General features: G+C 68.1%; 99 protein-coding genes (2 of these 99 cut by a window edge). 45 read left to right on the top strand and 54 right to left on the bottom strand.

The window, feature by feature from the left end:
* The 4 genes from ABAZ39_RS16820 to ABAZ39_RS16835 all read left to right on the top strand — a co-directional run.
* Positions 1-739 carry the end of a hypothetical protein gene (locus ABAZ39_RS16820; protein WP_144243580.1) on the top strand. Its footprint begins 929 nt before the window's first position, so the window shows 739 of its 1668 coding nt (coding positions 930-1668); its start codon lies off the left edge, out of view; it ends in the stop codon at positions 737-739.
* A gap of 233 nt (positions 740-972) precedes the next feature.
* Positions 973-2580 (top strand): peptide chain release factor 3, encoded by a 1608-nt coding sequence (locus tag ABAZ39_RS16825; RefSeq protein ID WP_040134073.1) that lies wholly within the window; start codon positions 973-975, stop codon positions 2578-2580.
* Between the two features lie 219 nt (positions 2581-2799).
* The gene (locus ABAZ39_RS16830; protein ID WP_040134074.1) at positions 2800-4377 is read left to right on the top strand and encodes a sensor histidine kinase; all 1578 of its coding nucleotides are present in this window, start codon (positions 2800-2802) and stop codon (positions 4375-4377) included.
* Positions 4370-4777, top strand: coding sequence for a response regulator (locus ABAZ39_RS16835; protein WP_040134075.1), 408 nt, complete (start codon positions 4370-4372; stop codon positions 4775-4777). The genes ABAZ39_RS16830 and ABAZ39_RS16835 overlap by 8 nt, the downstream gene beginning before the upstream one ends.
* A gap of 10 nt (positions 4778-4787) precedes the next feature.
* On the opposite strand, the gene ABAZ39_RS16840 is transcribed toward ABAZ39_RS16835, so the two are convergent.
* The 8 genes from ABAZ39_RS16840 to ABAZ39_RS16875 form a co-directional block, all read right to left on the bottom strand.
* Positions 4788-5567, bottom strand: coding sequence for a LamB/YcsF family protein (locus tag ABAZ39_RS16840; protein WP_040135406.1), 780 nt, complete (start codon positions 5565-5567; stop codon positions 4788-4790).
* Positions 5564-6649: a 5-oxoprolinase subunit C family protein gene (locus ABAZ39_RS16845; RefSeq protein ID WP_040134076.1), complete on the bottom strand. Its 1086-nt coding sequence runs from the start codon at positions 6647-6649 to the stop codon at positions 5564-5566. The genes ABAZ39_RS16840 and ABAZ39_RS16845 overlap by 4 nt, the downstream gene beginning before the upstream one ends.
* Positions 6646-7368, bottom strand: a complete 723-nt coding sequence (gene pxpB / locus ABAZ39_RS16850) for a 5-oxoprolinase subunit PxpB (RefSeq protein ID WP_040134077.1) — start codon at positions 7366-7368, stop codon at positions 6646-6648. The genes ABAZ39_RS16845 and pxpB overlap by 4 nt, the downstream gene beginning before the upstream one ends.
* 11 nt (positions 7369-7379) lie before the next feature.
* Entirely contained in the window at positions 7380-8681 is a 1302-nt protein-coding gene (locus ABAZ39_RS16855) for a TRAP transporter large permease (protein ID WP_040134078.1), read from the bottom strand.
* 3 nt (positions 8682-8684) lie between these two features.
* Positions 8685-9194: a TRAP transporter small permease gene (locus ABAZ39_RS16860; RefSeq protein ID WP_040134079.1), complete on the bottom strand. Its 510-nt coding sequence runs from the start codon at positions 9192-9194 to the stop codon at positions 8685-8687.
* A 154-nt stretch (positions 9195-9348) separates the two neighbouring features.
* Positions 9349-10335, bottom strand: coding sequence for a TRAP transporter substrate-binding protein (locus ABAZ39_RS16865; RefSeq protein ID WP_040134080.1), 987 nt, complete (start codon positions 10333-10335; stop codon positions 9349-9351).
* 19 nt (positions 10336-10354) lie between these two features.
* Positions 10355-11200, bottom strand: coding sequence for a putative hydro-lyase (locus ABAZ39_RS16870; RefSeq protein ID WP_014197101.1), 846 nt, complete (start codon positions 11198-11200; stop codon positions 10355-10357).
* Between the two features lie 43 nt (positions 11201-11243).
* The gene (locus ABAZ39_RS16875; protein ID WP_040134081.1) at positions 11244-12206 is read right to left on the bottom strand and encodes a LysR family transcriptional regulator; all 963 of its coding nucleotides are present in this window, start codon (positions 12204-12206) and stop codon (positions 11244-11246) included.
* A 163-nt stretch (positions 12207-12369) separates the two neighbouring features.
* Between ABAZ39_RS16875 and ABAZ39_RS16880 the strand changes: the two genes are divergently transcribed.
* The gene (locus ABAZ39_RS16880) at positions 12370-13554 is read left to right on the top strand and encodes an efflux RND transporter periplasmic adaptor subunit (RefSeq protein ID WP_247881706.1); all 1185 of its coding nucleotides are present in this window, start codon (positions 12370-12372) and stop codon (positions 13552-13554) included.
* Positions 13551-16673, top strand: a complete 3123-nt coding sequence (locus tag ABAZ39_RS16885; RefSeq protein WP_040134082.1) for an efflux RND transporter permease subunit — start codon at positions 13551-13553, stop codon at positions 16671-16673. The genes ABAZ39_RS16880 and ABAZ39_RS16885 overlap by 4 nt, the downstream gene beginning before the upstream one ends.
* A gap of 137 nt (positions 16674-16810) precedes the next feature.
* Here the strand turns inward: ABAZ39_RS16885 and ABAZ39_RS16890 are convergent, their stop codons facing one another.
* Positions 16811-17698: a LysR family transcriptional regulator gene (locus ABAZ39_RS16890; RefSeq protein ID WP_040134083.1), complete on the bottom strand. Its 888-nt coding sequence runs from the start codon at positions 17696-17698 to the stop codon at positions 16811-16813.
* 147 nt (positions 17699-17845) lie between these two features.
* Here ABAZ39_RS16890 and ABAZ39_RS16895 point away from each other — a divergent pair, with 147 nt between their 5' ends.
* Positions 17846-18595, top strand: a complete 750-nt coding sequence (locus ABAZ39_RS16895) for a sulfite exporter TauE/SafE family protein (protein WP_040134084.1) — start codon at positions 17846-17848, stop codon at positions 18593-18595.
* 1 nt (position 18596) lies between these two features.
* Here the strand turns inward: ABAZ39_RS16895 and ABAZ39_RS16900 are convergent, their stop codons facing one another.
* The 3 genes from ABAZ39_RS16900 to ABAZ39_RS16910 are packed head-to-tail and all read right to left on the bottom strand — an operon-like array spanning position 18597 to position 23576.
* Positions 18597-21743: an efflux RND transporter permease subunit gene (locus tag ABAZ39_RS16900; RefSeq protein ID WP_040134085.1), complete on the bottom strand. Its 3147-nt coding sequence runs from the start codon at positions 21741-21743 to the stop codon at positions 18597-18599.
* 16 nt (positions 21744-21759) lie between these two features.
* Complete coding sequence (locus ABAZ39_RS16905; protein WP_040134086.1) at positions 21760-22920, bottom strand: efflux RND transporter periplasmic adaptor subunit; 1161 nt, start codon at positions 22918-22920, stop codon at positions 21760-21762.
* The gene (locus tag ABAZ39_RS16910; protein ID WP_040134087.1) at positions 22917-23576 is read right to left on the bottom strand and encodes a TetR/AcrR family transcriptional regulator; all 660 of its coding nucleotides are present in this window, start codon (positions 23574-23576) and stop codon (positions 22917-22919) included. Before ABAZ39_RS16910 ends, ABAZ39_RS16905 begins: the two co-directional genes overlap by 4 nt.
* Positions 23577-23917: 341 nt before the next feature.
* Here ABAZ39_RS16910 and ABAZ39_RS16915 point away from each other — a divergent pair, with 341 nt between their 5' ends.
* The 3 genes from ABAZ39_RS16915 to ABAZ39_RS16925 all read left to right on the top strand — a co-directional run bounded on the left by ABAZ39_RS16915 (position 23918) and on the right by ABAZ39_RS16925 (position 28305).
* Entirely contained in the window at positions 23918-24997 is a 1080-nt protein-coding gene (locus ABAZ39_RS16915) for a lytic transglycosylase domain-containing protein (protein WP_040134088.1), read from the top strand.
* 267 nt (positions 24998-25264) lie between these two features.
* Positions 25265-27214, top strand: a complete 1950-nt coding sequence (locus ABAZ39_RS33110; protein WP_247881707.1) for a methyl-accepting chemotaxis protein — start codon at positions 25265-25267, stop codon at positions 27212-27214.
* Positions 27215-27315: 101 nt separating this feature from the next.
* A complete protein-coding gene (locus ABAZ39_RS16925) occupies positions 27316-28305 on the top strand; it encodes a small ribosomal subunit Rsm22 family protein (protein ID WP_040134089.1) in 990 nt (329 codons plus the stop codon).
* Positions 28306-28308: 3 nt separating this feature from the next.
* On the opposite strand, the gene ABAZ39_RS16930 is transcribed toward ABAZ39_RS16925, so the two are convergent.
* A complete protein-coding gene (locus ABAZ39_RS16930) occupies positions 28309-29427 on the bottom strand; it encodes a DNA topoisomerase IB (RefSeq protein ID WP_040134090.1) in 1119 nt (372 codons plus the stop codon).
* A gap of 145 nt (positions 29428-29572) precedes the next feature.
* Here ABAZ39_RS16930 and ABAZ39_RS16935 point away from each other — a divergent pair, with 145 nt between their 5' ends.
* The 3 genes from ABAZ39_RS16935 to ABAZ39_RS16945 all read left to right on the top strand — a co-directional run bounded on the left by ABAZ39_RS16935 (position 29573) and on the right by ABAZ39_RS16945 (position 32858).
* Positions 29573-29884 carry a hypothetical protein gene (locus tag ABAZ39_RS16935; RefSeq protein WP_040134091.1) on the top strand — a complete coding sequence of 104 codons (312 nt, stop codon included), beginning with the start codon at positions 29573-29575 and terminating at the stop codon, positions 29882-29884.
* A gap of 74 nt (positions 29885-29958) precedes the next feature.
* Complete coding sequence (locus tag ABAZ39_RS16940; RefSeq protein WP_051658203.1) at positions 29959-31584, top strand: alpha-glucosidase family protein; 1626 nt, start codon at positions 29959-29961, stop codon at positions 31582-31584.
* Positions 31585-31751: 167 nt separating this feature from the next.
* Positions 31752-32858 (top strand): TRAP transporter substrate-binding protein, encoded by a 1107-nt coding sequence (locus ABAZ39_RS16945; RefSeq protein ID WP_040134093.1) that lies wholly within the window; start codon positions 31752-31754, stop codon positions 32856-32858.
* 60 nt (positions 32859-32918) lie between these two features.
* On the opposite strand, the gene ABAZ39_RS16950 is transcribed toward ABAZ39_RS16945, so the two are convergent.
* Complete coding sequence (locus ABAZ39_RS16950) at positions 32919-33539, bottom strand: glutathione S-transferase family protein (protein WP_247881708.1); 621 nt, start codon at positions 33537-33539, stop codon at positions 32919-32921.
* 206 nt (positions 33540-33745) lie between these two features.
* Between ABAZ39_RS16950 and ABAZ39_RS16955 the strand changes: the two genes are divergently transcribed.
* The 3 genes from ABAZ39_RS16955 (at position 33746) to ABAZ39_RS16965 (ending at position 36666) form a co-directional block, all read left to right on the top strand.
* Positions 33746-35572 (top strand): extracellular solute-binding protein, encoded by a 1827-nt coding sequence (locus ABAZ39_RS16955; RefSeq protein ID WP_040134095.1) that lies wholly within the window; start codon positions 33746-33748, stop codon positions 35570-35572.
* 18 nt (positions 35573-35590) lie between these two features.
* Complete coding sequence (locus ABAZ39_RS16960) at positions 35591-35995, top strand: response regulator (protein ID WP_040134096.1); 405 nt, start codon at positions 35591-35593, stop codon at positions 35993-35995.
* 218 nt (positions 35996-36213) lie between these two features.
* Positions 36214-36666, top strand: a complete 453-nt coding sequence (locus tag ABAZ39_RS16965; RefSeq protein ID WP_040134097.1) for a DUF8265 family protein — start codon at positions 36214-36216, stop codon at positions 36664-36666.
* 73 nt (positions 36667-36739) lie between these two features.
* Here ABAZ39_RS16965 and ABAZ39_RS16970 read toward each other — a convergent pair whose 3' ends face one another.
* The gene (locus tag ABAZ39_RS16970) at positions 36740-37936 is read right to left on the bottom strand and encodes an E22 family MetX-like putative esterase (RefSeq protein WP_040134098.1); all 1197 of its coding nucleotides are present in this window, start codon (positions 37934-37936) and stop codon (positions 36740-36742) included.
* A 103-nt stretch (positions 37937-38039) separates the two neighbouring features.
* Positions 38040-38360: a heavy metal-binding domain-containing protein gene (locus ABAZ39_RS16975; RefSeq protein WP_040134099.1), complete on the bottom strand. Its 321-nt coding sequence runs from the start codon at positions 38358-38360 to the stop codon at positions 38040-38042.
* A gap of 219 nt (positions 38361-38579) precedes the next feature.
* Here ABAZ39_RS16975 and ABAZ39_RS16980 point away from each other — a divergent pair, with 219 nt between their 5' ends.
* The 6 genes from ABAZ39_RS16980 to ABAZ39_RS17005 all read left to right on the top strand — a co-directional run bounded on the left by ABAZ39_RS16980 (position 38580) and on the right by ABAZ39_RS17005 (position 42759).
* Positions 38580-39215 (top strand): hypothetical protein, encoded by a 636-nt coding sequence (locus tag ABAZ39_RS16980; protein WP_040134100.1) that lies wholly within the window; start codon positions 38580-38582, stop codon positions 39213-39215.
* 340 nt (positions 39216-39555) lie between these two features.
* The gene (locus tag ABAZ39_RS16985) at positions 39556-40497 is read left to right on the top strand and encodes a YqaJ viral recombinase family protein (RefSeq protein WP_081863116.1); all 942 of its coding nucleotides are present in this window, start codon (positions 39556-39558) and stop codon (positions 40495-40497) included.
* Positions 40498-40528: 31 nt separating this feature from the next.
* A complete protein-coding gene (locus ABAZ39_RS16990) occupies positions 40529-41323 on the top strand; it encodes a hypothetical protein (protein WP_247874643.1) in 795 nt (264 codons plus the stop codon).
* Positions 41324-41361: 38 nt separating this feature from the next.
* The gene (locus ABAZ39_RS16995; protein ID WP_035676060.1) at positions 41362-41673 is read left to right on the top strand and encodes a hypothetical protein; all 312 of its coding nucleotides are present in this window, start codon (positions 41362-41364) and stop codon (positions 41671-41673) included.
* A gap of 39 nt (positions 41674-41712) precedes the next feature.
* Positions 41713-42033 carry a hypothetical protein gene (locus ABAZ39_RS17000; RefSeq protein ID WP_040135417.1) on the top strand — a complete coding sequence of 107 codons (321 nt, stop codon included), beginning with the start codon at positions 41713-41715 and terminating at the stop codon, positions 42031-42033.
* Positions 42034-42123: 90 nt separating this feature from the next.
* The gene (locus ABAZ39_RS17005; protein WP_040134102.1) at positions 42124-42759 is read left to right on the top strand and encodes a LysE family translocator; all 636 of its coding nucleotides are present in this window, start codon (positions 42124-42126) and stop codon (positions 42757-42759) included.
* A gap of 13 nt (positions 42760-42772) precedes the next feature.
* On the opposite strand, the gene ABAZ39_RS17010 is transcribed toward ABAZ39_RS17005, so the two are convergent.
* Positions 42773-43882: a sensor domain-containing diguanylate cyclase gene (locus ABAZ39_RS17010; RefSeq protein WP_051658204.1), complete on the bottom strand. Its 1110-nt coding sequence runs from the start codon at positions 43880-43882 to the stop codon at positions 42773-42775.
* A 106-nt stretch (positions 43883-43988) separates the two neighbouring features.
* Entirely contained in the window at positions 43989-46358 is a 2370-nt protein-coding gene (locus tag ABAZ39_RS17015) for a Tex family protein (RefSeq protein ID WP_040134103.1), read from the bottom strand.
* A gap of 396 nt (positions 46359-46754) precedes the next feature.
* Between ABAZ39_RS17015 and hyfB the strand changes: the two genes are divergently transcribed.
* From hyfB to ABAZ39_RS17045, 6 genes are read left to right on the top strand one after another with little or no spacing between them, the layout of a single operon-like run.
* The gene (gene hyfB / locus ABAZ39_RS17020; RefSeq protein WP_040134104.1) at positions 46755-48800 is read left to right on the top strand and encodes a hydrogenase 4 subunit B; all 2046 of its coding nucleotides are present in this window, start codon (positions 46755-46757) and stop codon (positions 48798-48800) included.
* Positions 48797-49753, top strand: coding sequence for a respiratory chain complex I subunit 1 family protein (locus ABAZ39_RS17025; protein ID WP_176025337.1), 957 nt, complete (start codon positions 48797-48799; stop codon positions 49751-49753). The genes hyfB and ABAZ39_RS17025 overlap by 4 nt, the downstream gene beginning before the upstream one ends.
* 1 nt (position 49754) lies before the next feature.
* Complete coding sequence (locus ABAZ39_RS17030; protein ID WP_014197065.1) at positions 49755-50417, top strand: hydrogenase-4 component E; 663 nt, start codon at positions 49755-49757, stop codon at positions 50415-50417.
* Positions 50414-51871, top strand: coding sequence for a hydrogenase 4 subunit F (locus ABAZ39_RS17035; protein WP_040134105.1), 1458 nt, complete (start codon positions 50414-50416; stop codon positions 51869-51871). The genes ABAZ39_RS17030 and ABAZ39_RS17035 overlap by 4 nt, the downstream gene beginning before the upstream one ends.
* Before the next feature lie 10 nt (positions 51872-51881).
* Positions 51882-53423 (top strand): hydrogenase large subunit, encoded by a 1542-nt coding sequence (locus ABAZ39_RS17040; protein WP_040134106.1) that lies wholly within the window; start codon positions 51882-51884, stop codon positions 53421-53423.
* Positions 53424-53434: 11 nt separating this feature from the next.
* Complete coding sequence (locus ABAZ39_RS17045) at positions 53435-53956, top strand: NADH-quinone oxidoreductase subunit B family protein (protein ID WP_040134107.1); 522 nt, start codon at positions 53435-53437, stop codon at positions 53954-53956.
* A gap of 7 nt (positions 53957-53963) precedes the next feature.
* Here ABAZ39_RS17045 and mazG read toward each other — a convergent pair whose 3' ends face one another.
* Positions 53964-54773: a nucleoside triphosphate pyrophosphohydrolase gene (gene mazG / locus ABAZ39_RS17050; RefSeq protein ID WP_040134108.1), complete on the bottom strand. Its 810-nt coding sequence runs from the start codon at positions 54771-54773 to the stop codon at positions 53964-53966.
* A gap of 235 nt (positions 54774-55008) precedes the next feature.
* On the opposite strand from mazG, the gene ABAZ39_RS36190 reads away from it, so the two are divergent.
* Genes ABAZ39_RS36190 through ABAZ39_RS33115 form a run of 3 tightly spaced genes read left to right on the top strand, consistent with a single transcriptional unit; the run spans position 55009 to position 58773 of the window.
* Positions 55009-56190 (top strand): tyrosine-type recombinase/integrase, encoded by a 1182-nt coding sequence (locus ABAZ39_RS36190; protein WP_038527841.1) that lies wholly within the window; start codon positions 55009-55011, stop codon positions 56188-56190.
* On the top strand, positions 56181-58382 hold the full coding sequence (locus tag ABAZ39_RS35675) for a tyrosine-type recombinase/integrase (RefSeq protein ID WP_144243468.1): 2202 nt from the start codon (positions 56181-56183) through the stop codon (positions 58380-58382). Before ABAZ39_RS36190 ends, ABAZ39_RS35675 begins: the two co-directional genes overlap by 10 nt.
* On the top strand, positions 58306-58773 hold the full coding sequence (locus ABAZ39_RS33115; RefSeq protein WP_144243467.1) for a DUF6262 family protein: 468 nt from the start codon (positions 58306-58308) through the stop codon (positions 58771-58773). The genes ABAZ39_RS35675 and ABAZ39_RS33115 overlap by 77 nt, the downstream gene beginning before the upstream one ends.
* A 347-nt stretch (positions 58774-59120) precedes the next feature.
* Here ABAZ39_RS33115 and ABAZ39_RS17070 read toward each other — a convergent pair whose 3' ends face one another.
* The 17 genes from ABAZ39_RS17070 to ABAZ39_RS17150 form a co-directional block, all read right to left on the bottom strand.
* The gene (locus ABAZ39_RS17070; RefSeq protein ID WP_040134109.1) at positions 59121-59540 is read right to left on the bottom strand and encodes a hypothetical protein; all 420 of its coding nucleotides are present in this window, start codon (positions 59538-59540) and stop codon (positions 59121-59123) included.
* 72 nt (positions 59541-59612) lie between these two features.
* Positions 59613-59882, bottom strand: a complete 270-nt coding sequence (locus tag ABAZ39_RS17075) for a hypothetical protein (RefSeq protein WP_247874642.1) — start codon at positions 59880-59882, stop codon at positions 59613-59615.
* Positions 59883-60015: 133 nt separating this feature from the next.
* A complete protein-coding gene (locus ABAZ39_RS17080) occupies positions 60016-60828 on the bottom strand; it encodes an inositol monophosphatase family protein (RefSeq protein WP_040134111.1) in 813 nt (270 codons plus the stop codon).
* Positions 60825-61355 (bottom strand): hypothetical protein, encoded by a 531-nt coding sequence (locus tag ABAZ39_RS17085; RefSeq protein ID WP_247874641.1) that lies wholly within the window; start codon positions 61353-61355, stop codon positions 60825-60827. Before ABAZ39_RS17085 ends, ABAZ39_RS17080 begins: the two co-directional genes overlap by 4 nt.
* 97 nt (positions 61356-61452) lie before the next feature.
* On the bottom strand, positions 61453-61737 hold the full coding sequence (locus ABAZ39_RS17090) for a hypothetical protein (protein WP_014197056.1): 285 nt from the start codon (positions 61735-61737) through the stop codon (positions 61453-61455).
* Between the two features lie 172 nt (positions 61738-61909).
* On the bottom strand, positions 61910-63169 hold the full coding sequence (gene hflX, locus ABAZ39_RS17095; protein WP_081863117.1) for a GTPase HflX: 1260 nt from the start codon (positions 63167-63169) through the stop codon (positions 61910-61912).
* Between the two features lie 52 nt (positions 63170-63221).
* Complete coding sequence (hfq, locus tag ABAZ39_RS17100; protein ID WP_035675971.1) at positions 63222-63470, bottom strand: RNA chaperone Hfq; 249 nt, start codon at positions 63468-63470, stop codon at positions 63222-63224.
* Between the two features lie 95 nt (positions 63471-63565).
* Complete coding sequence (locus ABAZ39_RS17105) at positions 63566-64264, bottom strand: HAD family hydrolase (RefSeq protein WP_040134114.1); 699 nt, start codon at positions 64262-64264, stop codon at positions 63566-63568.
* Complete coding sequence (locus ABAZ39_RS17110; RefSeq protein ID WP_040134115.1) at positions 64261-65124, bottom strand: D-amino-acid transaminase; 864 nt, start codon at positions 65122-65124, stop codon at positions 64261-64263. The genes ABAZ39_RS17105 and ABAZ39_RS17110 overlap by 4 nt, the downstream gene beginning before the upstream one ends.
* Positions 65125-65166: 42 nt before the next feature.
* Positions 65167-66543 (bottom strand): Trk system potassium transporter TrkA, encoded by a 1377-nt coding sequence (trkA, locus tag ABAZ39_RS17115; RefSeq protein ID WP_040134116.1) that lies wholly within the window; start codon positions 66541-66543, stop codon positions 65167-65169.
* Between the two features lie 209 nt (positions 66544-66752).
* Positions 66753-67061 (bottom strand): hypothetical protein, encoded by a 309-nt coding sequence (locus ABAZ39_RS17120; protein WP_040134117.1) that lies wholly within the window; start codon positions 67059-67061, stop codon positions 66753-66755.
* Between the two features lie 365 nt (positions 67062-67426).
* Complete coding sequence (gene ntrX, locus ABAZ39_RS17125; RefSeq protein ID WP_014197047.1) at positions 67427-68827, bottom strand: nitrogen assimilation response regulator NtrX; 1401 nt, start codon at positions 68825-68827, stop codon at positions 67427-67429.
* Positions 68817-71138, bottom strand: a complete 2322-nt coding sequence (locus ABAZ39_RS17130) for a sensor histidine kinase NtrY-like (protein WP_040134118.1) — start codon at positions 71136-71138, stop codon at positions 68817-68819. The genes ntrX and ABAZ39_RS17130 overlap by 11 nt, the downstream gene beginning before the upstream one ends.
* A gap of 186 nt (positions 71139-71324) precedes the next feature.
* The gene (ntrC, locus tag ABAZ39_RS17135; RefSeq protein ID WP_014197046.1) at positions 71325-72770 is read right to left on the bottom strand and encodes a nitrogen regulation protein NR(I); all 1446 of its coding nucleotides are present in this window, start codon (positions 72768-72770) and stop codon (positions 71325-71327) included.
* Positions 72767-73969, bottom strand: coding sequence for a two-component system sensor histidine kinase NtrB (locus tag ABAZ39_RS17140; RefSeq protein ID WP_040134119.1), 1203 nt, complete (start codon positions 73967-73969; stop codon positions 72767-72769). Before ABAZ39_RS17140 ends, ntrC begins: the two co-directional genes overlap by 4 nt.
* Complete coding sequence (gene dusB / locus ABAZ39_RS17145) at positions 73969-74955, bottom strand: tRNA dihydrouridine synthase DusB (RefSeq protein WP_040134120.1); 987 nt, start codon at positions 74953-74955, stop codon at positions 73969-73971. Before dusB ends, ABAZ39_RS17140 begins: the two co-directional genes overlap by 1 nt.
* Positions 74956-75079: 124 nt before the next feature.
* The gene (locus ABAZ39_RS17150; RefSeq protein ID WP_040134121.1) at positions 75080-75895 is read right to left on the bottom strand and encodes a cytochrome C assembly family protein; all 816 of its coding nucleotides are present in this window, start codon (positions 75893-75895) and stop codon (positions 75080-75082) included.
* A gap of 201 nt (positions 75896-76096) precedes the next feature.
* Here ABAZ39_RS17150 and ABAZ39_RS17155 point away from each other — a divergent pair, with 201 nt between their 5' ends.
* Together ABAZ39_RS17155 and ABAZ39_RS17160 are read left to right on the top strand one after the other, a co-directional pair.
* Positions 76097-77251 carry a bifunctional 2-C-methyl-D-erythritol 4-phosphate cytidylyltransferase/2-C-methyl-D-erythritol 2,4-cyclodiphosphate synthase gene (locus ABAZ39_RS17155; protein WP_040134122.1) on the top strand — a complete coding sequence of 385 codons (1155 nt, stop codon included), beginning with the start codon at positions 76097-76099 and terminating at the stop codon, positions 77249-77251.
* Between the two features lie 69 nt (positions 77252-77320).
* Positions 77321-77824 (top strand): CinA family protein, encoded by a 504-nt coding sequence (locus ABAZ39_RS17160; RefSeq protein ID WP_040134123.1) that lies wholly within the window; start codon positions 77321-77323, stop codon positions 77822-77824.
* A gap of 13 nt (positions 77825-77837) precedes the next feature.
* Here the strand turns inward: ABAZ39_RS17160 and ABAZ39_RS17165 are convergent, their stop codons facing one another.
* From ABAZ39_RS17165 to ABAZ39_RS17200, 8 genes are all read right to left on the bottom strand, one after another.
* Positions 77838-78305 (bottom strand): type II toxin-antitoxin system RatA family toxin, encoded by a 468-nt coding sequence (locus tag ABAZ39_RS17165; protein WP_040134124.1) that lies wholly within the window; start codon positions 78303-78305, stop codon positions 77838-77840.
* A gap of 74 nt (positions 78306-78379) precedes the next feature.
* Entirely contained in the window at positions 78380-79336 is a 957-nt protein-coding gene (gene lipA / locus ABAZ39_RS17170; protein ID WP_040134125.1) for a lipoyl synthase, read from the bottom strand.
* A gap of 280 nt (positions 79337-79616) precedes the next feature.
* Positions 79617-81014, bottom strand: a complete 1398-nt coding sequence (lpdA, locus tag ABAZ39_RS17175) for a dihydrolipoyl dehydrogenase (protein ID WP_040134126.1) — start codon at positions 81012-81014, stop codon at positions 79617-79619.
* 13 nt (positions 81015-81027) lie between these two features.
* Complete coding sequence (locus ABAZ39_RS17180) at positions 81028-82074, bottom strand: 2-oxo acid dehydrogenase subunit E2 (protein WP_040134127.1); 1047 nt, start codon at positions 82072-82074, stop codon at positions 81028-81030.
* 13 nt (positions 82075-82087) lie between these two features.
* Positions 82088-83485 (bottom strand): pyruvate dehydrogenase complex E1 component subunit beta, encoded by a 1398-nt coding sequence (locus tag ABAZ39_RS17185; RefSeq protein ID WP_014198782.1) that lies wholly within the window; start codon positions 83483-83485, stop codon positions 82088-82090.
* A gap of 77 nt (positions 83486-83562) precedes the next feature.
* Entirely contained in the window at positions 83563-84579 is a 1017-nt protein-coding gene (gene pdhA, locus ABAZ39_RS17190; RefSeq protein WP_014198781.1) for a pyruvate dehydrogenase (acetyl-transferring) E1 component subunit alpha, read from the bottom strand.
* A 212-nt stretch (positions 84580-84791) separates the two neighbouring features.
* Positions 84792-85163: an FtsB family cell division protein gene (locus ABAZ39_RS17195; RefSeq protein WP_081863119.1), complete on the bottom strand. Its 372-nt coding sequence runs from the start codon at positions 85161-85163 to the stop codon at positions 84792-84794.
* Between the two features lie 164 nt (positions 85164-85327).
* Positions 85328-85759, bottom strand: a complete 432-nt coding sequence (locus ABAZ39_RS17200) for an acyl-CoA thioesterase (protein ID WP_372684168.1) — start codon at positions 85757-85759, stop codon at positions 85328-85330.
* Between the two features lie 122 nt (positions 85760-85881).
* Here ABAZ39_RS17200 and parE point away from each other — a divergent pair, with 122 nt between their 5' ends.
* The 3 genes from parE to ABAZ39_RS17215 all read left to right on the top strand — a co-directional run bounded on the left by parE (position 85882) and on the right by ABAZ39_RS17215 (position 89341).
* A complete protein-coding gene (gene parE, locus ABAZ39_RS17205) occupies positions 85882-87870 on the top strand; it encodes a DNA topoisomerase IV subunit B (RefSeq protein WP_040134128.1) in 1989 nt (662 codons plus the stop codon).
* Positions 87871-87926: 56 nt separating this feature from the next.
* Positions 87927-88691: a hypothetical protein gene (locus ABAZ39_RS17210; protein WP_040134129.1), complete on the top strand. Its 765-nt coding sequence runs from the start codon at positions 87927-87929 to the stop codon at positions 88689-88691.
* A 65-nt stretch (positions 88692-88756) separates the two neighbouring features.
* The gene (locus tag ABAZ39_RS17215; protein ID WP_247874640.1) at positions 88757-89341 is read left to right on the top strand and encodes a hypothetical protein; all 585 of its coding nucleotides are present in this window, start codon (positions 88757-88759) and stop codon (positions 89339-89341) included.
* A gap of 18 nt (positions 89342-89359) precedes the next feature.
* Here ABAZ39_RS17215 and ABAZ39_RS17220 read toward each other — a convergent pair whose 3' ends face one another.
* Both ABAZ39_RS17220 and ABAZ39_RS17225 read right to left on the bottom strand, forming a co-directional pair.
* Positions 89360-90064, bottom strand: coding sequence for an alpha/beta fold hydrolase (locus tag ABAZ39_RS17220; protein WP_040134131.1), 705 nt, complete (start codon positions 90062-90064; stop codon positions 89360-89362).
* A 36-nt stretch (positions 90065-90100) separates the two neighbouring features.
* Positions 90101-90643 carry a hydrolase gene (locus ABAZ39_RS17225; RefSeq protein WP_040134132.1) on the bottom strand — a complete coding sequence of 181 codons (543 nt, stop codon included), beginning with the start codon at positions 90641-90643 and terminating at the stop codon, positions 90101-90103.
* Positions 90644-90920: 277 nt separating this feature from the next.
* Here ABAZ39_RS17225 and ABAZ39_RS17230 point away from each other — a divergent pair, with 277 nt between their 5' ends.
* The 4 genes from ABAZ39_RS17230 to ABAZ39_RS17245 all read left to right on the top strand — a co-directional run bounded on the left by ABAZ39_RS17230 (position 90921) and on the right by ABAZ39_RS17245 (position 96164).
* Positions 90921-92483 carry a DEAD/DEAH box helicase gene (locus tag ABAZ39_RS17230; RefSeq protein WP_040134133.1) on the top strand — a complete coding sequence of 521 codons (1563 nt, stop codon included), beginning with the start codon at positions 90921-90923 and terminating at the stop codon, positions 92481-92483.
* A 5-nt stretch (positions 92484-92488) separates the two neighbouring features.
* Positions 92489-92731, top strand: a complete 243-nt coding sequence (locus tag ABAZ39_RS17235) for an Lrp/AsnC ligand binding domain-containing protein (protein ID WP_014198771.1) — start codon at positions 92489-92491, stop codon at positions 92729-92731.
* A gap of 184 nt (positions 92732-92915) precedes the next feature.
* A complete protein-coding gene (locus ABAZ39_RS17240) occupies positions 92916-95342 on the top strand; it encodes an LPS-assembly protein LptD (protein WP_040134134.1) in 2427 nt (808 codons plus the stop codon).
* 96 nt (positions 95343-95438) lie between these two features.
* Positions 95439-96164 carry a hypothetical protein gene (locus ABAZ39_RS17245; protein ID WP_040134135.1) on the top strand — a complete coding sequence of 242 codons (726 nt, stop codon included), beginning with the start codon at positions 95439-95441 and terminating at the stop codon, positions 96162-96164.
* On the opposite strand, the gene ABAZ39_RS17250 is transcribed toward ABAZ39_RS17245, so the two are convergent.
* The 4 genes from ABAZ39_RS17250 to ABAZ39_RS33120 are packed head-to-tail and all read right to left on the bottom strand — an operon-like array spanning position 96161 to position 100224.
* Entirely contained in the window at positions 96161-98173 is a 2013-nt protein-coding gene (locus ABAZ39_RS17250; RefSeq protein ID WP_040134136.1) for an O-linked N-acetylglucosamine transferase, SPINDLY family protein, read from the bottom strand. The two genes, ABAZ39_RS17245 and ABAZ39_RS17250, sit on opposite strands and share 4 nt — an antisense overlap.
* Positions 98174-98186: 13 nt before the next feature.
* A complete protein-coding gene (locus ABAZ39_RS17255) occupies positions 98187-98522 on the bottom strand; it encodes a YdbL family probable chaperone protein (RefSeq protein WP_040134137.1) in 336 nt (111 codons plus the stop codon).
* Positions 98519-98776 carry a YnbE family lipoprotein gene (locus tag ABAZ39_RS17260; RefSeq protein ID WP_051658206.1) on the bottom strand — a complete coding sequence of 86 codons (258 nt, stop codon included), beginning with the start codon at positions 98774-98776 and terminating at the stop codon, positions 98519-98521. The genes ABAZ39_RS17255 and ABAZ39_RS17260 overlap by 4 nt, the downstream gene beginning before the upstream one ends.
* Before the next feature lie 5 nt (positions 98777-98781).
* Entirely contained in the window at positions 98782-100224 is a 1443-nt protein-coding gene (locus ABAZ39_RS33120) for an intermembrane phospholipid transport YdbH family protein (protein ID WP_081863232.1), read from the bottom strand.
* Between the two features lie 260 nt (positions 100225-100484).
* Here ABAZ39_RS33120 and ABAZ39_RS17270 point away from each other — a divergent pair, with 260 nt between their 5' ends.
* On the top strand, positions 100485-101012 hold the full coding sequence (locus ABAZ39_RS17270) for a peptidylprolyl isomerase (protein WP_051658393.1): 528 nt from the start codon (positions 100485-100487) through the stop codon (positions 101010-101012).
* A gap of 130 nt (positions 101013-101142) precedes the next feature.
* Here ABAZ39_RS17270 and ABAZ39_RS17275 read toward each other — a convergent pair whose 3' ends face one another.
* Entirely contained in the window at positions 101143-103791 is a 2649-nt protein-coding gene (locus ABAZ39_RS17275; RefSeq protein ID WP_040134139.1) for a serine/threonine-protein kinase, read from the bottom strand.
* Between the two features lie 281 nt (positions 103792-104072).
* Between ABAZ39_RS17275 and ABAZ39_RS17280 the strand changes: the two genes are divergently transcribed.
* The gene (locus ABAZ39_RS17280; RefSeq protein ID WP_063922675.1) at positions 104073-105023 is read left to right on the top strand and encodes an aldose 1-epimerase; all 951 of its coding nucleotides are present in this window, start codon (positions 104073-104075) and stop codon (positions 105021-105023) included.
* 16 nt (positions 105024-105039) lie between these two features.
* Here ABAZ39_RS17280 and ABAZ39_RS37550 read toward each other — a convergent pair whose 3' ends face one another.
* On the bottom strand, positions 105040-105849 hold the full coding sequence (locus ABAZ39_RS37550; RefSeq protein WP_040134141.1) for a lysozyme inhibitor LprI family protein: 810 nt from the start codon (positions 105847-105849) through the stop codon (positions 105040-105042).
* A gap of 12 nt (positions 105850-105861) precedes the next feature.
* Positions 105862-106788: a hypothetical protein gene (locus ABAZ39_RS17290; RefSeq protein ID WP_040134142.1), complete on the bottom strand. Its 927-nt coding sequence runs from the start codon at positions 106786-106788 to the stop codon at positions 105862-105864.
* Between the two features lie 260 nt (positions 106789-107048).
* Between ABAZ39_RS17290 and ABAZ39_RS17295 the strand changes: the two genes are divergently transcribed.
* From ABAZ39_RS17295 to ABAZ39_RS17305, 3 genes are all read left to right on the top strand, one after another.
* Entirely contained in the window at positions 107049-110393 is a 3345-nt protein-coding gene (locus ABAZ39_RS17295) for a transglutaminase family protein (protein ID WP_040134143.1), read from the top strand.
* Positions 110394-110516: 123 nt separating this feature from the next.
* A complete protein-coding gene (locus tag ABAZ39_RS17300) occupies positions 110517-113111 on the top strand; it encodes a circularly permuted type 2 ATP-grasp protein (protein WP_247881709.1) in 2595 nt (864 codons plus the stop codon).
* A gap of 13 nt (positions 113112-113124) precedes the next feature.
* A complete protein-coding gene (locus tag ABAZ39_RS17305) occupies positions 113125-114069 on the top strand; it encodes a transglutaminase family protein (RefSeq protein WP_040134144.1) in 945 nt (314 codons plus the stop codon).
* 178 nt (positions 114070-114247) lie between these two features.
* On the opposite strand, the gene ABAZ39_RS17310 is transcribed toward ABAZ39_RS17305, so the two are convergent.
* Positions 114248-115343: the 3' end of an efflux RND transporter permease subunit gene (locus ABAZ39_RS17310; RefSeq protein ID WP_040134145.1), read on the bottom strand. 2027 nt of this gene lie beyond the right edge of the window; only the last 1096 of its 3123 coding nucleotides appear in the window; its start codon lies off the right edge, out of view — the gene reads right to left on this strand; it ends in the stop codon at positions 114248-114250.

Here is a 115343-nt window from a genome sequence, read left to right on the forward strand (position 1 = left end):
GCTGGGGGAATCCAGCAAGCCTGTGATCACTCTGGATCAAAATCCAATCAGCGTGAGCGGTCAGGCCAACACCTGCTTCGCGCAACTGCAGTTTGCAAGCAGTCAGGGAACCCACTTCTTCCTGCAGGGAACTCCGGTGACTGTCGGTCCCGGTGGCGTCTTCACGGCGGGTTCTCCGATTCCCGCCGGTCCGGGGGGCTTGTCGGGTGGCGGGCCGAACAGCGTGTTGCCCATGATGATCACCCTCCAGGATGGGCCGATCACACAGGCGCCCTTTTTCAATGGTGCCTATGTCACGCCGCCGGCCCAGCCCACCGATCCCAGCAAATCCCTGGTCGTCACGGGCTTCCAGGTGACGACCGTCGACGGCAGGATCGGGATTGCCCTCCAGTATGGTGAGCTCGACCTGACCGACATCAACGCTCCCACCGTCACCGTCACCAACAGCAGCTACGTTCAGCCGCAACCGGGAGGCCCGACCAACACGCAGGGTTCGGCGCTGCCCGGCATGTTCCCCCTGTGGACCGGTTCGCCCGCCATCGAAACGATCGACCAGCGGCCGGTGGGCACCAAGGCGAACTTCCCGATCACCAACGCCACCTTCACACCCCAGAGTACCCGTCTGGGCCTGTATGTGCAGACGGCGTGGACCGGGTATCAGGCCGCGGCCTTCCAACCGACCTCGGCGCTGACCTTCACGCCGACCGTTCCGGCAACCCCCGCTATGGCGTCGGCCTGAACGGAGTCCGGTTCGTTTGCCTCCTTCCTCCGCCCGGTTCGCGGCGGGGGAAGATGGCGTGCGGTCATGTTCAAGGCGCGCCGGCTCAACCGCCATATGGCCCTGCTCATACGGCGACACTGGCACCTTTGACATCCCGCTGCTAAATATAGCCCCGAACGATGAGGGCCGAGGGGCAGCGACGCTTCCGGCCCTCCTTCTCTTTGTCGCTACGCTGGTTACGGGATTCGCGCATGTCCGAGCTTCTGGACGCTGTTTCCCGGCGTCGAACCTTCGCGATCATCGCGCACCCCGACGCCGGCAAGACCACCCTCACCGAAAAGCTGCTGCTGTTCGGCGGCGCCATTCAGATGGCCGGCGCCGTGAAGGCCCGCGGCGAGCAGCGCCGCGCCAAGTCGGACTGGATGAAGGTGGAGCGCGAGCGCGGCATCTCCGTGACCGCCTCGGTCATGACCTTCGATTACGAAGGGCGCACCTTCAACCTGCTGGACACGCCGGGCCACGAAGACTTCTCGGAGGACACCTACCGGACGCTGACCGCGGTGGACAGCGCCGTCATGGTGATCGACGGCGCGAAGGGCATCGAGAGCCAGACCTTGAAGCTGTTCGAGGTCTGTCGCCTGCGCGATGTGCCGATCATTACCTTCTGCAACAAGATGGACCGCGAGGCCCGCGACCCCTTCGACCTCATCTCCGAGATCGAAAGCTCGCTGGCGCTGGAGGTCACCCCGGCGAGTTGGCCCATCGGCATGGGCCGCGACTTCCTGGGCTGCTACGACCTGATCCGCGACCGCCTGATCCTGATGGATCGCACCAAGGGCGACGAGATCGACGATGGCATCGAGTGCAATGGCCTCGACGACCCGCGCCTCGACGAGTTGCTGCCGGACCACGCCGTGGCGAAGCTGCGCGAGGAGGTGGAGATGGCCCGCGGGCTGATGCCGCCCTTCGACCTGGAGGCCTATCGCGCCGGCCATCTGACGCCGATTTATTTCGGCTCGGCGATCAACAACTTCGGCGTGCGCGAACTCCTCCAAGGGCTGGCCGAGAACGCCCCGCCGCCGCGCCCGCAGCCGGCGGAGCAGCGCTCGGTGCGGCCGGATGAGGGCAAGTTCAGCGGCTTCGTGTTCAAGGTCCAGGCCAACATGGACCCGAACCACCGCGACCGCATTGCCTTCGTGCGCATCTGCTCGGGCAAGTTCAAGCGCGGCGCCAAGCTGAAGCATGTCCGTTCGGGCAAGCTGATGGCGGTCAACAACGCCGTGCTGTTCCTGGCCCGCGACCGCGAGCTGGCGGAAGAGGCGTGGCCCGGCGACATCATGGGCATTCCCAACCACGGCAGCTTGCGCATCGGCGACACGCTGACGGAGGGCGAGGACCTGCGCTTCACCGGTGTCCCGAGCTTCGCGCCGGAACTGCTGCAGCGCGTCCGGCTGGAAGACCCGATGCGCGTGAAGCACCTGCGCAAGGCGCTGGAGCATTTCGCGGAGGAGGGGGCCTCCCAGGTGTTCAAGCCGCTGACCGGGGCGGATTGGGTGGTCGGCGTGGTCGGCCAGCTGCAGTTCGAGGTGCTGGCCGCCCGCATCGAGGCGGAATACGGTCTCGCCGCCCGCTTCGAAGGGGCGGGGGTGGACGCCGCCCGCTGGATCGAGACGGACGACGAGGACCAGCTCAAGAAGTTCCTTGACCTCAACCGCTCGGCGGCGGCGGAGGACCATGACGGAGCGCTGGTGTTCCTGGCCCGCAACGCTTGGCACCTGAACCGCACGCAGGAGGATTTTCCGGCCCTGCGCTTCCTGAAGACCCGCGAGCAAAACCGCAAGGTGCACACCGCCGCGTAACGTGCATCCAGAACCATGCGGAACGCGCTGACCATTGGTTGGCATCGCGTTCCACGTGTTGCTCCGCCACCCTGATTCGAGTAGCGTTTGCGGATACAGCCTCCGCGGCATGGTGCCGCAAGGCGTTGTGCTTCAAGGTTTCGGGGCGAGATCAGAGAAACGGCGGCGTTTCCGGACCCGGCTGGGCCGTGGACGGTGACCGGAAAAAAGAGGGGCGGCATGTTCGGTGGCGTGGAAGCCTTCTTCGACACCAGCGCGTACTTGCCTCACGGCGTGTGCCTGTTCTGGCGTCCGGAAATCCTGACCCTGCACATCGTGTCCGATGTGCTGACTGGCTTGTCCTATTATTCGATCCCGGTGGCGCTGCTTTACTTCGTCGTGAAGCGCCGCGACGTGGCCTTCACCTGGGTCGTCTGGCTGTTCGCCGCTTTCATCCTGGCCTGCGGCACGACGCATTTCTTCAGTTTGTGGACCTTGTGGTATCCAGACTATGCTGTGGAAGGCATTGTCAAGGCGCTGACGGCGATGGTGTCGGTGCTGACCGCCGTCGCTTTGTGGGTGCAGATGCCCAAGGCCCTCGCTCTGCCCAGCGCCACCCAGCTCGCCGACGCCAACGGAGCCCTTCAGCGCGAGATCGAGATCCGGCGTCAGGCCGAACGGCGCTACGCCAGCTTCTTCAACAATCTGGCGGAGGGGCTGTTCGTCGTCACGGTGCTGCCGGACGGGGAGTTCGCCTTCGACACGCTGAACCCCGCCCACGCGCGCGCGACGGGGATCGACCCGGAGACCATCCGCGGCCGGCTGGTCCGCGAGGCCGTACCGCCGGAGACCGCCGCGGCGGTGATCGAACGCTACAGCGCCTGCGTCGCTGCGGGTGGCCCGATCGATTACGAGGAGACGCTGGACCTTCCGGTCGGGCGGCGCACGTGGCACACCGTCCTGGTACCGGTGCGCGGCGAGGATGGGCGGGTGGTCCAGATCCTGGGCAGCTCCCGCGACATCACCGACCGCAAGAGGCTTCAGGAGGAGTTGGTCCAGACCTCCAAGCTGGCGACCCTGGGCACGCTCGCCGCCGGCATGGCCCATGAGATGAGCCAGCCCCTGAACATCATCCGGATCTGGGCCGAGAACGCCCTGTCCCGCCTGCGCGACGGCGACACCGACACCGCGCGCCTGGACAAGGTGCTGACCATCATGTCGGAACAGGCGGAGCGCATGGGCCGCATCATCGACCATATGCGCACCTTCAGCCGCCGCGACGGCGCCACCCAGCGCTTTGACCCCGCGGCCAGCGTCCGTTCCTCCGTCGAGTTGGTGTCCAACCAGTTCGCCTTGGAGAACATCGAGGTCGTTAGCGACGTCCCGGCCATCGACTGCGTCACGCGCGGCCGTCCCCTGCAACTGGAGCAGGTGCTGGTCAATCTGCTGTCCAACGCGCGCGACGCCATCCTGGAATGGCGCGCCGACCCCGACGGATCACCCGCCGCCGGGCGGATCGCGGTGAACATGCGTTGCGACATGACCGCCGGGCAGGCCACCATCACCATCACCGACGATGGCGGCGGCATCGACCCGGACATCCTGCCGCGCATCTTCGATCCCTTCTTCACGACCAAGGAGGTCGGGAAAGGGTCCGGCCTCGGCCTTTCCATCGGCTATGGCATCATCGATTCGATGGGCGGACGGATCGACGCGGCGAACGTGACCCACGAGAACGGAAGCCGCGGCGTCCGCTTCACCATCACCGTGCCGGTGTCCCATCCCTCCGTTCAGGACGTGGAGCGTGCTCATGCCTGACCCCGTCACCGCTCCGTTGCATGTCCTGGTGGCCGAGGACGAATCCCTCGCCGCCATGGCGCTGGAGGATTTTTTGTCCCGCAAGGGATACCGCGTGACCCTGGCCCAGGACGGGCAGGAGGGGCTGGAGCGCTACAGCGCCGATCCCGCCGACCTTGTCATCACCGACCTGCGCATGCCGCGGATGGACGGCCGCGCCCTGATCCGCGAACTGCGGATCAGGGCCGCCGGGCTGCCGATCCTGGTGATGACCGGGTTCCTGTCGATGGAGGCGGGAGAGGACGACCTGACGTCCGACCGCTGGCAGCCGCTGGTGGTGCTGCGCAAGCCGGTCAGCCCGCAGGTCATCCTGGACACGCTCGCCAGCCTCGCCCAGGCGGCAAAGCTGCGGTCCGCGTGATCGCCCGTTCTTAAAACCGGTCCCGCAGGTCCGGCAGGGGAACGATGCGGACCCCTTTGGCCTCCAGGGTGCGGCGCAGATTGCCGGCCATGGCAACGGCGCTCGGCTCGTCGCCGTGGACGCAGACGGAATGGACGGTGCAGGGGATGCGCGTGCCGGTGACCGACAGGATCACGCCTTCCTCCAGCATGCGGAGGACGTTTGCGGCCGCCACGTCCGGGTCGTGGACCATCGCGCCGGGCTGGCCGCGCGGCACGAGGTTGCCGTTGTCGTCGTAGGCGCGGTCGGCGAAGACCTCCTCCGCCGTGGGCAGGCCCAGCGTCCGCCCGGCCCGCGCCATTTCCGACCCGGCGGTGGCGAGATAGATCAGGTTGGGATCGACGCCCTTGATTGCCCGTCCGATCGCCAGCGCCAGCCCCTCGTCCACCGCCGCCATGTTGTTCAGCGCGCCGTGCGCCTTCACATGGGTGACCGAACCGCCGGCGGTGGCGGCGATGCCCATCAACGCGCCGATCTGGTAGGCGACCATCGCCTCGACCTCCGCCGCCGACATCCGCAGGGGGCGGCGCCCGAACCCCTGAAGGTCGGGGTAGGAAGGGTGGGCGCCCAGGCTGACGCCCTTCGCCACCGCGTTCCGAACGGTCCGCGTCATCACCAGCGGGTCGCCCGCATGGAAGCCGCAGGCGATGTTGGCGGACGCGACGATGCCGAGCATGGAGTCGTCGTCGCCGATGTCGTAGGCGCCGAAGCCCTCGCCCAGGTCGGCGTTCAGGTTCACGGTGATGGTCATGGTGCCCTCCCGCACATCTCTTCTCGGTTCAGGATGTCGCCGTTGCCGTTGACGATGTCGACGACTCCGGACACGAGGTTTTCCGCGTAGAGCGCCTCCAGATCGACGCCGCCCGCCGGGCGCACCGGGCGGATGGCGCGGACCCAGGCGGCGATGGTCTGCTCCTGGCGCCGCCGGATGGCCTCCGCCTCCTCCACCGTGACGGCGCGGAAGCTGAGGGTGCCGCCGGGGCTCAGCCGGCCGACGCGGGGCAGATCGGCGGAGATCACCGTGGCGATCTTGGCGTAGCCGCCGGCCGTCTGGTGGTCGTTCAGCAGAAGGATCGGCTGGCCGTTGCCCGGCACCTGGATCGAGCCGGTGACCAGCCCGTCCGAGGGGATGTCGGCGGAACCGGTGTGGGCCAGCGTCGGCCCGTCGAGCCGCAGGCCCATGCGGTCGGCGTCCTTGCCGACGCGGTAGGTCGCCGACAGGAAGGTCTCCACCGCCGCTGCCGTGAAACGGTCCTCCTGCGGGCCGAGGACCACCCGCACCGGCCCGCCGCCGTAGTCCGGCGGCTCCGGCAACTCCACGTCGGCGCCCGGCGGGGCGTCGTTGCGGTTGAGCGGCAGGCGCGTCCCGTCACCCAGCGGCTTGCCGCCGAGCGGCCCGATGCCGGCGCGCACGTAGGTGGACAGGCTGCCCAGGAAGGGCTCCAGCGCGAATCCGCCGGCCACTGCCAGATAGGCGACCGCCGCCCCGCTGACGGCACCCAGCTTCAGAATGTCGCCGCGCGCCAGCGTGTGGCTGCGGTGGGGTTCCAGCGCTTGGGGCGGCTGCCCCTCGCGTTCCAGGCTCAGCGCCATTGGGCCGACAACGGCGACCCGGACTCCGTCGGCTTCCACTTTCAGAGCGGGCCCAAGCAGGGCGATCTCCACCCCTGCCGCGCCCGCCGGGTTGCCGACCAGCGCATTGGCGAGGCGCAGGCCGATGGGGTCGAGCGCGCCGGCCACCGGCATGCCGAGTTCCTGATGGCCGAAGCGGCCGAGGTCCTGGATGGTGGCGAACAGCCCCGGCCGGACGATGGTGAGGCAGGGGGCGCTCATGGCGCGGCCCTCAGCGTGTCGGGATCGAAGCGGCCCGCCGCGGCCTCGGCCGACAGGGCGTCGAAACGGGCGCGGTCCACCGCCTCGAACCGCACCCGGTCGCCGGCGGCGAGCAGGACCGGCGAGGGGCGGGCGCCGTCGTAGAGCGGAACCGGGCAGCGCCCGATCAGGTGCCAGCCGCCGGGGCTTTCCCACGGATAGACCGTGGTCAGCCGCCCGGCGGTGGCGACGGAGCCCGCCGGCACGCGGACCCGCGGCTCGCTGCGCCGTGGCTTCTCCAGCTCCGCCGGCAGGTCACCCATGTAGGCGAAGCCCGGCATGAAGCCCAGCATGTAGACGAAATACTCGGTCGATCCGTGGAGGTCGATCAGCCGTTCCGCCGACAGGCCGAGCGAGGCGGACAGCTCCGCGAGGTCCGGTCCCAGCTCCGCGTCGTAGCAGACGGGCAGGCGCCACAGGGTGCCTTCGGCCGGGGCGTCCCCGGCGTGGGCCAGTTCCGCCTCGACCGCAGCCTGGACCTCCCGGCGGCTGGTCACCGCCGGGTCGTAGACGACCTGGAGCGAGCGGAAGGTCGGCACCGTCTCCACCAGACCCGGCGGCGCGGCGGTCTTCAGCCGGGCGTGCAGGGCCATGACGCGGGCGTTGGTCGGGCGGTCGATGCCCTCGCCGAACTCCACGTTGAAGGCCGTGTCGCCCGCTGTGGTGAAACGGACGTCCATGATGCCGCTCCTCACCCGATCATCAGCGAGGGCAGCCACGACACCATGCCCGGGAAGATCCAGAGCAGGGCCACCATGACGATCATCATCAGGAAGAAGGGCAGGCTGGCCTTGGCGATGGTGAAGATGTTCTTGCCCGTCATCGATTGCAGGACGAACAGGTTGAAGCCCACCGGCGGGGTGATCTGGGCCATCTCCACCACGATGATGATGTAGATGCCGAACCACAGCAGGTCGATCCCGGCGTTCTGCACCATCGGCAGGATGACCGAGGTGGTCAGCACGACCATCGAGATGCCGTCGAGGAAGTAGCCCATCACGATGAAGAACAGCGTCAGCACCACCAGCAGCGACGCGGTGGTGAGCTGCATGGAGGTGATCCATTCCGCCAGCAGGCGCGGAATGCCGGTGTAGCCCATGGCCACCGTCAGGAAGGCCGCCCCAGCCAGGATGAAGCCGATCATGCAGGAGGTGTGGGCCGCGCCCATCACGCTGTCGCGGAAGGTCGCCCAGCTCATCGTGCCGGTGACCAGCGCCAGCAGCAGCGATCCCAGGACGCCGATGCCCGCGGCCTCGGTCGGCGTGGCGATGCCCGCGTAGATGGAGCCGAGCACCCCGGCGATCAGCAGCATGACGGGGATCAGCGACCCGGTGTCGCGGATCTTCTCCATGAGGCTTTGGCGCGCCTCCCGCGGCGGCACGCGGTCGGGATTGAGCAGGGACCAGCCACCCACATAGAGCATGAACAAGCCGGTCAGCACGATCCCGGGGATGACGCCAGCGATGAACAGCCGGGCGATCGACACGTCCGCCGCCACGCCGTAAACGATCATGATGATCGAGGGCGGAATCAGCAGGCCCAGCGTGCCGGCGCCGGCCAGCGAGCCGACGATCATCATCGGGTCGTAGCCGCGACGGGTCAGTTCCGGAATGGTCATCCGCCCGATGGTCGCGGCGGTCGCGGCGGAGGAACCGGAGACGGCGGCGAAGATCGTGCAGCCGACGATGTTGACGTGCATCAGCCGCCCGGGTAGCCAGCCCGTCCAGGGCGCCAGTCCTTTGAACATGTCCGACGAGATTCGCGTTCGGAACAGGATCTCGCCCATCCAGATGAACAGGGGCAGGGCGGTCAGGGTCCAGCTCGTGCTGGCGCCCCAGATGTTGGTCGCCATGACCATGCCGACGGGACGTGTGGTGAACAGCGCCATGGCGACGAAGCCGACGCCGGCGAGCGCCAGCGCCACCCAGATGCCGGTTCCCAGCATCAGGAGCATCGTCACCACGACGACGATGGAAGCGGTCGTCTGGTCCATCGGTCAGCCCTCGCTCTGCATGCCGGCGCTTTGGTAGGACGCCTCGCGCCCCTGGATCACCGCCAGCAGGTCGTCGAGGAAGGCGATCACGAGAATCACCAGCCCGACGCCCATGGCGGCCTGCGGAATCCAAAGCGGGATGGGCAGCACGCCCTGTCCCAGATCGCCGAAATCATAGGAATCGTAGGTCATGCGCAGCCAGTACCACGCGAAATAGCCGCTGAGCGCCGTGCCGAAGCCGAGGCAGAGCAGCTCCACGGCACGGCGGGGGCCGCCGCGCAGCCGGTCGACCAAGACGCCGACGCGGATGTGCGCGCCGCGGCGCAGCGCCGGACCCAGCATGAGGAAGAAGGAGGCGGCCATGCAGTAGCCGGCCAGTTCGTCGGCTCCCGGCACCATGCGGTTGGCCAGCCGGGCGAAGACCTGGGACACGATCAGCACGGCGATCAGCACCAGGAACACCGCGCCCAGGATCTCAGCGGCGCGGTAAAGGAAGGTCAATGCGGTGCGCATGGCGCGACCACCTCCGGGTAGGGCGGGCGGGGAGTTGTTTTCTTGGAAGAGTGTATGGCCCCCTCCCTAACCCTCCCCCGCTTCGCAGGGGAGGGGATCAATCTCCCTCTCCCGCGAAGCGGGGGAGGGCCGGGGAGGGGGCAGACGCCGCCGCTTACTTCCGGAACGCCGAAATGATCGCCTCGCCATCGGCGCCGGCGGCCTTGGTCCACTCGTCGGTCATCGTCTTGCCGATGGCGGCGAAGCCGTCCTTGATCGCCGGGGACGGGGTCAGCACCCTCATTCCGTTGCCGGACAGCGTCTGGTTCAGCTCCGCCGTCTTCTTCTCCCACTCGGTCCAGCCGGTGGCCTCGGCCTTGGCGGCGGCCTGCTCGACGGCCTTCTTCGTGGCGTCGTCCAGGCCCTTCCAGACCTCGGTGCTGACGAACACCATGTTGCGCGGCAGCCAAGCCTGCACGTCGTAATAGACGTTCACGAAGTCCCACGCCTTGGTGTCCACGCCGGTGGCGGCGGAGGTCATCATCGCGGTGACGATGCCGGTGCCGAAGGCCTGCGACACCTCGGCGGCCTCGATCTTGGTCGGCACGGCGCCGGCCAGTTCGGCGATGCGGGTGGTGGCCGGGTTGTAGGCGCGGAACTTCTGCCCCTTCAGGTCGGCGACGGAGCTGATTTCCTGCTTCACGTAGAGGCCCTGCGGCGGCCACGGGATCGAGTAAAGGAGCTTCAGGCGCTGACGCTCCAGCTTCTTCTCCAGATAGGGCTTCGACGCCTCGTAGAGCTTCTTGGATGCGGCGAAGTCGGTCGCCAGGAAGGGCACGGAATCGAGGCCGTAAAGCGGGTCCTCGTTCGCCCAGGAGCTGATGAGCACCTCGCCGATTTGCGCTTGGCCCGACTGGACGGCGCGCTTGATCTCCGGATGCTTGACCAGCGAGCCGTTGGAATGGACGGTGATCTGGATCTTGCCGTTGGTCGCCGCCTTCACGTCCTCGGCGAACTGGCGCACCGTGATGGTGTGCAGGTTCGTGTCGGGATAGGGGGTCGGCATGTCCCAGGTCTCGGCGAAGGCCGCGACCGGTGTGGCGCAGAGGCCGATTCCGAAGGCGGCGGCAGCGAGGCGGGTCCGCAGGGTGATCGCGGTCATGTGATGAAGCTCCCTGTTCTTATCTGAAGAGTTGCGCGACCGAAGGGGACACGCCCTCCAGCTCGGCGTTCAGCCGGTCGGTGACCAGCATGTGGCCGGGGCTGTGGGCGATGGCGAAGGGCAGGCGGGCGGCGGCGAGCGCCACCTGGGGGGTGACCCCGCAGGCCCAGAAGACGGGAACCTCGCCGGGGGCGAGCGGAACGGCGTCGCCGAACTCCGGCTGCGACAGGTCGCGGATGCCGAGCGCCGCCGGGTCGCCGATGTGCACCGGCGCGCCGTGGACGGCGGCGTAGCGCCCGGTCACCGCGGCGGCGCGTTCGGCCTGCGCGGGCGTCATCGGGCGCATCGATACCACCATGCGCCCGGCGAAGGGCGGGACGGCCACGCAGTCCCGGTCGGTCACGTACATCGGCACGTTGCAGCCGCGCTCGATGTGGCGGACCGGCAGGCCGGCGGCGAGCAGCGCCTCCTCGAAGGAGAAGGAGCAGCCGATGGCGAAGGCGACCAGATCGTCGCGCCAGACGGACAGCAGGTCCTCAGGCTCCTCCGCCAGCCGGCCGTCGCGGTAGACGCGGTAGCGCGGGAAGTCGGTGCGCAGGTCGAGGTCCGCGCCCAGCTCCGCGAAGCGGTGATCGCCGGGCTGCGACACGGCGAGCAGCGGGCAGGGAACGGGGTTGGCGCGGCAGAACCGCTCGAAGGCGGGAGCCACATCGGCGGGAACGATGGCGAGGTTCGCCTGCACATGGCCCGGCGCCAGTCCGGCGGTCGGCCCGCGATGCTCCCCCCGGCGGATCGCCAGTCGGGCCAGCAGGGCGGCGGACGCGGTATCGGGCGGAAACGGGGTGCTTGGGGTCACGGACTGCATGGCGGGCAAAACCTCGGTGACCGAACTGTTGTGCCCTAAGGGTTCACGCATCCGTCCGATCCGTCAAATTTTCATTTTGGATCGTTTGCGATAAACGGCGTTTATCGGTCGGCGCCCCATGCCGCTGCCCCCGCACAATTTCCAAGGCCATGTCCGCGACGATGGGCACCAGCGGGTTGTCGCTGTCCACCGGGTGGCAGATGGTGAAGTCGAGGTCGGGCAGCGGGTCTTCCGCCGGAATCAGCCGCAGCAACCCTTCCGCCAGTTCACGCTCGATCACGGCGGGCGGGATGGCGCTGATGCCGATGCCGTCCAGGGTCATCCGCACGATGCTGGCGAGCGAGCTGTTGCCGTAGAAGCGCAGCGGCGGCAGTCCGGGCCGCTTGAACATCTGCTGGATGGCCACCGACGGCTTGGTCTGCCGGGAAAAGGTGATGACCGGGTAGCGCGCCAGATCGGCCAGCCCGAGCCGTCCGGCGGGCAGGTCGAGCGACGGGCTGGCCACCCAGGCCATGGGGTAGCTGCTCAGCGCCTCGTTGCGCATGTCCGGCTCCGCCACCGGCCCCAGCATGAAGGCGATGTCCAGGTCGTGCGCCAGCAGCCCGTTGCGCAGGTGGATGGAGGTGTCGACCTCGATCTCCAGGCTGACCAGCGGGAAGCGGTTGTGCAGCCGTTCGATCAGGCGGCTCAGCCAAGTGTGCACGATGGTCTCCGCCACGCCGAGCCGGATCAGCCCGCGCAGGGTCGTGGATTCGGCGACCGCGTGGACCAGCTCGGCCTGGAGCGTCAGCATCCGCTCGGCGTGGTCCAGCAGCTCCATGCCCTTCAGCGTCAGCGTGACCCGCCGCGTGCCGCGGTTGAACAGCTGGACGCCCAACTCCTTTTCCAGCTGGGCGATGCGGGCGGAGATGGCCGGCTGGGTGGTGTTCAGCCGCCCCGCCGCGGCGCGGAAACCGCCCAAACGGGCGATCCACACGAAGGCTTCCAAGTTCTTTAGGTCCAGCATCGCCAAATCGCTCCGCAGCCCATACCCGCTGTTACAGTCTGTTACCAAATGGCTGTAGGATGGACATTAACCTGCAAAGCCTCTCCTGCGATAATGGGCCGCATTGCCTTATGGCGGGATGGTGCGCTCCGGCCGGACCGGGCAGCCCTACCGGGAGTTCGATGTGACGAAACGCATAGCGCTGTTTGCGCTCCTGCTGGCCGCGCTGATGGGCGGCGGTTACTGGTACACGCACCGGGCGGGCGGGGCCGACGCGCAGACGGCGAAGGCCGCCGCCCCGGCCGGACCACGCGCCCTCCCGGTGGTCATCCGCACGGTCGAGCAGCGCCCGGTGCCGGAGCGGCTGGGCACCATCGGCTCGGTCCAGCCGGTGGCCGCCATCGCCATCAAGGCGCGCGTCGATTCGGTCGTCGAGACGGTCCATTTCACCGAGGGACAGGAGGTGAAGGCCGGCGACCTGCTGTTCACCCTCGACTCCCGCGCGCTGGAGGCGCAGCTCCGTCAGGCCCAGGCCAATCTGGAGCGCGACCGCGCCAACCTCGACAAGGCGCGCGGCGACGTGAAGCGGTACGAGCAGCTCGTCCGCTCCAACACCGTGGCCCGTCAGCAGTACGACGCGGCGGTGGCCGCCGCCGACGCGCTGGAGGCCACGGTGAAGGCCGGGCAGGCGGCCATCGAGGCGGCCAAGGTCTCGCTCAGCTTCACCCGCATCACCGCCCCCATGGACGGGCGCACCGGTGCGGTGAACGCCAAGCCCGGCACCATGGTCCGCGCGGCGGACGCCACGCCGCTGGTCACGCTGACCCAGCTCCGCCCGATCACCGTCGCCTTCAACGTGCCGGAACGCCATCTCCCGACCATCCGCGCGGCGATGGAGACGAGCAAGCTGGCGGTCACCGCCGGCATTCCCGGCGCTGCCGTGCCGCCCGCCGAGGGCGTGCTGAATTTCGTGGACAGCCAAGTCGACCAGCAGACCGGCACGATCCTGGTCAAGGGCCAGTTCGAAAACGCCGACACGCGGCTGTGGCCCGGCCAGTTCGTCGATGTCGTTCTGACCCTGCGGGTCGAGCCACAGGCCCTGACGCTGCCGGAGGAGGCGGTGCAGACCGGCCAGCAGGGCCGCTTCGTCTATGTGGTCAAGCCCGACGACACGGTCGAGATCCGCAACGTCACCGTGGCGCGCAGCCAGGAGGGCATCGCCGTCATCGCCGACGGGGTCCAGGCCGGTGAGCGCGTGGTGGTCGACGGCCAGTCCCGCCTGTATCCCGGCGCCAAGGTCGCCGCCGCCAAGAACGGCGGCAAGGATGGCGCCAACGGCAAGGCTCCGCTCACCGGAGGCGCGTCATGACCCTCTCGGAACTGTGCATCCGCCGTCCGGTGATGACCATCCTGCTGACGGCGGCGCTGGTTCTGGGAGGACTCGCCGCCTACCGGCAACTGCCCGTCGCGGCGCTGCCGCGGGTGGATTTCCCGGTCATCAACGTTTCCGCCACGCTGCCCGGCGCCAGCCCGGAAACCATGGCGGCCTCGGTTGCCAGCCCGCTGGAGCGCGAATTCTCGACCATCGCCGGCATTGACACGATCACCTCGACGTCGAGCCTCGGCAACACCTCGATCACCATCCAGTTCGTCCTGGAGCGCGACATCGACGCCGCCGCCCAGGACGTGCAAGCGGCCATTGCCCGCACCCAGCGCCGTCTGCCGGCGGAGATGACCACCGCGCCCAGCTACCGCAAGGTGAACCCGGCCGACCAGCCGGTGCTGATGCTGGCGCTCTCGTCGCCGACGCTGACCCTGTCGGCGCTGAACGACTTTGCGGAGACCGCGGTCCAGCCCAAGGTCGCCACCCTGCCGGGCGTCGCCCAGGTGCAGATTTACGGCGCGCAGAAATACGCCGTGCGCGTCCAGGTCGACCCCAACGCGCTGGCCGTGCGCGGCATCGGTATCGACGAGCTTCAGCGGTCGCTGGCCGCCGCCAACGCCAACACCCCGGTCGGCACGCTGTCCGGCGCCAAGCAGCAGCTCGTGCTGGCCGCCAACCCGCAGCTTCCCGACGCCGAGGCCTTCCGCGGCCTGATCGTCGCCTACCGCAACGGCGCCCCGGTCCGGCTGGGCGACGTGGCGAACGTGCTGGACAGCGTCGAGAACGCCCGCACGGCGAGCTGGCACAACGGCACCCGCGCCATCGTCATGGCCGTGCAGCGCCAGCCCGACGCCAACACGGTGGATGTGGTGGACCGGGTGCGCAACCTGCTGCCCAGCTTCCGCGCGCAGCTTCCGCCCAGCGCCAAGGTGGAGGTGGTGAACGACCGCTCCACCTCGATCCGCGAAGCGGTGGAGGACGTGCAGTTCACGCTGGGCCTGACCATCGCGCTGGTCGTGCTGGTCATCTTCCTGTTCCTGCGCCGCCTGACGGCGACGATGATTCCGGCGCTGACCGTTCCGATTTCGCTGATCGCGACAGCGGGCGGGATGCATCTGATGGGCTTCTCCATCGACAACATTTCGCTGATGGCGCTGACGCTGGCGGTCGGCCTCGTCGTCGACGACGCCATCGTGATGATGGAGAACATCGTCCGCTACGTCGAAGAGGGGATGCAGCCCTTCGAGGCGGCGCTCAAGGGCTCGCGGGAGATCGGCTTCACCATCATCTCCATCACCGTGTCGCTGGTGGCCGTCTTCATTCCGATCCTGCTGATGGGCGGGGTGGTCGGGCGCGTCTTCCACGAGTTCGCGCTGGTGGTGACCATGGCGATCAGCGCCTCGGCCTTCGTGGCGCTGACGCTGACTCCGATGATGTGCGCCCGCATGCTCACCCACGAACCGCAAGGCGCCAAGGAGGGCTGGTTCGGCCGCGTCCTGGAGGGCGGGTTCAGCGCGCTGCACCGCGGCTACGCCGTGACGCTGCGGATGGCGCTGAGGCACCGCCCGGTGATGGGCCTCGTCATGATCGCGACGGTGGTCGGCTCCGCCCTGCTGTTCCAGGCGATCCCCAAGGGCTTCTTCCCGACCGAGGACATCGGTCAGATCACCGTCTCGACGGAAGCCGCGCCCGACATCTCCTTCCCGGCCATGGCCGAGCGGCAACAGGAGGTGGCGCGGATCATCAAGGCCCATCCGGCGGTGGCGGACATGACCTCGTCGGTCGCCATCGGCGGCAACTCGGTCAACACCGGCCGCATGTTCGTCGTGCTGAAGCCGCGCGCCGAGCGTCCGCCGGCGGGCGAGGTGATCCAGCAGCTCCGCCGCCAGCTCGCCGGCATTCCCGGCATGGCGGTCTACATGCAGCCGGTGCAGAATCTGCGCATCGGCGGACGTTCCTCCAAGAACGAGTTCCAGTACACGATCCAGGGCCTGAACACGGAGGAGCTGTACGCCTGGTCCGCAAGGCTGGAGCGGGCGATGCACGACATTCCGATCCTGCAGGACGTGACCAGCGACCTCCAGCTCAACAGCCCGCAGGCCTATGTGCATGTGGATCGGGAGAAGGCGGCGACGCTGGGGATCGGTGTCGATCAGGTGCGCTCCACTCTCTACAGCGCCTTCGGCCAGCGGCAGGTCTCGACGATCTACACGCCGACCAACGACTATCAGGTTCTGATCGAGCTTGCGCCGAAGTATCAGCAGGACGACAACGCGCTGTCGCGAATCTATGTGCGGTCGGGCTCCGGCAAGCTGGTTCCTCTGGACGCCTTCGCCAGCGTGCAGCGCACTGCCGGGCCGCTGACGGTCAACCATCAGGGCCAGCTTCCCGCCGTCACCCTGTCCTTCAACGTGGCGCCCGGCCATTCGCTGGGCGAGGCGGTGAACGCCGTCCGGCAGGCGGAGCTGGAGATGGCCCTGCCGCCGGGCATCACCACCGGCTTCGCCGGCACCGCCCAGGTGTTCGAGGATGCGCAGAAGAGCCAGGGGCTGCTGCTGCTGGCCGCGGTGCTGGTGATCTACATCGTGCTCGGCGTGCTGTACGAGAGCTTCATCCACCCGCTGACCATCCTGTCCGGCCTGCCGTCCGCGGCCATCGGGGCGCTGGCGACGCTGATGGTGTTCGGGCAGGAGCTGAGCGTCATCGCGATCATCGGCATCCTGATGCTGATCGGCATCGTGAAGAAGAACGCGATCATGATGATCGACTTCGCCATCGACGCGCAGCGCAACCAGGGCATGACCGCGCGCGAGGCGATCGAGCAGGCCTGCTTGCTGCGCTTCCGCCCGATCATGATGACGACGATGGCGGCGATCATGGGAACCTTGCCCATCGCCGTCGCCCATGGCGCCGCCGCGGAACTGCGCCAGCCGCTCGGCCTCGCGGTGGTCGGCGGCCTGTGCGTGTCGCAGATTCTGACGCTCTACATCACGCCGGTGCTGTTCCTCTACATGGAGGACGCCGGCAACGCCGTCTCCCGGCTGTGGAAGCGCCGTCACGGTGCCGCCCCGGAGGCGCCGCACCCGGTGCCGGGCGCGGAGTAAGAGCTTCACATGGTTGTTTTCCCTCTCCCCTCCGGGGAGAGGGTTAGGGTGAGGGGGTTGCGCGTGGCAATGCGTTCGGCAAAAGCGCAACCCCCTCACCGGCCCTTTGGGCCACCCTCTCCCCAGAGGGGAGAGGGTTAAACAGCGCCGGCCAGCCGCGTCACCAGTTCGCGGCTGTGGCTGGGCAGCGCGTCCAGGCGGCGGACGCAGACGACCAGCGACCGGACCGCCCAGGGGTCGGTCAGGCGCACCGCGCGGATTTTCGTGAAGCGGCGGCAGCGCTTCGCCGAGGCTTCCGGGACGATGCCGAGCCCCACCCCCTGCTCGACCATCCGGCAGATCCCGTCGAAGCCGCGCACCCGCACGCGCAGTTTCAGCGGGCGGCCGGCGCGGATGGCGTGTTCGTTGATGTGCTGCTGAAGGGCGTTGCGCGTCGCCAGCCCGACGAAATCCTCCTCCAGAACCTCGCGCAAGGCGACGCTGCGGCGGTTGGCCAGCGGGTGGCCGTGCGGCGTGACCAGCACCATGCGGTCGGTGCGGAAGGGAAAGACCTCCAGCCCCGACAGGTCGGCGTGATCGGACACCACCCCGGCGTCGGCCAGCCCCTCCGCCACCGCCCGCACGATCTCATGGCTGGGCCTTTCCTCCAGGTCGATGTCTATGTTGGGGTGGGCGGCGAGGAAAGGCGCCAGGGCCTCGGGCAGGAATTCCGCCAGGGCGGCGGTGTTGGACAGCAGCCGCACATGGCCCTTCAGCCCCTTGGCGTAATCGCCCAGCTCGCCGCGCATCCGCTCCACCTGCTGGAGGAGGAGGCGGGCGTGATGAACCAGCGCCTCGCCCGCCGGGGTCGGGCGGACGCCGCGCCGCCCGCGCTCCAGCAGCGGCACGCCGAGCGTCTCCTCCATCCCGCGGATTCGCGCGCTTGCCGAGGCGAGGGCGAGGTGCGTGCGCTCCGCGCCGTGGGTGATGCTCTCCGCTTCCGCCACGTTCAGGAACAGCCGCAGGTCGGTAAGGTCGAAGCGCATGGGCGGGTCTCCAGCGGGGCGGCAGCCTTCGTCTGAACCGAAGGCTGGCTGCGTGACATCCACATTGCCGGAAGCCACGGCCTTGCCTCAAGTGGCATCAAACCCTCTCCCGGGGCGGGAGAGGGGACCTGACATGAGGGTGCCGTGATGATCGACCTGCCTCTCCTCATCGTCGCCGCCATGGCCTTGACCTTCCTGCTGGCCGGGTTCGTCAAGGGCATGATCGGCCTGGGCCTGCCGACCGTCGCCATGGGTCTGCTCGGCCTCGTCATGCCGCCCGCCGAGGCGGCGGTGATCCTGATCGTGCCTTCGCTGGTGACGAATCTCTGGCAACTGGCCTTCGGCCCCGGCCTCGGCGCCACCATCGAGCGATTCTGGCCGATGATGCTGGGGATCACGCTGGGCACCTGGGCCGGGGCGGGGCTGCTGGCCGGCGCCTCGTCGGGGCAGGCCGCAGCGGCTCTGGGCGGGGCGTTGGCGCTCTACGCGGTGGCCGGGCTGGTGAAGCTGCCGCTGCGGGTGCCGCCGCCGGCGGAATCCTGGCTGTCGCCGCTGGTCGGCGTGGCCACCGGCGTGGTGACGGCGGCCACCGGGGTTTTCGTCATCCCCGCCGTGCCCTACCTCCAGGCGCTGGAGCTGGAGCGCGACCGGCTGATCCAGGCGCTCGGCCTGTCCTTCACGGTGTCGACACTGGCTTTGGCCGCCGGGCTGGCGCAGCATGGGCTGTTCGACGGCACGCTGGCCTGGGGCTCACTGGCCTCGCTGCTGCCGGCCCTGGCCGGGATGGCGCTCGGCCAGAGCCTCCGCCGGCGAGTGCGGGCGGAGGTGTTCCGGCGCTGCTTCTTCCTCGGCCTGCTGGCGCTCGGGCTGTTCCTGATGCTGGAGCATCTGGGGTGACCTACTCCGCAGCCGTGCCCTGTGCAGCCGTGCCGTGCGCCACCGCGTCCGGGTCCTTGTGGGCGAACCAGCGCTTGAAGCGCCGGGACAGCGCGTCGAGGTAGGTGAGGATCACCGGAACCACCAGCAGGGTGAGCAGGGTGGAGCTGATGAGGCCTCCGATCACCGCGTGGGCCATGGGTGCGCGCTGCTGCGCGCCTTCGCCGATGCCGAGCGCCAGCGGGATCATGCCGAAGATCATCGCCATGGTGGTCATGACGATGGGGCGCAGCCGGATGATGCCGGCCTCCACCACCGCGTCGCGCAGCTCCACCCCGCGGGCGCGGGCCTGGTTGGCGAAGTCGACCAGCAGGATCGCGTTCTTGGTCACCAGACCCATCAGCATGATGAAGCCGATGGCGCTGAAGATGTTCAGCGTGGAGCCGGCGACCAGAAGCCCCAGGAACACCCCGACCAGCGACAGCGGCAGCGACATCATGATGGCGATGGGCTGGAGGAAGCTGCCGAACTGCGAGGCCAGGATCAGGTAGATCAGGATCACCGCCAGCAGCAGCGCCTGGGTGGCGTAGGCCGACGTCTCGGCGATGTCCTTGGTCGAGCCGCCGAAGACGATGCGGTAGCCGGGCGGCAGCTTGATCTCCGCGATGGCCGCCTGAAGCTCCTTGCCGGCGTCGCCGGCCGGGCGGCCCTGGACGTTGGCCTGGACGTTCACCTCGCGCGACAGGTCGCGGCGGTTGATCTGCGAGGCGCCGAGCGTCGTCTCGACCCGGCTGACCTGCGACAGCGGCACCATGCGCGGCGCCCCCTCGGCGTCGTTGGAGCCGGTCAGGTAGATGCGGTCGAGGTCGGCGCGGCCCACCCGGTCGCTTTCCGGCAGGCGGACCAGCACGTCGTAGGTCTCGCCGTCCGGCGCCTTCCAGGTGGACACCTTGTCGCCGGCGAAGAGGGGACGCAGCGTGTTCGCCACCTGCGCCGTACCGACGCCGAGGTCGCTCGCCAGATCGCGCTCCAGCCGCACCGACAGGGTTGGCTTGGCGGCCTTCAGGCTGACGTCCACGTCCACGAAGCCGCGGATGCCGGCCATGGCGGCAGTCACCTGCTTGCCGATGCGGTCCAGCTCCGCGATGTCGCGGCCCTGGACGGACACCTGGATCTGCTTCTGCACGCCGCCGACGCCGGGAATGCCGATGCCGATCTGGACGCCGGGGATCGCCGACAGCCGCTCGCGCAGCGGTGGGGCCAGCGTGTTGGGCGTGCGCGTACGCTGGTCGATCGGCTTCAGCCGGACATAGACGCTGCCCCGGTTCTTGCCGACCGACGCGCCCGTGTTGACCGTGGAATAGGTGTAGGCGACCTCCGGGAACTCGCGGATCGCCGCCTCCACCTGCCGCAGCTTGGCCGCCGTGTAGTCGAGGGATGAGCCGACCGGCGTTTCCACATCGACGATGGATTCCCCGAGGTCGGCGGCGGGCACGAACTCCACGCCGATGCGCGGCACCAGGAAGAAGCTGCCGATGAAAATCCCCAAGGCCATCAGCAGGACCAGCCAGCGCCAGCGCAGCGCCCAGCGGAGCGTCCGGCCGTAGACCCGTGCCAGCGCGTCGAAGGCGGCCTGGAAGCCCGCCGCGAAGCGCCCGAAGACGCCGCGCCCGTGCCGCCCGTGGGCCGCCGGGTCGTACCACAGGCTGGACAGCATGGGGTCCAGCGTGAAGGACACGAACAGGGAGATCAGCACCGCCGCCGACACGGTGATGCCGAACTGCAGGAAGAAGCGCCCGATGATGCCGCCCATGAAGGCCACGGGCAGGAACACCGCCACGATGGTCAGCGTGGTCGCCAGGACCGCCAGACCGATCTCCTTGGTGCCGTCCAGCGCCGCCTGCCGGTGCCCCTGGCCCTTGCCGAGGTGGCGCATGATGTTCTCGCGCACCACGATGGCGTCGTCGATCAGGATGCCGATGGCCAGCGACAGCGCCATCAGCGTCATCGTGTTCAGGGTGAAACCGAAGGCCGCCAACACGCCGAAGGTGCCCATCACCGCCACAGGCAGGGTCAGCGCGGTGATCACCGTGCTGCGCCAGGACCCCAGGAAGATCATCACGATGGCGATGGTCAGCACGCCACCCTCGACCAGCGTGCGCTGGACGTTGCTCAGCGAGTTGGTGATCCCGCGCGAGGTGTCGCGCACCACCTCCAGGGCGACGTCGGAGGGCAGGGAGCCGTCGCGGCGCAGCCCGTCCAGCGCCTTGTAGAGGCCGCGCGCCACCTCCACCGTGTTGGAACCCTGGATCTTCACCACGTCGACGGCCAGTGCCGGCTGCCCGTTGAACAGGGCGACGGAGTCCTGCTCCTCCTGGCCGTCCAGCACCTCGGCGACCTGGCGCAGCCGCACCGGCTCGCCGCCGCGGCGCGCGACGATGATGTCGAGAAGCTCCCGCGGGTTGATGACGCGGCCATCGACCTGGACGACGCGCTCCGCCCCGTTGCCGGAGACGGTGCCGGCGGGAATGTCCTGGTTCTCGTCGCGGATCGCCTTGAGAACCTGATCGACGCCGACGCCCAGCGCCTCCAGCCGTTCGGGGCGCAGCCGCACCTGGACCTGCCGCTTGACCCCGCCCGCGATGGTCGCCCGTCCGACGCCGCGCACGTTCTGCAGGCGCTTCAGGACGATCTGGTCGGTCATGGTGGTCAGGGCGCGCAGGGACCGGATGTCCGACTTGACCGCGAGGGACAGGATGGGCTGGTCGTCCGGGTTGAAGCGGGTGATCTGCGGGTCCTTCACCTCGTCCCGGAACTTAGGGCGCAGGGCCGACACCTTCTCGCGCACGTCCTGCAACGCCTGGGACGAGGCGGTCTTCAGGTCGAATTCGGCGATCACCACCGACTGGCTCTCGTAGGAGCGGGAGGTCAGCGTCTTGATGCCGGCGATGGTGTTGACCGCGTCCTCGACGGGACGGGTGACGTCGGTCTCGACCGATTCCGGGCTGGCGCCGGGGTACTCGGTGGAGATGACGACCAGCGGGAAATCCACGTCGGGAAACTGGTCGACGCCCAGCCGGTTGTAGGAGAACAGGCCCAGCACCATCAGCGCCACCATCATCATGGTGGCGAAGACGGGGTTGTCGACGCTGATGCGGGTGATCGGCATGGCGCGGCGCGTTCCCTTACGAACCCATGACCTTGACGGCCCGCCCGGCGGTCAGGCCGGGCAGGGGGGCAGTCACCGCCAGCTCGCCGTCGGCAAGCCCACGCACCTCAACGAGATCGCCGCGCGCCCAGGCGCCCAACACCTCGACCTTGCGGCGTTCCACCCGTCCGCCGGAGACGACCAGCACGAAGGTACCGTCCTGGTCGTGGCGGACGGCGGCCGGGGGAAGGGCGAAGGCGCCCTCCACCTCGTCGACCACCGCGTCGCCCGCGGCGAACATGCCGCCGCGCAGGGCCCCGTCAGCGTTGTCGAGGACGATGTAGACCGGGATGGCGCGGGTGCCGGCGCGGGCCATCGGGTTGATGCGGGCGATCTGGCCGATGAAGTCCCGTTCGCCGAAGCCCTCCACGCGCAGCCGCACGGTCTGGCCGGGCTTCAGCCGGGCCACGTCGTCGGCGGGCACCGCCGCCTCGACCTCGACGCGGCTGAGATCGACGACGGAGAACATCTTGGCGTTGACCGCCAGCGTCTCGCCGGGGTTGACCGCCCGCTCGGCCACCGTTCCGTCGATCGGGCTCGCCACCACCGCGTCGCGCAGCGCCTTGCGGGCGAGGTCCACCTGGGCCTCCAGCGCCGCGACGGTGGCCTGCTGGAAGCGGAAGGTGCTCTGCGCCTGATCCATGTTGGTTTCCGAGACGATGTCCTTCTGGCGCAGAGCCAGATTCTTGGCGCGGGTCTTGTCCGCCAGGACGAGCTGCGCCTTGGCGCCTTCCAGATTGCTCAGCTTCTCGTCCAGCTTGGCCTGAAGCTCCACCGTGTCGAAGCGGGCCAGCACCTCGCCCTTCCGGACGGCCTGCCCCTCGCGCACCGGCACCTCGACCAGCCGGGCGGCGACCTCCGACTTCACCATGGACTGCTCCATCGGCTTCACGGAACCGCTGAGCCGCACCAGTTCGGTCAGGCGGCGCGGGGCCATGCGGGTCAGCTCGACGGGCGACAACTCCACCGCCCGCTCCGCCGGGGGCAGGCCGGCCACCGCCGGGGAGACCGCGTCGTGGCTGCTGGTGGCCTTCCAGGCGACGCCGCCCGCGGCCACAGCCCCGACGATCAGCAGGGGCAGCAGCAGGCGGCGCCGCGGCTTGGCGGCGGAACCATCGGAACGGGCGGCGTCGATCATGGGATGCGGTCCTTGGGTTCGGCCCTCAGCCCGTTGAGGACGAGGTCGAGATAGGCGTCAAGGTAGGATTCGGCGGAGGCCACGGCGGGGTCCGGCTCGAAGGGGCGCAGCGAGTGGTTCCACAGCGAGAGCATGCTGAGCGGGGCGGCGATGACGCGGGCCATCTGCTCGACGTCGACGGGCCGGAACTCCCCGCGCTCGATGCCGCGCCGCAGGATGCGCGCAAGGAAGCGCCGCCCGCGAAGAACAACCTCCTCCATGTAGAAGCGGGCGAGGTCGGGGAAGTTCTGCGCCTCGGCGATGACCAGCTTCGACAGCCCGGCGTTGGGGCTCTGCTCCATCTCCCAGAAGCCACGGGCGAGGCCGCGCAGGAACTCCTCGCTGCTGCCGGTGAAGCTGTCCAGCAAGTCCTCGCCCATCTGGAACTGCGGCAGGATGGACTGCCGGACGACCGCTTTGAACAGCCCTTCCTTGTTCTCGAAATAGAGGTAGGGCAGCCCGACGCTGACGCCGGCCCGACGGGCGACATGCTCCAGCTTGGTTGCGGCAAATCCGCGCGAGATGAACAGGTCGCGCGCCGCCTCGATCACCTCGGCGGGGCGGGCCTCCTTGCGGCGGGACCGGCGGGAAGGGGGAAGGGGAGAGCTGTCGGGCATCGGTTCGAAGCTATAAATGAACGTTCATTCAATATGGAATGGCAGCTGGAAAGTCAAGCGGTTGAGAGGGCTGCAGGGATCGGACCGCAAGTTTAGGGCGTGACAGGAATGGGTCTCTCGCCTGCATTCGCAAAGACGCCAACAGTGCCAAATGGGGCAGAAAAACGGCCAATACGGATGAACAGCATTTGCCTGAAAACCATTCCAATGGGCTATGAAAAAGGGAAAGGCCGTAGAATCAGGACATTACACCCGCCTTGTTGCTTGACAGCCGGCACCATTACATCGCAAAGAGAGGGTAACGCTTTCGATCTTTGTGCAACCAGCACGGACCCCTCCTCGTGGCTTATCGCGACTTCACCGCGGCCCGCGCCGCCGGTGCCGCCCTGATTCTCGCCCTCGGCTTGGCGGGTTGCGCCTCGAACGCTCCGGAAACGGCGGAGCTTGTCGTCAAGGCCCCGGAGGTGGCCGAAGTCCCGATTGATCCGAAGGACCCGCTCGGCCGCTGGGTCCCCCACATCCGCGAGGCGTCGGAACGGTTCGACGTGCCGGAGAAGTGGATCAGGGCCGTGATGATGCGCGAGAGCGGCGGGCGCTCCGTCGTGAACGGCCGCACCATCACCAGCCATGCCGGCGCCATCGGGCTGATGCAGGTGATGCCCGGCACCTACGACATGATGCGCACGCAATACGGGCTGGGGTCCGATCCGTCCGATCCCCGCGACAACATCCTGGCCGGCACCGCCTATCTGCGGGAGATGTACGACCTGTTCGGCGCGCCGGGCTTCCTCGCCGCCTACAATTGCGGCCCGGCCTGCTACGCCTCGCATTTGGCGGGCAAGCAGCGGTTGCCGCGCGAAACCCGGATGTACATAGCGGCCTTGACGCCGAATCTCCGCGGCGTGGCGCCCCGCGAACCGTCGCAGGCGGCGGGCGCCAGCGCGATCGAAGTCGCCATCGTTCCGGCGAGCGCCCCGACGTCTCAGCCCGTGGCGGTGGCCGCCAAGCCGGCCGTCAAGCCGGCGGCTCCGGAACCGGTCGCCGTTGCTGCGGTGGTCCCGGAACCGGTGGCGCCGGTGCCGCAGACCCCGGCCGCCCCGGCACCGGTCGCCGTGGCCGCTCTGGAGCCCCGCCCGGCTCCGCTCGTGGTGGAGCCCATGGGTCGCGGCGAGGCCCGCCCGCCCGCGGAATTCGTCGCCGCCACCGACCGGGACGCGCCGGCCGCCGGCCGCTCCGGACGGACGCCGTCGCGGACGGTGGAAACCCTGGTCGCCGAGGCGATGCTGCCGCCCCACGCGGTCGGCAAGGGGGAACGGGTGGTCATCCGCTTCGTGTCCCAGCGCAGCGGCGGCTGCGGCAGTCTGGAGGGCCGGGACCGCGTCTGCGTCGCCCTGGCCGGTGGGGAAGGCGCCGGCCTGTAACGGCCTCGCCCGCTCCCGTTTCACAGCATCGGCAACAACCAGAGGCGGCGCCCACCGGACGGTCGGGCGCCGTCTTCGGTTTTCCACAATAGCCTCACACCCACATCCCCGAGCATATAGGTACTCAAACGATAAAGCCCCGGAGGAGCCGCCCTGCGCAGCCCATCCGGAAGAACGAAGAGTTCGGAGGAACGCTGCGGATGAGGTGTGGAGATGGTATCCGGTGCAGGTGAACGGGCAAAACGCTCGACCTTTCAAGTCGTTGTGGTGGATTGCCTGATTGCGGGCGTCGTGGTGGCCGCCCTGGCGGTGTTCGGCGGCATGACCGCCATGGAAGCGACGCGCATCGCCGACGGCAACGCCGAGCTGGCGCAGCGGGTGGCCGAAAACCAGAGGATCGCGCTGGAGGCCGAGCGGCTCGCCAAGCTGGGCGAGGCGGTGATCGTCAGCGGCGACGAGGCGACGCGCGGCGACGCGCTGACCAGCCTGGACGCTCACGCCGCCCGGATGTCGGCCAACGCCGCGCCGGAGATCGCGCAGACCGTCGCCAAGGCGGTCGCGGCGAGCCGGGAGGCCGCGGCCATCGGTGCCAAGGTCGAGGCGCTGGACAAGAAGTTCGGTTTCAACATCAGCCGCGCGGAAAGCCTGTCGGGCGACATCGCCCGTGGCCTGTCGGCTGCGATGCGCGCGACGACGCAACCGACGGATGAGCAGGCGCTCGCCACGCTCTTCTCGACGATCCGCGACGCCAAGTTCCTGCTGACCCGCCTGCCGTCCCAGCTCTACCCGCCGGCCGTCGGCAACGACCTGCGCCAGTTCCGCGAGCACATGGCAAAGGCCATGGAACTGCGCCGGCATCTGCCGTCCGCCGACGAGTTCGAGAGCGTCGCCGACGACATCGCGTCCTTCGCCGCACTCGACGAGGCCTTCGCGCAGCGCACCGAAACGCTGCGCCTGACCACCGACGCCCACGCCCACAACCAGGAGGTCCGGACGCTGGTCGATGGGCTGGTGCAGGGGATGAACGCCGCCTCGGATGCAGTGACCGCGCGCAGCCAGGAGGGAGCGGCGGCGCTGACCGCGGTGCTCGACCGGCTAACGCTGATCGCGCTGGGGGCCTTCGTGCTGATCGGGCTGATCGGCGGCCTGAACATGCTGCTGGGCTACCGCTTCATCATGCAGCCGGTGCGCGACGCCAGCCGGGCGCTCCAGGCGCTGACCCGTGGGGAGGGCGCGGTGCCCCTGCGCCCCTCGCCGCTGCGCGAGATCGCCGACATCCACGGCGCGGTCGAGGCCTTCCGCGAGGCCCTGGACGCCCGCCAGCGGGCGGAGGAGACCCGGCGCGACCAGGAACGGCGCGCCGAGGAGGAGCGCCGCGCCCTGATGACGGAACTGGCGGACGGGCTGGAGCGCACCGTGCAGGCGGTGGCCGGCTCGCTGTCCGTGGCGGCGTCGGAGGTCACCGGCTCCGCCCGCGCGGTGGCCGGCATGGCATCGGACACCGCGCAGCGCACCCGCGCCGCCGCGGATGCCGCTGGCACGGCGACCAGCAACGTCGGCGCCGTGGCCTCGGCCAGCGAGCAGCTCTCCGCCTCCATCGACGGGATCGGGCGGCAGATCGCCCAGTCACGCAGCGTGGCGGAGGACGCCGTCGCCGAATCCCAGCGTGCCGACGGCCTGACCAAGGGCCTGTCGGATTCCGCCCAGAAGATCGGCGAGGTGGTCGCCATCATCACCGCCATCGCCCAGCAGACCAACCTGCTGGCGCTCAACGCCAGCATCGAGGCGGCGCGGGCCGGCGACGCCGGCAAGGGCTTCGCCGTCGTCGCCACCGAGGTGAAGGCGCTCGCCTCTCAGACCGCCTCCTCGACGGAGGAGATCGCCACGCTGGTCCACGGCATTCAGCAATCGACCATGGGGGTGGTGGACGCCATCGCCCGCATCGGCTCCACCATTGGCGTGATCGGCGAGAGCGTGTCCGGCATCGCCGCGGCGGTCGAGCAGCAGCGCCAGGCCACCTCGGAAATCACCCACAACGTGCGCATCGTGGAGTGCATGAACACCGACGTGTCTTCCAACATCGGTGACGTCAGCCGCGTGGCGGTGGACACCGGACGCTCCGCCGACGCCATGATGGGGGCGGCCGACCGCCTGTCGGAGCTGGCCGGCACGCTGAACGGCGCGGTGGACGATTTCCTGCGGCAGGTGCGGGCGTAACCGCCTGTTCCCTGTTTTGTCCGGGCCCTGTTTTGTCCGTGTGCGCGGGGCGGGCGGCGTGCTAACAGGCGGAACGAGACCACGCCTGCCCCTCCGGACCCATGGAACTTCCCCCCTCGCTCCGCCACGCGGTGGACCGCGCGCTCGACGGCATCGCCCTGTCCGACCTGAAGCGCGCGGCGGACCGCCTCTCCCAACGCTACCGGGCGGAGGTGCGGGACGGGCGTTTCCACCTGTCGGACGATCTGGCGGCGCGGGCCTATCTCGCCACCCGCCTGCCGGCCACCTTCGCTGCCGTCCGCTCCAGCATGGAGGCGGTGGCCGAGGCGCTTCCCGACTTCGCGCCGGTCACCGCCCTGGACGTGGGGGCCGGGCCGGGAACCGCGCTGTGGGCGGCGTCCGACTGCTGGGCCAGCCTGGACGACGCGCTGCTGATCGAGGGCAGCCCGGCCATCCGCGCGGTCGGCGAGACGCTGTCGCAGGCGGCGGCGCCCGCGCGGATCGCATGGCGGGCCGGCGACGCCACGGGTGACCTGCCCGGTCTGGAGCCGCGCGATCTGGTGACCCTGGCCTATGTGCTGGACGAATTGGCGGAGCCGGCGCGCGACCGGCTGGTCGATCGGCTGTGGTCGCTCACCGCCGGGACGCTGCTGATCGTCGAGCCCGGCACGCCTGCCGGCTGGGCGCGCATCGTCCGGGCGCGGGAGCGGCTGGTCGCGGCGGGTGCCCATCCGCTGGCGCCCTGCGTGCACAGCGCTGCCTGCCCATTGGCGGCACCGGACTGGTGCCATTTCTCCCGCCGGGTCGCCCGGTCCCGCCTGCACCGCATGGCCAAGGGGGCGGAGGTGCCGTGGGAGGACGAGAAGTTCGTCTACATCGCCGCCTCCCGCCAGCCCGGTGCGCCCCCGGACGCCCGTATCATCGCGCCGCCCTGGAACGCCGGAAACGGACGTATCGGTTTCAAGCTCTGCGGCCGGGACGGCACCCGGACCGAACGGATTCTCGGCAAGCGCGACGGCGGCGCCTTTAAGGCCGCGCGCCGGCTGGACTGGGGCGACGGCCTGTCCACCCCGGACCCGTCGGAGGTCTAGGCCCTACGCGGCGCGCCGCCGCCGGCTCTCGCTGGCGCGGGATCGGCGTTCACGCTCCAGCCGGCCGCGCAGGAAGGCCAGCACGGCGGCCTCCTCGGCCTCCAACTCGGGAAGCTCCTCACGCAGCTCGGTCTCGACCTCGCGGGTCAGGGAGTCCAGCAGGTTGCCCTCCAGATAAGCGTCCAGAATCTCGGGATGGACGTAGCTCTTGCGGCAGACGCTGGCGGTGTTGCCGAGGCGGGCGGCCACCTGCTCGATGGCGTGGGTGACGTTGCGCTTGGCCTTGGCCGCGCTGTCGAATGTCTCGAACTCGCGCAGCGCCATGGCGGCCAGGACGGTGCCGGCCCAGGTGCGGAAGTCCTTGGCGGTGAAGTCCTGGCCCGTGACGGCGCGCAGATACTCGTTCACGTCGCCGGAACTCACCGCGTGGCGCTGCCCGTCGCGGTCGACATACTGGAACAGCTCGTCCCCGGGCACATCGCGGCAGGCACTGACGACGCGGGCGAGGCGGCGGTCCTTCAGCGCGACGTTCCATTCCTTCCCGGACTTGCCCTTGAAGGTGAAGCGGATTTCCGATCCCTCGATGTCGGCGTGGTCGTCGCGCAGGGTGGTCAGTCCGTAGCTGCTGTTCTCGCGCGCGTAGCTTTCGTTGCCGACGCGGATCAGCGTGGTCTCCAGCAGCCGCACCACGGCGGCCAGCACCTTTTCCCGCGGCAGGCCACGGCGGGCGAGGTCGCCGTCCACCTGACGGCGGATGGCGGGCAGGGCGCGGCAGAAGTCGAGCATGCGCCCGAATTTAGTGCCCTCGCGCATCTCGGTCCAGCGCGGGTGGTAGCGGTATTGCTTGCGCCCGCGCGTGTCGCGGCCCGTGGCCTGGAGGTGGCCGTCCGGGTCCGGGCAGATCCAGACGCCGCGGTAGGCCGGGGGGATCGCCAGCTTGCGGATGCGCTCCAGCGTGTCCTCCTCGGTCACGCGCGTGCCGTCGGGCCAGCGGTAGGAGAAGCCCTTGCCGGCGCGGCGTCGCCGGATGCCCGGCTCGTCGTCGCAGACATAGCTCAGCCCGGCGCAGGCCGCGGCCTCTTCCGCGTCGGTGCGGGGATCGGTGACCGTCACTCCGTCCATGCTGGAATCCCCATCGGTTGCCAGCCCATCGGCTGCCAGCGGGAAACATCGGCGCCGCGTTTTGGTTGCATGGTTGCGGCGCGCGCGCCGTTCGGCGACCATGGCCCCGGCCAAGAGGCCCGCCGGCACCGAAGGGAAGAGGACGATGGAAGAGACCAAGCTGACCGCCGCCCTGCCGAACCTGGACATCCAGATCCTGCACCGGGACGACCCGGAGCGCGGGGCCGAGACGATCGCCATCCAGATCACCGCCACGCCCTCCTTCGACGCGCTGCGCGGGATGATGGGGCCGGCGCTGCTGGCCTCGGCCAACCCGCTGCTCAATCCGGCCCTCGCCAACGCCAACCCGATGCTGGCCCTGTGGACGGCGCCGATGCGGATGTGGAGCGACGCCGTGCGGCAGGCCTGGGCGCCCTGGCTGCGCCTGACGCCATCGCCGGACGCTCGGAAGCCGTGACCAAAACCGGCTCGGTAACCGATCGTTAGGGCTATGGGGGGACCCTTTCCACGAGTCTCTTGTGGAGGGTCCTTATGTCCCAGGCGTCTTCGTGGCTGCGCGGTGCCGCGCTGTACCAGATCTATCCCCTTAGCTTCCTCGACCGGAACGGCGACGGCTGGGGCGATCTGGACGGCGTGCTGGACGGCCTCGGCCATGTGGCGTCGCTCGGCGTGCAGGGGGTGTGGATCAGCCCCTTCTACCCGTCGCCGCAGAAGGACTTCGGCTACGACATCACCGACCATCGGGCGGTCGACCCGCGCATGGGCCGGCTGGAGACGGTGGACCGCATCATCGAGGCGGCGCACGGCTACGGGCTGAAGGTGATTCTGGATCTGGTCTGCGGCCACACCTCGGACGCGCACCCATGGTTCAGCGATAGCCGCCGGTCGCGCGGCGGGGAATTCGCGGACTGGTACGTCTGGGCCGACCCGCGCCCCGACGGAACGCCGCCCAACAACTGGCTGTCGGTGTTCGGCGGACCCGCCTGGACCTGGGAGCCGCGGCGGCGCCAGTATTACCTGCACCATTTCCTGTCCAGCCAGCCCGCCCTGAACCTGCACGACGAGGCGGTGCTCCAGGCGCTCGGTGACACCGCGGCCTTCTGGCTGGAGCGCGGGGTGGACGGCTTCCGCATCGACGCGGTGGACTTCTTCGCCCACGACCCGCAACTCCGCTCCAACCCCGCGGCGGCCTGGAACGGGGCGGAGCCGCCGGCCAAGCTGTTCTCCCTGCAACAGCATCTCTACGACATGATGCACCCGGCCATTCACACCGTGCTGGCCCGGCTGCGCGCCGTGGTCGACCGCTATCCCGACCGGGTGCTGCTGGGCGAGCTTTCGAGCCAGCCGGGCGCGGCACGGCGCATCGCCGCTTATTGCGGGCCGCAGGGACTGCACGCCGCCTACACCCTGTCGCTGGCCAAGCAGCCCTTCACCGCACAGAACCTCGCCGGGGCGCTGACCGGCACGCCGCAGCCGGAGGCGATCTGCTGGAGCTTCTCCAACCACGACGTCGAGCGCGCCGCCAGCCGTTGGCTGCCGCCCGGCGCCGATCCGGAGCGCTTCAACGCCCTGCTCGCCACCCTGTTCGCTGTGCTGCCCGGCACCGTCTGCCTCTATCAGGGGGAGGAGCTGGCACTGCCCAACGCGCTGCTGGCGCCGGAGGATCTGCGCGACCCCTTCGGCATCGCCTATTGGCCCGACTTTCAGGGGCGCGACGGCAGCCGCACGCCGATGCCCTGGCGGTCCGGCGCCGCCAACGCCGGTTTTTCCAGCGCGGTCGAGACGTGGTTGCCGGTGGCGGACTCCCACCATGCCCTGGCGGTGGACGCGCAAGAGCGGCGCCCTGGAAGCCCGCTGGACGTCTGGCGGAACGCCCTGCGCCTGCGCCGCCATCATCCGGCGCTGCGCCAAGGCGACGTGACGGCGGTGGAGGAGGCCGGCAGCGTCCTGGCCTTCGAACGGGCAGCGGAGGGCGAGGAGCTGCTGGCCGTCTTCAACCTGTCCGATCGGCCGGCGGAATATGCGCTGAAGCGCAAGCCGCCGATGGCGGCGCTCGACCTGCCGCGACCGCCGGGCGCGCCGGTTCCCGAGGTCACCGCCGACGGGCGGACGCTGGTCCTGCCGCCGCTCTCCGCCTTCCTGGGTCGGCGCAGTTGAGACGTGTGCATAATCCGTAGGACCAGGGTAGACCTGTCATGCGCATTTGTGCGATGAATCGGAACGAAAACGCTGCTTTGTTGCAGTTGTGAAAATTCCCTCGCAACAAGTGGTCCAATGGGCTGCTTGAAACGAAAAGGGAAGGCGGAGTCCACGGGAGAAGAATCGTGAAAAGACGTGCGTTTCTGAAGTCGGCGGGTGCGGGCGCTGCGGCCGCGGGTGCGGGGCTGGCGGTGGCCGGCGTGGCCGCGCCGGCCATTGCGCAGTCGCAGCCGGAAATCCAGTGGCGCCTGGCGTCGAGCTTCCCGAAGAGCACCGACATCCTGTTCGGCGCGTCGGAGCTGATCGCCCGCCGCGTCGCCGAGAGCACGGACGGCAAGTTCCAGATCCGCGCCTTCCCGGGTGGTGAACTGGTGCCCGGCCTCCAGGTGCTTGACGCCGTGCAGAACGGTTCGGTCCAGTGCGGCCACACCTGCGGCTATTATTATGTCGGCAAGGACCCGACCTTCGCCTTCGACACGGCCATTCCGTTCGGCCCGAACGCGCGTCAGACCACCGCCTGGTTCCAGGCCGGCGGTCTCGACCTGATGCGCGCCTTCATGAAGAACCACAACGTCATCCAGTTCCCGGCGGGCAACACCGGCGCCCAGATGGGCGGCTGGTACCGCAAGGAAATCAAGACCGCTGCGGACTTCCAGGGCCTGAAGATCCGCATCGCCGGCATCACCGGCCAGATCATGTCGAAGATGGGCGCCACCCCGACCCAGATCGCCGGCGCGGACGTCTATCCGGCGCTGGAGAAGGGCACCATCGACGCGACCGAGTTCGTCGGCCCCTACGACGACGAGCGTCTGGGCTTCCATCAGGTCGCCAAGTACTACTACTACCCGGGTTGGTGGGAAGGCGGGCCGAACGTTTCGCTCTACGTCAACCTGCAGGAGTGGGAGAAGCTCCCCAAGGCCTACCAGTCGATCCTGACGGCCGCCTGCGCCGAGGCGAACACCTACATGATCGCCCGCTACGATTCGGAGAACGCCAAGGCTCTGAAGCGTCTGGTCGCCAAGGGCACCATCCTGCGCGCCTACCCGCGCGACCTGATGGAGCAGGCGCACAAGATCGCCTTCGAGTATTACGACGAGCTGGCGAGTACCAACCCGAACTTCAAGACGATCTACGAGAGCTGGAAGCCGTTCCTGGACGAGACCCAGCTGTGGTTCCGCGTCGCCGAGCTGCCCTACGACAGCTTCGCGGCGACGGCCGGCACCAAGAAGTAAAAGCCTCCGCTTAAAAAAGACCCCCATCCGCATCGCGGGTGGGGGTCTTTTCTTTTGGGATCAGCCTACGTCCGTCTGCGGCATCAGGGCCATCTGGCGCTTGGCGCCGGGCTGGGCCAGCATGCGGGCGTGCCACGCCTGGACGTTGGGGTAGGTGGCGATGTCGATGTTCGACTCCTCCACGAGGTCGATCCACGGGAAGGCGAAAATGTCGGCGATGCTGAGCCGCTCGCCCTCGATGAAGGTCCGCCCCGCCAGATGGCGGTCGAACTGGGCGAGCCCGCCGGCCGCCGCCGCGTCGATCCAGGGCAGGGCGTTGGCATCGCCATTGAACTTGCGCACCGCGCGGGCGCGCTGGACCGGCAGCAACACATCGGCCAGCCAGGACAGCCACTCCGCCAGCCGGATCCGCTCCGCCTCGTCCCGTCCGCCGAACTGGCCGGTCTTTTCCGCCAGATAGGTGAGGATGACGCCCGATTCGGAAATGCTGAGGTCGCCGTGGACCAGGGTCGGCACCCGGCCGAAGCGGTTGATGGCGAGATAGTCCGCGGACTTCTGCTGGCCGCCGCGCAGGTCGACATGACGGTAGGCGTAGGGCACGCCGGCCATCGACAGGAACAGGACGACGCGGGTGGCGGGCTGCGAGTTGAAATTGCCGTAGACGGTGAATTCGGCGGACACGGTCGAAGAACCCTCCATGCTGATCGCGCTTGGCCGCGCGGATTGCCGAAAACCATGACCGCAAGCCCGCCGGGACACCAGAGCAAATCAAGGGGCGCGATGCCGCGGGGTGGGGAAGGGGGTTTTGCACCGCCTCCTCCCTCCCACATGTTATCAGAGCGGAACCGGGGCCGAGCGCTCCGGAGCGAACGATGGGAGGATGGGGCATGCGCCGTATGGCCGCTGGACTGTTGATCGGGCTGATCGTCGCCGCCGTGGCCGGACCGGCGGGCGCGCAGGCACAGCAGGGCATGGCGCGGCACGGCATGGCGCTGTATGGCGAGCCGAAATACGGGCCGGACTTCCGGCATTTCGATTACGTCAACCCGGACGCCCCGAAGGGCGGCAAGGTGACCCTTCAGGCCATCGGCTCCTTCGACACGCTGAACCCCTTCACGCTGCGCGGCGTGCCCGCGGCGGGGGCGGCGCTGATCTACGACACGCTGATGACCGGCTCGGCGGACGAACCCTTCACCGAATACGGCCTGCTCGCCGAAAGCGTGGAGATGCCGGAGGACCGCTCCTCCATCACCTTCAACCTGCGCTCCGGCGCGCGATGGCACGACGGCAAGCCGGTCACCGCGGAGGACGTGGTGTTCTCCTTCACCATCCTGACGGAGAGCCATCCCTTCTACCGCAGCTATTACGGCGCTGTGGACAAGGTCGAGGCGGAGGGGGAGCGACGCGTCCGCTTCACCTTCAAGCCGGGCGACAACCGCGAGCTTCCGATGATCGTCGGCCAGTTGCCGGTGCTGCCGAAGCATTACTGGGAGGGCAAGGACTTCCAGTCGACCACGCTGGAGCCACCGCTGGGCAGCGGTCCCTACCGCATCGCGTCCTTCGATCCGGGCCGCGGCATCACCTACGAGCGGGTCGCCGACTACTGGGGCCGGGACCTGCCGGTGAATGTCGGGCGGAACAATTTCGGCAGCATGGCCTACGAGTATTACCGGGACGCCAGCGTCGCCCTGCAGGCCTTCCGTGGCGGGCTGTACGACTTCCGCCAAGAGAACGTCGCCAAGACCTGGGCCACCGGCTACGACTTCGACGCGGTGCGCGACGGCAAGGTGGTGAAGGAGGAAATCGCCAACGAGGTGCCGGCGGGCATGCAGGGCTTCGTCTTCAACACGCGCCGCCCGGTCTTCGCGAATCCCAAGGTGCGCCAAGCCATCGCCTATGCCTTCGACTTCGAGTGGACGAACCAGACCCTGTTCTACGGCGCCTACAAGCGGACGGAGAGCTATTTCGAGAACTCGCCGCTCCAGTCCAGGGACCTGCCGCAGGGCCGCGAACTGGCGATCCTGGAGCCGCTGCGCGGGAAAATCCCCGCCGAGGTGTTCGAGAAGACCTACCACCCGCCCAGCACGGAGGGCCAGAACGGGCTGCGCCGCAACCTCTTGGAGGCCAAGCGGCTGCTCGACGAGGCGGGGACCGACGTTCGCAACGGGGTGCGGGTCGACGTCGCGACCGGCAAGCCGCTGGACTTCGAAATCCTTCTGGACAGTCCGACCTTCGAGCGGGTGACGCTGCCCTTCATCGAGAATCTGAAGCGGCTCGGCATCCGCGCCAGCATCCGCACGGTGGACACCACCCAGTACGAGAACCGCACGCGCGACTTTGATTTCGACATGGTGGTCCATGTCTGGCCGCAGTCCCTGTCGCCGGGGAACGAGCAGACCGGCTATTGGGGATCGGCCTTCGCCGACCGTCCGGGAAGCCAGAACATGGCCGGTGTGCGAAGCGAGGCGGTCGATCATCTGATTGGCGAAATCGTCCGCGCCAACAGCCAGGAGGATCTGAAGGCCGCGGTGTCGGCCCTGGACCGGGTTCTGCTGTGGAACCATTACGTGGTGCCCCACTGGTACTCCGGCGTCTACCGCGTGGCCTATTGGAGCCGCTTGAAGCGCCCCGACACCGTGCCGCCCTATTCGATCTCCTTCGACGCTTGGTGGCTGTCGGACGCCTCGTCCGCCGGCCCTGGCAAAGCGCCGTGACGAAGCGGGACGGCTGCCATGAGTGTTCAATCGCTGACCGCGACGCGGACCATCCTCGTCGTCGATGACAACGCCCTGATGCGCAAACTGCTGGTCCGATGTCTGGAAGAGGGTGGCCACCGCGTTGTGGAGACCGACGATCCGCGGGGCGTGCTCGACCTGATGCGCGCGTTGAAACCCGATCTTGTGATCATGGATGTGGTGATGCCCGGCCTGTCCGGTGTCGAACTGGTTCGGCTGATTCGCGCCGACCGCGCTTTGGCGCGCACGCTGGTGGTTGCGGTCACCAATCTGTCCACCCCTACGGACATGCTGCGCTTTTCCAGTGCCGGGTTCGACGGGCACGTGCCCAAGCCGATCCAGCCGAAGGACTTCCTGGCGACGATCACCCGCTATCTGGACGGCAAGGGGGAACGGATATAAGTCCCTTTCAGAACAGTATTTTAAGGCAATTTTGTCAGATATCACTTTAAGAATAAGAATGACCAATTTTTTAATCATTAGGTGAGGAAGTGGTCTCAATTATCTGAAAAGAAACGATTTTCTCAGCTCTCGTTGGGGCATCGTCCGGTGCCCGCTCCTCAGTGGCGGGCAGTCCGTGCTAAAGTCCGGTCCTCCTTGCCCGTGCCGCCATTCAGCCCATGAAGGTCATCGCCGTCGTTCCGCTGTTGCTTGCGCTGCTGGCCGTGCCCGCGGCGGCGGACCCGATGCGGGTCGAGCGGACCGATCCCGGCCATTTGCGCGCCTTGAATCGCTCATCGCTTCCCCCGGAAGTCATTCCGCCCCGCACCCGCTACGTGCGCAGCCAGGCGGTCTATAGCCTGCCAAAGGGGCTGGACGGCTTCACCCGCCACGACGCCGCCTTGTCGCGTCTGTGCCAGCGCGGTGCCTTCGGGCAGGAGACGGACGGCTTCTACTGGGCGCGGACGCCGGACAAGCGTTACGGCGTGGCCTTCTCCGGTGGGGCGAACCTGTCGGACCCGCAGAACAAGCGGAAGGCCGGGGAGGTGTATTTCTTCGACGGCCAGGACAGCCGCTGCAAGGTCTATGTCGGCGAACAGGCCAAGCTGATGCCGCATTACGTTGGCCCCTGAGAACGCTGGTCCCCGAGAGCGGACGGAAAACGCCCCACCGGGAGGTGGTGTCCGGGCGGGGCGGTTGCGTTTGTCACTTCGCCATGAAGGCCGATATCGCATCCCCCGCCTTGGCAATGTTGGCAATGCCGTCGAGATGGCCGAGGCTGGTGGTGATCGCGTCGGTGTAGGTGACCGCGACGCCCTGCTTTTCGAGCCGCTCCTTCAGAGGGCGCATGGCGCGTTCCGGCGGGAAGACGAGATCGTCGGCGGAAGGGATCAGCAGGACCGGCGCTTTGATCTTCGCCAGCCCTTCGTCCAGCGATCCGCCGCCGCCCACCAGGAAGGTCTGGTTGGCCTTAATCAGATACAGGAAGTGGTTGGCGTCGCTGACCGCGGCGCGGGCGGCGGCGGCCTTGTCCAGCCACGCTTCGATGGCGTACTGGTTGTTCATGCTGGCGGCGGGGTCCTTGCCGTCCTCCGCCCAACCGCGGCCGAAGGTGGCGTCGGCCCATTTCCAGTGGCGGGCGTGCAGGGTCACCAGCTTCAACGCCTCGGTCAGCCCGGCCTTGGGCTCCGCATTGCCGTAATAATCGCCGCCCTGCCAGTTCGGATCGACGCGGATCGGGGCCGCCCACAGATTCAGCCAGCCGATCAGAAAGGGATCGGCCTCGGCCCCGCCGATGACCGCGACCACACGCTTGACCATCTCCGGGTGGGCAGCGCCCCATTCCAGCGCCTGGAGCGATCCCATGGACCCGCCCATCACCGCATGCAGAGACTTTACATTAAGACTGTCCAGCAGCGCCTTCTGAACATTGACGAAATCGCGGATGGTGACGACCGGAAAGCTCATGCCGTAGGGTTTGCCGGTGTCCGGGTTGACGCTGGCCGGGCCGGTGGTGGTGACGGTCGGGTCCTTCGGCGACAGGTTCACCAGCGTGTCGGAGCTGACGATGAAGTATTTGTCGGTGTCCAGCGGCTTGCCCGGTCCGATGATGGAGTCCCAATAGCCGGGGGCCGGGTCCTCCATCTTGTACTTGCTGGCGGCGTGGCTGTTGCCGCTGAAGAAATGGGTGACGAGGATGACGTTGTCCCTGGCGTCGTTCAGCTTGCCATAGCTTTCCCAACCGATCCGGACGTTCTTGATCGTGCCGCCGCCCACCGTGGTGTAGGACGGCATCTCGAACACCTTCTTCTCCACGAGGCCCTCGAAGGCCAGGGCTGGCGCCGCGCAGAGGAGCCCGGCGGCCAGGGCCAGGCCGCCGAGCCGTTTCGCCAGAGAACGCATGTCGTCCCTCCCGTTTCTCAGGTCCCTATCGATGCGGGGAGGGAGTGTAAGGGGGTGCGACCGCCCGTCCAGGCGGGCAATCGGCCTAGACGATTGGGAGAGTTCAGCCCAGCCGGACGGCGGTTCCGTTGATGGAGACCATCAGCATGCCGTTCTCCTTGCCCAGCACCTCGTAATCGATGTCCACGCCGACGACGGCGTCGGCGCCCAGCGCCCGCGCGGCGTCCTGCAAATCGGCGAAAGCGGCCTCGCGGGCATCGCGCAGCGCGTTCTGGTAGCCGCCGGCCCGACCGCCGACGATGTCGCGGATGCCGGAGAACAGGTCGCGGAACATGTTCACGCCCAGGATCGCCTCGCCCGCGACCATGCCGAGATATTGGGTGACGGGACGGCCTTCGACGGTGTCGGTGCTGGTGACGATCATCGCTTCCTCCGGATGTGGTTTCGCGCCCTCCAGATGGCGGCGCGCGCGGCACGGCGCAATGGGTGGGGAAAGGGCGCAGCCGGAGGGGAGGGGAGTCCAACGCGATACTGCGAAATCGCAGCGCATCCTCGGCGAAATTGCGACATAAGCGAAGAAACCTTGCGCGTTCCTTCAACGTTCTCTCTTATAAGGCGCTCTTTCGGCTGGGAGGACGGCGGTATGGACGACACGCGGCGGGCGATCCTGCGCTGGATGACCGGCGTGATGGAAGCCCAAGGCTGGAGCGCCGGGGCCTGGGCGCGGCTGGCCGAGGTCACGCCGACCAACATCACCCGTTTCCTGCGCGATCCGGCGCGGGGCAGCGTTCCCAGCGCGGAAACCCTGGGCCGCTTGGCCCGCGTCGCCGGGTCCGAGCCGCGCTTCCTCGACGAAACCGCCTATCCGGCCGTGGCACGGGTGCCGCTGCTGTCGGTCGAGCAGGTACGGGACTTTCTGGAGTTGGGGCGGAGGGCCGGGGAAGCCTTCATTGCCGCGGCCTTGACGGGCGGAGCGCGGGGCATCGCCGTGGACCGTCCGGCCTCGCGCCGTGCCTTTGCGCTGACCATCGCCTCCTCAAGCCTGAACGCCGCCGGCGTTCTGCCGGACGACTGCGTGGTGCTGGAACCGTTGGACGTGCTGGCCCCGCAGGCCGGTGACGTCGTGGTGACGGTGGGCGACGGAACGGTGTGCGGATACCGCTTCTTCCCACCCCATCTGCTGCCGGTCAGCACCGACCCCGGCTGCCGCCCGACGCCCATTGAGCGCGCCAACGTCGCGGGGGTCGCGGTTCACATCACACGCTGCCTGCGCGCCTGATCGCGCGTATTTGGCGGGAATCTGGAAGAAAAGCCGCCGATTCCGGCGGTGAAATTCTTTTCCACAAACCCCTTTGAGACCACGAATCCATACCCATCTGTGCCGAGTCGCCCGACTCGGTCACAGCGGGACCGCGGCTGCGCTGCATTCTACTTAGTTTTTTGAAAAGGTTCGAAGATTCGATCCTACGGCCAAGCCGCAGGTTCTCTTTTTGTTCTTGAATCCTGCATGTTCGCAGCCCATATTCACGATACGGTTTATGGTTAACGGCGATGGCGCTGCGAAGACGCATCGACTCGAAGCCAGAGACGCGGAGAAACGGCTGGGGGCCGGCAGGGGAATGGCGATTACGGACGCGCAGCGTGCCGCGCGGGCAGGGCGTATCGGGTCTTCCGACGCCACCCGCATCATGGCGGGCGACTGGCTGAACCTGTGGCGCGAGAAGACGGGGCGGTCGACGCCGGCCGACTTGGACCTCGTCGCCGCGGTGCAGATCGGCATCGCGACCGAACATCTGCACCCCCGCTTCGTGGAGAAGGCCACCGGCCTTCCCTGCGTACCGGCGGAACGGACCTGGGTCCATCCGGAGCACGATTGGATGGTTGCCCACCCGGATTTCCTGACCTGGGAGGGTGACACGGACACCGGCGAGCCGGACACGCTGGTGGAAGCGAAATTCACCGGCGGCTTCCAGACGGACGCGGAGTTGGCCCAGCGCTACCACTGGCAGGTCCAGCACCAGCTGGTGGTCACCGGGCTGGACCGGGCGATGCTGTCCATCCTGCGCCCCACCGGCCACGCGCTCGTCCGCGTGCCGCGGCGGGAGGCGGATTGCGGGCGTCTGATGGAGACGCTGGACGCCTTCTGGTGGCACGTCGCCAACGACGTGGAGCCCGGCGATCCGTTGCCCGCGGAGGCGCCGGCCTATGAGACGCGCCGGGTGGTCGACATGGCCCGGCACAACCGCTTCGCCGCCCTGGCCGCGGAGCTGGTGGACCGCCGCGCCGCCGCGCTTGCCGTACGCGAGGCGGAGGCCGCCCTGAAGGCGCTGATGCCCGCCGATGCGCGCATCGCCTTTGTGGCCGGGGAAGAGCCGGGCCGTGGCCTTTACCTCGCCCGTGACCGCGAGGGACGCCTGTCGTTGCGCTACGGCGCGCCGCCGCGGCGGGCGATCGACACCGCCGAACCGTGGCGGCCCGCCACGGCCGATCCGTCCCCTGACCCGAGCCTGGACGCTGTGCTCAGCGGCGGCTGGGGTGAGGGGAGAGACGAACGCTACTGATCAAAAGGGGAACCCGACGACCATGGGACGCATGAGCAAGACCGACACCGTTGCCGAAACCGAGAAGACCGTCAGCACGGCCGCTCCGAAGGTCGCGGGTTCCCAGACCGCCACCGTAGAGCCCGCCACCCCGGACCCCATGCATTTGTGGAACCGGCTGAAGCGGACCGACCCGAAGGCGACGAAGCCCTTCACCCGCTCCGGCGGCTTCCGCGGCACGCAGATCGACCCGACCTGGCGCCTGATGATGATGACCGAGGTGTTCGGTCCGGTCGGCAAGGGCTGGGGCTATGAGCAGATGGATTGGACCATCGCCGAGCGCATGATCTTCATCTGCGCCCGCGTCTGGTACCTCGACCCGGAGACGGGCGAGAAGTGCTGGACCGGCCCGCAGTGGGGCGGCACGGAGATGGTCCGCCGCCGCAACGGCATCGAGGCGCCCGACGACGAGTGCTTCAAGATGTCGATGACCGACGCGGTGGGCAAATGCCTCGTCCAGCTCGGACTCGCCGCGGACGTCCATATGGGCCAGTTCGACGACAGCAAGTATCGGGAGGAGGCCGAGGCCTTCTACGCCGCCAAGTCCAACCCGGACCTGCAGCCGGCCGCCATCGCCGCCTTCGAGGAGGAGATCCGCAAGCGGCTCGGTGCCTGTCTGGACCTGGACGACCTGGAGGAGCTGTGGCGCACCGGCGTCGGCACCCGCCTGCGCGAGATCGGCACGGTGGACCGCACGGCCCAGCACCGCATCACCAGCCTGTTCGCCCAGAAGAAGGCGGAGATTCTGAAGCAAGACGAAGAGGGCGGCGATCTGGAGGCCGCCTGAGCCACGCCATTCCCGCGGCGTGGAGGGAGAAGCCCTGAATGACACCCGCAAGCACCACCACTGAACGTTCCCCAAGCGGCCTGTTCCGCATGAGCGCCTGGGAAGGCGAGATGGAGCGCAGCTACCCGCAGCTTCCGCGCTGGTACTGGAACGAGGCGGAACGCCGGAAGCAGTATGCCCGCTGGGTCGAGGCTGAGGCGGAATCGCTGGCCCTGCGGCTGGCCGGGCTGCTCCGCCCCGACACCCCGGCGGACTCCGCCGGCCCGGCCCGCCTGCTGGTCGAATCGCTGGCCCGCGACGCCGAATGGGCGCGCAGCCTGGAAGACCGGCTGCTCCGCAACGCCGCGTGATCGAAAGGCCGCCTGATGTTTAAGAAGGATGCACGCGCCATGACCATCGAAGAGGTCCAGTCCCGGCTGCGCGCGGCCCACGCCCGCATCGGGCATGAGGGACGCTTCGCCCTGACCCTCACCCTGAACGGGACCGAGGACGGCTACATCACCCACTGGTTCCGCCCCGACCCGCATGCCTTCGAGGACTGCCGGGCGGTCGGTTCCGGTTCGATCGCCGAGTGCCTCGCCGCGCTCGACCGCTATGTGGAGACCTATCGGCGCCAGCCGACGACCGAGGAGGTCGGACGGACGATCGGCCTCCCCGACATGCCCCCGCGCGCCCATCAGGGCACGAGCTTTCTGATGGCCGCGGAGTGAGCGGGCAGGGCGCCCGCGATCATTTTGTCGGCTGACGATCCCGTTCGTCATCCATAAACTGCGGCTTTCCCGAACAGCGGAGCCGCAGCCATGGATGGGTCCGTTCTTGCCCTTTTGAGCGTTCTCGGCGCCTTGGCCATCGGCGCCATCAGCCCCGGCCCCAGCTTCGTCCTGGTGGCACGCACCTCCATTGCCGTGTCGCGTGGCGCCGGTGTTGCCGCCGCCGTCGGCATGGGGGCCGGCGGCGTGGTCTTCGCCACCTTGGCCCTCCTCGGTCTGCACGCCCTGCTGATCCAGGTCGGGTGGCTCTATTTGATCCTGAAAGTCGCAGGCGGCCTTTACCTCGTCCATCTGGCGGTGCGGATCTGGCGGGGAGCGGCGGAACCTGTCCGCGTTCCGGATGGCGCCGCCAAGTCCCACGGCATTTTGCGCTCCTTTGGGATCGGGCTGGCGACGCAGATCAGCAACCCGAAGACCGCCATCGTCTACGCCAGCATCTTCGCGGCCCTTCTGCCGGCCTCGCCGCCGGCCTGGGTTCTGCTGGCCCTGCCGCCCGCCGTGTTCCTGGTCGAGACGGGCTGGTACGCCATCGTCGCCGTGGCATTCTCCGCCGGCCGCCCCCGCGCCGCCTATCTGCGCTCCAAGGCGTGGATCGACCGGCTAGCGGCCTCGGTCATCGGCGCGCTGGGCATACGGTTGGTGATGGACGCGGCGAAGCCGTCCTGACGCTCGCCGTCGCTCAGGCGGTGCCCAGCTCCAGCCGGTTCTTGCCCAGGCGCTTGGCGCGGTACATGGCCTGATCTGCACAGCGCAGCAGAACACCGGCGTCGGCGCCGTCCGACGGGTAGAAGGCCATGCCCACGCTGGCCGACACCGACAGGTCAAGGCCGGGCAGGGGCCGGTCGATGGAGTCGATGACCTTTTCCGCCACGGCCCGGGCGTTCTCGACGGAGATGTCCCCCTCCAGCAGGACGGCGAATTCGTCGCCGCCGATGCGGGCGGTGGTGTCGCTGTTGCGCAGCGCGCTGGACAGGCGCTGGGCGGTGGTCACCAGCACCTCGTCGCCTTTCTGGTGGCCGTGGGTGTCGTTGACCTCCTTGAACCCGTCGAGGTCGAGGAAGAGCAGGGCGAAGCTCTTGTCCTCGCGCTTGGCGCGGGCGATGGCGTGCTCCAGCCGGTCCTCGAAGCGGATGCGGTTGCACAAGCCCGTCAGCGCGTCGTGCCCGGCCAGATAGCGCAGCCGCTCCTCCAGATGGTGCTGGGCGGTGGTGTTGCGGGCAATCCCCTCCACCCCGATGGGACGCCCGGCGGGATCGCGGCGGATGTAGGCGTTGGCGGAAATCCAGAAAGTGGTGCCGTCCTGCCGCCGCATCGGCATGCGGTGATCGCGGACCTCGCCGCCCGCTTCCTCCAGCGCCGCGAGGAATTTGGCGCGCCCATCCTCCTCCACGTAATGATCGGCGATGCGGGTGCCGATCACCGTCTCCGGAGTAAGACCGAACTCCCGCGCGAACTGGGGGGAGGCCATGCTGACCCGACCGTCGAGATCCGTGCGGAAAAAGGCGTCCGGCAGCTTCTCGATGACCGAGCGGAGATCGGCCTCCGACTGGGCCAGCCGCTCCAGCGTGGAGCGCAAGGCGTCCTCCGACCGGGTGCGGCGCTGGAACTCCTGGCGCATGAAACCCCATAGGACCAGGGCGGTGAACAGAACGAAGGCGGTGCCCTTGACGTTCTGGATCAGCACCACCTCGCCCAGACCGGCAGCGTCCAAAAGGCGGTCGGACCCCACCACCCACGCGGTGGCGAGGACCGCGTACAGTCCGACGATTCGGGTTGCCGAAGAGAACATGGGCGCCTATGCGGTTGGCGTCGGTGCACACTAGCCTTTGGCGCACGAACCGTCCATGGGGAGAGTACCGGAGTGTGTCCGGCACCCGCCCCACGCTTGCTGAGCCTTACCGCTTCTTGCCGGCCTGCGCCCGCGCGAAAGCTTCGGCGAAGGCGTTGTTGACGGGCTCCGGCGCCTTTGCCGGTTTGGGAGCCGGCTTCGGAGCGGAGCCGCCCTTGCCGGGCGGCGGGCCGCGGCGGTCGTCCCGGCGCTTGTCGTCGCCACGCTGGCCTTCCGCACGGCCTTGGCCACGCTCGGGGCGCGGGGCGGCGTCGGTCAGGCGCATGGTCAGGCCGATGCGCTTGCGCGGGATATCGACCTCCATCACCTTGACCTTCACGATGTCGCCGGCCTTCACGACGGTGTGCGGGTCCTTCACGAAGCTGGTGGACAGCTGCGAGATGTGGACCAGCCCATCCTGGTGCACGCCGATGTCCACGAAGGCGCCGAAGGCGGTGACGTTGGTCACCACCCCTTCCAGAACCATGCCGGTCTGGAGGTCCTTCAGCTCCTCGACGCCCTCCTGGAAGGTGGCGGTCTTGAATTCCGGACGCGGGTCGCGGCCCGGCTTCTCAAGCTCCTTCAGGATGTCCTCGATGGTCGGCACGCCGAACCGCTCGTCGGTGAAGTCCTCGGCGTTCAGCCCGCGCAGGAAGCGGGCGTCGCCGATGACGCTGCCGAGGTCCTTGCCGGTCTTCTTCAGGATGCGCTCGACCAGCGGGTAGGCTTCGGGGTGGACGGCGGAGGTGTCCAGCGGGTTGTCGCCCTCGCGGATGCGCAGGAAGCCGGCGGCCTGCTCGAAGGTCTTCGGGCCAAGGCGCGCCACGTCCAGCAGCTGCTTGCGCGAGCGGAAGGCGCCGTTGCGGTCGCGGTGCTCCACGATGTTGCGGGCGATCGTCTCGTTCAGGCCGGACACGCGGGTCAGCAGCGGAACGGACGCCGTGTTCAGGTCGACGCCGACCGCGTTCACGCAGTCCTCAACCACCGCGTCGAGCGAGCGGGCGAGCTTGCCACCCGACACGTCGTGCTGGTACTGGCCGACGCCGATGGACTTCGGCTCGATCTTCACCAGCTCGGCCAGCGGGTCCTGAAGGCGGCGGGCGATGGAGACGGCGCCGCGCAGGCTGACGTCCAGCTTCGGGAACTCCGCCGCCGCGGTCTCGGAGGCCGAATAGACCGACGCGCCGGCCTCGCTGACCACCAGTTTGGTGAGCTTCAGCTCGGGGTGGCGCTTGAACAGGTCGGCGACCAGCTTGTCCGTCTCGCGGCTCGCTGTGCCGTTGCCGATGGAGATCAGCTCCGCCTTGTGGCGCACCGCCAGGGCGGCGATGGCGGCGATGGAGCCGTCCCAGTCGTTCCTCGGCTGGTGCGGGTAGACGGTGGCGGTGTCGACCAGCTTGCCCGTGGCGTCGACCACGGCGACCTTCACGCCGGTGCGGATGCCGGGGTCGAGGCCGATGGTCGTGCGCGGGCCGGCCGGGGCGGCCAGCAGCAGGTCATGCAGGTTGCGGGCGAAGACGCGGATGGCCTCGTCCTCGGCGCGTTCCCGCAGGTCGCCCATCAGGTCGGTCTCGACATGCGGGCCGATCTTCAGCTTCCAGGTCCAGCGCACCACGTCGGACAGCCACTTGTCGGCCGGGCGGCCCTGGTCGCGGATGCCGGTGTGGGCGGCGATGGTGCGCTCCGCCGGGTGGGGCTGTCCCTCCTCGACCGGCAGGTCCAGGCGGATGTCCAGCACGCCCTGGGTCCGGCCGCGGAACAGCGCCAGCGCGCGGTGCGAGGGCACCTTCGCCCAGGGTTCGTCGAACTCGAAGTAATCGGAGAACTTGGCGCCCTCGGCCCGCTTCTCCTCGATCACCTTGGAGGTGACCACGCCCTTGTCGGCCATGGTGGCGCGCAGCCGGCCGACCAGCTCGGCGTCCTCGCCGAAGCGCTCCACCAGGATGTGGCGGGCGCCGTCGAGCGCCGCCTTGACGTCGGCCACACCCTTGTCGGCGCTGACGAAGCCGGCGGCCTCGGCGTCCGGCTGGAGCGAGGGATCGGCGAGAAGCCGGTCGGCCAGCGGCTCCAGTCCCGCCTCGCGGGCGATCTGCGCCTTGGTGCGGCGCTTCGGCTTGTAGGGCAGGTAGAGGTCTTCCAGGCGTGTCTTGGTATCGGCCTGACGGATCTGCAGCTCCAGCTCCGGCGTCAGCTTGTCCTGCTCGCGGACGGAGGACAGGATCGCCGCGCGCCGGTCTTCAAGCTCGCGCAGGTAGGACAGCCGTTCCTCCAGCGTGCGCAACTGCGTGTCGTCGAGCCCGCCCGTGGCCTCCTTGCGGTAACGGGCGATGAAGGGGACGGTCGATCCTTCGTCGAGCAGCTTGACGGCCGAGGCGACCTGGGATTCACGGACCGAAAGCTCGTCGGCGATGCGTTGGCTGATGGACGTGGACGGCATGGAGGACCGGTGACTGGTGAAAGGGAAGGGTGCCTCCTATAGCGCGAAGGGGGCCTTCCCGGCCAGTGCCGATCTGGGAGAGGCCGGGGAGACCGGTCCGGAGTGGGCGCGCGAATCCGGAGCCCGATTCTTGCGAAAAAGTATAGTTAAAGAAAAACCTCGCACGATTCACGCGTCGTTAACCTTAACGGGCGCATATCTTCCCCTGCAACTTGGTTGCGTTTCCTCCCGAACAGACTCCGGCGGCTCCCGAATTGGGGAGCCGCCTTTTTTCTGTGCGCGTGTCGCCCAAAGCACGCGCATTCGCAAGATGAACGCGACAGAGTTTTTCCCCTTGCGTTCATTGGGAGAAACATCCTTACTGATTGTGGGTCTAATCCAAACGGATTCGCTGCCTTGGGACTGGTCGTTTCGGCAATCGCCTTCCTGTTCGCAGTGGCCGTCCTCGGCGCCGCGGCGAAGCGGCTGCCGCAGGCGTCCACGGTGGTCTATGGCGGAACGGCGGCGGCCTGCGCGCTGATCGCGCTGTGGGCGGCGCTCCGGCTGGCCGGGGGCGGGCCGGACGCGGCGCTGGTGCTGCCGGTCGGGCTGCCCTGGATCCAGGCCCATCTGCGCGCCGACGCGCTGTCCGCCGTCTTCCTGATCGTCGTCAATCTGGGCGGCATCACCGCCAGCCTGTTCGGCTGGGGGTACGAACGGGCGCATCACGATTCTCACAGCGGTTCTCAGGGCGGCTCCCAGGATGGCCCTGTCCTGCCGCTCTACCCGCTGTTCCTGGCGGGCATGAACATGGTGCTGATCGCCGCCGACGCCTTCACCTTCCTGTTGTCCTGGGAGTTCATGTCGCTGGCCTCCTGGCTGCTCGTGCTGTCCACCCATCGGGACCCGGAAACGCCGAAGGCCGCGCGCCTCTACATCATCATGGCGAGCTTCGGAACAGCCTGCCTGCTGCTGGCCTTCGGGGTGCTGGCGACGGCGCACGGCGACTACAGCTTCGCCGCCATCCGCGCCCACGCGCCGGCGGCGGGGGCCGCGGCGCTGGTCGTGGTGCTGATCCTGCTGGGGGCGGGGTCGAAGGCCGGGTTGGTGCCGCTGCATGTCTGGCTGCCGCTGGCCCATCCGGCCGCCCCCAGCCATGTGTCGGCCCTGATGTCGGGCGTCATGACCAAGGTCGCCGTCTACGCGATGATCCGCGTGCTGTTCGACCTGCTGGGCGAGCCGGAGTGGTGGTGGGGCGGCGTGACCATGGGCTTCGGCGCGCTGACCGCCGTGATGGGCGTGCTCTACGCGCTGATGCAGGACGACGTGAAGCGGTTGCTCGCCTATTCGACGGTGGAGAACATCGGGGCCATCGTCATCGCGCTGGGGCTCGCGCTGGTCTTCAAGGCCGCCCACACGCCGGTGATCGCCGCGCTCGCCCTGGCGGCGGCGCTGCTGCATGTGGTCAACCATTCGCTGTTCAAGAGCCTGCTGTTCTACGCGGCGGGCGCCATGCTGACCGCCACCGGATCGCGCGATCTGAACCGGCTGGGCGGGCTGATCCACCGGATGCCGACCACCGCCGTCCTCGCCCTGATCGGCGCCGCGGCGATCTCGGCCCTGCCGCCGCTGAACGGCTTCGTCGGGGAGTGGCTGCTGTTCCAGGCCATCCTGAACGCCCCGGCCCTGTCGGAATGGTCGCTGAAGATCGAGATCGCCGTGGTCGGCGCCGCCCTGGCGCTCGCCACCGCGCTTGCCGGCGCCTGCTTCGTGCGGCTCTACGGCATCGCCTTCCTCGGGCGGCCGCGGTCGCGCGCCGCGGGGGAGGCGGTGGAGGTCGGGCGGGCGATGCGGCTGGGCATGGCGGTGCCGGCGGTGCTCTGCGTCGTTCTCGGCGTCCTGCCGACCCCGCTGATCCGCCTGTTCGAGCCGGCGCTGCGCCTGCTGGTCGAGGCCGGGCCGTTCGACGGGCGTGCCTACCAGCCGTGGTTCTGGCTGGCCCCGACCTCGGCCATCGGCAACTCCTACAACGGCCTGATCATGCTGGTGGTGATCGGGCTGCTGTCGGTCGTGCTGGTTCTGGGCATCCACCGCAAGGCGAGCGACCGCGTGCGCTGGTCGATCCCCTGGGGCTGCGGCTTCGACGGGCCGGACCCGGCGGCGGTCACCCAGTACACGGCCTCCAGCTTCGGCCAGCCGATCCGCCGCGCCTTTGGCAGCACGGTGTTCCGCGCCCGCGACCATGTGGACATGCCGTCACCGGGCGACACGCGCCCCGCCCGACTGTCGGTGACCTGGACCGACCCGGCCTGGGTCGTGGTCGTGGAGCCGCTGGCCCGCGCGGTGGGCTGGCTGGCCGAGAAGGCCAACCGCCTGCAGTTCCTGACCATCCGCCGCTACCTGACCCTGATGTTCCTGGCGCTGGTCGTGCTGCTGGTGATGGTGGCGGTGACTCAACGATGACGCCGCTGCTCGCCACCCTCTACCAGATCCTGCAGATGCTTCTGGTGCTGGCCTTGGCGCCGCTGCTGACCGGCTGGGTGCGGCTGGTCAAGGCGCGGCTGGTCGGGCGTCGGGGGCCCTCCATGCTCCAGCCCTACCGCGACCTGCTGCGGCTGCTGCGCAAGGAGGTGGTTCTGGCCCGCAACGCCTCCTGGCTGTTCCGCGCCGTGCCCTACATGATGTTCACGGCGATCTGGCTGGCCGCCGGGCTGGTGCCGGTCTTCACCACGCAGTTGGCGCTCGCCCCAACCGCGGACCTGATCGCGCTGATCGCCCTTCTGGGCTCGGCGCGCTTCTTCCTGGCGCTTGCCGGAATGGACACGGGGACGAGCTTCGGCGGAATCGGCTCGTCGCGCGAGATGATGATCGCGGCGCTCGCCGAACCGGCGATGCTGATGATCGTCTTCTCGGTGGCGATCCTGGTCCGCAGCACCTCGCTCGCCGAGATCGCCGATTTCATGTTGTCCGGCGCGGTCGGGCTGCGCATCTCCCTGGCCCTGGCGCTGATCGCGCTGGTCATGGTGGCGATCGCCGAGAACGCGCGCATCCCCATCGACAACCCGGCCACGCACTTGGAACTGACCATGGTGCACGAGGCCATGGTGCTGGAATATTCCGGCCGCCACCTCGCCCTGGTCGAGGCGGCGAGCATGCTCAAGATGCTGCTCTACATGGCGCTGATCGCCTGCGTCTTCGCGCCCTGGGGCATGGCGACCGCCGGGTCCGGCGTGGCGGCGGCGCTGGGCGGCATGGTCGTCTTCGTGGCGAAGCTGGCCATGGGCGGAACCCTGCTGGCGCTGTTCGAGACCTCCATCGCCAAGATGCGCGTCTTCCGGGTCGGCGAGTTCCTGGGCGGCGCCCTGCTGCTGAGTCTGCTCGGCGCGATCTTCCTCTACGTGTCGCGGGGGGTGTGAGGTGAGCGACCTGGGTTATGACGTCGCGCACATGCTGGGAGCCGTCGTCCTGCTGATGAGCTTCGCTCTGCTCTACCAGCGGCGGCTGTTCTCCCTGCTCAACGTCTTCACCATGCAGGCGCTCGCCCTGACCGCCACGGCGGCGTGGCAGGCCTATTCCCACGGGGAGCCGCACCTCTACATCACCGCGCTGCTGACGCTGGTCCTCAAGGCCATCCTGATCCCGGTGGCGCTGCACCGCATCGTCGTGAAGATGAAGATCCACCGCACCATAGAACCGGCGCTGGGCATCGGGCTGACCATGGTGGCGGGCGTGTCGCTGGTCACCCTGTCGATCCTGCTGGTGCTGCCGGTGACCGCCGACGCCACCGCCCTGACCCGCGAGAATCTGGCGCTGTCGCTGTCGGTCGTCCTGCTCGGCCTGCTGATGATGATCTCCCGGCGCAACGCGGTCAGCCAGGTGGTCGGCTTCATGTCGATCGAGAACGGGCTGATCCTGGCGGCGGTCGGGGTGGCCGGCATGCCGCTGGTGGTCGAGATGTCGGTGGCCTTCTCCGTCATGGTCGCCTTCATCATCTTCGGCATCTTCCTGTTCCACATCCGCGAGCGGTTCGACACGCTCGACATGCAGAAGATCGAGAGCTTCCGGGGGGAGAGCGATTGAACGCCGTCGCCGTCATCGTCGCCACCCCGCTGATCGGCGCCGCCGTCCTCGCCCTGGTTCCCGGCCACCGGCTGGGGGCGCGGCTGAACATCGGCTTCTCCGCCGTCACGCTGCTGGCGTCGCTGGTCCTGTTCGGGCTGGAGCCGTCGAGCGGCGCGCTGTTCGTGGTGGACGCCTTCAACATCTACCTGATCGCGCTCACCGCCTTCGTCGGCCTGACCACCAGCGTCTTTTCCGCCGGCTACATCGCCCACGAGATCGCGGTGGGGAAGCTGGACGAGCGCAAGCTGCGCTTCTACCACGCCATGTACCAGGCCTTCATGTTCACCATGCTGCTGGCCCTGTCGGCCAACAACCTGGGCGTCATGTGGGTGGCGGTGGAGGGGGCGACGCTGACCACCGTCCTGATGGTCAGCCTCTACCGCACCGCCGCCAGCATCGAGGCGGCGTGGAAATACTTCATCCTGTGCGGCGTCGGGATCGCGCTCGCCCTGTTCGGCACCATCCTGATGTACATGGCCGCCCAGCCGGTGATGGGGCCGGGCATGGCGGCGATGACCTGGACGGAGTTGATGGATCATGTCGCCAAGATCAGCCCGGCGATCCTCAATCTCGCCTTCGTCTTCCTCCTGATCGGCTACGGCACCAAGGTCGGGCTGGCGCCGCTGCACGCCTGGCTGCCCGACGCCCACGCGGAGGGGCCGACGCCGATCTCCGCGGTGCTGTCCGGCCTGTTGCTGAACGTGGCGCTCTACGCCGTGCTGCGCTTCAAGATGCTTCTGGCGGCGAACGGGCAGGCCATCGCGCCGGGGCCGCTGATGATCGCCATGGGGCTGGCCTCGCTGCTGCTGGCCGGGCTGATGCTCTACCGGCGGCGCGACGTGAAGCGCTTCTTCGCCTACAGCTCCATTGAGCATATGGGCATCATCACCTTCGCCTTCGGCATGGGCGGGCCGCTCGCCAACTTCGCCGGGCTGCTGCACATGGCGATGCACAGCCTGACCAAGTCGGCCATCTTCTACGCGGTCGGCCACGCCGTTCAGGTGACGGGCACGCAGCGGATCGAGCGGATTTCCGGCCTGACAGTCAGCCATCCGGCGCTCGGCTGGGGCCTGCTGGCCGGGGTCGTTGCCATTGCCGGCCTGCCGCCCTTCGGCGTGTTCATGAGCGAATTCCTGCTGGTCACCAGCACCTTCGCACGGGAACCGCTGCTTGCCCTGCCGCTGGTCGTTGGCATCCTGGTCGCCTTCGGGGCGCTGGTGCTGCGGGTCCAGCAGCTGTGCTTCGGCGCGCCCGGCACGGTGGAGGGCAGCGGCGTTCCGGTGGCATCGGTGCCGCTGGAGGGAACGCTGATTCCGCTCTACGCGCATCTGGCGCTGGTTCTGGTGGCGGGGGTCTGGCTGCCGGGGCCGCTGGTCGCGTGGTTCCAGACCGTCGCGGCGCTGCTGGGGTAGGGGAGGCGGCATGTACGGGGAAGAACCGCTGTTCGGCCTGTTGAACCGCATCGGCACGCCGGTCGAGGGGCACCGGCCCTGGCCGCGCTACCGGCTGGGCCGCGACGGCTGGCTGCGCCTGATCGAGGGGCTGGCGGGCAACGGCTGGAGCCTGCTCGGCCTGTGGGGGGAACCGAAGGCGGTCCACGCCGCCTTCCGCGAGGATTTCTCCGGCGACATCGCGGTGGTCAGCCTCGACTGCCCGCAAGGCCGCTTCCCGAGCCTGAGCGCCGTGCGGCCCGCCGCCAACCGGCTGGAGCGCGCCGCCCACGACCTCTACGGCCTGGTGGCGGAGCGCACCACCGACCCGCGCCCCTGGCTGGACCACGATGCCTGGGGCGTGCGCCGTCCCCTGTCGGAGCAGCCGGCGGCCCCGGTGCCCAACCCCGGCCCGTACACCTTCCTGCCGGTGGAGGGCGACGGGCTGCACCAGATCCCGGTCGGCCCCGTCCATGCCGGCATCATCGAGCCCGGCCATTTCCGTTTCACCGCCAACGGCGAGACCGTCGTCCGGCTGGAGGAGCGGCTCGGTTACGTCCACCGTGGCGTGGAAGGGCTGATGCAGGGCAGGCCGGTGGCGGAGGCGGCGAGGCTGGCCGCCCGCATCTCCGGCGACGCGACGGTGGCGCACAGCCTCGCCTTCGCCCGCGCGGTGGAGGCGGCGCTCGGTGTCGAGGTCCCCGCGCGGGCGGTATGGCTGCGCGCCCTGATGGCCGAGCTGGAGCGGATCGCCAACCATCTGGGCGACATCGGGGCGATCTGCAACGACGCCGCCTTCGCCTTCATGCTGGCCCAGACCAGCCAGTTGCGGGAGCGCGTGCTGCGCACGGCGGACGCCTGCTTCTGGCACCGGCTGATGATGGACCGGGTGATCCCCGGCGGCGTCGCCACCGACCTGCCGGAGCGCGGCGCGGGCCTGCTGCTGGAGCTGGTGGCGGAACTGCGCAAACGCTTCCCGCCGCTGGTCGCCGTCTATGACGGCAAGGCGTCCTTGCAGGACCGCACGGTCACCACCGGGGTCGTGTCCGCGGAGCTGGTCACCCGCTTCGGCGCCGGCGGCCATGTCGGACGCGCCTCCGGCCGCGACCAGGACGCCCGCCGCAGCCCTGGCTACGCACCCTACGACGAGTTGAATTTCGAGGTGCCGGTGCTGACCGAGGGCGACGTCAACGCCCGCGTCTGGGTCCGCATCCGCGAGGTGGAGCAGTCCCTGTCGCTGATCGAGCAGATCGTCGCCCGCCTGCCGGCGATCTCGCGCGGCCTGGACCACCCGTCGGTCCCGCTGGAGGCCGGCCGGGGCGGGGAGGGCATGGCTTTGGTTGAATCCTTCCGCGGCGAGATTCTGACCTGGGTGCGGCTGGACGGGGAGGGCGCCGTCGCCCGCTGCCACCCGCGCGATCCGTCCTGGTTCCAGTGGCCGTTGCTGGAAGCGGCCATCGGCGGCAACATCGTCGCCGACTTCCCGCTGTGCAACAAATCGTTCAATTGTTCCTACGCGGGACACGACCTGTAAGGAGGCCGCCGATGCTGAAGCACATCCTGACCTCCCTGACCGGCGGCCCGGTCACCGAACCCGCTCCGGCCCCCGCCGATCCGGCTTTGGCGGAACTGGCCGGAAAGCTGGGCAAGGCCGCCAAGGCCCGGCTGGGCCGCAGCCTGTCGATCCGCGAGGTCGATGCGGGGTCCTGCAACGGCTGCGAGCTGGAAATCCACGCGCTGAACAACCCGATCTACGACCTGGAGCGCTTCGGCATCCACTTCGTCGCCTCGCCGCGGCACGCCGACGTCCTGCTGGTCACCGGCCCGGTCGCCCGCAACATGCGCGAGGCGCTGGTCCGCACCTGGGACGCCACGCCCGGTCCGAAATGGCTGGTGGCCTGCGGCGACTGCGCCGTCAGCGGCGGGCTGTTCGCCGGTGGCTACGCCTGCGTCGGTCCGGTGGAGGAGGTGCTGCCGGTGGACCTGCGCATTCCCGGCTGTCCGCCTCGGCCAACTGATCTGTTGGCCGGCCTGCTGGCCTTGCTGGAGACCAGCGCGGCGCGATGAGGGCGGGTCAGGACTCCCCGCGTTCCTCGCGCTTGGCCTGCTGCCAGAAGGCTTCCATCTCCTCAAGCGTCGCTTCCTTGGGCGTGCGGCCTTGTTCGGACAGCAGCGCCTCGATGCGGTGGAAACGGCGTTCGAACTTGGCGTTGGTGCCGCGCAGCGCCGATTCCGGCTCGACCTTCAGGCGGCGGGCGAGGTTGACCAGAGCGAAGAGCAGATCGCCCAGTTCGTCGGCCACCCGGTCCGGGGCGGAGCCGCTGTCCATCTCATGCCGCAGTTCGCGGACCTCTTCCTCGATCTTGTCGAGGATGTCCCGCGCGTCGGTCCAGTCGAAGCCGACGCGGGCGGCGCGGTTCTGAAGCTTGAGGGCGCGGGTGAGGGCAGGGAGACCGGCGATCACGCCCTCCAGGGCGGACGGGGCACGGCCTTCCTCGGCGGCCTTGGCGGCGCGCTCGGCGGCCTTGTGGTCCTCCCAGCGCGAGGTTTGCATGTCGGCGCCCTTGACCTCCTCGGCGCCGAAAACGTGCGGGTGGCGACGAATCATCTTGTCGGTGATGACGCCGGCGACCTCGTCGAAGTCGAACAGATTCTCTTCGCGGGCCATCTGGCTGTAATAGACCACCTGGAAGAGCAGATCGCCCAACTCCTCGCGCAGCGCCGGCATGTCGCCTTTCTCGATGGCGTCGGCCACCTCGTAGGCTTCCTCGATCGTGTGCGGCGCGATGGTGGCGTAGGTCTGCTCCAGATCCCACGGGCATCCGCCGTTGGGGTCGCGCAGGCGGGCCATGACGTCGATCAGGCGGTCGATGTTTCGGGCCATGGAAAGGTCTTCTTCGGCAGCGGGATGGGACGGGACAGCGACCTTAGCCGACCCATGGCACTGAGAAAAGGGAACACGCCCCGCCGGAGCATTAAAATCATATAAGTGAGATTATGGAAATACCTATAGGCATGTTTCGTATGTCAGAAACGTCAGATACGTAATCCCAATGCGCCTTTGAGGCACGTCGCTGACAGGCTTACCCTAGGTCTGTCAACGACGCGGCGGGTTCGCCATGTTCCTCCAGCGCATTGTCATGCCATCGGGCTCGGTCAGTTGGACAGCCTTCGACGACACCGGCGCCGTGGTGCCCGAGATCCGCGATTTCGTCCTGTTCCTTGAGGCACGCCGCTACGCGCCCAGCACCATCAGGCACTATGCCAATCACGCCGTCCGCCTGGGCAACCATCTGAAGGCTCTGGGCAAGAGCTTCGCCAACCTGACCGCGCCGGAATTCGATCGCTTTCTCACGACCATCGCCCGGCATGATACCGGCGCGACGCCGAACATCGTGCCGCTGCATGGCGAACCTGCCGAACTTTCCCCCAGCCTTCATAACCAAGTTCTCTTTGCCATCAAGGGCTTCTACGAGTTTCTGGACCTGCGGCACAGTTCCGCGGTCTTCGACACGGTCGAACGGCACCGGGGGTTCGAGGCACCGGACGCCTACAAGCCCTTTCTGCACCACGTCGCCGCCCGGAAGGCCCACCGCAAGACCCAGCGGCGGACCGACAAGACGGCCAGGGCTGCCGCCGCCAAGCGGGCCGCCGATTCCCGGCTGCTGCCGGACCAGGTCTTCCGGATCATCGAGGCGGCGACCCTGGCCCGCGATGCCTTCCTAGTGGTCATCCTCTACGTGACCGGCATGCGCATCGGCGAAGCCCGCGGCCTCTTCCACGAGGATTTCCGGCTCGACGAGAACGTCATCTGGATCACGCCGCGCTCCTTGGAGAACGGAGCGCGGGTCAAGAACGGAAAGGCCCGGCCCGTTCCGGTGCCCGACTTCATCATGCGGCTGTACGAGGATTTCCTGGCCAGCGACGAGTACCTGCCGGCCTTCGAGAGCGGCACCGACTTCGTGTTCTGCAACGTCCAGGGCGGGCGGATCGGCCGCGGCCTGACCGAGCACAACGCCTACGACATCCAGGACCGGCTGGTTCGCAAGTCCGGCGTCCCGTTCACCTGGCACATGTTCCGCCATTCCCACGCCAGCGAAACCATCGCCCAGGGCTACAGCCTGCTCGATGTCGCCGACCGCCTCGGCCACGCCAGCCCGCAGACCACCAACAGCATCTACAAGCACCTCTTCAACGCCGAATACCGCAAGCTGCGCCTGAAGAGCCACGAGGACCTGGCTGGCAAGCTGGACAACCTCCGCCGGCAGGCGCTCACCGAGGAGACGCTGAAGTGGCTTTGAGCCTTGTTCATGCCAATCCAACGTCGGACGCCTATTTGGGCGGACTGCGGACGCTAACAGCCGCCATTTCCCCTGCTCTCCTCGACCGTGATCGCTGGGGCTTTCTTACTCTGCGGGACTGCTTCGGCATTGATGAGACATCAAATCTCTATTGTGGTTCGCGCTCCGAGAATACTGTTCTGAGTATCCAGGCGGATGGCCGGAACCTTCAGGAACGGGGAGATGACGACTTCCTCCGAGGGATAGGTTATGATTTCAGCGCCCTTCCGGAACCATACAAGACGGAACTCAAAGCTTTCTTCGCTTGGTGGCTTGCCCATCCCCTGGCGCGCTCCAGGATAGCCCATTACCTGCGTGTCCGATTGATCGGATTTTGTTCTGATCTGGCTTCCGTCGCCGACCGGCCCGGCCCTTGTCTGATCGATTACGGCCACCCCATCGACGCCGGCAACGGCAACGGCAGCACGCCGCTCCGAGCCGTCTTCGAGGCGTGGCTGGCCAGCGGCGGTTGGGCCACACCTACAATGGCGCCGGCGTCCCTCACCCGCCACGCCGACGGTTCTCGGGGCGTTGTAACGAAGGAATACAGCGGCGTTACCAGTACGGCAGCCAATGACGTGATCTTCACGCTTGTTATCTTACGCGAGAAGATGAGGCCTCTGGAGCAGCGAGATCTTATCCTCTTGCGTGACTTGTACCCTGCTGATGATATTGCCGACACGCCTCGCGGAACCCCCTACATCCACTTCTACCAGTTTCAGTTTGAATGGCTGCGCGACACGGCGCGATGTTTTGTTCTCAGCAAGATTGAGCATCGCGAACTGAGCCCGCGTACTCTGACCGCTTACATCTCGCGCCTCGTTCTGCTCGAAACCTGCCTGCGCGAGACGTATGCCAATCCGCGGATCGAGCATGTGACACAGGGGTTCATCTCCGAAACCTTTCTGAACTGGGGGAACGCCCGCCGGCTCGCCGGCAAAAACTGGTATGCCGATGTCTGCAACATGGTGCAGTACGCCTCCGGCTATCTGCCCAATAAGGGTTGGGTCGACATCAAGATCGACAAGCGCAACCTCCGCCGTGTGGAGGGTATGTGGCCGGGCGGCCGCGGCTATCAGTTGAAGGTGGCCGAACGCTCCATTCCCGAAGACGTCGTGGAACGGATGTTCCAGAGGCTCGATACCCTCGACACCGTTGCCAGGCGTCTTCTTATCCTCGACCGCTATACCGGAATGCGCTGCTCCGATCTGCATTCCCTTGATTTCGACTGCCTGAAGGACGATCCCGACGACACCCGATTCATGATCCTGACCTTTTACCAATCCAAGGTGAAAAGGTGGAACACCAAACCCCTGCTCAAGGAGGACGCCGCCCACGCCCTGGTAATCAAGACCATCCAGGACCAGCAGCAGGACGTCCTCCGAGCATGGGGTCGGAGAACGACCTACCTGTTCCCGACGCGCTGGGGCGATGGCGAGGCGCCCATCACGGCCTCCTATTCCCGGAAGGTAATCAACCTATGGATCATTGCACAGCGTATCAACGACAAGGACGGGCGTCCCTGGGAGTTCGGCTGGCACGGCCTACGCCATTTCTACGGGACAGAGTTGGCCCTGCAAGGCCACGACATCGCGCTGATCCAGATGGAACTTGGCCATGCCTCCGCCGACATGACCATGGTTTACATAAACCGCCGTCTTCAGCTGAAAAAGAAGGCCTTGCTGGAGAAGGGCGGCGGTAAGTTCATCGATATCAAGGGCCAAGTGGACGAGAGGATGACCGACCTCGCCGTGCGCAAGGAGGCCGCCCTCGCCGTGGACGTCCCCGGCGGCCTGTGCGCCCTGCCCGGCCAACTGGGAGACTGGTGCGAGCACAACCGCGCCTGCATGACCTGCATCCATTTCCGCGCCGATGCCGACCAGATCGCCTTCTTCGACCGCGAGCGCGGCGCCATCACCCGCACCATCGCCCGCCTCAAGCAGGAGATCGCCGGCTTCCGCCAGGACGGCCGCAGCCGCATGGCCGAGATCGGCGAACGGCGGCTGGCGCACCACGAGGCCCTGCTCGTAAACCTCTCCACCATCATCACCACCATCCAGGCGGAAGGCAGTTACCGTGGCGACACCCGCAGATACCAGCGGCCTGCGTGCCGCAGCGGAGGAGAAGCGCCTCCGCAAGCGCCGGGCCGTTGAGGCCGCCCTTCACGACATGCGCCAGACCGGCGAGGTCATCACCTTCAAGACCGTTGCCGAAAAGGCCGGCGTCAGCCGCGAGTACCTCTACCAGAACTTCAAACCGGACATCGAGCGGCTACGCGCCGCCAGCCAGCACCAGCGCATCGAGGTGGAGGGCGTGCCGACGCGTGTCCGCACCGCCCGCGGCGCCGCCACCATCGAAGCGGCCTTGCGCAACAAGATCACCCGCCTGGAGGCTGAGATGGCGGATCTGCGCAAGCAGAAGACCCTGCTCGAACGCCGCTACGAAAAGGCGCTGGGCGAGGCCGAGGACTGGCGGCAGCGCCATAAGAAGGCGGTGACCGAACTCTCCGGGATGCAGGCGAAACTGGCCCGCTACGACCGCTGAGCGCCGAGCCTGGGGCCGCCGCGGCGCACCCCAGGACCGTGTCAAGTTCGGCGGCGGCCATCGGCTCCCCAGCCTGTACCGCCCCGCCATGCTAAGCCACGCTGACGCCATCCCTCAAGTTCGGCGCCCAAATACCCCCTAAAGCGTCCCGCGGAGCATGCCACCGCTCGAACGCCGGCGCTCAAGCCTCCGCTCCGTACGCCTCCCGCCGCCCTCGGAACTGACATGTCAGCGACGTGCAACCCCTTATTCCACACCGCCAATCGGCATTTCACCCTAGGTAAATGGAAAATAAAGCTCAAGGAAGTGAGGAGGGGGCTTCCGGCCACCCTCCGTTCTTCGGTGCCTCAGCCGCCGCGAAACCCCTTCAGGCTTTCGGCGGGCGGCGGCGGTGGGAAATCCGCGCCACGGGCGGCCTCGATCAGCGATTCCACGAAGGACCGGTAAGGATCGCCGGAGGTCTCGGGGGTCTCCGCCGGTTCGATCGGCGCGTCATAGCCGGTGTCGCTCGGAGTAAGCGCTCCATATTCCGAGCTTTCCAGCCTCGGCGACAGGAAAATTGAATGGGTCGTCGCCTCCGGCTCGCCGACGTGACGCTGGGAGGGCTTCAGCGAGAAATTCCCATCGGCGTCCGGCATGGACAGGATCATCACCCCATGCTCCACCGTCTCCTTATCCCGTGCGTTCTGCCGCGCATCGGAGTCGAAGGCGCTTCGTGGATAGACGCTCTCGATGCTCAAGGGATCGTGGATGTTGGCCGTTTGCATGGATCACCCGCCGTTGTTGCGTTGGTCCAACACAGGGTGGCGATGGCGGGTTCCGAGGGACCGCGGGCCTTTTCACTCCATGGAATGCGCCTGCGTGGCGGGCCGCGCCTTCCGGCGCTGCGGCGGTGCCACGCTGAGCACCGGCTCGGCGTCGATCGCGCGAACCACCTCATGATCCAAGGCGACGTCCGCGGTTTCGGAGTCGGTGGAACATTGCGCCGCGCCGGCGGCCGAGGCCGCCCCGCCCGAAGGCTGACATTCGGCGATCCGCTCCGCGCAGGCCGTGGGCGCCAGCAGTGACGCCGCCACCAACAGCACGCGCTTCAGGGCAATGGCCTTCATGGTCGGGCGCTCCGCAAGGCTCACGGCGGCCGTTTCCGGCATCCTGGCACTATAAGGCCGCCGTGCCCGTGGAGTTCCCGCCGAATCCGGTCCCCGCCGCAGGACGTGTGCGGTAGTCCGGTGCGCCCCCGCCTTAGCCGAACAGATGCCGGTGCATCGCCTCCCAACTCGCGCGGTCGGGGGTCAGCATCACCCCACCGTTGAGGACGGTCGGACGATAGGGCGAGCCGTCGAACAGCGCGCTGTAGCCGCCGGCCTCCGCGTGGAGCAGGACGCCCGCCGCGTGATCCCACGGCATCAGGCGATGGTACATCGAGAAATGCGCCCGGCCATCGAGCAGGCGCAGATACTCCTGCGCGGCGCTGGACAGGCAGACGCGGGGGCCCAGGGAGCGGCCCCGTTCGTCCAGTTGGCGCCCGAGATCCTCGGCGCAGAATCGCGTCGACAGGGCTCCGGTCATCTCGGTCAGGGGGACCGCCGGGGCGACCGTGACGCGCTCGCCGTTCAGATAAGCGCCCTGCCCTTTCACCGCCGTGGCGATGCGCCCGTCGCAGGGATCGTAGATCCAGCCGGCCAGCGTCTCGCCGCGGCAGGCCAGGGCGATGATCATGGCGAAGAGCGGGCGCCCGTTCGCGAAGTTCAGGGTGCCGTCGATCGGATCGATGATCCAGACCGGCGCGTCGCCGTGGATTCGGTCGAGCAGGGACTTGTCCTCGGAGACGGCCTCCTCCCCCACCACCGTGCTACCGGGAAGCAAGTCCAGCAGGCGCGGCGTCAGGGCGCGTTCGCCCGCCTCGTCGGCCAGGGTCACAAGATCGGCCGGCCCGGTCTTCTCGCGAATGCCGGCGTTCGCCAGATCACGGAAATAGGGAAGAATCTCGCTTTCCGCGACCTCGCGGATGATTGCGGAGACACGATCGACGTCAGGAATCGGAAAATTCGTCACGGTTTCGGTGCCGCTTTGTTGGATCGGGGGTCGAGTCTCAGAACCGTTCCGCCATCCTTTGGCGGTTCCGGCAGCATGACTTTGCCGTCCAGGCCACTGTCTTTCAACGCTTTGACCAGCGCGTCATAGGTGGCCTGATCGGCTGCGGGGTTCGGAGCGGGCGGCGTCCCGGTCAGCGGGCCGGGTTCCGGCGGCTTGCGCGGCGCGTTCGGATCGGGCGGGGGCTGCGGCGTGTCGCGCGCTTCCCGCGTCTCCTCCTTGGGCGGCGGCGGGGGCGGACGCCACAGACGGAAACAGTCGGTGAAGGTGGCTTCCTTGCAGGCCTTCAGCAATTCCTTCGGGTCCGGTGCCACGACCAGCGGGCTGAACGGGGCGGGAGGAAACTCCGCGGGCTCCGGCGGCAGGGGATCTTCCGGCGCGACCGGCGGCTCTTCCACGAATCCCGGCGGCAACACGCGCTCGACGGCGGCGGCGGTGCCCGCGAAGGCCAGAAACGCCAGGGACAGGAGAGCGATCGGGACGCGCAAGGGAATCCGGAAAAAGAAGGCGGGCCGAGCGTCCATTATGGCGCCCTGCCCGCTGCATAGCCACGGACAAATCCTTGTCCCGGCACACCCGCCTCCGTCAGGAGCGCGGCAGGCTTTCGCTCGGGGTGGCGTGCAGCGCCCAGGCGGCCAGTTCGGACCGCAGGGCGGCAATCTTGCTGCTTTCCGTCGGGTTGGTTTCCTTGCGCCAGGCGTCACTGATGATTTCCAGAAGACGGGCGCGGCCGGCGTTGTCGCGCGACAGTTCCTGGATGCGCAGCACCGCGGCACCGGGCGACAACTGCTCCTGCCGGGCGACCAGGGTCACCTGATCGGCCAGGAAGGCGGTGATCGAAAAGTGTGTTGGATCGGTCTGCAAACGCATAGGCGGGCCTCCTCCCGGGGATAACCCATCGGCTCCCCGGTTCAAATATCGGGGGCGCGTTGGGAAAAGGCTACACCTCGGACGTCGTAGGACGGGGCCGAAATCGGGCGCGTCATGTCGTCGCACGTGCACGAACGAATTATGACGCGCCCGACTCCTTTATGGCGAAAGATCAGCCTTGGACGAACCGCTTCTCGAAACGGGCCAGATCCGCCGGGTCGATGGCCACCTGGATGTGGGCCTGGACCTCGTCGTCCCGCCGTTCCAGCACCTCACCTTTTGCATAGAGCCACGCGAGCGCCGCCCCGTCCCCCAACTCCACGGACAGGTCCACCACATGGCGGTGGGCGTTCATCCGCTGGTCGAGCAACCGGTCGAGATCGGCGATCCCCGCTCCCGACAGGGCGGACACCGCGACGGCGCGCGGGTTGCGGGCCGTCTGGGCCAGGACCGCCTCGCGGGACTCCTTGTCCAGCGCGTCGATCTTGTTCAGAACCTCGATCACGCGGTCATCGGCGTCCGGGTCGATGCCCATGTCGCTCATGACCTCGTGCACGTCGGCCTTCTGGGCCTCGCTGTCCTGGTGGGAGACGTCGCGGACATGCAGGATGATGTCGGCGGCGTCGACCTCCTCCAGCGTGGCACGGAAGGCGGCAACGAGGCCGTGCGGCAGGTCGGAGATGAAGCCCACCGTGTCCGACAGGATCACCTTGCGCCCGGACGGCAGGGTCACCTGACGCATCGTCGGGTCCAGCGTGGCGAACAGCAGGTCCTTGGCGAAGACGTCGGCGTTGGCCAGCCGATTGAACAGCGTCGACTTGCCGGCGTTGGTGTAGCCGACCAGCGCCACCACCGGGTACGGCACCTTGGCGCGGGCCTTGCGGTGCAGACCGCGGGTGCGGCGGACCTCCTCCAGCTCCTTCTTGATCTTGACGATGCGGTCGCCGATCAGACGGCGGTCCATCTCAAGCTGGGATTCACCGGGGCCGCCGAGGAAGCCGAAGCCGCCGCGCTGGCGTTCCAGGTGGGTCCAGGAGCGGACGAGGCGCGATTTCTGGTAGGTCAGGGCGGCCAGTTCGACCTGGAGCATGCCTTCGCGCGTGCGGGCGCGGGCGCCGAAGATCTCCAGGATCAGACCGGTGCGGTCGATGACCTTGACCTTGAGGGCCTTTTCCAGATTGCGCTGCTGCACCGGCGACAGCGCGTGGTCGAGGATGACAAGGGATGCCTCCGTCTCCTCCACGATCTGGGCAAAATGCTCCACCGTCCCCGACCCGAGAAGGATCGAAGGCTGCGGGCGGTTCACCCGCGCGCATTCGGCATGCACGACCTCCAGATCGATGGCGCGGGCAAGGCCCACCGCCTCGTCCAGGCAGGATTCGGGATGGCGCAGGACCCCGTCCGCCTCACTGCGGAGGACGGGGTGGACCACGATGGCGCGGCCGGAGGCATCAGGCGTCCGGCCGTTGCCATTGGTCGGAAGATCAGACGTTTTCACCTTCCTTGGGCGGCTCGAAAAGTTGGATCGGATGCGCGGGCATCACGGTGGAGATGGCGTGCTTGTAGACGAGCTGCGAATGCGCATCGCGCCGCAGCAGTACCGAGAAGTTGTCGAACCAGGTAATGATTCCCTGAAGTTTAACACCGTTCACGAGGAAAACGGTTACGGGAGTCTTGTTCTTGCGGACGTGGTTGAGGAACACGTCCTGCACATTTTGGCTTTTTTCAGACATTTTATGTCGCCCCCTTCTTCAGTGTTTTTTGGGGCCCCTTGTTAGAAGCCCGCCCCCTGCAGCGATAAGGTCATGGTTGGTCGCAACCGTCTCGACTACTGGTCATCCGATATGGTGTCACCACCGCTGCCCACCAACCCGCACAATGCATGGCACGTATCGTACCGATGGGCCGGAGGGAAGCGGGTGAAGCCGCTGCCCTCGCCCGCCCCTATTAGCACCGGGACCATTCCCGCGCCATGGGCACATTCCATGTCGATGTCGGCGTCCCCCACGAACCAGACGTCCGGACCGGGTGGAATATTCGCCGGTTCCAGCGCCATCAGCACCGGCGCGCCGTGCGGCTTGTCGAATTCGGCGTCATGGGCGCCGACCAGACGGCCGAAATAGCCGGTCCAGCCCAGCGCGTCGGCTTCCGCCCGCAGGAAGCGGCCGGTCTTGTTCGACACCACCGCCTGATATATCCCGCGCTCGGCAAAGCCGCGCAGCAGGGATTCCGCACCCGGCAGGGGCCGGAGATGCTCCAGGTGATGCGCCTCGAAATAGGCGTAGAAAAGGTCGCGCGCGTCGGTCCAGCGCTCCCCGAAGATGCGGGGGAAGCTGTCGCGCAGCGACTGCTTGATGCGCTCCCGCGCCTCATCCTCGCTCCAGGCCGGATGGCCGAAGGTGACCAGCGCGTGGTTCAGCGCGGCGCGCACCGTGCCCCAATTGTCGACCAGCGTGTTGTCCCAGTCGTAGAGGACGGCGCGCGGCAGCACGGGCAGGCGGTCGATGACGGCGGCGGCGTCGCTCATGACGGCACCCCGGCGGCCACGTAATCGAGATAGGCCTGACGCAGCGTCCGCGTGACCGGCCCCGGCCTGCCCTCGCCCACCGGCTTGCCGTCGATGCGGGTCACCGGCAGCGCGAAGGTGCCGGCGGAGGACACGAAGGCCTCGCGGGCGGCGAGCGCCTCCTCCACCGTGAAGCTGCGCTCCTCCACCGGGATGCCGCGCTCGCCGGCCAGCCGCAGAAGCGATTGGCGGGTGATGCCGTTGAGGATCTTCTGCGACGGGGCGCGGGTCACCAGCACGCCGTCCTGCGTGACGATCCAGGCGTTGGAGGAGGACCCCTCCGTCACCCTGCCGTCCGGATCGATGAGCCACGCCTCGTAGGCGCCCGATTCGGCGGCCTGCTGCTTGGCCAGCACCGGGGCGAGGAGACCGACCGTCTTGATGTCGCACCGACCCCAGCGGATGTCGGGCACCGTGACCACGGCCACGCCCTTTTCCAGCTGCTCCGGCTTGGCAAAGGCGCTAACCCGCTTGACGGTCATCACCAGGGTCGAGGGGACGTTCGCCGGGAACTTGAAGTCACGCGGGGCGACGCCGCGGGTGACCTGGAGGTAGAGCGAACCATTGCGGACGCCGTTCCGCCGCACCAGCTCGCGGGCGATCATCGTCACGACGCGCGGCACCGCCGGCCAGTCCATGCGCAACTCCGACAGGCTGCGGCCCAGGCGCTCCATATGGCCGTCCAGATCCGCGAAGCGTCCGTCGAGGAGGGTCACCACCTCATAGACGCCGTCGGCGAACTGGAAGCCGCGGTCTTCCACATGAACCGCCGCCTGCCGGTGCGGCAGGTAACGGCCGTTGACGTATGCCCATCGAGCCATGGAGGTTCTTTTTGTTGGTGCCAAAAACGATACGAGAGGCGATCAGAAGAATTCAAGCCGGACGGCGAACATCTTCTCCACCTTTTTCACCTGACCGGCGGTGGCCAGGATGATGACACGGTCCTTCGGACGGATCACCGTGGCCGGGCGCGGGATGATGACCTCGTCGCCGCGCACGATGGCGCCGACGATGACTCCGGAGGGCAGCTTCACCTCGCGCAGCGGCGTGTTCACCACCGCGGAGGTTTCCAGCGCCTCCGCCTCGATGACCTCGGCGAAGCCGTCGCGCAGGCTGTGCACCGCGCGGATGCGGCCGCGCCGGACATGCTGAAGGATGTTCGACACGGTGATGGCGCGCGGGCTGACCACCGCGTCGATCCCCAGCGGCGACACCAGAGAGGTGTAGGACGCCTTGTTGATCAGTGTGATGGCGCGCTTCGCCCCGTGCCGCTTGGCGAGCAGCGAGGAGAGGATGTTGCCCTCGTCGTCGTTGGTCACGGCGACCACCGTCTCGGTGGCGCGGACGTTGGCCTCCTCCAGGATTTCCGGGTCCAGCCCGTCGCCGTGCAGCACCATGGTGCGCGACAGGCGCTGCGCCACGAACTGGGCGCGGCTGCGGTTCATCTCAATGATGCGCGCGGTGACCTGGGGGTACTTCGCCTCCAGTTCCTCCGCCAGGCACAGCCCAATGTTGCCGCCGCCCAGGATGATGATGCGGCGGGCCTCCACCTCCTCGTGGCCAAAGGCGGCCATGGCGCGGTTCAGGTGGCGGTTGTCGCAGGCGAAATAGACCTCGTCGCCGGGCAGCATCTGGTCGTCGCCTCCGGGGATGAAGGAGCGGTCGTTGCGGATGATCGCCACCACCTCCAGACCCAGGTCGGGGAACAGGCCGGTCAACTGGCGCAGCGGCGTGTGCAGCACCGGGCAGGTTTCGGTGCAGAGCACGCCGACAACGCGGACCTTGCCGTCCGCCAACGGGATCATGTCGAAGGCGCCCGGCACCTGGAGCCGGCGGGCGATGGCCCGCGCCACCGCGATCTCCGGCGAGATGATGACGTCGATCGGCATGTGGTCGCGGCTGAACAGGTCCGCCCAGATCGGCTTCAGATAGCTCTGGTTGCGCACGCGGGCGATCTTGGTCGGCACCTTGAACAGGGCATGCGCCACCTCGCAGGCGACCATGTTGATCTCGTCGATCTGGGTGACCGCGATGATCATGTCGGTCTCGCCTGCCCCCGCCGCCTCCAGAACGTCGGGGTGCGAAGCATGGCCGACCATGGCCTGCACGTCGAGCGTGTCGCTGATCCGCTGGATGAGTTCCGGCGAATGGTCGATCACCGTGACGTTGTTGCCCTCGGACGCCAGATAACGCGCGATGTTCGAGCCGACTTGGCCGGCTCCGCAAACGATGACCTTCACGGCCTTTGCACCCTTCCCCGCCCATTATCCAGGCACTTAGGACAAGGACCTTATCATTTTGCGGCAGGACGCACCAACTCTATGTTCGCGAAGGGAAATACGGGCCGACCTGCCGGCGTGGACAGGAAGAGGGGTGATGGATGCGCCCTGCCCCCTCACCCTCCCCCGTCGGTCACCGCGAGACGGAGACCCGTCTGCCGGCCTCGGCGTCAGCTGTTGTCGATCGTGTAATAGAACTGCGTGACGACGCCTTCCGGAGCACCGTCCTTGCGGGTATCGAAGTTGAAGTCTTGCGACCGGCCGTCGATGTTGACCGATCCCTGGAAATGGGCCGGCCCGTTGAAATTCACACCGATCAGCAGAAGCTGATTCACGCCGGCCTGCAGGTTGCCGGACAGCACGACCTGTTCATTGATCGATTCGCCACCGCCAATGCGGTTGTAAACTTGAGCGCCATTCAAATAAGCAACAAGCTGGTTGTCGGTATAATTGACCGTAAGGACAGCAGTGGTCGCCATATCTTGATTCCTCCTCATAAAAAGAAAATTCTGTTTTTGTTAAGCACGTTCACAGGATAATGAATATTCAGGCAATGATCTTCGATCAATGCTAAAAGCGTTACTCGCGATTTCGCAAATTATATAAATACGATTGTATTTAGTGGTGATTTGAGGAGAATTTGGCAGATTATCAAGAGATAGAAATAATAATAAAGTTATCACAACGGAATTCCAGAAGAAACGCACCCATGATACAAGGTAGAAGGCACCGCTTTCAGACAAAATAAAAGCAGGCTCCCAAGTCGTCCACGTTTGGGACATGCTCAGGAAACCTGCTTCAGGAGAAAAGACGACACCTTGTGCTTGACGATGCTGAGGCAAGACTACTCGACGAACAGCTTGCCCTTCTCGCTGCCGTGCACGCCGAGCGATTTCAGCTTCCGGTGCAAGGCGGAGCGTTCCATCCCCACGAAGGAGGCGGTGCGGGAGATGTTGCCGCCGAAGCGCGTCACCTGGGCCAGCAGATACTCGCGCTCGAACACCTCGCGCGCCTCGCGGAGCGGCAGGCCCATGATCTCGCCACCCTTGTCCCATTTCAGGACCGTGGGGGTGATGGCGCCGATTTCCGGCGGCAGCTGGTCGGCGCGGATCGGTTCCTTGGGATCGCCCTGCGCCATAATGAGCAGCCAATCCACCACGTTGCGCAGCTGGCGCACGTTGCCTGGCCAGTCGTAGGCCTGGAGCGCGGCCATGGCGTCCTCGCCGAAGTCGCGTGCCGGCAGGCCGGCGGCCTCGGCCGAGCGCTGCATGAAGTGGCGGGCCAGCAGCGGGATGTCCTCGCGCCGCTCGGCCAGCGAGGGCACGCGGATCGGCACGACGGCAAGGCGATAGAACAGGTCCTGGCGGAAGCGGCCCTGGTCGATCTCGGCCTGGAGGTCGCGGTTGGAGGTGGCGACGACGCGCACGTCCACCTCGACCCGCTGGCCGCCGCCGACCCGCTCGAACACCTGCTCCTGCAGGGCGCGGACGATCTTGCCCTGGGTTTCCAGCGGCATGTCGGCCACCTCGTCGAGCAGCAGCGTGCCGCCGTGCGCCTGCTCGAAGGTGCCGATCTTGCGCCCGCCGCCATCCACCCCGGCTTCCGTGCCGAACAGCTCCATCTCCAGCCGGTCGGGGCGCATGGTGGCGCAGTTCAGCCCGACGAAGGGGCCGCCGGCCCGGCGCGACCGCGCGTGGATCAAGCGGGCCACCACCTCCTTGCCGGAGCCGGCGGGGCCGGTGATGAGGACGCGGCTGCCGGTGGGCGACACCTTCTCGATGCTCTGGCGGACGTGGTTGACGGCGGTGGACCGGCCGATCAGCTCCACCTCGCCGCCGGCGCGCAGCTTCAGTTCCTCGTTCTCGCGCTTCAGCCGGGCCGCCTCGATGGCGCGGTCCACCATCAGCAGCAGCCGGTCGGCCTTGAAGGGCTTCTCGATGAAGTCGTAGGCGCCGATCTTGATCGCCGAGACGGCGGTCTCGATGTTGCCGTGGCCCGAGATCATGATGACCGGCAGGTTCCGGTGGTCGCGCATCAGCTGTTCGAGGATCTGAAGCCCGTCCAACCGGCTGCCCTGGAGCCAGATGTCCAACACCACGAGGCTCGGCCGGCGCGCGGAGACCTGGGCGAACGCCTGATCGGCGTCGGCGGCTTCGCGCGTCTTCATGCCTTCGTCGTTCAGGATGCCGGCGATCAGCATCCGGATGTCCGCTTCGTCGTCGACGATCAGAATGTCATGCGCCATGGGCTGCGTGCCTCTTCTCTTCACCGGTCTCCGCCGGCGTGCCAACGCCGCCGAGGGCGTCGCCCGCGGCCGTGCCGGAGCTGGTGGACGTGTTGGGGATGACCAGACCGACGCGCGCCCCGCCGCCTTCGCGGTCCTCCAGGGTCAGCACGCCGCCGTGGTCCTCCATGATCTTCTTGACGATTGCCAGCCCCAGTCCCGTGCCTTTCGCGCGCGTCGTCACGTAGGGTTCGGTCAGCCGGTCGCGCTCCTCGGTCGGCAGGCCCTTGCCGTTGTCCTCGATGATCATGGCGATGCGCTCGGCATCGGCCTCGACCCGGATGGCGACATGGCCCGGCGGCAACTCCTCGCCCTCAGCGGGTGGCAGGCGCCCTTCGATGGCGTCCGCGGCGTTCTGCAGCAGGTTGGTCAGCGCCTGGCTGATTTGGCGGCTGTCGCACGGCACGGTCAGCGGCCCCTGGGGAAGCGTCATATCGAACTTGATCTTGCCGGCGTGCGCGCTGGACTGCAGGAACACCGCCTGCCGGACGAGGTCGTTGAGGTTGCAGGGCTTCATCACCGGCTGCGGCATGCGCGCGAAGGCCGAGAACTCGTCCACCATGCGCCGGATGTCGTCCACCTGACGGACGATGGTGTCCGTGCACATGGTGAAGACCTCGGTGTCGCTGGTGATCTCCTTCAGGTACTTGCGGCGCAGCCGCTCGGCGGAGAGCTGGATCGGCGTCAGCGGATTCTTGATCTCGTGGGCGATGCGGCGGGCGACGTCGGCCCAGGCCGCCTTGCGCTGGGCGGAGACAAGTTCGGTGATGTCGTCGAAGGTGACGACATAGCCGCGGATCTCCCCGCTGCCCCGCCCTTCGGTGGAGATGCGGACGAGCAAGGTCAGCGGCGTCGTGCCGGGACGGCGGATCTGGATCTGGTCCTGGACCACCCGGCCGGGTCGGCCCGGCGCATGGTCCAGAAGCTCCCCCATCTCCGGCGACAGCTCGGCCAGCTTCATCCCGATCAGGCTTTCCGCGTCCTCAACGCCGAGAAGGCGCGCGGCCGAGAAGTTGGGAAGAGTGATGCGCCCTTCGGCGTTCAACCCGATCACGCCCGCCGACACGCCGCCCAGCACGGTCTCGGTGAAGCGGCGGCGCTCGTCGATCAGGCGGTTGGCCGAGAGAAGCTCGTGCCGCTGGCTTTCGATCTCCGTCGTCATGCGGTTGAAGGCGCGCGACAGCAGGCCAAGCTCGTCCTCGCCGGGCGGTTCGGTCACCCGGACGGTCAGGTCGCCGGCGCGCACCCGCTCCGCCGCGCCGATCAGGGCGCTGATCGGCCGCGCCAGCCGCGTCGCGAAGATCAACCCCGCCCACACCGCCGCCAGCAGAAGCAGCATGGCCACGACCAGGAAGATCAAGGTGAAGGTGATTTGCAGGCTGCCGCGCTGGCTTTCCAGCGCCCCGAACTCCCGCACCGCCCCTTCCGCCGAGGCCATGTGCGAGAGCACGCGCGGCTCGACCATGCGGCCGACATAGAGATAGGTGTCGGCGAAGCGGTCGAGCCGGACCAGCGCGCGGACGCGGTCGTCGTTCTCGCTGACGATCATCGCCACCTCGCCGCGGCGGGCGGTGGCGAGCTTGTCGTCGGGGATCGGGTCGAACTCCAGCGCGAAGGTGTAGCCGGAGCGCGCGACGATGGCGCCGGTCGTTCCGTTGAAGACGATGGCCTCCGACAGGGCGCGCAGCATCGCTTGGGTGGCGACCACCTGCTCGAACCGCTCCGGGTCGCTGGCGAGGCGCGCCGCCTCTTGATTCAAATCGTTCGCCATGGCGAGCGCATCGGCGCGGATGTTCTGCTGGTGCTCGTGAAGATAGGCGCTGGCGACTGCCAGCGATTCGTTCACCGCCGTGCGCACCCGGTCGCTGAACCAGGACTGCACGCCGACATAAAAGAAGACGGTGGAGAAGATGGCCATGATGATGGCCGGCGCGACGGCGAGCAGGCTGAACACCGCGACCAGCCGCACATGCATCTGCGACCCGGCGAGGCCGCGCCGCCGCCCGATCCACAGATAGACGATCCGCCGCGCGATCAGCACGCCGAGCAGGAGCAACAGTGCCAGATCGAGGGTCAGCAGCCACGTGACGGTGCGCGGGTTGGTTTCCCCGAAGGGCGCGCTCTCCGTCAGCGCCGTGTAGGTCGCGAAGCCCGCCACCAAGGCCGCCAGCGACAGCGCGAAGGCAAGCCGCTTCGCCAGCCCGACACGGGCTGCCCAACGAAGGAACTGCTGCCAAAGCGGCGTGACGGGTTCAGGGGGTGTGGGCGACATCAATCCGGCAACCAGTCTGTTGCCAGAATGATACACGAGCTGTTGCCGTCCTGCCAAGCGGCAACCCCTCTGCCTTTCGCACAGTCCCTAAGGAGCATTGCGAACGGCAGAGGCGCCAAACGCCTGTCGCAAAAACAGCACGCTGTGGGTTGGAAGCGACGCCGGGCCGAACCGCCCGGCGCCGGATCACTTCAGCCCGCGCACCACCTGGATGTCGAGGTCGCGGATCTTCTTGCGCAGCGTGTTGCGGTTGAGGCCGAGGAGCTGCGCCGCCTTGATCTGGTTTCCCCGCGTCGCCGAGAGGCTGAGCGAGATCAGCGGCCGTTCCACCTCGCGCAGCACCCGGTCGTACAGGCCGTTCGACGGCATACCATCCTTGTGGGCGGCGAAATAATCCTTCAGGTGGCGCTCCACGGCGGCGGACAGGCCCTCGCCCTGCGGTTCCTCCACCGGCTGGGCGGCGGGGGTGGTGTCGGCAAGCTCCGCCTCCACCACGTCGAGCCCGATGACCTCCTGCGAATAGAGCGCGGCGAGGCGGCGGACAAGGTTTTCCAGCTCGCGCACGTTGCCCGGCCAGCGGTAGCGCTTCAACCGGTCCATGGCGGGCTGGTCGATGCTCTTCACCGGCAGTCCCTGCGCCGAGCACTGGTTCAGGAAGTGGCGAACCAGAAGCGGCACGTCCTCCGTACGCTCGCGCAGCGGCGGCAGGCGGATGGGGACGACGCACAGGCGATAGAACAGGTCTTCGCGGAACAGGCCCTGGCGGATCAAGGTGCGCAGGTCGCGGTGGGTCGCGGCGACGATGCGTACGTCCGTCTTGATCGGTGTACGTCCGCCGACGGTGGTGTACTCGCCCTCCTGCAGCACGCGCAGCAGGCGGGTCTGCGCCTCCAGCGGCATGTCGCCGATCTCGTCGAGGAACAGGGTGCCGCCCTGCGCCTGCTCGAAGCGGCCGGTTGACCGATTGGTGGCTCCGGTGAAGGCGCCCTTTTCATGGCCGAACAGCTCGGACTCGATCAGTTCGCGCGGGATGGCCGCCATGTTGATCGCGACGAAGGGGCCATTGCGGCGCTTGCCGTAGTCGTGCAGCGCGCGTGCCACCAGTTCCTTGCCGGTGCCCGACTCGCCGGTGATGGTCACGGTCAGGTCGGTGCCCATCAAACGGGCAAGAACGCGGTAGATCTCCTGCATGGCCGGCGAGCGGCCGATCAGGGGAAGCTGCTCGTCCGCCTCGCCGGCGTCGGCGGGCAGCGCCGCCGGCGGCGTGTTGGAGTTCAGCGCCCGCTCGACGACCGAGACCAGTTCCTTCAGGTCGAAGGGCTTGGGCAGATACTCGAAGGCGCCGCGCTCCGCCGCCTTCACGGCGGTGATCAGCGTGTTCTGCGCGCTCATCACGATGATGCGCAGGTCCGGTCGGATCTTCTTGATCCGCGGGATCAGGTCCAGCCCGTTCTCATCGGGCATCACCACGTCGGTGATGATGAGGTCGCCCTGCCCGTCCGCCACCCAGCGCCAGAGCGTGGAGGCGTTGCCGGTGGTGCGCACCTCATGGCCGAGGCGGGCAAGCGCCTGGGTCAGAACGGTGCGGATGGCGCGGTCGTCGTCCGCAACCAGGATCGTGGCTGCACTCATCCGATGGCCCCTCGGATGCCTCTGGCCGGTGCAGGATCGCCGCTCATCTGCGCTTCATCGAACATGGGTAGCGAGACCTTGAAGACGGTGCGGCGCGGCTGGCTGTCAAATTCGATGACGCCGCCGTGGTCGCCGACGATTTTGGCTACCAATGCAAGCCCCAGGCCAGTCCCATTGACCTTGGTCGTAATGAACGCATCGAACAGGTTGGAGCGCAGGTCATCGGGTATGCCGTCCCCATTATCCTGAACGGACACCAGCAACGGCAGGTGCAGGCGGGTGTCGCCACCGGGCAGGGCCATGCGGACGCCGTGCTGATAAGATGTGCTGAGAATGATCTCGCCGCCCGATTCCGGTGCAGCTTCTGCCGCATTTTTAATCAGGTTGAGGAAAATCTGGATGAGCTGGTCGCGGTTGCCATAGACCGGCGGCAGCGACGGGTCGTAGCGCTCGATGAAGCGGATGTTCCGGGCGAAGCCGCTCTGGGCCACCTTGCGGACATGCTCCAGAACGGTGTGGATGTTCACCGCGCTGCGCTCCAGCGGACGCTGGTCGGAGAAGACCTCCATCCGGTTGACCAGCGCGACGATGCGGTCGGCCTCGTCGCAGATCAGCCGGGTCAGCACCCGGTCGGACTCGCTGCAGTTCTCTTCCAGAAGCTGCGCCGCGCCGCGGATGCCCGACAGCGGATTCTTCACCTCATGCCCGAGCATCGACGCCATGGCGGTGACCGAGCGGGCGGCGTTGCGGTGGGTCAGGGAGTTGTCGATCTTGCGGGCCAGCGTACGCTCGTTGACCGTCAGCAGCACATGGTCGGTGGGCTCGCCCAGCGCGGTGACCCGCACGGTGACGTGGTGCGGGCCGATGCGCGGCGTGTCGATGACCACGCCCTCCTGCGAGGCGCGGTGGCGGCCCTGCTGGACCTGCTCGATCAACTGGCTGACCGGGCTGTTGGGCGGCAGAAGTTCGGCCAGCGGCATGCCTTCCATCATGGCGGCGGACAGGCCGAAGAACTCCTGAGCCTCCAGATTCACATAGCGTATGTCGCCGGAGCCGTCGACGACCAGGACCGGGTCGGGGAGCGCGTTGAGCATGACGGACGGATCGATGCAGGGGCGGACGGGGCGGTAGGAACTGGAGGGCGCACGGGGCCGCGCCGGGCGGCGGGGCAGTGGAGCAGCGGCAGATGCACGGGCCATCAGGCAGCCATCCTTTCGATCGCCGGGGCGTAGAAGTCGCGGATGAAGCCGCGGACTCGTTCGGGATCGGACATGCGGTTGACCTCCGAGCGGAATTCGGCGGAGTCGCGCAAGCCCGTTGAGTACCAGGAGATGTGCTTGCGGGCGACGCGCAGCCCGCCTTCGACGCCGTAATGGGTCAGCATGGCGTCGTAATGCTCCAGCAGCGTGTCGAGCTGCTCGTGCAGCGGCGGGTCGGGCAACCGCTCGCCGGTGCGGATGTAATGCATCACCTGGGCGGGGAACCACGGCCGCCCGTAGGCACCGCGTCCGATCATCACCCCGTCGGCGCCGGACTCGGTGAGCGCGCGGTCCACGGCGTCGAAGGAGGTGATGTCGCCGTTGACCACCACCGGGATCGACACCGCCTCCTTCACGGAGCGGATGAAGGACCAGTCGGCGGTGCCGTTGTAGAACTGCTCGCGGGTGCGGCCGTGAACGGTGACCAGCTTGATCCCGCACTCCTCCGCAATGCGGGCGAGACGGGGAGCGTTGAGGCTGTTGTCGTCCCAGCCCTTGCGCATCTTCAGCGTCACCGGGATCGACACCGCCTTCGCCGTGGCCTCCAGGATGCGGGCGGCGAGCGCCTCGTCGCGCATCAGGGAGGAGCCGGCGTGTCCGTTGACCACCTTCTTCACCGGACAGCCGAAGTTGATGTCGATGATGGCCGCTCCGCGGTCCTCGTTCAGCTTCGCCGCCTCGGCCATCACGTCCGGCTCGCAGCCGGCGAGCTGGACGGCCATGGGGAACTGCTCCGGCTCGCACTCGACCATGCGCAGCGTCTGGCGGTTCTCGCGGATCATCGCCTGGCTCGCGACCATCTCGGAGACGACCAGTCCGCAGCCCGACTGCTTCACCAGCCTCCGGAACGGCAGGTCGGTAACGCCGGACATAGGGGCGAGGATCACCGGACCCTCAAGCGAGATGGTGCCGATTTGAATGGCCATGTTCACCTGCCCACATGATGGGCACATTAGCGATATGATGAGAATTTGTGCACGGTAGCACAGCGTTTCGGCATGTTGCAAGTGCACATCCCGCGAACGCCGCGCTGGCTGTCATGCGTGGGGGTTAGCCGAGCAGGACGTCGGTGACGAACTTGACGCCCGGATAGGCGAGAGTCAGCAGGAGATAGGCGATCAGCACGAGACGCGCGGCCATCCGCCCGCGCACGCCGGTGCGGGCGTGGGCGAGCAGCAACCCACCGATGACGACGAAGCTGGCCACGGACAGAAGCGTCTTGTGGTCGGCGCGCAGCAGCGCGCCGGTTTCGTAATAGAGCACCGCCATTCCCGTGGCGAGACCGGCCCCCAGAACCGCCTCCGACGCGCCGAGAAGGTGGAGCTGCATCCGCTCGCTCTCCGTCACCGGGGGCAGGAAGCGGGTCAGCGGCGTCGGGCGTTTCGACTTCAGCGCCCGTTCCTGAAGGAAGGCGGCGAGCGAGGCCACGGCGGCCATGGTCAGCAGCGCATAGGTGATGACCGACACGGCGATGTGCAGGTCGATCCAGATTCCCGGCGCCCCGCCGCGCAACACGGGCGCCGGGGCCTGCTGGGCCAGCGTCGCGAAGGCGCCGACCGTCAGCAGATAGGGCAGCAGCAGCGGTGACAGCCGCCATGCCGACCGGGTCAGCGCGCTCATCGCCATGAACAGCAGCATGCAGGCGGCGATGGTGATCCACAGCGCGGTGGACAGGCCGGTGTGCCAGCGTCCCGCCACTTGGGTCAGCGCCCAGGCCGCCGGCCCGGCGAAGCCAAGCGCCAGGGCGCCCCAGAAATAGGCGGACCGCCCGTCCGCCCCCTGCCCCGCGATCCGGTGGTACGGGTAGATGGACGCCGGCAGCAGAGCCATCAGCGCGGTCAGGCTGTAGACGATGTTCTGCGACATGCGGCGGACCCGTGCCCTTCCCTCTGCGGAAACCCAAAGTCGCTGTTGGACCCAAAGTCGCTGTTGGACAAGTCTCTGAAGCTCTTGGCGGAACGCCGGTGAGCGGCTAGGCTCCGCTGCGTCCGGCCGCCATGACGTAAGCGTCATGCGGACGGCCCGTCAAGCGCGGATACCATAGCCCAAACGGCACGGATACGTCCCATGTCTTCCTGCATCGCGCTGATCGTCGCCGCCGGCACCGGCCAGCGGTTCGGCGGTGAGCGGCCCAAGCAGTATCTCGATCTGGCCGGACAGCCCGTACTGCGCCATACGGTGGAGGCGTTCCGGCGCCACCCCAAGGTGAGCGCGGTGCGCGTCGTCATCAATCCCGCCTTTCGCGATCTCTACGATGCGGCCGTCGTGGGGCTGGACCTGCCCGAACCGGTAGCCGGCGGGGCGTCCCGCCAGGATTCGGTGCGCAACGGGCTGGAGGCGTTGACCGACTCGGCGCCGGGCCTCGTGCTGATCCACGACGCGGCCCGCCCGCTGATCGACGCCGGCACCATCGACGCGGTGATCGCGGCGCTCGACACCCACCCTGCGGCGCTGGCCGCCGTTCCGGTCGCCGACACGCTGAAGCGCGGTAAGGATGGGCTGGTGGCCGGCACGGTGGACCGCGTGGGCCTGTGGCGCGCCCAGACCCCGCAGGGCTTCCGCTTTCCCGACATCCTGGCCGCGCATCGCGCCGCCGCCGGGCTGGAACTGACCGACGACGCGGCGGTCGCCGAACGCGCCGGGCTGCCGGTCGCGCTGGTGCCCGCCAGGGAGGAGAATTTCAAGGTGACGACCCCCGACGACCTGACCCGCGCCACCCGTGCGCTCGACTCCGCCCTGTCCGACATTCGCACCGGATCGGGCTTCGACGTGCACCGCTTCGCCGAGGGCGATCACGTCACGCTCTGCGGCGTGCGGGTGCCGCACACCCACCGGCTGGACGGCCATTCGGACGCCGACGTCGGGCTGCACGCGCTGACCGACGCCATCCTGGGCGCGCTGTGCGCCGGTGACATCGGCAGCCACTTCCCGCCCAGCGACCCGCAATGGCGCGGCGCCGACAGCGCGCTGTTCCTGAAACACGCGGCGGAGTTGGTGACGGCGCGCGGTGGGCGGATCGCCCATGTCGACGTGACGATCATCTGCGAGCGCCCGAAGGTCGGCCCGCACCGCGAGGCGATGACCGCGCGTGTTGCCGAAATTCTGGGCATGCCGGTGGACCGGGTCAGCGTGAAGGCGACGACGACGGAGCGGCTGGGCTTCACCGGGCGCGGCGAGGGCATCGCGGCGCAGGCGATGGCGACGGTCCGTCTGCCGGGATAGCATGAGCTTTCCGTAGCCCTCTCCCGCGACGGGAAAGGGGCTGTTTCTGGCACGACGAAAGGGACCCGCATGTTTCCCGATCACATCCGCGAACTCGCCGCCAAGCTGCTCGCGGAATATGAATTGGCCGGCTACACCCTGGCGACCGCCGAATCCTGCACGGGCGGCCTGATCGCGGGGGCGCTGACCGATATCGCGGGTTCGTCCAAGGTGGTTGACCGCGGCTTCGTCACCTATTCCAACGTCGCCAAGTCCGAGATGCTCGGCGTGCCGCACAGCCTGATCTACGCCCACGGTGCGGTTAGCCCGGAGGTGGCGGTGGCGATGGCGGTCGGGGCGCTGGCGAAGTCGAAGGCCGATGTGACGGTGGCGGTCACCGGAGTCGCCGGACCCGGCGGCGGGACACCGGAAAAGCCGGTCGGGCGCGTCTACATCGCCACGGCAGTCCGGCGCGGTGCCGCCAAGCACAAGGAATACACCTTCCCCGGCGACCGCGAGGCGGTGCGCCTCGCGACGGTCCAGACCGCGCTGGAGCGGCTGCGCACGGCCCGGCCGGAAACCGGGATTCGCTGAGGGAACACCGGCCTCAGGCGGTCCGCGCCGCAGCTGGCCGGGTGGCGCCGTTGCCGTAGAGCTGGTTGGCGCGGGTCTCGAAGGCCTGCACCATCCGGCGCACCGCCTCGTTGAACAGCACGCCCATGATCTTCTGCAGCATCTTCGAGCGGAACTCGAAGTCCACGTAGAAATCCACGCAGACGCCGCCCTCGTGCGGGGTGAAGATCCAGTGGTTGTTCAGGTACTGGAACGGCCCCTCGGTGTACTGGACGTTGATGCGGCGGTTCGCCTCATCCAGCTCCACCCGCGAGGTGAAGCGTTCGCGGACCATCTTGAAGCCGATGACAAGGTCCGCGAACATCACGTCGCCTTCGCGGCGGCGGATGCGGGCGGCGAGGCACCAGGGCAGGAACTCCGGGTACTTCTCCACGTCGGCGACCAGCCGGTACATCTGCTCCGGCGTGTAGGGAAGAACCTTCTTTTCCGCGTGCGTCGGCATACCCGCTCCGTTTCTCTTTCGGCCGCCTCTCAGCCCGCCGCCTCTCAGCCCGCCGCCTTTCAGCCCGCCGCCTTTCAGCCGGCCGTTGCCGCGAGCTTGCGGAGGCGAGCCTCCCGCAGCTTCGCGAAGTCCGCCCCCGCGTGATAGCTGGAGCGGGTCAGCGGCGTCGAGGCCACCATCAGGAAACCCTTGCCGCGGCCAAGTGTTGCGTAGCTCTGGAATTCTTCCGGAGTCACGAACCGGTCCACCGCCGCGTGCTTGGGCGTCGGCTGGAGGTACTGGCCGATCGTCATGAAGTCAACATCGGCGGCGCGCAGGTCGTCCATCACCTGCCCGACCTCCTCGCGCGTCTCACCCAGGCCCACCATGATTCCGGACTTGGTGAACATGGACGGGTCCAGCTCCTTCACACGCGCCAGAAGCTGCAGCGAGGTGAAGTAACGGGCGCCCGGACGGATCGTCGGGTAGAGGCGCGGGGCGGTTTCCAGATTGTGGTTGAAGACGTCCGGCTTCGCCTCGACCACGACCTCCACGGCCCCCTTCTTCTTCTGGAAGTCGGGGGTCAGGATCTCGATGGTGGTGTCGGGGGACGCCGCGCGGATGGCGCGGATGGTCCGGGCGAAATGCTCCGCCCCACCGTCCTCCAGGTCGTCGCGGTCCACCGAGGTGACGACGACGTGGCTCAGCTTCAGCTGGGCCACCGCCTCCCCCACATTGTCCGGCTCGTGCGGGTCGAGCTGGTCGGGACGGCCGGTGCCGACGTTGCAGAAGGCGCAGCCGCGGGTGCAGACGGAGCCGAGGATCATGAAGGTCGCGTGCTTGTGCTTCCAGCACTCCCCGATGTTCGGGCAGGCCGCCTCCTCGCACACGGTGTTCAGCTTGAGCCCGCGCATCAGGTTGCGCGTCTCGTTGTATTCCTGGCTGGTCGGCGCCTTGACGCGAATCCAGCCTGGTTTGCGCTGGATCGGGTTGTCGGGCTTGTGGGCCTTTTCGGGATGGCGAAGCTTCTCGGGGTGATCGGCCACGGTCATGGTCTGAAGTGCTCCCACGGGCTGCCCGATGGCAGCGCCGATGCTGAACGGTAACGCGCCACCGACCGCGCAAGGGGCGGCGCAGGGAACGGCGCAAGGCCGGCGGACACAGTCCCGCCGGATAGGCCGGAATGACCGACCGGTCAAGTCTGATTATCGGCCGCGACGACACAACACCGCCAAAAGGATGACGGAGTCGCAATCGTTGCTCCCCCGCCCCGTAGGGCGAGGGAGGAAACGACCGTCGATCAGACCACACTCAGTCGATCAGAAGGGCCACTTAAAAGTGGATGGCCCGACCGTAGGCATCAAGAACCGACTCGTGCATCATTTCCGACAGGGTCGGATGCGGGAACACCGTCTGCATCAGCTCCTGCTCGGTGGTCTCCATGGTCTTGGCGACCGTGTAGCCCTGGATCAGCTCCGTCACCTCGGCGCCGACCATGTGGGCCCCCAGCAGTTCGCCGGTCTTGGCGTCGAACACGGTCTTCACCATGCCGTCCGCCTCTCCCAGAGCAATGGCCTTGCCGTTGCCGATGAAGGGGAAGCGGCCGACGCGGACCTCGTAGCCCGCCTCCTTCGCCTTCTTCTCGGTCAGACCGACCGACGCGATCTGCGGGTGCGAGTAGGTGCAGCCCGGGATGTTGCGGACATCCAGCGCGTGCGGGTGCTTGCCGGCGATGTGCTCGACGGCGATGACGCCCTCGTGGCTGGCCTTGTGGGCGAGCCAGGGAGCCCCCGTCACGTCGCCGATGGCGTAGACGCCCGGCTCGTCGGTCTGGCAGTTGGCGTTGGTCTTGATGTGGCCGCGGTCGGTCTGGACCTTGGTGTTCTCCAGGCCCAGATTCTCGGTGTTCGGCGAAATGCCGACGGCGAGGATCACGCGGTCGACCGTGATATCCTCGGTCTTGCCGTTGGCTTCCACCGCCACCGTCACGCTGTCGGCACCCTTGCGCAGGTTGCCGGCCTTGCCGTTGGTGATGATGCGCATGCCCTGCTTTTCGAACTGCTTGCGGGCGAAGGTCGAGATTTCCTCGTCCTCGACCGGCAGGATGCGGTCCATCACCTCGACCACCGTCACCTTGGCGCCCAGCTCGTTGTAGAAGCTGGCGAACTCGATGCCGATGGCGCCGGAGCCGATGACCAGCAGCGACTTCGGCGTCGTGTTCGGGGTCATCGCCTTGCGGTAGGTCCAGACGAGGTTGCCGTCGTCCTCCAGACCCGGCAGGGTGCGGGCGCGGGCGCCCGTGGCGATGATGATGTTCTTCGCCCCGAAGGTGCCGACCGCCGCACCGCCCTTGGTCACGGCCACCTGCCCCTTGCCGAGCAGCTTGGCCTCGCCCTCGATGACGGCGACCTTGTTCTTCTTCAGCAGGTGCTTGACGCCGCCGTTGAGCTGCCCCGCCACCTTGCGGGACCGCTGAACGACCTTGTCCAGGTCGAAGGACGGGTTCTGGATGACCAGCCCGTACTCCGCGGCGTGCTTGGCGTTGCGCAGCACCTCGGCGGAGCGCAGGAGCGCCTTGGTCGGGATGCAGCCCCAGTTGAGGCAGATGCCGCCGAGGTTCTCACGCTCCACCACCGCGGTGCTGAGGCCGAGCTGGGCGGCGCGGATCGCCGCCACATAGCCGCCCGGGCCGCCGCCGATGACGATGAGGTCGTAGTTCATGTCAGCCATGGTCAGCGCCCCCTTACAGCAGCATGCTCAGCGGGTCCTCGATCAGCTTCTTGAAAGCCGCGAGGAATTCCGCACCCTGCGCGCCGTCGGCGACGCGGTGGTCCACGGTGACCGAGACGGTCATCACGGTGGCGATGGCGAGCGCGCCGTTCTTCACGACCGGACGCTGCTCACCGGCGCCAACCGCCATGATGCAGGCCTGCGGCGGGTTGATGATCGCCGCGAACTCCCGGATGCCGTACATGCCGAGGTTGGAGATCGAGAAGGTGCCGCCCTGGTACTCCTCCGGCTTCAGCTTGCCGTCGCGGGCGCGCTCCGCCAGACCCTTCATCTCGTTGGAGATCTCGGCCAGCCCCTTGGTCTCCGCCTTCTTGACGATGGGCGTGATCAGGCCGGTCGGGGTGGCCACGGCGACCGAGATGTCGACGTGGTCATAACGGAGGATGGCCTCCTCCGACCAGGCGGCGTTGATGTTCGGGAACTTCTTCAGCGTCAGCGCGGCGGCGCGGATGACGAAGTCGTTGACCGACAGCTTGTAGTCCTTGGAGCGGGCGTTCAGGTCCGAGCGGACCTTCAGCAGCGCGTCCAACTCGCAGTCGATGGCCAGGAAGTAATCCGGCACCGTCTGCTGCACCTCGGTCAGACGACGGGAGATCGTCTTGCGCATGGAGCTGTTCGGCTGCGCCTTGTAGCGCATGCCCAGCTTGTCCGAGAGGTCCTTGGCGTCGATGCCCGCGGCCTTCGGGGCCGGAGCGGCGGCGGCCGGAGCAGCCGCCGGGGCGGCGGCGGGAGCCTGGGCGAGCGCGCTGTCGTCCTCGCCCTCTTCCAGCAGCACGGCGATCGGGGTGTTCACCGCGACGCCCTGCGTGCCGGCCTGCACGAGGATCTTGCCGAGACGGCCTTCGTCGGCCGCCTCCACTTCCATGGTGGCCTTGTCGGTTTCGATCTCGGCGATCACGTCGCCGGACTTCACCGCGTCGCCTTCCTTCTTCAGCCACTTGGCGAGGTTGCCCTCGGTCATCGTGGGAGAGAGGGCGGGCATGAGAATCTGGATGGTCATTCGCTCGCCCTCCTTACTTGCGGTAGCAGGCCTTCTTCGCCGCTTCCGCGATGCGGTCGGGCGAAGGAAGGACGAGCTTTTCCAGGTTCGCCGCGTAGGGCATCGGCACGTCGAGGCCGGTCACGCGGATCACCGGGGCGTCCAGATAGTCGAAGGCCTGCTCCATCATCAGGGCCGACAGCTCGGCACCGATGCCGCAGGTCGGCCAAGCCTCCTCGACGGTGACGAGGCGGTTGGTCTTCTTGACGGAGTTGACGATCGTCTCGGTGTCGAGCGGACGGATCGTGCGCAGGTCGATGACCTCGGCGCTGATCCCGTCCTTCTCCAGCAGATCGGCGGCGGCGAGCGCGTAGCTGACCATCAGCGAGTGGGCGGTGATCGTCACGTCCGTGCCGGCGCGGCGGATCTTGGCGCGGCCGATCGGAACGATGAAGTCCTCGCTCTCCGGCACCTCGAAGGACTGGCCGTAGAGGATCTCGTTCTCGAGGAAGATGACCGGGTTCGGATCGCGGATCGCCGACTTCATCAGGCCCTTGAAGTCCGACGCGCTGTAGGGGGCGACGACCTTCAGACCCGGAATGCTGGCGTACCAGGGGGTGAAGTCCTGGCTGTGCTGCGCGGCGACGCGGGCGGCGGCGCCGTTCGGGCCGCGGAACACGATCGGACAACCCATCTGGCCGCCGGACATGTACAGCGTCTTGGCGGCCGAGTTCACGATATGGTCGATCGCCTGCAACGCGAAGTTGAAGGTCATGAACTCGACGATCGGGCGCAGGCCGCGGAAGGCCGCGCCGACGCCCAGGCCGGCGAAGCCGATCTCGGTGATCGGCGTGTCGATGACGCGGTCGGCGCCGAACTCCTGGAGCAGGCCCTGCGACACCTTATAGGCGCCCTGGTACTGCGCGACTTCCTCGCCCATCAGGAAGACGGTCGGGTCGCGGCGCATCTCTTCGGCCATGGCGTCGCGCAGCGCTTCGCGGACGGTCTTCTTCACCGTCTTGTCGAAGAACTTGTCCTCGTCCGAGGCCGGCGGCGCGGCGGCCGGGCCGCTGGCCGGACCGACCGGCAGGGTGGCCGGGGCGTGCGCGCCCGTGTCCTTCACCACCGGCTCGGCGGCGACCTTCGGGGCCGGCGTCGGGGAGCCGGACACGGCGTCGGTGACGCTCTCGCCCTCGCCGAGGATCACGGCGATGGGGGTGTTCACGGCGACGTTCTCGGTGCCCTCGGCGACCAGGATCTTGCCGATGCGGCCTTCGTCGACCGCCTCGACCTCCATGGTCGCCTTGTCGGTCTCGATCTCGGCGAGTACGTCGCCGGACTTGACCTCGTCACCTTCCTTTTTGACCCACTTCGCCAGCTTGCCCTCGGTCATGGTGGGCGACAGCGCCGGCATCAGCACTTCGATCGGCATTCCTCAACCTCCGGCGGCGCGGGTTCGCCGGGAGGCATAGCCTCCGGCCCTCGGCGCCGCTCCTCTTATCGTTGTCGTCAGGCTTCGACCAGGACGTCCGTCCACAGCTCCGCCGGATCGGGCTCGGGGCTCTGCTGCGCGAATTCGGCAGCCTCGGTCACCACGGCCTTGACCTCGCGGTCGATCTCTTTGAGCTGGTCCTCGGTCACGTAAGCGCCTTCCAGCAGGACGCGCTTCAGGTTGTCGATCGGATCGGACTCGCTCCGCATCTTCTCGACCTCCTCCTTGGTCCGGTACTTGGCCGGGTCGGACATCGAGTGGCCGCGGTAGCGGTAGGTCTTCATCTCGAGGATGACCGGGCCGTTGCCGGCGCGGATGTATTCCACCCACTTGTCGGCGGCCTCGCGGACCTCGAGGACGTCCATGCCGTTGACCTGATGGCCGGGAATGCCATAGGCCGCGCCGCGCTGGTGCAGCTCGCCCGCCGAGGCGCGCTCCTGCGAGGTGCCCATGGCGTACTTGTTGTTCTCGATCACGTAGAGCACCGGCAGCTTCCACAGAGCCGCCATGTTGAAGCTCTCGTAAACCTGACCCTGGTTGATGGCGCCGTCTCCGCAATAGACCGCGGACAGGCCGTCATCCTTGTTGTACTTGTGCGAGAAGGCGAGACCGGTGCCCAGCGGAACCTGCGCGCCGACGATGCCGTGGCCGCCGTAGAAGTTCTTCTCGCGGCTGAACATGTGCATCGAACCGCCCTTGCCCTTGGAGTAGCCTCCACGGCGGCCGGTCAGCTCGGCCATCACGCCCTTGGGGTCCATGCCGCAGGCCAGCATGTGGCCATGGTCACGGTAGCTGGTGATGACGTCGTCGTTGTCCTTCAGCGCGGCCTGGATGCCGACCACAACGGCTTCCTGGCCGATGTAGAGGTGGCAGAAACCGCCGATGAGGCCCATGCCGTAGAGCTGGCCCGCCTTCTCCTCGAAGCGGCGGATCAGAAGCATCTCGCGATAGTACTTGATCAGATCCTCGGTCGAAGCGGCCTGCTTCGAAGCGGAGTCAGTCTGCGCCTTCGGACGGCGTCGTGACGCGGCCATGTTTCCTCCCCAGGGTTTATGCAGCGACGGCAAGCGAACAGCCAGGGCTGCAGCACGTTGCGAGGGTACATCCCACTTATGAGGGTGCATCCCCCTCGCACCGGAAGCGGATGCGGGGCGCACAGTACACGACAAGCGCACGAGACGCAAATATCTGTTTTTAAACGCGAAATTCGGCGTTAACCGGCATTCGGTTAATTCACTGATATGACCTACTTCTCAGCGCTAGCATCACCTTCGGCCTGCGCCGGAGGGAGTGCGATTATGACGTCGCGGGGGCCTGAAAGGTTCAACATCGTGCGCGCACGCTCGTCCAGCATGTCGCGGTCCAGGTGGTCGCTGCGCATCAGTTGCGCGCGGCGGTCCATTCGCTCGCGCTCGGCTTTCACCTGATCCAGGACGGATTCCGCCGTGGCGATCTCCGCCTTCAGGTGGTTCATGGCAAGCAGCCCGCGGTCCCCCTGGACGGCGTAATAGACGAAGTAGGCGACGACGCAGGAGCCGATGGCCGGCCCGATGGCCTGGCGAAGGGCGCTTTTCGCGGCGCGTTTCAGCGAGTCGGTGAGGTTCTGGAGCATGGTCATGGCGGTATGATGGAATCATACGCGATTCCTTCGGTCAAACGGAAAAGAAGCAATCCGAAAGAATTCACCGCGCCATGCTCTTTGCGCCGCTGAGTAATAGGCGGCTTACACCCCCAAAGGAGAGGGACACAGTGCGCAACCTTCGAAAGAAGGCGGGTGGCGCTTCACTCCGGCGGGACCTCGCGCGGGCGGCGGTCCTCGCCGATGGCGACGTAGGTGAACACGCCCTCCGTCACCTTGATCGCCTCCCCCGCGCTGCGCTGGCGTCGCACCCAGGTCTCGACCCGCACGCGGATGGAGGTTCGGCCCACCTTGGTGACATGGGCGAAGCAGCTCACCTCGTCGCCGACATAGACCGGCTTATGGAAGGTCATCGCCTCGATCCCCACCGTCGCCACGCGCCCGCCCGCCCGGCGCAGGGCGGCGACGCCGCCGGCCAGATCCATCTGGGACAGCAGCCAGCCGCCGAAGATGTCGCCGTTGGGGTTGGTGTCCGCCGGCATGGCGATGGTGCGCAACGCCGGACCGCCTTCCATATCGGGATGGGCCATGTCCGGTTGGGCCTGGTGCTGATCGGTGGGAGTGCCGTCGCTCATCGTGCCTCCGCCCTCGTTCATTCTGGGGTCGAAAAAGCGCATCACAAAATATGGTGCGGGGAGTATATAGGAGCCACCGCATGCGCTTGCGCAGCCCTGACGAAATTCCTATAACTGGGGCCATGAGCGATCTTTTCGAGAACACGGCGCGCAAGGCCGAGACCTATTCCGCCCAGGATATCGAGGTTCTGGAAGGGCTTGAGCCCGTCCGCCGGCGCCCCGGCATGTACATCGGCGGCACCGACGACCGGGCGCTGCACCATCTGGTGGCCGAGGTTCTGGACAACGCCATGGACGAGGCGGTGGCCGGCCACGCCAGCCGCATCGACCTGGAGCTGACCGTCGACGGCACGGTGGTGGTGCGCGACAACGGGCGCGGCATCCCGATCGACGACCACCCCAAGTACCCGGGCAAGTCGGCGCTGGAGGTCATCCTCACCACCCTGCATTCGGGCGGCAAATTCTCCAACAAGGTCTACCAGACCTCCGGCGGCCTGCACGGCGTCGGACTGTCGGTGGTGAACGCCCTGTCGGACCGGCTGATCGTCGAGGTGGCGCGCGACCGCCAGCTCTACGTGCAGCACTACAGCCGCGGCCTGCCCCAGGGACCGCTGACCCGCCAGGGCGCGGCCAATCGCCGCGGCACGACCATCCGCTTCCACGCCGACCCCGAAATCTTCGGCGAGGCCGCGCATTTCGAGCCGCACCGTCTGTACCGGCTGGCGCGCTCCAAGGCCTACCTGTACCGGGGCGTAGAGATCCGCTGGAACTGCGACCCGTCGCTGCTGTCGCCCGACAGCACCACCCCGGCGCAGGAGACGCTGCATTTCCCCGGCGGCCTGCTCGACTACCTGAACGCCGCCCTGAAGGAACGCCGGACGCTGACCCGCCTGCCCTTCTCGGGTGCGCTGGACTTCCCGAACCAGCAGGGCCGCGTGGAATGGGCCATCGCTTGGCCGGAGGATGACGAGGGCTTCTCGCACACCTACTGCAACACGGTGCCCACCCCGCAGGGCGGCACGCACGAGGCCGGTCTGCGCGCCGCGCTGACCCGCGGTCTGAAGGGCTATGGCGAACTGACCAACAACAAGCGCGCCGCCCAGGTCACCGCGGACGACGTGATGGGCGACGCCTGCATCCTGCTGTCGGTCTTCATCCGCGAGCCGCATTTCCAGGGCCAGACCAAGGAGAAGCTGGTCACCGCCGAAGCCCACCGGCTGGTCGAGGCGGCGATCAAGGATCATTTCGACCACTGGCTGTCGGGCGACCCGTCCTCCTCCAAGGCCCTTCTGGAACGGCTCATCGAGAAGGCGGAGGAGCGCGCCAAGCGCAAGCAGTCCAAGGAGCTGGGACGGAAGTCCGCAACCCGGCGCCTGCGTCTGCCCGGCAAGCTGGCCGACTGCTCCCGCAACTCGCCGGAGGGCACCGAGATCTTCCTGGTCGAGGGCGATTCGGCGGGCGGTTCGGCCAAGCAGGCGCGCAACCGCGAGACCCAGGCCATCCTGCCGCTGCGCGGCAAGATCCTGAACGTTGCCTCGGCCTCCTCCGACAAGATGAAGGCGAACCAGGAGCTGAACGACCTCACCCAGGCGCTCGGCTGCGGGGTTGGGAAGGATTTCTCCAGCGACAAGCTGCGTTACGAGCGGGTCATCATCATGACCGACGCCGACGTGGACGGCGCGCACATCGCCTCGCTGCTGATGACCTTCTTCTATCGGGAGATGGGCGGGCTGATCCAGAACGGGCACCTGTATCTGGCCCTGCCGCCGCTCTACCGCATCAGCCACGGCGCCAAGTCGGTCTACGCCCGTGACGACGCCCACAAGGACCAGCTCATGAACAAGACCTTCAAGGGCAAGAAGGTGGAGATCAGCCGGTTCAAGGGCTTGGGCGAGATGATGCCGGCCCAGCTCCGCGAGACGACCATGGACCCGGCCAAGCGGACGCTGCTGCGCGTCGTCGTGCCGAACAGCGCCGACCCCGAGCAGGCGGAGGACGTGAAGGCCACCAAGACCCGCGTCGAGGAGCTGATGGGCCGCCGTCCGGAGCTGCGCTTCCAATTCATCCAGGAGAACGCGAAGTTCGTCCGGGTCGACGACATCGACGTGTAACCCGCGGCGCTGTACGCTCGTTTGCGTACAAAACAACGCTGTGAGACTCCGGCCGCATGACTGCGACGCTCGCCCTGTACCAGACGGACCTGTTCCGCCCGACCTACCGTCCGTGGAAAGGCAAGCGCTGGGAGCTTCTGCTCGCCCCGATGCTGATCTGCAAGGGCTACTGGAGCGAGGCGATGCTGGTCACCGACATGGCGGGGCTGATCCGTCATGACGGGCCGACGTCGCGCACCTGGATGTCGATGACCCCCATGGAGATCGAAAGCCAGGAGATCGGTTGCCGCTTCGCGGCGGGGCACACGGTGGTCATGGGGCTTGGCATGGGCTGGGCCGCCGCCAACGCCGCCCTGCGGCCCGAGGTCACGCGCGTCACGGTCGTCGAACTCGACCCAGAGGTGATCGCGGTGAATGCCACCATGGACGTGTTCGGCCAGCTTCCGCCCGAGGCCGCCGCCAAGGTGACGGTGATCCAGGGCAACGCCCTCGCCCACAGGCCCGACGAGCCGGCGGACACTCTGATGGCCGACATCTGGCAGCCGCTCTACGGTGACGACCGTCTGGAGCAGGTCCGCCGGATGCGGGACAACACCGGCGCCACCCGAGTCTACTATTGGGGCCAGGAGATGGACATCGCCCAGCGCGCTCGCCATCTGAGTCTGCCTCTGGACGCTGCCTCGGTCGCCAGAATCATGGCGGACATGGGGCTGCCGCTGATCGGCCCCGCGGAGGTCGCCAACTATCCGAATCTGATCGAGCGCGCTGCCCGGAACTGGCTGCGTCCGGATTGGACGCCGCCAGGTTACGCGGTCGGCTGAGCGGCGGCTCTTCCGGGGGCGCGGGCTTGCAGCCACCCCAGCGGCATCCCATGATTGTTCACCCCATGTCCACCCAGCAGCCCAGGCGAGCCATGACCTTCCTGTCCCGTGCCGGTGTTCTCGCCCTCTGCGCAATGGCGGCGGCCTGCACCAACGAACGCGTGGTGGCCGACCTGCCCGTCCCCGCCTACACGCTGAGCGAGGTGTCCTACGCCGCCTCCAACCGCGATCTGCGCGTGGTGATCCACGGCAATCCCTTCGGCATGGACCCGCAGACCTTCGGGCCGCTGGTGACCGCCAACATGCAGAACCGCATCTCCGGCGTGCGCACCAACTTCACCACCACGCCCAACCAGACGGCGCGGCCCGATTACCGTGTCGTCCTGGCCTTCAACCCCGCCGAGACCACCCTGAACTCATACCTGTGCAGCGGCCAGCCCCTGCGCACCAGCCCGCCCGGCGGTCCCATCGTGGTCCAGGGGGCCTTCTGCCGGGGCGGCGGAACGCTGTCCTCGGCCACCGGCTGGCTCGACCGTCCGCAGGGACCGAACGACCCGGATTTCCGGTCGCTCATCAGCGACATGACCTTCGCCCTTTTTCCGGCCCGCCGCGCCGACCTGGACGGCTGCGGCGGGGGTCCTGACTGCTGAGGCACGGAAGGACGGCGTTCAGGCGTAGAGCAGCCACTGCCGCAACAGAGCGGTGACCGCCTGCGGCTGTTCCATGGCCGACAGATGGCCACAATCCTCGATCAGGGCGAGGCGGGCGCCGGGAATCCCCTCGGTGATCTCCTCGTGGAGAGCCGGGGGCGTGATGGCGTCCTGCCGCCCGCACAGCACCAGCGTCGGGCAGGCGATGGCTCCCAGGCCGGGACGGCTGTCCGGGCGGTTCATGATCGCCGTCTGCTGGCGCGTGTAGCCGTCCGCCCCGACCCGCTGGGCCTGGGCCTGCACCGAGTCGACCAGGGCCGTTTCGCCCGTCCGGTCGGGATGGACGAGGCGCGGCATGCCGGCGGCCACCACCTGCCGCAACCGCCCCTGCCCCACCAGACGAACGGCGTCCTGGCGCGTGGCCGTCTGCTCCGGCGTGTCCGGGCGGGCGCTGGTGTCGAGCAGGGCGAGCTTCGCCACCCGCTCCGGCGCTTGCCGCAGAATTTCGAAGGCCACATAGCCACCCATCGACAGGCCGGCGAGCGCGAATCGCGCCGGCGAGCGCGCCAGCACCGCGGCGGCGAGGGCGGCCATGGAGTCCTGGCCGGTCAGGTCGCCAACGGCCGGCTCCGCCACATCGGCGAGATGGCCGGTCTGGTGCTCCCACAACGCGGCGTCCAGCGGCATGCCGGGCAGCAGGATCAGGGGAATCCGGTCGCTCATCCCTCTTCCTTTCTCGCTCTGACTGTTTTCATCCGATCAGCGAATCAGATCCAGCACCGCCTTGAAGGCGGGGATGTCCGACCGCTCCATCCACTCAAACAGGACCATCTCCGTGCTGACGACGGTCGCCCCGGCGGCGCGCATGCGGGCGATGCCAAGCTCCGCGTTGGCGGGCGTGCGCGACGACACGGCGTCGGCCACCAGCACCACCTCGAACCCCAGCCCGATCAGCGACAGCGCCGTCTGCATCACGCAGACATGGGCCTCCGACCCGGCCAGCACGATCTGTTGCCGACCAATCCGCTCCAGCCGTTCCAGAAAGGCCGGCTCCCGCGCGGCGGAAAAGCTGATCTTCTCCACCACCCCGTCCGGCGGCAGCAGGGCGCGCAGGGAGGCGGCGGTCGGGCCGAGGCCCTTGGGGTACTGCTCGGTGGCGAAGGCGGGCACGCCGAGCAGGGCCGCGCCCCTCAGCAAGGTGGCGGCGTTGCGCTCGACCCGCGCGGACTCGGCGATCGACGGCATCAGTTTTTCCTGGATATCGACCACCACCAGGACGGAGCGTTCGGAGGAAAGAAGCATCGGAGGGCTGCCTTTTTTCATTATCCGGTCCAGGTGGGGGAAAGAGCCGGAAGAAGGCCCACAACCCCCGCGCAGGCCGGATTTCCGCGGTTTGTACGGTCTTTTCACAGCCTAGCCGAGCGGGCGCGGGGCGCCAAGCGGCCCTTCCGGACCCACGCGATGCACGATTCCATCACAAGGTCTATTGACAGCGCCCTTTGACTTCATATTCTGCCGCACCATCTACTCGTCGGGCCGTACCGGCACGATTTTCGCACTCCAGACAGAAACAGGTTGGATGCTCTTTTCGGAACTTGGGCTTGGACCTGACGTCCTGCGGGCAATCGAGGATAAAGGTTACACCCAGCCGACGCCAATTCAGGAACAGGCCATTCCCTGGGTCCTGCAAGGCCGCGACGTGCTCGGCTGCGCGCAAACCGGCACCGGGAAGACGGCCAGCTTCACCTTGCCGATGATCGACATCCTGGCCTCGGGCCGGGCACGGGCGCGCATGCCCCGGTCGCTCATCCTGGAGCCGACTCGGGAGCTGGCGGCGCAGGTCGCCGAAAGCTTCGAGACCTACGGCAAGCACCACAAGCTCAGCATGGCGCTTCTGATCGGCGGCGAAACCTTCACCGAGCAGGTGAAGCGGCTGGACCGCGGGGTGGACGTGCTGATCGCGACGCCGGGCCGTCTCATCGACCTGTTCGAGCGCGGCAACATCATGCTCAACGACATCAAGGTCTTCGTCATCGACGAGGCGGACCGGATGCTCGACATGGGCTTCATCCCGGACATCGAGCGGATCGTCAGCAAGCTGCCCAAGCTGCGCCAGACGCTGTTCTTCTCCGCCACCATGCCGCCGGAAATCCGCCGTCTGGCCGACGCCTTCCTGTCGAATCCGAAGGAAGTGACCGTCGCCCCGCCGGCCTCCCCGTCGGAGACGGTGACCCAGGCCATGGTCCTGGTGCACGAAGAGGACAAGCGCAAGGCGCTGCGCCACCTGCTGCGCACCGAGGACGTCAAGAACGCCTTCATCTTCTGCAACCGCAAGCGGGACGTCGCCATCCTGCAGAAGTCGCTGGAGAGCCACGGCTTCAACGCCGGCGCGCTGCACGGCGACATGGTGCAGTCGAAGCGGACGGAGACGCTGGAAGCCTTCAAGAAGGGCGAGATCACGCTGCTCGTCTGCTCCGACGTGGCGGCGCGCGGCCTGGACGTGCAGGGCCTCAGCCACGTCTTCAACTTCGACGTGCCGATCAGCGCCGAAGATTATGTCCACCGCATCGGACGCACCGGCCGGGCCGGTCGCACCGGCCGCGCCTTCACCCTGGCCAGTCCGCTGGACGGCAAGCAGGTGTCGGCCATCAGCCGTCTCATCAAGCGGGAGATTCCGTTGATCGCCATTGACGGCCTCGAGTCGGCCGAGTTCCTCAGCGAGGACGAGGCGCGCCGCGGCCGCAGCCGGGGCCGTGGCAAGGACAAGGAGCGCGGCGACCGCGCGCCGCGCGAGCAGCGCGCCGAACGTCCCGAGCGCGAAGAGCGCGCGCCCCGCGAGGAGCGTCAGGCCCGTGAGGAGCGTCAACCGCGTGAGGACCGCCCGAGCCGGGAGGACCGTCCGGTGCGCGAGGAGCGGCAGCCCCGTGAGGAGCGCCAGCCGCGCGAATCGCTGGCCGCTGCGGAAAGCCGCCGCCAGGAACCGCGCCGGGATCGGGACCGCGATCGCCGTCGTCGCCGCGACGAGGACGAGGACGACACACCCGTGATCGGCTTCGGCGACCATATGCCGGCCTTCATGCTCCGCTCGGCGCGGCGCCCCGCCCCGGCCGAACCCGCCGAGCAATCCTCGCAGGAGGGCTGACCGCCATGCAGACCATCTTCGTCATGGTCAAGTGCGAGCTGGGCAAAGCCTATCAGGTGGCCGATCAGGCCGTTCAGGACATCGAGCAGGTGTCGGAGGTGCATTCCATCTCCGGCCAGTACGACCTGCTGATGAAGTGCTATCTCCCCCAGGATCTGGACATCGGCCGATTCGTCACCGAAAACATCCAGACCCTGACCGGGGTGCGCGACACCTTCACTCTGATCGCCTACAAGGCCTTCGCCTGAAGGTGCGACGGGTACGGAAGGTGTCGTAAAGAGGCGCTGACCGGCTGCGAAAAAAGGGGACGTCCGCTGCTTGCGGCCGGTCCCCTTTTTCATGTTTTGCCCGGTCGGCAACAGGCATCGGACAATTCGCGAAACATGCCGCGAAACCGTTGACTTGGCGGGTTGGTTACCTCAAACGTTCGGCATGTCCCAGCTCCCGTCCCGACATGCCCGGCGCGCCCGCGCCACCAGCCCGAAGATGCATCGCCCGTTGGACCGCCGGTCGCTGGTCCTGCGGTCCGGCATCGTCGCCCTGATGGCCGCCTGCGGCGTCGTCATGGCCGATCTGGCCGACGCGCAGCAGCCTCCCCCTCCGACGCCGCAGGCGAACGCCGCGCCGCCTTTTGGGGCGACCGGGCCGGAGCAGGGGGGGCGGCTGGAAGTCGTCGTTCCGTCATCGGGACCGGCTGCGGGAGCGGCCGCAGGAAAGCCGCAGGACCCCCCGGTCCTTCTGGGAGCGGACACCGTCACCTTCGACGAGGCGAACAGCCTCGTGACCGCGTCGGGCAACGTGGAGCTGTCGCAGGGCGCGCGGACGGTCCACGCCGATACGATCACCTACAACCAGAAGACCAAGGTGGTGATTGCGTCGGGCAACGTTCGTCTGGTCGAGCCGTCGGGCGACATCCTGTTCTCCAACTACGCGGAACTGACCGACGACATGCGCGACGCGTTCGTCGAGAATGTCCGCGTGCTGATGACCGACAACAGCCGCATGGCCGGCGCCGAAGGCGAGCGGCGCGGCGGGCGGCTGATCCGCCTGAACCGGGCCGTCTACAGCCCCTGCGAACTGTGCAAGTCGGATCCGACCCGTGCACCCGTCTGGCAGATCCGCGCGGCCCGCGTGGTCCAGGACAACGAGGACCATGAGGTCCGTTACCGCGATGCCTTCATGGAGATGTTCGGCGTCCCGTTCTTCTACACCCCCTATCTGTCCCACCCCGATCCCACGGTGGACCGGCGCTCGGGCTTCCTGACGCCGAGCTTCCGGAACAGCTCCGAACTCGGTTTCGGCGCCATCACCCACTATTATTGGGACATTGCACCGGACCAGGACGCCACCTTCGACCTCGGCGGCTATTCGAACCAGGGGGTGTTCCTGGGCGGTCAGTACCGCAAGCGCTTCGAGAACGGGCGACTGCAGCTCGACGCGTCGGGCACGCAAGGCGAAATCCCCAACGGCACGCTGAAGGGCGCCGACGACCGGCGCTGGCGCGGACACGCCTTCGCCAGCGGCCTTTTCGACATCGACGAGACCTGGCGCTGGGGCTTCAATCTGAAGCGCGCGAGCGACGAGCTGTATTTGCGCCGCTACTTCAACATCCGCGACGAGGTGCTGACCAGCCGCGCCTTCGTCGAGGGCTTCAACGGACGCAACTACGCGGCGGTCAACGCCTACAGCTTCCAGGACCTGCGCTGGGGCAACACGGTGCAGGAGCCCTACGTGCTGCCTGAGGTGCGCTACAACGCCCTGGGCGAACCCGGCAGCCTGCTGGGCGGGCGCTGGTCCCTGGACAGCAGCCTGCTGGCCATCGCCCGTCCGGGCAGCGGCGGTCCGGACACCCAGCGTGTGGCCATGCAGCCCGGCTGGCAGCGGGACATCTACTCCAACCTCGGTTTCGTCACCACGATCGAGGGCAGCGTCCTGCTGGCCGGCTACACCGCCCAGCGGTTCGATCCGAACGACCCGGCCAGCACGGGCAACGACAGCGTTCAGCGCCTGCGCTTCTTCCCGCAGGCCATGACCACGGTCCGCTACCCCTTCGTCCGCTACGGCGAGAGCAGCTTCCAGACCATCGAGCCGATCGGTCAGATCAGCGTGTCGCCGAAGGTGGACAACGATCCGGCCTTCCCGAACGAGGACAGCCTCGACGTCGAGTTCGACGAGGTCAACCTGCTGATGCCCAACCGCTTCACCGGCATCGATCGCCTGGACGGCGGCCTTCGCGCCACCTACGGCCTGCGCACGACGTTCCAGGGCTACAAGACGGGCTCGGCGAGCCTGTTCGTCGGCCAGAGCTTCCGCGCCGACGATACGGAGAACTTCCGCGGCGGGTCGGGTCTCGACAAGAAGTCGTCGGATTACGTCGGTCGCCTCGACCTGCGCCCGGCGGACTGGCTGGACGTGAATTACGGCTTCCGCATCGACCACGACACGCTGAAGCCGCGCCGTCATTCGGTCACCGCATCGGCCGGGGTGCCGCTGCTGCGCGTCGCCGGCACCTACACCTATGTCGATCAGACCGAGAATCCCTACGTCGTCGAGCGGAACGAGGTGGAGCAGGCGGGCATTTCGGTGTTGTCGCAGTTCTCGGAACACTGGTCGATCGGCGTGTCCCATTCCCAGGCATTCCGTCCCGATGCGGGACCGCGCGCCAGTGCGGGCGTGCTCCGCTATCAGGACGAATGCCTGATCTTCGAAACCATCGCCCAACGCGACTACACCGTCATTCAGAACGGCGAGCAGGAGGGGAACACCATCTTCTTCCGCTTCGTGTTCAAGAATGTGGGCGAGTTCCGCACGCCGGGCATCAGCGCCGGATTCCTCGGTCCGTCGGGAGCCAGCAACTGATCGGGAGCAGCGTCTTCCGCCAAGGTCAAGGGGTTGCATCGGGCGGCCGATCTGGGTAGCCATAGCACCCTCTCCTTCCGCTCGGATTTGCTGCACATGGCCTTGGGACGCTACGACTACGAACGCCGTTATCGCCGCCGCTTCTGGGCGGGATTCGCGAAGTTCGGTCTGTTCGCCGCCGTTCTCCTCGGTGTCGGTCTGTTCGCCTACCAAATGGGCATCGAGCAGTTGAAGGGCCGTGACGTCACGTTGCGGGAAGAAATCTCCACCCTGTCGCGCCAGAAGGCGGAACTCGAACTGCTGGCCAGCCAGATGCAGCACGCCGCCCGCACGGCGGAGGCCCGCGCCGCGGATCTGGAGGCGCGTCTTCAGCGCGAAGTGCCCTCGGGCGATCTCGCGCGGCTGACCGGGCTGGTGTCGGAGCGTCTGAAGGGCGGCATGGACCCCAACCGCCTTGCCTTCGTGATCGCCCAGGTCCAGGCGGTGCGCAATTGCCAGCCGGCGGAAACCAAGCGCTTCGCCCTGGCCACCCCGCTCCTTAAGTCCGGCAACCGCAGCACCAGCTTCAACAACGGCGCGGTGACCGTCAGCGGCGAGGGCCAGTCGTCGCGCAACGCTCAGGGCAACGCCGAGAGCTGGTTCGATCCGGCCCAGCCGGTGACCATCAAGATCGCCGGCATGGGCGGCAAGGAGACGGTCGCCAAGGGCGTTCTGCCCCTGCACCAGACGGTGGTGATCGACAACAACGAGTACCGGTTCACCTTCGCGCCCGGCGCCCGCTCCTTCGTGGATGTGACCGCCGACCGCTGCCCCTTCCCTTAATCCTCGTCGCGGACGGCAAACGGTCGCGGCGGCTTGCCGGCCATGTGGATGTCCCACATCGTCGCGTAGGCGCGCTCCAGGGCGCGGGCCAAGCGGTCGGCATCGAACAGCGGCGCACGCTCCCTCTCTGCCATGAGGCGTGCTTTCAGCCGGGCGATGCCGTCCGGATCGCCGGCCAATCGCAAGGCCGTGTCCTCGTAATCGGCAAGCGACCGCACCGCCAGTTCGGGCAGGCCGGCGGCCCGCAGCAGGCTCGTCCCGACGCGGGACGCAAAGCCCTCCCCCGCCACCGTCAGCACCGGCACGCCCGCCCACAGCGCGTCGCTGGCCGTGGTGTGTGCGCCAACCGGTGTGGTGTCCAGGAACAGGTCGGCCAGACGGTAGCGCGCCAGATGCTCCGCCGGGGGGCGCCGGGGGGCGAAGACCAGCCGGTCGGCCGCCACGCCACGCCGCATCGCCTCCCGCCGCAGATTCGCGCTCGCCTCCGGATGGCTGTCGAGCAGCCACAGCACGCTGCCCGGCACCGCGTGCAGCAGGCGGCACCACAGGTCGAACAGGGCCGGCGTGATCTTGTAGGCGGCGTTGAAGCAGCAGAAGACCATGCCCCGCTCCGGCAGGCCGCAGGCCGCACGGGACGGAGTCGGACCGATCGGCCGGCTTCGGTCGTTGGGCTGGTAGCAGACCGGAAGCTGAACGATCCGCTCGGCGTAGAAGGGCTGGTGATCGAACGGTGTGACCAGCGGGTCGCCGATCACGTAATCGATGAAGCCGGCGCCCATCGTTCCCGGATAGCCCAGCCACTGCGCCTGCACGGGGGCGGGCCGATGGGCGGCGATCTCGGGCCGGGCGAGCTGGGTGTGGCCCTTGAGGTCCACCAGGATGTCCACCCCATCCGCCCGGATGCGCGCCGCAGCGTCGGCGTGGGAACAGGCGGCAAGGTCCATGAAACGGTCGAAGGCGGCGGTCAGCCGGCGCCGCATCGGGCCGCCATCGTCAGGCCCGTAGCTGCAGCCGACGACCTCGACCCGATTCCGGTCGTGGCGCTCGATCAGTTCCGCGATGAGGGCGGCGGTGGCGTGCTCGTGATAGTCGGCGGAGAGATAGCCGATGCGCAGCCGGCCGCGCGGTCCGGCGTCGCGGCCGGCCGGCATGGCGGCGACGCCCTGCGTCCTCCAATCCGCGTAGCGGCGGGCGCAGGCCAACTCCGCCGCCGGGCCGGCGCCTTCGCCAAGGAAGATCCAGGGGTGGACCTGCCGCGTCCCGTCGCCGCGCACCAGGGCGGCCAGTTGCGCGGAACGCTCCGCCAGCCCGTCCCAACGGCAGAGATGCCGCATCTGCTGGACGAGCTGCGCGAGCACGCCGCCGGCATCGGGCAGGCCGAGCGCCAGGGCGCGTTCGAAGGCGGGCAGGCTGTCGGCGAGCCGCCCGGCCTCCTTCACCATCAGCCCAAGATTGGCGTGGGCCTCGGCCAGATCGGGGCGCAGGGCCAGGGCGTTGCGGTAACAGCCGGCGGCGGCGGCCGCCCGGCCGTACCCCTGGAGCACCGCACCGAGGTTGAGCCAGCCGGGCACCAGCGTGGGGTCGAGCGACACGGCACGGCGCAACGCCGTTTCCGCCGCCTCCCAGCGCCCCAGCGCGCGCAGCAGGACACCCTGATTGCAGGGGGCGGGGGCGAAGCGCGGCATCAGCCGCGCGGCCTCGCCGTAGGACTCCGCCGCCTCCGCGGTGCGGCCCAGCGCCTGGAGGGTCAGGCCCAGATTGAAATGGTTGCCGCCGAAATCGGGCAGCCAGGACAGGGCGGCACGATGGTGCGCCACGGCTTCGGCCGCCCGTCCCTGCCGCCGCAACGCCTCGCCAAGGGCGGAGCGGGCCACCGCCTCCTCCGGAGTCCCGGGCTCGCCCAACGCGTCGAGCGCGCCGAACAGCCCGGCCAATGCCGCGGAATCGCCGGGCTTGGCGGCCAGCGCCGAACGGCATTCCCCGATCCGGGCGCGGAGGTCGGCGGTCATGGGCGGCGGTGGCTTACTTGCGGACCCAGCGCCCGCCCGACAGCACATATTGGCCGGCAGGAGTGCGCTCGATCAGCTGCTTTCCGGCCAGAGCCTGGACCTGATCCACCGAGGTGCCGTTGCTTCCCGCGATCTCGCGGTAGCGGGCGATACGCTGGGCGTTGACCTGCTCGGCGAGCTGGGCCGCGGCGGCCGGCGCGCCGGGGACCGCCCCGACCAGCCCATCCGGCCGTTCACCGATCTGCCCGGCGGCCTTGGCAGCACCCAGGGCGTCCTGGGCCGGGGCCAAGGCGGGACCCGACAGGGCGAGCGCCAGGACCAGCCCGGCGGCGGCAAACATGCGCTTCATGGCTTCCTCCCTCCCTTCGCACCGCCCAAGCTGTCCTGGGACGGCGGCAGGCCGAACAGGGCCGGATCGTCGGCGATGGCCTTTTCCAGGTCGCGTTCGACCTTCACCCGGACTTCCTGTTCGATCCGGATGTTCAGGTTGATTTCGATGGGCTTGTCGGGCGCCTCGACCTTGACGGTCGGGGTGCAGGCGCCCATTCCGGCCCCCAACCCGGCGATCAGTGCGGCGGTCAGGACGCGCCGGCTTCGAACCATGTGTCTCATGGATTCCTTCGTTGGAACTCCGTCATGCGGTCGCGCACCGTATCGGGTATGCGGTAAGTGTCCAGGCTCTGCCGCAGGATCCGGTCGAGCGCGCCGCTCACCTTAAGGTTAAGCGCGACCGGATAGCCATCGTAGAATGCCGGGTTGGACCCACGGATGGCGATGCCGACCGCCAGCTCGCCACCGGCCTGTCCATCGACGGTGGCGCTCAGCGTGTCGTAGCGGAAGTCGGTCAGCGCGCCCATCAGCAGGGCCGTCGGGCTGCCCTCCTCCCCCTTCAGGAAGCCGGGCGGATTCTCGGGGTCGTACCGCAGCGTGCCGGGCGCGTCGGCCTCCAGAAGCCCGCCATCCAGATGAACGGAGTCGGCCGCGATGCGCACCGGAAGGCGCCCGCTGACCGTTCCGCTGGCCTCAAGCCCGTCCACCGCGACCATCGCCAGCATCGGGCCGAGATGCACGCGCTCCGCCCGCAGCGTGACCGTTCCCAGCGGCGCCACCGGGTCGATGGCGAAGGGGTCCGCCCGCAACACCCCACCCGCCCAATGCCATTCGGCGCGCTCCACGCTCAGCCGCCCCTTCGTCCCGTAGCCGAAGCGGAGGGTGCCGTCGGTCAGCGGCAATCCGACGTCGAGCAGCTTCACCGCCAGAGTCTGGCCGGGCGCGACCACCGGCGGGAACAGGCTGGGAAGCGACAGCACCCCGTTGATCCCGCTGGCCGACACCGGGCCGAACCGTCCGGCGAGGTCGGCGAGCAGCAGGTCGCCCTGGGCCTTCAGCGCCACGCCGTCCCAGGTGAGTCGGGCCTTGGCGGTCAGGGTGCCCACCGTCTCGGCAATCGTGTCGGCGCCCGTCCAGTGGGTCAGGACCGGCAAGCCCTTGGCCGGGGCGGTCAACGTCGCCTGCCCGCGGTGGGTCGCGCCGTCGCGGGTCATGGTGAGGCGCAGCGTCCCGCCGGCCGTGCCCCGCGGTGTCGCCAGCGTCACCGCCGCGTCGCCGAGCTGGATGGTGTCGATGGGAACCACGAGGTTTCCGCCACCCGCCGCGCCGCTGTCGCTGCCCGCCCCGGCGGAACCCGTCAATGGGTAGCCGGCGACGCGCAGGACGCCGTCCTTGGCCACGTCCAGCCTCAAGCGGACGCCCGCAAGATCCACGCGTTCGATTCGCCCCTCCAGAAGGGCGTCCGTCGGATGACGGATGGTGAGCGTTCCGCCGACCGTGCCCTGCCGGTCCAGGCGGACCACGGCGCTGGTCTGCTCCACCGACAGGTCGGTCACCATCACGGTGGCATCCGGGAAGCCGGCGCGGCGCAGCGCCTGCGTGGCGGCGGTGCCGGCCAGATCGGTCCGGTGCTGCACGGCGAGGGCGACCGCGCCACCGATCAGCACCAGCTTCACCAGCACCAGCCATCGTCTCAACCGCCGCACGCTTTGCTGCCGCACGCCCCACCCCTCGCCGTCCAAAGTGCCATCGGTCTCTTTCGGGTATGAACACCCGAAAGGCAGTCTATCGTCCATCGCGGCCGGGACGCGACCGTGCAGCGTTGGGACAATGATGAGGCGGCGGCGGACGGGGATCGGATGGGCGCCGATGAAGGCAGCCCCGCAGGGCGTCTTTGCATCGGCGCCGGTTTCCCCTATGGTCGCGTCCGCGGAATCGGCACATCGGAGTGTTTCGCATGTTGCGGTGGACGCGCATTCTCATGGCGGCACTGTTCGCCACATTCATCTTCGCTCAGGGGGAGGCCAAGGCCTTGGATCCGGAAAACACCCTCTACCTCGACCTCAAGGACGGCCGCGTGGTCATCGAACTGCGCCCCGACCTGGCACCGAACCACGTCGCCCGCATCAAGGAGCTGACCCGTCAGGGCTTCTACAACGGCGTCGTCTTCCACCGCGTGATCGACGGCTTCATGGCCCAGACCGGCGACCCGACCGGCACCGGCACCGGCGGTTCCGGCAAGAAGCTGAAGGCCGAGTTCAGCAACGAGCCGCACGTCCGCGGCACGCTGTCGATGGCCCGCACGCCGGACCCGGACAGCGCCGACAGCCAGTTCTTCATCTGCTTCGCCCCGGCCGCGTTCCTGGACAAGCAGTACACCGTCTGGGGCAAGGTCGTCGAAGGCATGGAATTCGTCGACAAGATCAAGAAGGGCAGCCAGTCCCGCAACGGTCAGGTCAGCGACCCGGACAAGATCGTCAAGATGCAGGTTGCCGCCGACGCCAAGTAACGGCTTCGGACACGCAACGGCTTCGGAATCGGACCGCCGACCGCGGCGGTCCGATTCAGGCGACCGGGGCGGTGAAACCGCGCACCGCCCCCCGTGCCCTGCCTTCTCAGCCGCTCACGGCTTCAGACACTCACTGCCCGTTCATCGCCGCGGTCAGCGCCACCAGGAGATCCCGCATGCTGCGGGGGCGGTCCTGCCAGCGCATCGACAGGCCGCTCAGCAGAACCTTCTCGAATCCCGGCGGCACCGTGGCGCCGCCTTCGGCCAGACGGGGCACCCGGTCGCTCATGAAGCGGCTGGTGGCGTCGGGCGGCGTCTTGCCGGTCAGCGCGTAGTAGGCGGTGGCGCACAGCGCGTAGACGTCCGTCCAAGGCCCTTGCTTGCCGTCCGGTGCGTATTGTTCGGGCGGGGCGTAGCCCGGCTTCAGGATCACCGTCAGATCGGCGCTCTTTCCAGCGGCGTGGCGCGCCGCACCGAAATCCAGCAGCTTGCGCTCACCACCGCTCGTCAGGAAAATGTTGTCGGGGCTGATGTCGCGGTGGATCAGCCCTTGCTCGTGCACGGCGTGCAGCGCCTTGATGATCGGCGACAGCAGGATCAGCGTCTGGCGCGCCGCGATCCGCCCGCCGCTTTCGGCGACGTGCCGCTTCAGGGTCCGGCCGTCGAGAAGCTCCATCACGAGGTAGGCGGTCTCGTTCTCCTCGAAGAAGTCCTGGACGCTGACGATCTCCTTCACCTCCCGCAGGCGGGCGAGCATTCGCGCCTCCTCCAGGAATTTCGCCAGGCCGGCCGAGAAGCTCCGTCCGTGTTCGTCGGAAAAGGGAACGACTCCCGACGATCCGGCGGCGCGGGACACCAGATTGGCCGGATAGAACTCCTTCACCGCGACCTTGATCTGAAGCCGTTCGTCCCAGCCAAGATAGGTGGCGCCGAATCCCCCCTGCCCCAGGACGCGGCCCACGAGATAGCGGCTCAACAGCCGCGTTCCCGGAAGCAGATGGACGCCGGCGCGGTTCTGGACGCGGACCGGGTAGCCGCAATCCCGGCACGCCTCGCGCGGAGCCTTCGGAACGAAGCAGGCCGGGCACAGGCCCGGCGCGGCACCGGCGGCCGGAGCCTCCACCGTCACGGCGGCGAGGCTGACCGGCGGGGCGATGCCGCGGACTGGGGGCGCCACCACGGTCGGCAGAGCCGTCGCGCCGCAAGGTTCGAAGGCGGCCCCCGTTCCCCCCTGCGTGGCCGGCGGCGACGGCTTGGCCGAGGGCAGCGGCATCTGGCTCAGCCGGTCCAGCAACTCGTAGAGGCGACGCACCTCCGCCTGGGCGATGTCGTCGCCCTGGGCGCCGGCCAGTTCGGCTTGGAACGGCGGCTGGCGGACGGTTTCCAGGATGTGCTGGCGCAGGACCGAAAGCGCCGCGTCATCGCCGACCAGACCGGAACAGGCCAGTTCCGCCAGCCGAATGATCCGGCGGCGCGGCAGCGGTTCGATCTGGCGCAGGCGCTGGACGAGCCGGCCCCGCCGAACGAACTCGTCGACCACCGAGGCCGCACGGGCGGCGATCCGCTCGCGGTCGTGGTCCGGCAGGGCCGACCCGCGAATGGCCTCCACCGCGCCGGTCAGGGCCTGCCGCACCAGCGCCGTATCGGGCGTCTGGAGCACCATGTTCTCCACCAGCAGCTCGTTCTTCAACGCGGCGTCCAGCGCGTCCACGACCTCGCCCAGGTGTCGTTCCGCGGCGGGCACCGCGGAGACGCCGGTCAGATAATGGATTCGGCAGATCAGGTCCGGCTGCGTTTCGCTGAGCCCGACGATGGACCGCCGGTAGGCGCTCGCCCCGCCCTGTTCCAACCGGCGGGAATAGCGGACGGTCAGGGCGTCGGCCATGGCGGCTCCGCCGGTCAGCCCTGCCGGCGACAGCAGATGACCCATCAACGTCCGCAACAACTCCGCTTCCTGTTCCGCGGTCCCGCGCCCGAGCGGCTGCGGCGCGCGGAGCTGGCGCCGGATGCGCTCCAGCACCATGACGCGGGCGGCGGGCAGGCGGCCCTGGCGGAACAGGCCGTTGAGAACGCCCAGCCGGTTCGGCCCGAACGCCTCCATTGGCACGCGTCCGAACAGAAGGTTGCACAGCGTGACCAATGGCGACCCGCCAGCCGGTGTGCCGCCGAACAGCTCCTGGGTGGCACCGGGCGAGGCCAGCACGTCGCCGATCACCTCGTCCAGCGCCACGGACAGGGCGTCCTGCCGTTCCGCCGGGAAAAGCTGCATTAGCGCATCGAGCTTCGACGTCCAGGTGCGGCATTCCTCCAGTTCCATGGAGAGCGCCACGCGCAGGTCGAACACGGCGTCGCCGGTCGGTGACTTCGCCGGTGCGCTGCGCAGGATGGACTCAATGAGGGTGCGTCCTCGCGCCAACCCCGAAAAGGCGGTCTGGGCGGCCCGCGCCTTTGCCACGGTTTCGGAAACCGCGTTGTCCAGCGCGCGGCGGCGGGCCTTCGCCTCCTGGCCGGGAAGGCGGGCCTGCACCGTCGCGATCCGGCCCAGGGCGGACTCCATCTGTGTGGCCTTGGCCTGGAGCACCTTCAAATGCCGGCTGTTGTGGATCAGCTCCGTCGGGGTCAGCACGAGGCCGTCGAGATGCTGACGCAGGACGATGCCGATGACCATCCGCGCCGGTCCCCCATGATAGTCGGCAAGCGTGTGGCACAGCACCGCCTCGTCGAGCGCGCCGGCGGGGCCGATCGCTCCTGCGGAGGCGGGTGTCCTGGAGGCGGGCATTGACACAGGCGGCCTTTGGGCGGGATCGGCGCGGCGCGCGGATGGCGTGAACGGTCCATCATAGTCCGGGCGATCCGGTAAACAGCCGGTATACGAGGGCCAAAATGGCTGATCGGTCCGGTTGCGCTGCACGCCGGGCTGTTTGCGCAAAGGTGTTGCAAGAGGGCATCGGGGACGGCCGACGGCACACTTTTGCGCGCAGCCCCGCCCTTCCCTTCCCCTGCGGGCTGTGCGATACCCGGACGATACCGGCGCCCAACCACCGCCGGCAGGAGGTCCGGATGCGGCAGGTCGAGTTGGACCAGGGAATCGGCGCCCACACCCTTACCCACACTCTTACATTGAATCGCAGCGCTGCGAACGGCTCTCTGGAGTGCACGCTGTGCCCGGAGCGTGGCGGTGTCGTGGCCAGCCTCGCCTGGCGCGGCGCGAACGGCACCATCGACCTGCTTCGCCCGGCCTCCGACTGGGCGCTGCGCCACGGCTCGGCCATCGACATGGGCTGCTTTCCGCTGGTGCCCTTCTCCAACCGCATCGCCGGGGGGCAGTTCACCTTCGACGGGCGGGCGGTGCGGCTTCCGCTTGACGGGGATGGCAACCCGCACGTCATCCATGGTCATGGCTGGCGCACCGCCTGGACGGTGGAGGACGCCACCGCCTCATCGGCGCGCATGGTCTTCCGGCACCCCGCCGATGCTTGGCCCTGGCGCTGCCGCGCGACGCAGACCGTGGTGCTTGAGGAGGACGGGGCCAGCCTGACCCTCTCCCTCGTCAACGAGGACGACACGCCGATGCCCGCCGGGATCGGGCTGCACCCCTATTTCCCGAAACCGCCGGGCACGCGGCTGACCGCCCGCGTCGGCGGCGTCTGGCTGAACGGCCCGACGATCCTTCCGGTGGAGCGCGTCGCGGTGCCGCCCCGCTGGGACTTCACGACGGGGATCGTCATGGACCGGACCGTCCTGGACAACGGCTTCACCGGCTGGGATGGCGTGGCGGCGCTGGACTGGCCGACGCTTGATCGGCGGCTGTCGATCGAAACGGACGGGCCGTTCGGCCATCTCATCGTCTACGCGCCGCCGGACGCGGACTATCTCTGCGTCGAGCCGGTGTCCCACATGACCGACGCGGTCAACCGCCCGGAAGAGCCGGACACCGGCCTGCGCCGTCTCGAACCGGGCGAGGAACTGATCGGCACCATGCGCCTGCGCCTGGAAACGCTCGCCCGTTGAGAGCCGGTCCGCAGCGTCAGCGGCACCGCACGAAGGTGGCGCCGAAGGCCGGCGGGTCCAGCGTCAGGAACAGGCGGTCCAGCCGCGACGCCTCGGCGGCATCCAGGCGCAGCACGCCTTCCGGCAGCCCCTCTTCCCCGCCGAAGGCCAAACCCTCCGCCAGATCGCCCTCGCCGGGCGCCAGCGGGCCTTCCAGCGGAAAGGCGGCAATGCGCGGGTCGTGCAGGCTGAAGCCGCCGTCGTTGGTGATCTCCAGGTAGGAGGTCCGGCAATCGTCGATGGGCGTCCGGGTGGCCGGATCGGCCTTGGCCCAGCGGCCGGTCAGGGCCGGCAGGTCCACCGTGCGCTTCGCCGGGACCGACTTGGCCTGGCCTTGGCCGATGGGCTGAACCGGGCGTTGCGGGGCGGACGTGGTGACGGTCAGAGGCTCGTCCGCCACCGGGGCCCGGCGGACGGCCAGTTCCGTTTCCAGCGCCTTGGTGCGCTCGGTCATCTGGCGCGCCAGACAGGCCGCCCGGTCCTTGCCCTTCTTCGGGTCGGCCAGATCGGCCTCCGCCACCGGACAGGCAGCGTCCCGCCGCTGGACCCAGGCGCGCTGGCCGGCGGCAACCGCCTCCTCCCCCGCCTTTCCCGCCTCGTCGGTCAGACCCCGCAACGCCGCATCGAGCTTCTCGGCGGTGGCGGCCAGAGACGTGTCCCGACAAAGCAGCAGCGCCACGGGCGCCTCTCCGGCGCAGTCCGCGGGCTTGGCGGCCTCCCCGCTGGTGTCCGCCGCCATGGCCGTTCCGGCCATCAGCATGCCCGCCAGAAGAATCGCTGCCCGCATCGCACTCATCCCTTACGCCGGAAACGCTTCCAGGACGGCCTTCACCTGCCGCTGGAAATCCTGGTCGCTGCGATAGCGCGTCAGGACCGTCTTGTCACGCTGAACGAGGAAAAAGATGTCCTCCCGGCTGGGCAGCGAACGCGGGTTGGGCTTGTCCAGCAGTTCCCCGTTCCAGCCGATGCGCGCCATGAAATAGACGGCGCGGGAATTCAGCATGAACAGCTTGTTGTCCGGTGCCAGTTTTTCCCGGCGCAGCAAGGCGTAAAGGTAATAGTTTCGTCCATGGAAATAGTTGATATAGATCGACTGCAGCGCGGCGAAGCGCTCGTCGGGACTGGTGTATTTCTTGATCTGCCGCTCCAGCTTGAACCCGGCAAAAAAATATTCCCGGGCCTCGTTCTCGAAGGAGAATGCGGAGCCACGGATCTGGGTGAGCTGCTCCCCATACTTGCGCAGAACACGCCCCATCAGCAGTTCGAGGAACCGGCGTTCCGCCGCGAAATCGTCGCGGCTCTGCTGAATCAATTCGAAGACGTGGCGCAGATGATAGGGGTGTCGGACCACGATGACCGGAACGCTCGACGCCGGACGCTTTTCCCGTTCCCCCCGCTGACCCAGCATGGTCGCCGCCGGTGAGACCGAAGCGATCACCGAGGAGATGGTGTCCTGGATCTTCCAGCGCCGCTTCACCTGCGCCGATTGCCTGCCGATGTGGAAACGCGCCAGGCGGCGCTGCCACCGGCTGCGCCATGTCTCCTTCGGCGCCTTATGCGTCGGCAGGTTGCCAACGACCAACGGGTTGCCGAGCACGTCCGGCGGCGGCGGCAGCGGGTTGAAGTTGAAGTACTTGCCGGTGACGACGCCGCGCGTGGCACCGCCGGGCGCTCCGTCGCCCGCCGGAGCACCGCCACCCATGGACAGGCCCGCCAGCGTCGCCATTTCCGATGCACACCCTGCCTGCGTCGTTCCCATCCAACGGACCGGACCGGTGGACGGGGATCAGGTCTTTATAAGGCCGGCCGGGCAGCGATGAAAGACGCAACCGGTCCATTATGATACTGCATGTTTTTTGTGCAACCAGTTCGTGCCGCGTCTGCGAAGGCGCTCTGGTCTGCGCGAACTCTTCGATGGTACTATGCCCTGACCGTGCGGCGGTGGGCCGCAGGGGACCGGCCAGCGCAGACAACGGGTGGAACTTCATGGCGATCCACGTCGCTCTCAACCACAAGACCGTCTACCGTTACGACCGTTTGGTCAATCTGGGGCCACAGATCATCCGGCTCCGCCCGGCTCCCCACTGCCGCACCCCGATCCTCAGCTATTCGCTGCGCGTCACCCCGAAGCATCACTTCCTGAACTGGCAGCAGGACCCCCAGTCCAACTATCAGGCCCGTTTCGTCTTCCCGGAGAAGACCCGCGAATTCGTGATCGAGGTCGATCTCGTCGCGGAGATCGCGGCGATCAACCCGTTCGATTTCTTCCTGGAGGAGAAGGCCCAGACCATCCCCTTCGCTTATGAGCCCTGGCTGGAACGCGAACTGCGCCCTTATCTGGAGGTGGAGGAGCCGGGGCCGCTGCTGGCCGACTACATGACCGGCATTTCGCGGGAGCCGGCGGCGTCCATCAACTTCCTGGTCGACATCAACCAGCGGCTCCAGACGGACATCGGCTACGTCATCCGCCTGGAGCCCGGCATCCAGACCTGCGAGGAGACGCTGGGCAAGCGCACCGGGTCCTGCCGCGATTCGGCGTGGCTGCTGGTGCAGATCCTGCGCAACCTCGGTCTGGCCGCGCGGTTCGTCTCCGGCTACCTGATCCAGCTCACCGCCGACCAGAAGGCGCTCGACGGACCGTCCGGTCCCGAAGAGGACTTCACCGACCTGCACGCCTGGACCGAGGTGTTTCTGCCCGGCGCCGGCTGGGTCGGCCTCGACCCCACCTCGGGCCTGCTGGCGGGTGAAGGGCACATCCCGCTGGCCTGCACGCCCGACGCGTCCTCCGCCGCCCCCATCTCCGGCCTCATCGACGAGTGCGAGGTCGAGTTCGGGCACGAGATGTCGGTCACCCGCATCTATGAGGCGCCGCGCGTCACCAAGCCCTACACGCCCCGGCAGTGGGCGGGGATCGAGGCGCTGGGCCACCGCATCGACGAGGAGCTGACCGCCGGCGATGTGCGCCTGACCATGGGCGGCGAGCCGACCTTCGTCTCCATCGACGACATGGACGGGGCCGAGTGGAACACCACGGCGCTCGGCCCCAACAAGCGCAAGATGGCCGCCGACCTCGTGCACCGGCTGGCCAACCGCTTCGCGCCGGGTGGGCTGCTGCATTTCGGCCAGGGCAAATGGTATCCCGGCGAATCGCTGCCGCGCTGGGCGATGACTGTCTACTGGCGCCGAGACGGCGAGGCGCTGTGGGCGAACAGCGACCTGCTGGCGCGCGAGGACACCGACTACGGCCACACGGCGGAGGATGCTGGCGCCTTCCTGGTCACGCTGGCCAAGAAGCTGGGGCTCGACCCGGCGCTGGTGCTCGCCGCCTACGAGGACCCCTGGCACTATCTGCGCCGCGAATCGCTGCTGCCGGTCAACGTCGATCCGCTGGACAGCAGGCTGGAGGACAAGGAAGAGCGCGCGCGCCTCGCCCATGTCTTCACCCGCGGCCTGAACGAGCCGGTCGGCTTCGCCCTGCCGATCAACCGCAAGGTGACCCAGCAGGGGCCGGTGTGGCTGTCCAGCGCGTGGCCGCTGCGCCAGGAACGGCTGCTGCTGATGCCGGGCGACAGCCCGGTCGGCTTCCGCCTGCCGCTCGGCTCGCTGCCCTGGGTGGCGCCGCAGGACTATCCCTATTCCTGGGAGACCGACCCGTTCGAGGAGCGGGCGCCGCTGCCGCCCAACCGGGTGCCGCTGCGCCAGCACGCCATGCGCGAGGAGGCCGGACGCCAGGACGCCTCTCGACGGAACGAGCGCGTCCAGCGCGCCATGGCCGAAGTGCGCAGCGAGATGCCGGAGCACGGCAAATCCGCCTGGTGGGTGGTCCGCACCGCCCTGACCTGCGAGGCGCGCAACGGCCGCATCCACCTCTTCCTGCCGCCGATGAACACGCTGGAGGACTATCTGGCGATGCTGGCGGAGATCGAGGCGACGGCGCTCGAACTGGACATGCCGGTGGTGATCGAGGGCTACCAGCCGCCGAAGGACCCGCGCCTGAACTCGCTGGCCGTCACCCCCGACCCCGGCGTGATCGAGGTGAACATCCACCCCTCGCACAGTTGGGACGAACTGGTCCGCAACACGCTGGAGCTGTACGAGGACGCCCGCCAGTCGCGGCTGGGCGCCGAGAAGTTCATGATCGACGGGCGCCACTGCGGCACCGGCGGCGGCAACCATGTGGTGATGGGCGGCGCCACCGCGGCGGACAGCCCGTTCCTGCGGCGGCCCGACACGCTGCGCAGCCTGATCGCCTTCTGGCAGAACCACCCGTCGCTGTCCTACGCCTTCTCCGGCATGTTCATCGGCCCGACCAGCCAGGCGCCGCGCGTGGACGAGGCCCGCGACGACGCGCTCTACGAGCTGGAGATCGCCTTCAACCAGATCGACAAGGCCGCCGCCGCGGGCGATTGCCCGCCCTGGATGGTCGACCGCGTGCTGCGCAACCTGCTGACCGACGTGCAGGGCAACACCCACCGGGCCGAATTCTGCATCGACAAGCTCTATTCCCCGGACAGCTCCACCGGGCGCCTCGGGCTGGTCGAGTTCCGCGCCTTCGAGATGCCGCCGCACGCGGAGATGAGCCTGACCCAGCAGCTTCTGCTGCGCGCCCTGGTCGCGCGCTTCTGGAAGGCGCCCTACAAGGGCAAGCTGGTGCGCTGGGGGACGGAACTGCACGACCGCTTCATGCTGCCCTACTTCGTGCAGCAGGATCTGGCGGACGTCGTCGCCGACCTGCGCGATCACGGCTATCCCATCGAGGAGCGCTGGTTCGACCCGCACATGAACTTCCGCTTCCCGGTCTACGGCCACGTCAACCAGCGCGGCATCTCGCTGGAACTGCGCATGGCGCTGGAGCCGTGGAACGTCCTGGGCGAAGAGCCGGGCGGCGGCGGCACCGTGCGCTACGTCGACAGCTCGGTCGAGCGGGTGCAGGTGCGGGTCACCGGCCTGACCGATGCGCGCTACGCCATCACCTGCAACGGCCGCCGCGTGCCACTGATCCCCACGGGGACGGAGGGTGAGTTCGTGGCCGGCGTGCGGTACCGGGCGTGGCAGCCGCCCTCCTGCCTGCACCCGACGATCCCGGTGCACACGCCGCTGGTCTTCGACATCCTGGACCTGTGGGCGGGCCGCTCCATCGGCGGCTGCACCTACCACGTCATGCATCCGGGCGGTCGCAACTACGACACCTTCCCGGTCAACGCCAACGAGGCGGAGGGGCGGCGCCTCGCCCGCTTCTTCCCCTTCGGCCACACCCCCGGCCCGATGGACGCACCGGCGGAGGAGCGCAACCCGCAGTTCCCGATGACTCTCGACCTGCGGCGCGGTTGACCGGGCATCCCCCGGCCGGAATACGCCTTTCGGCTGGGGGGCACCGATGCGCCGCTTGCATCGGCGGGACCGGGCGTTCACACTTGCTGCGCATTGCACCGCCGTGAACGTACGATCCGAACCTTGGCTGACCGCGATTCGCCCTTTCTTGACCCCAGCGCGCCCCCTCCTCCGGGGCTGCGTCCGGTGCCGTTCCTCCAGGGATCGCTGTTCGGCGAGGCCGACGCCATGGGCTACGGCCGCGGCGAGGTCTATGACGAGATGGTCACCGGCCAGGGCCGCCTGCGCCCGCACTGGCAGACCTTCATGGGCACGCTGGGTCCTCTCGACCCGGAACTGATGGCCGAGCGGTGGGAGGAGGCGCGGCGCCTGCTGCACCAGAACGGCGTCACCTACAACATCTACGGCGATCCCAAGGGGATGGAGCGGCCCTGGCCGCTCGACATGGTGCCGCTGCTGATCCCCTCGCACGAGTGGAAGGCCGTCGAATCGGGCCTGATCCAGCGCGCCACGCTGTTGAACGCGGTGCTGGCCGACATCTACGGGCCGCAGACCCTGACGCGCAGCGGGCGGCTGTCCCCGGCGGTGATCCACGCCGATCCCGGATTCCGCCGCGCCGTGCACGGCATTCCGGTGCCCAACGACATCCACCTGCATTTCTACGCGGCGGACCTCGCCCGCGCGCCGGACGGGCGGTGGTGGGTGTTGTCCGACCGCACCCAGGCGCCGAGCGGCAGCGGCTACGCGCTGGAGAACCGGGCGGTGCTGGCGAAGGTCCTGCCCGACAGCTTCCGCCACTGTCAGGTGGAGCATCTGTCGCCCTTCTTCGAGGCGTACAAGGAAACGCTGCTGTCGCTGAGCCCGCGCCGCGACCAGCCGCGGATCGTCCTGCTGACGCCCGGCCCCTACAACGAAACCTACTTCGAGCACGTCTATCTGGCCCGCTACCTCGGCATCACGCTGGTGGAGGGGGCCGACCTGACCGTGCGCGACCGTCAGGTCTATCTGAAGACCCTGTCGGGGCTGGAGCCGGTGGACGTCATCCTGCGCCGCCTGGACGCCGATTTCGCCGACCCGCTGGAGCTGCGCGCCGACAGTTCGCTGGGCGTGGCCGGGCTGATCGAGGCGGTGCGCGCCGGCAACGTCGTCGTCGCCAACTCCCTCGGCTCCGGCTTCCTGGAATCCATGGCGGTCAAGCCGTCGCTGCCCATGCTCTGCCGCCACTTGCTGGGCGAGGAGCTGAAGATGCCGGGCGTCGCCGTCTGGTGGTGCGGCAACGACGACGAGCGCGCCTACGTCATCGAGCATCTGGACGGGCTGGTGGTGAAGCCGGCCTTCCCGTCCCTGTCCTTCGAGCCGATCTTCGGCGCCGACCTGTCGGCGGCGGAGCGCGCCGCCCTGGTCGAGCGCATCAAGGCCCGCCCCTGGTGCTACGTCGCGCAGGAGCGGCTTGCGCTGTCCACCGCGCCGATCTGGCAGGGCGGGCGGCTGCAGCCGCGCCCGCTGGTGCTGCGCGTCTTCCTCTGCGCCCGCCCGGATGGCAGCTACACCGTCATGCCCGGCGGCCTGACCCGCGTGTCCACCGAATCCGGGAAGCTGGTCGTCTCCATGCAGCGGGGCGGCGGCAGCAAGGACACCTGGATCCTGTCCGGGCGCCGGGCCGAGGCCACACCGGCGACGCCGCGCCCGCAGCCGGCCCAGGAACCGCAACCGGTGCCCAAGGCGGCTTCCGCCGACCTGCCCAGCCGGGTGGCCGACAGCCTCTACTGGCTGGGCCGCTACGCGGAGCGGTCGGAGGGCACGGTGCGCCTGCTGCGCTCCACCCATTCCCGCCTGACCGACGGCAACGTGCCGGGCGCGTCGCTCCAGCTCCGCCCGCTCCTCCATCTGATGGCCTGGGAGGGCATGATCCCCTGGGACCTGACGCGCGTCACGGCGCTCGGCGGCGGGCGGGCGTTGCGGGCGGCGCTCTACAGCTCGGTCGTCGATCCGGACCATCCCAACAGCCTGCGCGCCCAGGTACAGCGGGTGCACCGCACCGCCTATTCGGTGCGCGACCGCCTGTCGCTCGACATGTGGCGGGTGGTGACGATGCTGGAACGGCAGAGCCAGCCGCCGGCGCACAAGCTCGACGCTGCCGCCATGCTGCTGCGGCTGGACGACCTGATGACCAGCCTCGCCGCCATCGCCGGGCTGGAGCAGGAGAGCATGACGCGCGGCCAGGGCTGGCGCTTCCTCGACATCGGCCGGCGCATCGAGCGGGCGCTCCACATCATTTCGGTGATGCGCGGCATCCCGGTCCACACGCTCGACCGCCAGGACGAGCCGGTCCAGGTGGCGACGCTGAGCGTGCTTCTGGAGCTGGGGGAGAGCGTGATGACCTATCGGTCCCGCTACCTGACCAGCGTGCGCCGCCGCCCGGTGCTGGAACTGCTTCTGGCCGACGACTCCAACCCGCGCGCCCTGGATTTCCAGCTGGCGGCGCTGGAGCGGCACGTGGCGGCCCTGCCCAGCGGGTCGCAGGCCGTGCCGGGCGACACGGCGGCCTCGGCCCGTTCGATCCTTGGTGCCGCCCGCGCCTCATTGCGCGCACCGGACGCGCTGGGCTCGGGCGCCGCCCTGCACACGCTGCTGGACTCGCTCGCCCTGTCGCTGCCCGAGATTTCCAACCTCCTGACCCACGCCTATTTCAGCCATGCCTTTGCCCGACCGGCCTGACCTTTCCCCGACCATGGCCGGCGCGGCCCCCGCTGACGTTCCCTCCGGCGACGGTTTCGGCGTGCGCTTCCGCGTGCGCCACACGACCCGCTACGACTATGGCGAGGACGTGTCGGTGTCGCACCATCTGCTCCACCTGACCGCCCGGCCGCACCCGCGCCAGCGCGTTCACCAGAGCGCGCTAACCATCCTGCCGGCGCCGGCGGTGCAATCGTCCCACACCGACTATTTCGGCAACACCGTCACCTACGTCGCGATGCAGGAGCCGCACCGGCACTTGGTTGTCACCGCGGAGAGCGAGGTCGAGGTCGGCCCGCCACCGCCGCTGGACGCCGCCTCGACTCCGTCCTGGGAAAGTGTGCGGGATTCGCTGGGCGGCCTGAGCGGGCCGGAGGACGGGGCAGAGGTGGTCCAATACCGCTTCGACAGCACGCTGGTGGCGGCCAGCCCGACGCTGCAGGATTACGCCGCGCAGTCCTTCACGCCCGGCCGTCCGGCGGCGGAGGCCGCGCTGGACCTGATGCGGCGCATCCACGACGATTTCACCTTCGATCCCGCCGCGACGACGATCGCCACCCCGATGGCCGAGGTGATGCGGCACCGCCGCGGCGTCTGCCAGGACTTCGCCCACATCGTGGTCGGCTGCGTGCGCGCCATGGGGCTGCCGGCCCGCTACGTCTCCGGCTATCTGCGCACCCTGCCCCCGCCGGGCCGGCCGCGTCTGGTCGGCGCCGACGTCAGCCACGCCTGGGCGTCCGTCTGGTGCGGCGCCGAGACCGGCTGGATCGACGTCTGCCCGACCAACGCGCGCCGCGCCGATCAGGACTTCATCACCATCGCCTGGGGCCGCGACTACGACGACGTCAGCCCCGCCCGCGGCGTCCTGATGGGAGCCGCCGGCCACACGCTGTCGGTCAGCGTCGATGTGGAACCGCTGGAGGAAAACGGGGCGTCCTGATCTGGCACGGCCGTCGCATTTGGCCTTTTTAGCCATCTCCCCCTCCGGGGAGAGGGTGGCCCGAAGGGCCGGTGAGGGGGATGTGCATTTGCCGGACGTACCGACACGCACATCCCCCTCACCCTAACCCTCTCCCCGGAGGGGAGAGGGGATTCGGAATGCACCCTTCGACCGATGGTCACTCCGCCGGCTGAGGGTGCGCACCCGTGGGGTGGCCGGCGGAGCCGTCCACCGCCGGGAGGGGCTTCTTCTTGGCGATGTAGCTGTAGACCGTCGGCACCACGAACAGCGTCAGGAAGGTGCCCAGCAGCATGCCGCCGACGATCACCGCGCCGATAGCCTGCCGGCTCTCCGCACCGGCCCCATGGGCGTTGGCGAGCGGCACGGCGCCCAGCACCATGGCGCCGGTGGTCATCAGGATCGGGCGCAGGCGCAGCACGGCGGCCTCCTCCACCGCCTTGCGGATGTCCACCCCCTCGCGCTGGAGCTGGTTGGCGAACTCCACGATCAGGATGCCGTGCTTGGTGATGAGGCCGACGAGCGTCACCAAGCCGATCTGGCTGTAGACGTTCATCGTCCCGCCCGTGAAATGCAGGGCGGCCAGCGCGCCGGTCATCGACAGCGGCACCGTCAGCATGATCACGAAGGGATCGATGAAGCTCTCGAACTGCGCCGCCAGCACGAGATAGATGAAGGCCAGCGCCAGGATGAAGACGAAGTACAGGCCCGTCGCCGATTCGCGGAACTCGCGGCTCTGCCCCGCATAGTCGGTCTGGGCGGTGGCCGGCAGCACGCGGTTCGCCGCCGCCTGGAGATAGCCCAGCGCCTCGCCCAGCGAGGTGCCCGGCGCCAGCGTGGCGGTGATGGTGACGGAGCGCAGCTTGTTGAAGTGGTTCAACTCCTTGGGCGCCACCCGCTCCTCGATGTGGACGAGGTTGGCGAGCGAGATCATCGCCCCGGTGCTGGTGGCCACACCCGCCTCCGCCGCCATGGTCGGCGTGCCGCGGACGTAGATGGAAGCGATGTCGTCCGGGTTGCGGCGGTCGACGTCGCCGACCTGGACCACCACATCGTACTGCTTGCCCTCCTTCTTGAAGCGCGTGACCTGCCGCCCGCCCAGAAGGGTTTCCAGCGTGCGGCCCACCGTCTCCACATCCACCCCGAGGTCGGCGGCCTTGTCACGGTCGATGGTGATGCGCAGTTCCGGCTTGTTCAGCTTCAGGTCGGTGTCGAGGTTGGTCAGGCCGGGGAACTTCCGCGCCTCCGCCATCAGC

The organism is Azospirillum argentinense (assembly GCF_000632475.1).
GTDB classification, from domain to species: Bacteria; Pseudomonadota; Alphaproteobacteria; order Azospirillales; family Azospirillaceae; genus Azospirillum; species Azospirillum baldaniorum.

Coding starts and splice junctions, on each gene's coding strand:
- ABAZ39_RS16825 (WP_040134073.1), top strand. CDS start 973: ATGTCCGAGCTTCTGGACGCTGTTTCCCGGCGTCGAACCTTCGCGATC.
- ABAZ39_RS16830 (WP_040134074.1), top strand. CDS start 2,800: ATGTTCGGTGGCGTGGAAGCCTTCTTCGACACCAGCGCGTACTTGCCT.
- ABAZ39_RS16835 (WP_040134075.1), top strand. CDS start 4,370: ATGCCTGACCCCGTCACCGCTCCGTTGCATGTCCTGGTGGCCGAGGAC.
- ABAZ39_RS16840 (WP_040135406.1), bottom strand. CDS start 5,567: ATGACCATCACCGTGAACCTGAACGCCGACCTGGGCGAGGGCTTCGGC.
- ABAZ39_RS16845 (WP_040134076.1), bottom strand. CDS start 6,649: ATGAGCGCCCCCTGCCTCACCATCGTCCGGCCGGGGCTGTTCGCCACC.
- pxpB (WP_040134077.1), bottom strand. CDS start 7,368: ATGGACGTCCGTTTCACCACAGCGGGCGACACGGCCTTCAACGTGGAG.
- ABAZ39_RS16855 (WP_040134078.1), bottom strand. CDS start 8,681: ATGGACCAGACGACCGCTTCCATCGTCGTCGTGGTGACGATGCTCCTG.
- ABAZ39_RS16860 (WP_040134079.1), bottom strand. CDS start 9,194: ATGCGCACCGCATTGACCTTCCTTTACCGCGCCGCTGAGATCCTGGGC.
- ABAZ39_RS16865 (WP_040134080.1), bottom strand. CDS start 10,335: ATGACCGCGATCACCCTGCGGACCCGCCTCGCTGCCGCCGCCTTCGGA.
- ABAZ39_RS16870 (WP_014197101.1), bottom strand. CDS start 11,200: ATGCAGTCCGTGACCCCAAGCACCCCGTTTCCGCCCGATACCGCGTCC.
- ABAZ39_RS16875 (WP_040134081.1), bottom strand. CDS start 12,206: ATGCTGGACCTAAAGAACTTGGAAGCCTTCGTGTGGATCGCCCGTTTG.
- ABAZ39_RS16885 (WP_040134082.1), top strand. CDS start 13,551: ATGACCCTCTCGGAACTGTGCATCCGCCGTCCGGTGATGACCATCCTG.
- ABAZ39_RS16890 (WP_040134083.1), bottom strand. CDS start 17,698: ATGCGCTTCGACCTTACCGACCTGCGGCTGTTCCTGAACGTGGCGGAA.
- ABAZ39_RS16895 (WP_040134084.1), top strand. CDS start 17,846: ATGATCGACCTGCCTCTCCTCATCGTCGCCGCCATGGCCTTGACCTTC.
- ABAZ39_RS16900 (WP_040134085.1), bottom strand. CDS start 21,743: ATGCCGATCACCCGCATCAGCGTCGACAACCCCGTCTTCGCCACCATG.
- ABAZ39_RS16905 (WP_040134086.1), bottom strand. CDS start 22,920: ATGATCGACGCCGCCCGTTCCGATGGTTCCGCCGCCAAGCCGCGGCGC.
- ABAZ39_RS16910 (WP_040134087.1), bottom strand. CDS start 23,576: ATGCCCGACAGCTCTCCCCTTCCCCCTTCCCGCCGGTCCCGCCGCAAG.
- ABAZ39_RS16925 (WP_040134089.1), top strand. CDS start 27,316: ATGGAACTTCCCCCCTCGCTCCGCCACGCGGTGGACCGCGCGCTCGAC.
- ABAZ39_RS16930 (WP_040134090.1), bottom strand. CDS start 29,427: ATGGACGGAGTGACGGTCACCGATCCCCGCACCGACGCGGAAGAGGCC.
- ABAZ39_RS16935 (WP_040134091.1), top strand. CDS start 29,573: ATGGAAGAGACCAAGCTGACCGCCGCCCTGCCGAACCTGGACATCCAG.
- ABAZ39_RS16940 (WP_051658203.1), top strand. CDS start 29,959: ATGTCCCAGGCGTCTTCGTGGCTGCGCGGTGCCGCGCTGTACCAGATC.
- ABAZ39_RS16955 (WP_040134095.1), top strand. CDS start 33,746: ATGCGCCGTATGGCCGCTGGACTGTTGATCGGGCTGATCGTCGCCGCC.
- ABAZ39_RS16960 (WP_040134096.1), top strand. CDS start 35,591: ATGAGTGTTCAATCGCTGACCGCGACGCGGACCATCCTCGTCGTCGAT.
- ABAZ39_RS16965 (WP_040134097.1), top strand. CDS start 36,214: ATGAAGGTCATCGCCGTCGTTCCGCTGTTGCTTGCGCTGCTGGCCGTG.
- ABAZ39_RS16970 (WP_040134098.1), bottom strand. CDS start 37,936: ATGCGTTCTCTGGCGAAACGGCTCGGCGGCCTGGCCCTGGCCGCCGGG.
- ABAZ39_RS16975 (WP_040134099.1), bottom strand. CDS start 38,360: ATGATCGTCACCAGCACCGACACCGTCGAAGGCCGTCCCGTCACCCAA.
- ABAZ39_RS16980 (WP_040134100.1), top strand. CDS start 38,580: ATGGACGACACGCGGCGGGCGATCCTGCGCTGGATGACCGGCGTGATG.
- ABAZ39_RS16985 (WP_081863116.1), top strand. CDS start 39,556: ATGGCGATTACGGACGCGCAGCGTGCCGCGCGGGCAGGGCGTATCGGG.
- ABAZ39_RS16990 (WP_247874643.1), top strand. CDS start 40,529: ATGAGCAAGACCGACACCGTTGCCGAAACCGAGAAGACCGTCAGCACG.
- ABAZ39_RS16995 (WP_035676060.1), top strand. CDS start 41,362: ATGACACCCGCAAGCACCACCACTGAACGTTCCCCAAGCGGCCTGTTC.
- ABAZ39_RS17000 (WP_040135417.1), top strand. CDS start 41,713: ATGACCATCGAAGAGGTCCAGTCCCGGCTGCGCGCGGCCCACGCCCGC.
- ABAZ39_RS17005 (WP_040134102.1), top strand. CDS start 42,124: ATGGATGGGTCCGTTCTTGCCCTTTTGAGCGTTCTCGGCGCCTTGGCC.
- ABAZ39_RS17010 (WP_051658204.1), bottom strand. CDS start 43,882: ATGTTCTCTTCGGCAACCCGAATCGTCGGACTGTACGCGGTCCTCGCC.
- ABAZ39_RS17015 (WP_040134103.1), bottom strand. CDS start 46,358: ATGCCGTCCACGTCCATCAGCCAACGCATCGCCGACGAGCTTTCGGTC.
- ABAZ39_RS17025 (WP_176025337.1), top strand. CDS start 48,797: ATGACGCCGCTGCTCGCCACCCTCTACCAGATCCTGCAGATGCTTCTG.
- ABAZ39_RS17040 (WP_040134106.1), top strand. CDS start 51,882: ATGTACGGGGAAGAACCGCTGTTCGGCCTGTTGAACCGCATCGGCACG.
- ABAZ39_RS17045 (WP_040134107.1), top strand. CDS start 53,435: ATGCTGAAGCACATCCTGACCTCCCTGACCGGCGGCCCGGTCACCGAA.
- mazG (WP_040134108.1), bottom strand. CDS start 54,773: ATGGCCCGAAACATCGACCGCCTGATCGACGTCATGGCCCGCCTGCGC.
- ABAZ39_RS36190 (WP_038527841.1), top strand. CDS start 55,009: ATGTTCCTCCAGCGCATTGTCATGCCATCGGGCTCGGTCAGTTGGACA.
- ABAZ39_RS17070 (WP_040134109.1), bottom strand. CDS start 59,540: ATGCAAACGGCCAACATCCACGATCCCTTGAGCATCGAGAGCGTCTAT.
- ABAZ39_RS17075 (WP_247874642.1), bottom strand. CDS start 59,882: ATGAAGGCCATTGCCCTGAAGCGCGTGCTGTTGGTGGCGGCGTCACTG.
- ABAZ39_RS17090 (WP_014197056.1), bottom strand. CDS start 61,737: ATGCGTTTGCAGACCGATCCAACACACTTTTCGATCACCGCCTTCCTG.
- hfq (WP_035675971.1), bottom strand. CDS start 63,470: ATGTCTGAAAAAAGCCAAAATGTGCAGGACGTGTTCCTCAACCACGTC.
- ABAZ39_RS17105 (WP_040134114.1), bottom strand. CDS start 64,264: ATGAGCGACGCCGCCGCCGTCATCGACCGCCTGCCCGTGCTGCCGCGC.
- ABAZ39_RS17110 (WP_040134115.1), bottom strand. CDS start 65,124: ATGGCTCGATGGGCATACGTCAACGGCCGTTACCTGCCGCACCGGCAG.
- ABAZ39_RS17120 (WP_040134117.1), bottom strand. CDS start 67,061: ATGGCGACCACTGCTGTCCTTACGGTCAATTATACCGACAACCAGCTT.
- ntrX (WP_014197047.1), bottom strand. CDS start 68,827: ATGGCGCATGACATTCTGATCGTCGACGACGAAGCGGACATCCGGATG.
- ABAZ39_RS17130 (WP_040134118.1), bottom strand. CDS start 71,138: ATGTCGCCCACACCCCCTGAACCCGTCACGCCGCTTTGGCAGCAGTTC.
- ntrC (WP_014197046.1), bottom strand. CDS start 72,770: ATGAGTGCAGCCACGATCCTGGTTGCGGACGACGACCGCGCCATCCGC.
- ABAZ39_RS17140 (WP_040134119.1), bottom strand. CDS start 73,969: ATGGCCCGTGCATCTGCCGCTGCTCCACTGCCCCGCCGCCCGGCGCGG.
- dusB (WP_040134120.1), bottom strand. CDS start 74,955: ATGGCCATTCAAATCGGCACCATCTCGCTTGAGGGTCCGGTGATCCTC.
- ABAZ39_RS17150 (WP_040134121.1), bottom strand. CDS start 75,895: ATGTCGCAGAACATCGTCTACAGCCTGACCGCGCTGATGGCTCTGCTG.
- ABAZ39_RS17155 (WP_040134122.1), top strand. CDS start 76,097: ATGTCTTCCTGCATCGCGCTGATCGTCGCCGCCGGCACCGGCCAGCGG.
- ABAZ39_RS17160 (WP_040134123.1), top strand. CDS start 77,321: ATGTTTCCCGATCACATCCGCGAACTCGCCGCCAAGCTGCTCGCGGAA.
- ABAZ39_RS17165 (WP_040134124.1), bottom strand. CDS start 78,305: ATGCCGACGCACGCGGAAAAGAAGGTTCTTCCCTACACGCCGGAGCAG.
- lipA (WP_040134125.1), bottom strand. CDS start 79,336: ATGACCGTGGCCGATCACCCCGAGAAGCTTCGCCATCCCGAAAAGGCC.
- lpdA (WP_040134126.1), bottom strand. CDS start 81,014: ATGGCTGACATGAACTACGACCTCATCGTCATCGGCGGCGGCCCGGGC.
- ABAZ39_RS17180 (WP_040134127.1), bottom strand. CDS start 82,074: ATGACCATCCAGATTCTCATGCCCGCCCTCTCTCCCACGATGACCGAG.
- ABAZ39_RS17185 (WP_014198782.1), bottom strand. CDS start 83,485: ATGCCGATCGAAGTGCTGATGCCGGCGCTGTCGCCCACCATGACCGAG.
- pdhA (WP_014198781.1), bottom strand. CDS start 84,579: ATGGCCGCGTCACGACGCCGTCCGAAGGCGCAGACTGACTCCGCTTCG.
- ABAZ39_RS17195 (WP_081863119.1), bottom strand. CDS start 85,163: ATGACCATGCTCCAGAACCTCACCGACTCGCTGAAACGCGCCGCGAAA.
- ABAZ39_RS17200 (WP_372684168.1), bottom strand. CDS start 85,759: ATGAGCGACGGCACTCCCACCGATCAGCACCAGGCCCAACCGGACATG.
- parE (WP_040134128.1), top strand. CDS start 85,882: ATGAGCGATCTTTTCGAGAACACGGCGCGCAAGGCCGAGACCTATTCC.
- ABAZ39_RS17210 (WP_040134129.1), top strand. CDS start 87,927: ATGACTGCGACGCTCGCCCTGTACCAGACGGACCTGTTCCGCCCGACC.
- ABAZ39_RS17215 (WP_247874640.1), top strand. CDS start 88,757: ATGTCCACCCAGCAGCCCAGGCGAGCCATGACCTTCCTGTCCCGTGCC.
- ABAZ39_RS17220 (WP_040134131.1), bottom strand. CDS start 90,064: ATGAGCGACCGGATTCCCCTGATCCTGCTGCCCGGCATGCCGCTGGAC.
- ABAZ39_RS17225 (WP_040134132.1), bottom strand. CDS start 90,643: ATGCTTCTTTCCTCCGAACGCTCCGTCCTGGTGGTGGTCGATATCCAG.
- ABAZ39_RS17230 (WP_040134133.1), top strand. CDS start 90,921: ATGCTCTTTTCGGAACTTGGGCTTGGACCTGACGTCCTGCGGGCAATC.
- ABAZ39_RS17235 (WP_014198771.1), top strand. CDS start 92,489: ATGCAGACCATCTTCGTCATGGTCAAGTGCGAGCTGGGCAAAGCCTAT.
- ABAZ39_RS17240 (WP_040134134.1), top strand. CDS start 92,916: ATGTCCCAGCTCCCGTCCCGACATGCCCGGCGCGCCCGCGCCACCAGC.
- ABAZ39_RS17245 (WP_040134135.1), top strand. CDS start 95,439: ATGGCCTTGGGACGCTACGACTACGAACGCCGTTATCGCCGCCGCTTC.
- ABAZ39_RS17250 (WP_040134136.1), bottom strand. CDS start 98,173: ATGACCGCCGACCTCCGCGCCCGGATCGGGGAATGCCGTTCGGCGCTG.
- ABAZ39_RS17255 (WP_040134137.1), bottom strand. CDS start 98,522: ATGAAGCGCATGTTTGCCGCCGCCGGGCTGGTCCTGGCGCTCGCCCTG.
- ABAZ39_RS17260 (WP_051658206.1), bottom strand. CDS start 98,776: ATGGTTCGAAGCCGGCGCGTCCTGACCGCCGCACTGATCGCCGGGTTG.
- ABAZ39_RS17270 (WP_051658393.1), top strand. CDS start 100,485: ATGGCGGCACTGTTCGCCACATTCATCTTCGCTCAGGGGGAGGCCAAG.
- ABAZ39_RS17275 (WP_040134139.1), bottom strand. CDS start 103,791: ATGCCCGCCTCCAGGACACCCGCCTCCGCAGGAGCGATCGGCCCCGCC.
- ABAZ39_RS17280 (WP_063922675.1), top strand. CDS start 104,073: ATGCGGCAGGTCGAGTTGGACCAGGGAATCGGCGCCCACACCCTTACC.
- ABAZ39_RS37550 (WP_040134141.1), bottom strand. CDS start 105,849: ATGCGGGCAGCGATTCTTCTGGCGGGCATGCTGATGGCCGGAACGGCC.
- ABAZ39_RS17290 (WP_040134142.1), bottom strand. CDS start 106,788: ATGGCGACGCTGGCGGGCCTGTCCATGGGTGGCGGTGCTCCGGCGGGC.
- ABAZ39_RS17295 (WP_040134143.1), top strand. CDS start 107,049: ATGGCGATCCACGTCGCTCTCAACCACAAGACCGTCTACCGTTACGAC.
- ABAZ39_RS17305 (WP_040134144.1), top strand. CDS start 113,125: ATGGCCGGCGCGGCCCCCGCTGACGTTCCCTCCGGCGACGGTTTCGGC.